This window comes from Dyella jejuensis (assembly GCF_044904675.1).
Lineage (GTDB): Bacteria > Pseudomonadota > Gammaproteobacteria > Xanthomonadales > Rhodanobacteraceae > Dyella_B > Dyella_B jejuensis.
Genome location: NZ_JADIKJ010000008.1, coordinates 1 through 111665 on the forward strand (window position 1 = coordinate 1; position 111665 = coordinate 111665).

Annotated in this window: 122 protein-coding genes (1 of these 122 running past the window's edge); 63 read left to right on the forward strand and 59 right to left on the reverse strand. The window is 63.4% G+C overall.

The features are described 5' to 3' along the window. From ISP15_RS07995 to ISP15_RS08085, 19 genes are all read left to right on the forward strand, one after another. Nucleotides 1-597, forward strand: a 597-nt coding sequence (locus ISP15_RS07995) for a transposase (protein ID WP_404546723.1), incomplete at its 5' end; no start/stop codon positions are given. Between the two features lie 282 nt (nt 598-879). Continuing rightward, nucleotides 880-1137, forward strand: a complete 258-nt coding sequence (locus ISP15_RS08000) for an acyl carrier protein (RefSeq protein WP_404546725.1) — start codon at nt 880-882, stop codon at nt 1135-1137. 17 nt (nt 1138-1154) lie between these two features. Continuing rightward, nucleotides 1155-1934, forward strand: a complete 780-nt coding sequence (locus ISP15_RS08005) for a glycosyltransferase family 2 protein (protein ID WP_404546727.1) — start codon at nt 1155-1157, stop codon at nt 1932-1934. Between the two features lie 152 nt (nt 1935-2086). Then, the gene (locus ISP15_RS08010) at nt 2087-2782 is read left to right on the forward strand and encodes a LolA family protein (RefSeq protein ID WP_404546729.1); all 696 of its coding nucleotides are present in this window, start codon (nt 2087-2089) and stop codon (nt 2780-2782) included. Beyond that, nucleotides 2779-5139 carry an MMPL family transporter gene (locus tag ISP15_RS08015; protein ID WP_404546731.1) on the forward strand — a complete coding sequence of 787 codons (2361 nt, stop codon included), beginning with the start codon at nt 2779-2781 and terminating at the stop codon, nt 5137-5139. The genes ISP15_RS08010 and ISP15_RS08015 overlap by 4 nt, the downstream gene beginning before the upstream one ends. 28 nt (nt 5140-5167) lie before the next feature. Continuing rightward, the gene (locus tag ISP15_RS08020) at nt 5168-6391 is read left to right on the forward strand and encodes a beta-ketoacyl-ACP synthase (RefSeq protein WP_404546733.1); all 1224 of its coding nucleotides are present in this window, start codon (nt 5168-5170) and stop codon (nt 6389-6391) included. 223 nt (nt 6392-6614) lie between these two features. Then, entirely contained in the window at nt 6615-7358 is a 744-nt protein-coding gene (locus ISP15_RS08025; RefSeq protein ID WP_404546735.1) for a beta-ketoacyl synthase chain length factor, read from the forward strand. Then, entirely contained in the window at nt 7319-8125 is an 807-nt protein-coding gene (locus tag ISP15_RS08030) for a lysophospholipid acyltransferase family protein (RefSeq protein WP_404546737.1), read from the forward strand. Before ISP15_RS08025 ends, ISP15_RS08030 begins: the two co-directional genes overlap by 40 nt. Further along, complete coding sequence (locus ISP15_RS08035; protein WP_404546739.1) at nt 8122-8391, forward strand: phosphopantetheine-binding protein; 270 nt, start codon at nt 8122-8124, stop codon at nt 8389-8391. The genes ISP15_RS08030 and ISP15_RS08035 overlap by 4 nt, the downstream gene beginning before the upstream one ends. Beyond that, complete coding sequence (locus ISP15_RS08040) at nt 8379-8924, forward strand: COG4648 family protein (RefSeq protein ID WP_404546741.1); 546 nt, start codon at nt 8379-8381, stop codon at nt 8922-8924. The genes ISP15_RS08035 and ISP15_RS08040 overlap by 13 nt, the downstream gene beginning before the upstream one ends. Beyond that, nucleotides 8921-9535: an ApeI family dehydratase gene (locus ISP15_RS08045; RefSeq protein ID WP_404546743.1), complete on the forward strand. Its 615-nt coding sequence runs from the start codon at nt 8921-8923 to the stop codon at nt 9533-9535. The genes ISP15_RS08040 and ISP15_RS08045 overlap by 4 nt, the downstream gene beginning before the upstream one ends. Continuing rightward, nucleotides 9532-10500: a glycosyl transferase gene (locus ISP15_RS08050; RefSeq protein ID WP_404546745.1), complete on the forward strand. Its 969-nt coding sequence runs from the start codon at nt 9532-9534 to the stop codon at nt 10498-10500. The genes ISP15_RS08045 and ISP15_RS08050 overlap by 4 nt, the downstream gene beginning before the upstream one ends. Next, nucleotides 10490-10951, forward strand: a complete 462-nt coding sequence (locus ISP15_RS08055; protein WP_404546747.1) for an acyl-CoA thioesterase — start codon at nt 10490-10492, stop codon at nt 10949-10951. Before ISP15_RS08050 ends, ISP15_RS08055 begins: the two co-directional genes overlap by 11 nt. After that, nucleotides 10948-11661 (forward strand): class I SAM-dependent methyltransferase, encoded by a 714-nt coding sequence (locus ISP15_RS08060; RefSeq protein WP_404546748.1) that lies wholly within the window; start codon nt 10948-10950, stop codon nt 11659-11661. Before ISP15_RS08055 ends, ISP15_RS08060 begins: the two co-directional genes overlap by 4 nt. Further along, nucleotides 11658-12848 carry a beta-ketoacyl-ACP synthase gene (locus ISP15_RS08065; protein WP_404546749.1) on the forward strand — a complete coding sequence of 397 codons (1191 nt, stop codon included), beginning with the start codon at nt 11658-11660 and terminating at the stop codon, nt 12846-12848. The genes ISP15_RS08060 and ISP15_RS08065 overlap by 4 nt, the downstream gene beginning before the upstream one ends. Next, on the forward strand, nt 12845-13312 hold the full coding sequence (locus ISP15_RS08070) for an ApeP family dehydratase (RefSeq protein ID WP_404546750.1): 468 nt from the start codon (nt 12845-12847) through the stop codon (nt 13310-13312). Before ISP15_RS08065 ends, ISP15_RS08070 begins: the two co-directional genes overlap by 4 nt. After that, nucleotides 13305-14033: a 3-oxoacyl-ACP reductase FabG gene (fabG, locus tag ISP15_RS08075; RefSeq protein WP_404546751.1), complete on the forward strand. Its 729-nt coding sequence runs from the start codon at nt 13305-13307 to the stop codon at nt 14031-14033. The genes ISP15_RS08070 and fabG overlap by 8 nt, the downstream gene beginning before the upstream one ends. Nucleotides 14034-14068: 35 nt before the next feature. Continuing rightward, entirely contained in the window at nt 14069-14506 is a 438-nt protein-coding gene (locus ISP15_RS08080; protein ID WP_404546752.1) for an excinuclease, read from the forward strand. A gap of 135 nt (nt 14507-14641) precedes the next feature. Then, nucleotides 14642-15799, forward strand: a complete 1158-nt coding sequence (locus tag ISP15_RS08085) for an isovaleryl-CoA dehydrogenase (protein WP_404546883.1) — start codon at nt 14642-14644, stop codon at nt 15797-15799. 146 nt (nt 15800-15945) lie between these two features. On the opposite strand, the gene ISP15_RS08090 is transcribed toward ISP15_RS08085, so the two are convergent. After that, nucleotides 15946-18783: a S8 family serine peptidase gene (locus ISP15_RS08090; RefSeq protein WP_404546753.1), complete on the reverse strand. Its 2838-nt coding sequence runs from the start codon at nt 18781-18783 to the stop codon at nt 15946-15948. Between the two features lie 274 nt (nt 18784-19057). Between ISP15_RS08090 and ISP15_RS08095 the strand changes: the two genes are divergently transcribed. The 4 genes from ISP15_RS08095 (at nt 19058) to ISP15_RS08110 (ending at nt 24406) form a co-directional block, all read left to right on the forward strand. Further along, a complete protein-coding gene (locus tag ISP15_RS08095) occupies nt 19058-20242 on the forward strand; it encodes a thiolase family protein (protein ID WP_404546754.1) in 1185 nt (394 codons plus the stop codon). 584 nt (nt 20243-20826) lie between these two features. Further along, nucleotides 20827-21183 (forward strand): hypothetical protein, encoded by a 357-nt coding sequence (locus ISP15_RS08100; protein ID WP_404546755.1) that lies wholly within the window; start codon nt 20827-20829, stop codon nt 21181-21183. A 196-nt stretch (nt 21184-21379) separates the two neighbouring features. Further along, the gene (locus ISP15_RS08105; RefSeq protein WP_404546756.1) at nt 21380-22987 is read left to right on the forward strand and encodes a carboxyl transferase domain-containing protein; all 1608 of its coding nucleotides are present in this window, start codon (nt 21380-21382) and stop codon (nt 22985-22987) included. 396 nt (nt 22988-23383) lie between these two features. After that, nucleotides 23384-24406 (forward strand): phospholipase D-like domain-containing protein, encoded by a 1023-nt coding sequence (locus ISP15_RS08110; protein ID WP_404546757.1) that lies wholly within the window; start codon nt 23384-23386, stop codon nt 24404-24406. A gap of 55 nt (nt 24407-24461) precedes the next feature. Here the strand turns inward: ISP15_RS08110 and ISP15_RS08115 are convergent, their stop codons facing one another. From ISP15_RS08115 to ISP15_RS08125, 3 genes are read right to left on the reverse strand one after another with little or no spacing between them, the layout of a single operon-like run. Next, a complete protein-coding gene (locus ISP15_RS08115; RefSeq protein WP_404546758.1) occupies nt 24462-24764 on the reverse strand; it encodes a DUF6587 family protein in 303 nt (100 codons plus the stop codon). Then, nucleotides 24761-26602, reverse strand: coding sequence for a ferrous iron transporter B (gene feoB / locus ISP15_RS08120; protein WP_404546759.1), 1842 nt, complete (start codon nt 26600-26602; stop codon nt 24761-24763). The genes ISP15_RS08115 and feoB overlap by 4 nt, the downstream gene beginning before the upstream one ends. Continuing rightward, nucleotides 26599-26847, reverse strand: a complete 249-nt coding sequence (locus ISP15_RS08125; RefSeq protein ID WP_404546760.1) for a FeoA family protein — start codon at nt 26845-26847, stop codon at nt 26599-26601. Before ISP15_RS08125 ends, feoB begins: the two co-directional genes overlap by 4 nt. A gap of 236 nt (nt 26848-27083) precedes the next feature. Between ISP15_RS08125 and ISP15_RS08130 the strand changes: the two genes are divergently transcribed. From ISP15_RS08130 to ISP15_RS08160, 7 genes are all read left to right on the forward strand, one after another. Next, nucleotides 27084-27884 (forward strand): enoyl-CoA hydratase-related protein, encoded by an 801-nt coding sequence (locus tag ISP15_RS08130; protein WP_404546761.1) that lies wholly within the window; start codon nt 27084-27086, stop codon nt 27882-27884. Nucleotides 27885-27987: 103 nt separating this feature from the next. Next, nucleotides 27988-28506: a cupin domain-containing protein gene (locus ISP15_RS08135; protein ID WP_404546762.1), complete on the forward strand. Its 519-nt coding sequence runs from the start codon at nt 27988-27990 to the stop codon at nt 28504-28506. Nucleotides 28507-28608: 102 nt separating this feature from the next. Beyond that, a complete protein-coding gene (locus ISP15_RS08140; protein ID WP_404546763.1) occupies nt 28609-30606 on the forward strand; it encodes an ATP-binding protein in 1998 nt (665 codons plus the stop codon). 27 nt (nt 30607-30633) lie between these two features. Beyond that, on the forward strand, nt 30634-31533 hold the full coding sequence (locus ISP15_RS08145; protein WP_404546764.1) for a hydroxymethylglutaryl-CoA lyase: 900 nt from the start codon (nt 30634-30636) through the stop codon (nt 31531-31533). Nucleotides 31534-31600: 67 nt separating this feature from the next. Then, entirely contained in the window at nt 31601-32086 is a 486-nt protein-coding gene (locus tag ISP15_RS08150) for a GNAT family N-acetyltransferase (protein WP_404546765.1), read from the forward strand. A gap of 11 nt (nt 32087-32097) precedes the next feature. After that, nucleotides 32098-32691: a YdeI/OmpD-associated family protein gene (locus ISP15_RS08155; protein ID WP_404546766.1), complete on the forward strand. Its 594-nt coding sequence runs from the start codon at nt 32098-32100 to the stop codon at nt 32689-32691. After that, nucleotides 32688-33263: a GNAT family N-acetyltransferase gene (locus ISP15_RS08160; protein ID WP_404546767.1), complete on the forward strand. Its 576-nt coding sequence runs from the start codon at nt 32688-32690 to the stop codon at nt 33261-33263. Before ISP15_RS08155 ends, ISP15_RS08160 begins: the two co-directional genes overlap by 4 nt. 73 nt (nt 33264-33336) lie before the next feature. Here the strand turns inward: ISP15_RS08160 and ISP15_RS08165 are convergent, their stop codons facing one another. Next, nucleotides 33337-33507: a hypothetical protein gene (locus ISP15_RS08165; RefSeq protein ID WP_404546768.1), complete on the reverse strand. Its 171-nt coding sequence runs from the start codon at nt 33505-33507 to the stop codon at nt 33337-33339. A 58-nt stretch (nt 33508-33565) separates the two neighbouring features. On the opposite strand from ISP15_RS08165, the gene ISP15_RS08170 reads away from it, so the two are divergent. Beyond that, nucleotides 33566-33961: a hypothetical protein gene (locus ISP15_RS08170; protein WP_404546769.1), complete on the forward strand. Its 396-nt coding sequence runs from the start codon at nt 33566-33568 to the stop codon at nt 33959-33961. A gap of 57 nt (nt 33962-34018) precedes the next feature. Here ISP15_RS08170 and ISP15_RS08175 read toward each other — a convergent pair whose 3' ends face one another. Then, complete coding sequence (locus tag ISP15_RS08175) at nt 34019-34345, reverse strand: RcnB family protein (protein WP_404546770.1); 327 nt, start codon at nt 34343-34345, stop codon at nt 34019-34021. Between the two features lie 360 nt (nt 34346-34705). Here ISP15_RS08175 and ISP15_RS08180 point away from each other — a divergent pair, with 360 nt between their 5' ends. From ISP15_RS08180 to kynU, 6 genes are all read left to right on the forward strand, one after another. Beyond that, a complete protein-coding gene (locus ISP15_RS08180; protein ID WP_404546771.1) occupies nt 34706-35473 on the forward strand; it encodes an SDR family NAD(P)-dependent oxidoreductase in 768 nt (255 codons plus the stop codon). Between the two features lie 133 nt (nt 35474-35606). Then, nucleotides 35607-36170: an elongation factor P-like protein EfpL gene (gene efpL, locus ISP15_RS08185; RefSeq protein ID WP_404546772.1), complete on the forward strand. Its 564-nt coding sequence runs from the start codon at nt 35607-35609 to the stop codon at nt 36168-36170. Nucleotides 36171-36337: 167 nt separating this feature from the next. Beyond that, a complete protein-coding gene (locus ISP15_RS08190) occupies nt 36338-38443 on the forward strand; it encodes an FUSC family protein (protein WP_404546773.1) in 2106 nt (701 codons plus the stop codon). Nucleotides 38444-38523: 80 nt separating this feature from the next. After that, the gene (locus ISP15_RS08195; RefSeq protein ID WP_404546774.1) at nt 38524-39558 is read left to right on the forward strand and encodes an amidohydrolase family protein; all 1035 of its coding nucleotides are present in this window, start codon (nt 38524-38526) and stop codon (nt 39556-39558) included. Beyond that, nucleotides 39555-40076: a hypothetical protein gene (locus ISP15_RS08200; RefSeq protein ID WP_404546775.1), complete on the forward strand. Its 522-nt coding sequence runs from the start codon at nt 39555-39557 to the stop codon at nt 40074-40076. Before ISP15_RS08195 ends, ISP15_RS08200 begins: the two co-directional genes overlap by 4 nt. 48 nt (nt 40077-40124) lie before the next feature. After that, complete coding sequence (kynU, locus tag ISP15_RS08205; RefSeq protein ID WP_404546776.1) at nt 40125-41405, forward strand: kynureninase; 1281 nt, start codon at nt 40125-40127, stop codon at nt 41403-41405. Between the two features lie 49 nt (nt 41406-41454). Here kynU and ISP15_RS08210 read toward each other — a convergent pair whose 3' ends face one another. The 13 genes from ISP15_RS08210 to ISP15_RS08270 form a co-directional block, all read right to left on the reverse strand. Beyond that, nucleotides 41455-41877 (reverse strand): hypothetical protein, encoded by a 423-nt coding sequence (locus tag ISP15_RS08210; protein WP_404546777.1) that lies wholly within the window; start codon nt 41875-41877, stop codon nt 41455-41457. Beyond that, nucleotides 41874-43232 carry an RHS repeat-associated core domain-containing protein gene (locus tag ISP15_RS08215; RefSeq protein ID WP_404546884.1) on the reverse strand — a complete coding sequence of 453 codons (1359 nt, stop codon included), beginning with the start codon at nt 43230-43232 and terminating at the stop codon, nt 41874-41876. The genes ISP15_RS08210 and ISP15_RS08215 overlap by 4 nt, the downstream gene beginning before the upstream one ends. A 623-nt stretch (nt 43233-43855) precedes the next feature. Further along, nucleotides 43856-45121 carry a glutamate-5-semialdehyde dehydrogenase gene (locus ISP15_RS08220; RefSeq protein WP_404546778.1) on the reverse strand — a complete coding sequence of 422 codons (1266 nt, stop codon included), beginning with the start codon at nt 45119-45121 and terminating at the stop codon, nt 43856-43858. Then, nucleotides 45118-46290 (reverse strand): glutamate 5-kinase, encoded by a 1173-nt coding sequence (proB, locus tag ISP15_RS08225; RefSeq protein ID WP_404546779.1) that lies wholly within the window; start codon nt 46288-46290, stop codon nt 45118-45120. Before proB ends, ISP15_RS08220 begins: the two co-directional genes overlap by 4 nt. A 5-nt stretch (nt 46291-46295) precedes the next feature. Then, nucleotides 46296-47591 carry an argininosuccinate lyase gene (argH, locus tag ISP15_RS08230; protein ID WP_404546780.1) on the reverse strand — a complete coding sequence of 432 codons (1296 nt, stop codon included), beginning with the start codon at nt 47589-47591 and terminating at the stop codon, nt 46296-46298. A 154-nt stretch (nt 47592-47745) separates the two neighbouring features. Then, the gene (argC, locus tag ISP15_RS08235; RefSeq protein ID WP_404546781.1) at nt 47746-48705 is read right to left on the reverse strand and encodes an N-acetyl-gamma-glutamyl-phosphate reductase; all 960 of its coding nucleotides are present in this window, start codon (nt 48703-48705) and stop codon (nt 47746-47748) included. 5 nt (nt 48706-48710) lie between these two features. Further along, complete coding sequence (locus ISP15_RS08240; protein ID WP_404546885.1) at nt 48711-49976, reverse strand: acetylglutamate kinase; 1266 nt, start codon at nt 49974-49976, stop codon at nt 48711-48713. A gap of 37 nt (nt 49977-50013) precedes the next feature. Further along, nucleotides 50014-51147, reverse strand: coding sequence for an acetylornithine deacetylase (locus tag ISP15_RS08245; RefSeq protein WP_404546782.1), 1134 nt, complete (start codon nt 51145-51147; stop codon nt 50014-50016). Beyond that, complete coding sequence (locus ISP15_RS08250) at nt 51144-52337, reverse strand: argininosuccinate synthase (RefSeq protein ID WP_404546886.1); 1194 nt, start codon at nt 52335-52337, stop codon at nt 51144-51146. The genes ISP15_RS08245 and ISP15_RS08250 overlap by 4 nt, the downstream gene beginning before the upstream one ends. 33 nt (nt 52338-52370) lie before the next feature. Then, nucleotides 52371-52847: an OsmC family protein gene (locus tag ISP15_RS08255; RefSeq protein ID WP_404546783.1), complete on the reverse strand. Its 477-nt coding sequence runs from the start codon at nt 52845-52847 to the stop codon at nt 52371-52373. Next, complete coding sequence (locus ISP15_RS08260; protein WP_404546784.1) at nt 52837-53469, reverse strand: FMN-binding negative transcriptional regulator; 633 nt, start codon at nt 53467-53469, stop codon at nt 52837-52839. Before ISP15_RS08260 ends, ISP15_RS08255 begins: the two co-directional genes overlap by 11 nt. Nucleotides 53470-53483: 14 nt before the next feature. Further along, nucleotides 53484-54491 (reverse strand): N-acetylornithine carbamoyltransferase, encoded by a 1008-nt coding sequence (locus ISP15_RS08265; protein ID WP_404546785.1) that lies wholly within the window; start codon nt 54489-54491, stop codon nt 53484-53486. A gap of 363 nt (nt 54492-54854) precedes the next feature. Then, nucleotides 54855-55406 (reverse strand): glycine zipper 2TM domain-containing protein, encoded by a 552-nt coding sequence (locus ISP15_RS08270; RefSeq protein ID WP_404546786.1) that lies wholly within the window; start codon nt 55404-55406, stop codon nt 54855-54857. A gap of 224 nt (nt 55407-55630) precedes the next feature. Between ISP15_RS08270 and cysS the strand changes: the two genes are divergently transcribed. After that, nucleotides 55631-57007: a cysteine--tRNA ligase gene (gene cysS / locus ISP15_RS08275; protein WP_404546787.1), complete on the forward strand. Its 1377-nt coding sequence runs from the start codon at nt 55631-55633 to the stop codon at nt 57005-57007. 48 nt (nt 57008-57055) lie between these two features. Then, on the forward strand, nt 57056-57484 hold the full coding sequence (locus tag ISP15_RS08280) for a SufE family protein (RefSeq protein WP_404546788.1): 429 nt from the start codon (nt 57056-57058) through the stop codon (nt 57482-57484). Nucleotides 57485-57598: 114 nt separating this feature from the next. Here ISP15_RS08280 and dksA read toward each other — a convergent pair whose 3' ends face one another. Then, entirely contained in the window at nt 57599-58657 is a 1059-nt protein-coding gene (gene dksA / locus ISP15_RS08285; protein ID WP_404546789.1) for an RNA polymerase-binding protein DksA, read from the reverse strand. 123 nt (nt 58658-58780) lie between these two features. Between dksA and yidD the strand changes: the two genes are divergently transcribed. Continuing rightward, entirely contained in the window at nt 58781-59065 is a 285-nt protein-coding gene (gene yidD / locus ISP15_RS08290; RefSeq protein ID WP_404546790.1) for a membrane protein insertion efficiency factor YidD, read from the forward strand. A gap of 174 nt (nt 59066-59239) precedes the next feature. Further along, a complete protein-coding gene (locus ISP15_RS08295) occupies nt 59240-60577 on the forward strand; it encodes a dihydroorotase (RefSeq protein WP_404546791.1) in 1338 nt (445 codons plus the stop codon). 44 nt (nt 60578-60621) lie between these two features. Here ISP15_RS08295 and ISP15_RS08300 read toward each other — a convergent pair whose 3' ends face one another. The 8 genes from ISP15_RS08300 to efp all read right to left on the reverse strand — a co-directional run bounded on the left by ISP15_RS08300 (nt 60622) and on the right by efp (nt 66726). Further along, nucleotides 60622-61056 carry a YbaY family lipoprotein gene (locus tag ISP15_RS08300; RefSeq protein WP_404546792.1) on the reverse strand — a complete coding sequence of 145 codons (435 nt, stop codon included), beginning with the start codon at nt 61054-61056 and terminating at the stop codon, nt 60622-60624. 59 nt (nt 61057-61115) lie between these two features. Next, a complete protein-coding gene (gene folE2, locus ISP15_RS08305; RefSeq protein WP_404546793.1) occupies nt 61116-62066 on the reverse strand; it encodes a GTP cyclohydrolase FolE2 in 951 nt (316 codons plus the stop codon). 97 nt (nt 62067-62163) lie between these two features. Continuing rightward, nucleotides 62164-63027: a squalene/phytoene synthase family protein gene (locus tag ISP15_RS08310; RefSeq protein ID WP_404546794.1), complete on the reverse strand. Its 864-nt coding sequence runs from the start codon at nt 63025-63027 to the stop codon at nt 62164-62166. Then, on the reverse strand, nt 63024-63701 hold the full coding sequence (gph, locus tag ISP15_RS08315; protein ID WP_404546795.1) for a phosphoglycolate phosphatase: 678 nt from the start codon (nt 63699-63701) through the stop codon (nt 63024-63026). Before gph ends, ISP15_RS08310 begins: the two co-directional genes overlap by 4 nt. Then, the gene (gene ubiG, locus ISP15_RS08320; RefSeq protein ID WP_404546796.1) at nt 63698-64405 is read right to left on the reverse strand and encodes a bifunctional 2-polyprenyl-6-hydroxyphenol methylase/3-demethylubiquinol 3-O-methyltransferase UbiG; all 708 of its coding nucleotides are present in this window, start codon (nt 64403-64405) and stop codon (nt 63698-63700) included. The genes gph and ubiG overlap by 4 nt, the downstream gene beginning before the upstream one ends. 29 nt (nt 64406-64434) lie before the next feature. Next, nucleotides 64435-64689, reverse strand: a complete 255-nt coding sequence (locus ISP15_RS08325; RefSeq protein WP_404546797.1) for a YciI family protein — start codon at nt 64687-64689, stop codon at nt 64435-64437. A 5-nt stretch (nt 64690-64694) separates the two neighbouring features. Further along, nucleotides 64695-66038, reverse strand: coding sequence for a TRZ/ATZ family hydrolase (locus ISP15_RS08330; RefSeq protein WP_404546798.1), 1344 nt, complete (start codon nt 66036-66038; stop codon nt 64695-64697). 121 nt (nt 66039-66159) lie between these two features. Next, the gene (efp, locus tag ISP15_RS08335; protein ID WP_404546799.1) at nt 66160-66726 is read right to left on the reverse strand and encodes an elongation factor P; all 567 of its coding nucleotides are present in this window, start codon (nt 66724-66726) and stop codon (nt 66160-66162) included. An 86-nt stretch (nt 66727-66812) separates the two neighbouring features. Between efp and epmB the strand changes: the two genes are divergently transcribed. Together epmB and ISP15_RS08345 are read left to right on the forward strand one after the other, a co-directional pair. Further along, nucleotides 66813-67826 carry an EF-P beta-lysylation protein EpmB gene (gene epmB / locus ISP15_RS08340; RefSeq protein ID WP_404546800.1) on the forward strand — a complete coding sequence of 338 codons (1014 nt, stop codon included), beginning with the start codon at nt 66813-66815 and terminating at the stop codon, nt 67824-67826. A 238-nt stretch (nt 67827-68064) separates the two neighbouring features. Beyond that, nucleotides 68065-70119 (forward strand): GGDEF/EAL domain-containing response regulator, encoded by a 2055-nt coding sequence (locus tag ISP15_RS08345; RefSeq protein ID WP_404546801.1) that lies wholly within the window; start codon nt 68065-68067, stop codon nt 70117-70119. 143 nt (nt 70120-70262) lie between these two features. Here the strand turns inward: ISP15_RS08345 and rplS are convergent, their stop codons facing one another. The 8 genes from rplS to ISP15_RS08385 all read right to left on the reverse strand — a co-directional run bounded on the left by rplS (nt 70263) and on the right by ISP15_RS08385 (nt 76078). Beyond that, a complete protein-coding gene (gene rplS, locus ISP15_RS08350) occupies nt 70263-70628 on the reverse strand; it encodes a 50S ribosomal protein L19 (RefSeq protein ID WP_404546802.1) in 366 nt (121 codons plus the stop codon). 18 nt (nt 70629-70646) lie between these two features. Beyond that, entirely contained in the window at nt 70647-71432 is a 786-nt protein-coding gene (trmD, locus tag ISP15_RS08355) for a tRNA (guanosine(37)-N1)-methyltransferase TrmD (RefSeq protein WP_404546803.1), read from the reverse strand. Nucleotides 71433-71446: 14 nt separating this feature from the next. Beyond that, on the reverse strand, nt 71447-71962 hold the full coding sequence (gene rimM / locus ISP15_RS08360) for a ribosome maturation factor RimM (protein WP_404546804.1): 516 nt from the start codon (nt 71960-71962) through the stop codon (nt 71447-71449). A 2-nt stretch (nt 71963-71964) separates the two neighbouring features. Next, the gene (rpsP, locus tag ISP15_RS08365; RefSeq protein WP_404546805.1) at nt 71965-72219 is read right to left on the reverse strand and encodes a 30S ribosomal protein S16; all 255 of its coding nucleotides are present in this window, start codon (nt 72217-72219) and stop codon (nt 71965-71967) included. Between the two features lie 128 nt (nt 72220-72347). Beyond that, nucleotides 72348-73730, reverse strand: coding sequence for a signal recognition particle protein (gene ffh / locus ISP15_RS08370; protein ID WP_404546806.1), 1383 nt, complete (start codon nt 73728-73730; stop codon nt 72348-72350). 57 nt (nt 73731-73787) lie between these two features. After that, nucleotides 73788-75131: an alpha/beta hydrolase gene (locus tag ISP15_RS08375; protein WP_404546807.1), complete on the reverse strand. Its 1344-nt coding sequence runs from the start codon at nt 75129-75131 to the stop codon at nt 73788-73790. 18 nt (nt 75132-75149) lie between these two features. Then, entirely contained in the window at nt 75150-75794 is a 645-nt protein-coding gene (locus ISP15_RS08380; protein ID WP_404546808.1) for an SdpI family protein, read from the reverse strand. Then, nucleotides 75791-76078, reverse strand: coding sequence for an autorepressor SdpR family transcription factor (locus ISP15_RS08385; RefSeq protein ID WP_404546809.1), 288 nt, complete (start codon nt 76076-76078; stop codon nt 75791-75793). Before ISP15_RS08385 ends, ISP15_RS08380 begins: the two co-directional genes overlap by 4 nt. Nucleotides 76079-76193: 115 nt before the next feature. Here ISP15_RS08385 and ISP15_RS08390 point away from each other — a divergent pair, with 115 nt between their 5' ends. Further along, a complete protein-coding gene (locus ISP15_RS08390) occupies nt 76194-77003 on the forward strand; it encodes a cytochrome C assembly family protein (protein ID WP_404546810.1) in 810 nt (269 codons plus the stop codon). A 6-nt stretch (nt 77004-77009) separates the two neighbouring features. On the opposite strand, the gene radA is transcribed toward ISP15_RS08390, so the two are convergent. The 7 genes from radA to ISP15_RS08425 form a co-directional block, all read right to left on the reverse strand. Then, nucleotides 77010-78389 carry a DNA repair protein RadA gene (radA, locus tag ISP15_RS08395; RefSeq protein WP_404546811.1) on the reverse strand — a complete coding sequence of 460 codons (1380 nt, stop codon included), beginning with the start codon at nt 78387-78389 and terminating at the stop codon, nt 77010-77012. A gap of 70 nt (nt 78390-78459) precedes the next feature. Next, complete coding sequence (alr, locus tag ISP15_RS08400) at nt 78460-79548, reverse strand: alanine racemase (protein ID WP_404546812.1); 1089 nt, start codon at nt 79546-79548, stop codon at nt 78460-78462. Nucleotides 79549-79671: 123 nt separating this feature from the next. Next, the gene (locus ISP15_RS08405) at nt 79672-81063 is read right to left on the reverse strand and encodes a replicative DNA helicase (protein WP_404546813.1); all 1392 of its coding nucleotides are present in this window, start codon (nt 81061-81063) and stop codon (nt 79672-79674) included. A gap of 198 nt (nt 81064-81261) precedes the next feature. Next, on the reverse strand, nt 81262-81711 hold the full coding sequence (rplI, locus tag ISP15_RS08410; RefSeq protein ID WP_404546814.1) for a 50S ribosomal protein L9: 450 nt from the start codon (nt 81709-81711) through the stop codon (nt 81262-81264). A gap of 216 nt (nt 81712-81927) precedes the next feature. Then, the gene (gene rpsR / locus ISP15_RS08415) at nt 81928-82158 is read right to left on the reverse strand and encodes a 30S ribosomal protein S18 (RefSeq protein ID WP_074552179.1); all 231 of its coding nucleotides are present in this window, start codon (nt 82156-82158) and stop codon (nt 81928-81930) included. Nucleotides 82159-82174: 16 nt separating this feature from the next. Next, a complete protein-coding gene (rpsF, locus tag ISP15_RS08420; RefSeq protein WP_404546815.1) occupies nt 82175-82603 on the reverse strand; it encodes a 30S ribosomal protein S6 in 429 nt (142 codons plus the stop codon). 182 nt (nt 82604-82785) lie between these two features. Further along, nucleotides 82786-83112, reverse strand: a complete 327-nt coding sequence (locus ISP15_RS08425; RefSeq protein ID WP_404546816.1) for a HesB/IscA family protein — start codon at nt 83110-83112, stop codon at nt 82786-82788. A gap of 111 nt (nt 83113-83223) precedes the next feature. Between ISP15_RS08425 and asnS the strand changes: the two genes are divergently transcribed. From asnS to ISP15_RS08460, 7 genes are all read left to right on the forward strand, one after another. Further along, nucleotides 83224-84624, forward strand: coding sequence for an asparagine--tRNA ligase (gene asnS / locus ISP15_RS08430; protein WP_404546817.1), 1401 nt, complete (start codon nt 83224-83226; stop codon nt 84622-84624). 12 nt (nt 84625-84636) lie between these two features. Beyond that, on the forward strand, nt 84637-85428 hold the full coding sequence (locus tag ISP15_RS08435; RefSeq protein ID WP_404546818.1) for a hypothetical protein: 792 nt from the start codon (nt 84637-84639) through the stop codon (nt 85426-85428). Beyond that, a complete protein-coding gene (locus ISP15_RS08440) occupies nt 85425-85751 on the forward strand; it encodes a hypothetical protein (RefSeq protein WP_404546819.1) in 327 nt (108 codons plus the stop codon). Before ISP15_RS08435 ends, ISP15_RS08440 begins: the two co-directional genes overlap by 4 nt. A 51-nt stretch (nt 85752-85802) precedes the next feature. Beyond that, entirely contained in the window at nt 85803-86594 is a 792-nt protein-coding gene (locus tag ISP15_RS08445; RefSeq protein WP_404546820.1) for an SDR family oxidoreductase, read from the forward strand. 129 nt (nt 86595-86723) lie between these two features. Next, the gene (locus ISP15_RS08450) at nt 86724-88190 is read left to right on the forward strand and encodes an aldehyde dehydrogenase (RefSeq protein ID WP_404546821.1); all 1467 of its coding nucleotides are present in this window, start codon (nt 86724-86726) and stop codon (nt 88188-88190) included. Nucleotides 88191-88274: 84 nt separating this feature from the next. Continuing rightward, complete coding sequence (can, locus tag ISP15_RS08455) at nt 88275-88943, forward strand: carbonate dehydratase (protein WP_404546822.1); 669 nt, start codon at nt 88275-88277, stop codon at nt 88941-88943. Beyond that, the gene (locus ISP15_RS08460) at nt 88940-89368 is read left to right on the forward strand and encodes a RidA family protein (RefSeq protein WP_404546823.1); all 429 of its coding nucleotides are present in this window, start codon (nt 88940-88942) and stop codon (nt 89366-89368) included. Before can ends, ISP15_RS08460 begins: the two co-directional genes overlap by 4 nt. Nucleotides 89369-89432: 64 nt before the next feature. Here ISP15_RS08460 and ISP15_RS08465 read toward each other — a convergent pair whose 3' ends face one another. The 4 genes from ISP15_RS08465 to ISP15_RS08480 form a co-directional block, all read right to left on the reverse strand. Further along, nucleotides 89433-89657, reverse strand: coding sequence for a hypothetical protein (locus ISP15_RS08465; RefSeq protein WP_404546824.1), 225 nt, complete (start codon nt 89655-89657; stop codon nt 89433-89435). 190 nt (nt 89658-89847) lie between these two features. Further along, nucleotides 89848-90627, reverse strand: a complete 780-nt coding sequence (hutG, locus tag ISP15_RS08470; protein ID WP_404546825.1) for an N-formylglutamate deformylase — start codon at nt 90625-90627, stop codon at nt 89848-89850. Nucleotides 90628-90651: 24 nt separating this feature from the next. Then, a complete protein-coding gene (gene gorA / locus ISP15_RS08475; RefSeq protein ID WP_404546826.1) occupies nt 90652-91998 on the reverse strand; it encodes a glutathione-disulfide reductase in 1347 nt (448 codons plus the stop codon). 24 nt (nt 91999-92022) lie between these two features. Next, nucleotides 92023-93282 (reverse strand): NAD(P)/FAD-dependent oxidoreductase, encoded by a 1260-nt coding sequence (locus ISP15_RS08480; protein WP_404546827.1) that lies wholly within the window; start codon nt 93280-93282, stop codon nt 92023-92025. Between the two features lie 111 nt (nt 93283-93393). On the opposite strand from ISP15_RS08480, the gene ISP15_RS08485 reads away from it, so the two are divergent. Both ISP15_RS08485 and ISP15_RS08490 read left to right on the forward strand, forming a co-directional pair. Further along, nucleotides 93394-94728 carry a hypothetical protein gene (locus ISP15_RS08485; protein ID WP_404546828.1) on the forward strand — a complete coding sequence of 445 codons (1335 nt, stop codon included), beginning with the start codon at nt 93394-93396 and terminating at the stop codon, nt 94726-94728. Between the two features lie 175 nt (nt 94729-94903). Beyond that, nucleotides 94904-95068, forward strand: a complete 165-nt coding sequence (locus ISP15_RS08490; protein WP_404546829.1) for a hypothetical protein — start codon at nt 94904-94906, stop codon at nt 95066-95068. A 237-nt stretch (nt 95069-95305) separates the two neighbouring features. On the opposite strand, the gene ISP15_RS08495 is transcribed toward ISP15_RS08490, so the two are convergent. After that, complete coding sequence (locus tag ISP15_RS08495) at nt 95306-95749, reverse strand: MarR family winged helix-turn-helix transcriptional regulator (protein WP_404546830.1); 444 nt, start codon at nt 95747-95749, stop codon at nt 95306-95308. Nucleotides 95750-95815: 66 nt separating this feature from the next. Between ISP15_RS08495 and ISP15_RS08500 the strand changes: the two genes are divergently transcribed. The 5 genes from ISP15_RS08500 to ISP15_RS08520 all read left to right on the forward strand — a co-directional run bounded on the left by ISP15_RS08500 (nt 95816) and on the right by ISP15_RS08520 (nt 98264). Continuing rightward, nucleotides 95816-96187, forward strand: a complete 372-nt coding sequence (locus ISP15_RS08500; protein WP_404546831.1) for a VOC family protein — start codon at nt 95816-95818, stop codon at nt 96185-96187. Between the two features lie 247 nt (nt 96188-96434). Beyond that, entirely contained in the window at nt 96435-96593 is a 159-nt protein-coding gene (locus tag ISP15_RS08505) for a hypothetical protein (protein ID WP_404546832.1), read from the forward strand. A gap of 163 nt (nt 96594-96756) precedes the next feature. Further along, nucleotides 96757-97296 (forward strand): C40 family peptidase, encoded by a 540-nt coding sequence (locus ISP15_RS08510; RefSeq protein ID WP_404546887.1) that lies wholly within the window; start codon nt 96757-96759, stop codon nt 97294-97296. A gap of 76 nt (nt 97297-97372) precedes the next feature. Next, complete coding sequence (locus tag ISP15_RS08515; RefSeq protein WP_404546833.1) at nt 97373-97828, forward strand: MarR family winged helix-turn-helix transcriptional regulator; 456 nt, start codon at nt 97373-97375, stop codon at nt 97826-97828. 4 nt (nt 97829-97832) lie between these two features. Continuing rightward, the gene (locus ISP15_RS08520) at nt 97833-98264 is read left to right on the forward strand and encodes an organic hydroperoxide resistance protein (protein WP_404546834.1); all 432 of its coding nucleotides are present in this window, start codon (nt 97833-97835) and stop codon (nt 98262-98264) included. A gap of 87 nt (nt 98265-98351) precedes the next feature. On the opposite strand, the gene ISP15_RS08525 is transcribed toward ISP15_RS08520, so the two are convergent. Together ISP15_RS08525 and ISP15_RS08530 are read right to left on the reverse strand one after the other, a co-directional pair. Next, nucleotides 98352-98837: an FKBP-type peptidyl-prolyl cis-trans isomerase gene (locus ISP15_RS08525; RefSeq protein ID WP_404546835.1), complete on the reverse strand. Its 486-nt coding sequence runs from the start codon at nt 98835-98837 to the stop codon at nt 98352-98354. 36 nt (nt 98838-98873) lie between these two features. Next, nucleotides 98874-100106 carry an MFS transporter gene (locus tag ISP15_RS08530; protein WP_404546836.1) on the reverse strand — a complete coding sequence of 411 codons (1233 nt, stop codon included), beginning with the start codon at nt 100104-100106 and terminating at the stop codon, nt 98874-98876. 268 nt (nt 100107-100374) lie between these two features. Here ISP15_RS08530 and ISP15_RS08535 point away from each other — a divergent pair, with 268 nt between their 5' ends. Then, complete coding sequence (locus ISP15_RS08535; protein WP_404546837.1) at nt 100375-101697, forward strand: DEAD/DEAH box helicase; 1323 nt, start codon at nt 100375-100377, stop codon at nt 101695-101697. A 78-nt stretch (nt 101698-101775) separates the two neighbouring features. Here ISP15_RS08535 and ISP15_RS08540 read toward each other — a convergent pair whose 3' ends face one another. Both ISP15_RS08540 and ISP15_RS08545 read right to left on the reverse strand, forming a co-directional pair. Further along, complete coding sequence (locus tag ISP15_RS08540) at nt 101776-102330, reverse strand: GNAT family N-acetyltransferase (protein ID WP_404546838.1); 555 nt, start codon at nt 102328-102330, stop codon at nt 101776-101778. Between the two features lie 65 nt (nt 102331-102395). Further along, on the reverse strand, nt 102396-103133 hold the full coding sequence (locus ISP15_RS08545; protein ID WP_404546839.1) for an SDR family NAD(P)-dependent oxidoreductase: 738 nt from the start codon (nt 103131-103133) through the stop codon (nt 102396-102398). A gap of 460 nt (nt 103134-103593) precedes the next feature. Here ISP15_RS08545 and ISP15_RS08550 point away from each other — a divergent pair, with 460 nt between their 5' ends. Together ISP15_RS08550 and ISP15_RS08555 are read left to right on the forward strand one after the other, a co-directional pair. Continuing rightward, nucleotides 103594-105441 carry a DEAD/DEAH box helicase gene (locus tag ISP15_RS08550; RefSeq protein ID WP_404546840.1) on the forward strand — a complete coding sequence of 616 codons (1848 nt, stop codon included), beginning with the start codon at nt 103594-103596 and terminating at the stop codon, nt 105439-105441. A gap of 106 nt (nt 105442-105547) precedes the next feature. Further along, the gene (locus ISP15_RS08555) at nt 105548-106357 is read left to right on the forward strand and encodes a dioxygenase family protein (RefSeq protein WP_404546841.1); all 810 of its coding nucleotides are present in this window, start codon (nt 105548-105550) and stop codon (nt 106355-106357) included. Between the two features lie 85 nt (nt 106358-106442). On the opposite strand, the gene ISP15_RS08560 is transcribed toward ISP15_RS08555, so the two are convergent. Both ISP15_RS08560 and ypfJ read right to left on the reverse strand, forming a co-directional pair. Next, the gene (locus ISP15_RS08560) at nt 106443-106808 is read right to left on the reverse strand and encodes a YkgJ family cysteine cluster protein (RefSeq protein ID WP_404546842.1); all 366 of its coding nucleotides are present in this window, start codon (nt 106806-106808) and stop codon (nt 106443-106445) included. Nucleotides 106809-106860: 52 nt separating this feature from the next. Beyond that, nucleotides 106861-107718, reverse strand: coding sequence for a KPN_02809 family neutral zinc metallopeptidase (ypfJ, locus tag ISP15_RS08565; RefSeq protein WP_404546843.1), 858 nt, complete (start codon nt 107716-107718; stop codon nt 106861-106863). Between the two features lie 113 nt (nt 107719-107831). On the opposite strand from ypfJ, the gene ISP15_RS08570 reads away from it, so the two are divergent. Together ISP15_RS08570 and ISP15_RS08575 are read left to right on the forward strand one after the other, a co-directional pair. Next, complete coding sequence (locus tag ISP15_RS08570) at nt 107832-108224, forward strand: MAPEG family protein (RefSeq protein WP_404546888.1); 393 nt, start codon at nt 107832-107834, stop codon at nt 108222-108224. A gap of 11 nt (nt 108225-108235) precedes the next feature. Further along, nucleotides 108236-109033: a CPBP family intramembrane glutamic endopeptidase gene (locus ISP15_RS08575; RefSeq protein WP_404546844.1), complete on the forward strand. Its 798-nt coding sequence runs from the start codon at nt 108236-108238 to the stop codon at nt 109031-109033. 50 nt (nt 109034-109083) lie between these two features. Here the strand turns inward: ISP15_RS08575 and ISP15_RS08580 are convergent, their stop codons facing one another. The 5 genes in view from ISP15_RS08580 to ISP15_RS08600 are tightly spaced (at most 46 nt apart) and all read right to left on the reverse strand, a layout consistent with a single transcriptional unit that may run on beyond the window. Next, nucleotides 109084-109662 carry a Maf family protein gene (locus ISP15_RS08580; RefSeq protein WP_404546845.1) on the reverse strand — a complete coding sequence of 193 codons (579 nt, stop codon included), beginning with the start codon at nt 109660-109662 and terminating at the stop codon, nt 109084-109086. Between the two features lie 43 nt (nt 109663-109705). Then, nucleotides 109706-110155: a GNAT family N-acetyltransferase gene (locus ISP15_RS08585; RefSeq protein ID WP_404546846.1), complete on the reverse strand. Its 450-nt coding sequence runs from the start codon at nt 110153-110155 to the stop codon at nt 109706-109708. Nucleotides 110156-110201: 46 nt separating this feature from the next. Further along, the gene (rlmH, locus tag ISP15_RS08590) at nt 110202-110672 is read right to left on the reverse strand and encodes a 23S rRNA (pseudouridine(1915)-N(3))-methyltransferase RlmH (protein WP_404546847.1); all 471 of its coding nucleotides are present in this window, start codon (nt 110670-110672) and stop codon (nt 110202-110204) included. Nucleotides 110673-110688: 16 nt separating this feature from the next. Beyond that, nucleotides 110689-111075 carry a ribosome silencing factor gene (rsfS, locus tag ISP15_RS08595; RefSeq protein WP_404546848.1) on the reverse strand — a complete coding sequence of 129 codons (387 nt, stop codon included), beginning with the start codon at nt 111073-111075 and terminating at the stop codon, nt 110689-110691. A gap of 44 nt (nt 111076-111119) precedes the next feature. After that, on the reverse strand, nt 111120-111665 hold the 3' end of the coding sequence (locus tag ISP15_RS08600) for an NAD(P)H-dependent flavin oxidoreductase (RefSeq protein ID WP_404546849.1). Its footprint extends 558 nt past the window's final position; 546 of the gene's 1104 nt are visible here — the last part of the coding sequence; its start codon lies off the right edge, out of view — the gene reads right to left on this strand; its stop codon occupies nt 111120-111122.

Genomic DNA, 111665 nt, shown 5'->3' on the forward strand with positions numbered 1-111665 from the left:
ACGCATGGTCCCGGCGATGTGTGCTTACGCATGAACGTCTCGCCGCAAGCGCGCAAGAAAGACCCCTGCCTGCCGCTCACCTGGGAGGTGCGCGCCATCACCCGCCAGCTCGATGGCCAACCGCGCACCGTGTTCACCACGCTGGATGATCCACAACGCTGGGGCGCCGATGACATTTTTGCGCTGTACCACGAGCGCTGGGAGATCGAACTGGCTTACGGCGAGATCAAGACGGCGATGCTGCATCAGGCCATGACGCTGCGCAGCCAGCATCCGGAAGGTATCGCGCAAGAGTTGTGGGCCACGCTGTTGATGTACAACTTGATCCGGCTGGAAATCACCCGCATCGCTGAAGAAGCCAAGGTGCCGCCTTGCCGCATCAGCTTCACCACGGCGTTGCGCTACATCATCGACGAATGGTTATGGACCTCCACCACCCGCTCACCGGGTAGTGTGCCGGCCAAGCTTCGCGCCATGCGTCAGAACATCCGCCGCTTCATCCTTCCACCACGGCGTTCGGAGCGGCGTTATCCGCGCGCTGTTTGCATGAGCAAAACTCGATACCCCATCAAAAGCAAAAATGCCGCTCAGGCTTAACTGAGCGGCATTGGCCTCTGGCCGGCGTTTTTTTACGACGCGAAACGCGATAACCAGGCAATTCTGATAGACTCCCGTCGCAAGAAAATGTGCTGTAAGGCGTTGCCTGGATTGGCAAAGCTCAGGGGGCCCGCGCTGCGGGTTATGGGACAAGATCGATGCTCTTCACCACCCGCACGATCGGGCTGCCGCGCTTCATTGTCCGCGGCGGTGCACGGGCGACGATGGGTGTGGTAGGGATGTGAGATGGCACGGGCGAGTTGGCAGGTTATGAGCGCAATCATGGAAACCGGGATCAGCGACGAGGACATCCTGCTCAGGCTGAAGGATGTGCTGCGCGAGACCTTCGAGATCGACCCCTCGCGAGTCAGGCCCGATACTCATCTGTTCACCGACCTGGAACTGGACAGCATCGACGCCGTCGACCTGGCCATCCAGGTGCAGGACATGACCGGCATGCGCATCAAGCCCGAGGATTTCAAGAACGTGCGGACCGTCGGCGATGTAGTGGCCGCCGTTCGCGCGCTGCTGACCCGCTGAACGCAAGCGCCATCTCGATGCATGCCCTCGCATCCGCCGCAGAGAGCTTTCAGCCCTGCGCGCTGGTCCCGATCTACAACCACAAGGACACCATCGCCGCGACGGTGCATGCACTGCGCGTGCATGGACTGCCGGTGCTGATCGTGGACGACGGCAGCAACGCGGCTACTCGTGCCGTGCTCGAGGCGGTGGCGGCGAACGAGCCGAAGGTGCAGCTGATACGCCTGCCGCGCAACGGCGGCAAAGGGCGCGCGCTCACTGCCGGCTTGATTGCGGCGCGCGATGCAGGCTTCAGCCATGCGCTGCAGATCGATGCCGACGGCCAGCATGATGCGGCCGACGTACCGCGTTTTCTCGCCGAAGGCCGCACCGCTCCACAGGCGCTGATTTGCGGCCAGGCGCTCTACGATGAAAGCGTGCCGCGTGCGCGGCTGTACGGGCGCTATGTCACGCATGTGTGCGTATGGCTGGAAACGCTGTCGTTCACGCTGCGTGATTCGATGTGCGGCTACCGTCTTTATCCGCTGGATGCGACGTGTGCCGAGATCGATCGCGCGCCCTTGCCCGCGCGCATGGATTTCGATACCGAGGTGGCGGTACGCCTGGTATGGCGCGGCGTACCGGTGCGCAATCTTCCCACCCGGGTGATCTATCCGGAAAACGGCCTGTCCCATTTCCGCATGCTGCACGACAACCTGCGCATTTCCGCCATGCACACCCGGTTGTTGCTGGGCATGCTGCCGCGCGCGCCGATGCTGGTGTGGCGCAAACGCCGGAGAACCGCATGCATTGCCTGAAACTTGTCGCCGCCGACGTCAAAGCCCCCGCTCCGCTCCGGGGAGAGGGTTGGGGTGAGGGGCTGGGCGAGGCGCCAGGCGCACGTTCACATGCCAACAGGCATGCGCGGCAAGATGCGCGGCACGTGGTTTCATGCAGCGAGCGGCGAGGCATGTATCACTATTCGCGCAAGCCGCGGCCCCTCACCCCGGCTCTCTCCCTGGAGGGAAGAGGGGGCAGCGGGCATGGCCTGCGCTCTTTTTTTACAGCCATGCTTGCCTGGTTGCTTTGCTGCCTCAACGCACATGCGCAAAGCCCGTCACCCGACCTGCTGCACACCGTCCTGGGCGAACTCGGCCAGCACACCGCCATCCGCGCCGCCTTTATCCAGCAACGACGCAATCCTGCCCTCACGCAACCGCAGGAAAGCCATGGACAACTGTTGTTCGTGACCGGGCACGGCATGTTGTGGCAAGTCCAGCAGCCTTACCAGGAAACCCTGGCGCTGACCGGCAGCCGGACCTTGCGCATCGATGCCAGCGGTCATCCACAAACGGTGCGCAACGAACGCGGCGTCAGTCAGATCTCGCAAATGCTGCAGTCGATGCTGGCCGGGCAGCTCGATGCCGTGATGCGCCAGTTCAACGTGAGCGCGGATGGCACCGCGGCGCAATGGTCCTTGCACTTCACGCCCAGGCAAGCTCGCGTGGCGCAAGTGCTGCAGGAGATCCAGCTCGACGGTGGCGCGTTCCTGCACGGCATCCGCATCGACATGCGGGATGGCACGCAAACCGATATCCGCATGACCGACACCCGCGATGCCGGCCCGCTGAGCGCGCCGGAAAAGCAGGCGCTCGGCCTGCCATGAAGCGACCCGTCCTGTGGCTGCGCGCGGGAGGGTTTGCTGCGGCGATGTTGCTGCTCGCCCTGCTCGGCGCATGGCTGTTGCTTGGCCGCGACCGCTCGCCGATCCAGACCGACCTGTTGGCGATGCTGCCGGCAACCGAGCGCAATCCGCTCGCGGAAGTCGCCGCGCAACGCCTGGCGCATGCCAACGGCGATCGCGTGGTGCTGTTGGTAAGCAATGCCGATGACGGACGCGCCAAGGCCGCGGCACGCCAACTCGGTCACGCCCTGGCCGACAACCCGGTATTCGCGTCGGTTACCGCAGAACTGCCTCCGTTCGATGTACAGCAACTGGTCGCGCCCTATCTCGCGCATCGCTTTTGGCTACTGACCGATGCCGACCGCCAGGCGCTGGCGCGACCTGGCTACGATCCCGCGCAGGCGCTGGCGCAACGCATCAACGAGCCTTTTTCCACCGGCGTGGGCACGCGCTTGCAGGATGATCCGTTCGGCTGGTTGCAGCACTGGCTGGACCAGCAACCATGGAGCCGCTCGCCGCTGCTGCCGGAAGACAATCTGCTGACCGCGCATCGCGACGATCGCAGCTATGTACTGGTGACGGCCACGCTCAATGGCTCCGCTTACGATGACAGCATCCAGCAACGTGCCCTGGGCGCGCTGGCGCAGGCCGAACATCGGCTCGCACATAACCTGCCTGGCACGCGCATCCTGCGTACCGGCGCCTTGTTCTACGCCGCCGCCGCACGCGCCGAAGCAGAACACGATGTGCACATGGTCGGGCTTATCTCCACCCTCGGCATCGCGCTATTGCTGCTGGGCGTGTTCCGCTCGCCCGGCCCTTTGTTGCTGGCCTTCCTGTCCACCGCCATGGGCATCATCGCCGCCACCACGCTAAGCGTGCTGATCTTCGGCCAGATTTATTTGCTGACGCTGGTGTTTGGCGCAGCCTTGCTGGGCGAGGCGGTGGATTACTCCATCCAGTACCTGAGCGCGCGCGCGAATGCCGGCGATGCATGGGAGCCGCGCCAAGGCCTGCGCCAAGTGCGCCCCGCCCTGCTGCTGGCATTGGGCACATCGCTGCTGGGCTATGCGCTGCTCGGCCTGGTGCCGTTTCCGGCCCTGCGCCAGATGGCCTGTTTTGCCATGACCGGCATGGCGGCGGCGTGCCTGAGCGTGTTCTGGCTGCTGCCCGCATGGCTGCAGCGGCCGGCGCGGCCGCTCTCCACCGCCTCCGTCCAGGGCGCGCTATTTTTGCAGCGCTTCGTCGTGCGACTGAGCGGTGGCCGGCGTGGCGCGCTGCTCGCCGTGGTGGCGTTATTGCTGGCTATGCCGGGCTGGTACCAACTGCGCCACGATGACGATGTGCACCTGCTGATTTCGCCGCCGGCCACGCTCGTGGCGCAGGAACAGCAGATTCGCGACATCACCGGCCTCGGCAACGGCACCCAGTTTTTCCTGGTGCAGGGTGTGGACGGCGAACAGGTGCTGCAACGCGAGGCCGCGCTGGACCAACGCCTGCAACGCATGACGGATGCCGGACAATTGCAAGGCTGGCTCGGCCTGTCTGGCATGGTGCCGTCCCTGCAGCAACAGCACGCCAGCCAGTCCTTGCTGGCGCCGCTGTTCGCGCAGCCGCAGCGCATGCGCCAATGGCTGCGTGGCGCCGGTTTTCGCGATGCCGATATCGATCGCTTCATCCAGGCGTGGCCCGGCACGCCGCTGGCCCTGGCGGATTGGTTGAAAAGCCCGATCGCCACCCCGTTCCGCTATCTGTGGATGGGCGAGCAGGAACGCGCCGGAGCCGCCGCACTGGTATTGCCGCAAGGCGATGCGACCGGCGCGCTATTGCGCGAAGCCGCGGCGGGCCTGCCCGGTGTGACGCTGGTCGACAAGCCTGCGGGCATTTCCGAACTGTTCGGCCGCTATCGCCGCTACGCCAGCCTCTGGCTGCTCGCCGCCATCGTGCTGATCGTGCCGGTGTTCGGCTGGCGCTACGGCTTGCGCCATGTGCCGCGAGTGCTGGCGCCGCCGGTGCTGGGCATCGGTTTTACGCTTGCGATGCTTGGCTACCTGCATCAGCCGCTCACGTTGTTCCACTGGATGGCGCTGATGCTGGTGCTTGGGGTTGGCGCCAACTACGCGGTGTTCCTGCGCGAGGGCGAGCCGCATGCCGTGCATCGCCCTGGGGCCACGTATGCCAGCGTGCTGCTGTCGGCCATCACCGCCTTGCTGTCGTTCGGCCTGCTCGCCTTCAGTTCGATGCCGGCGCTGCGCGATTTTGGCCTTACGTTATTGCTGGGCATCGGTTTCACTGGCTTGCTGGTCCCGGCCAGCGCACCGCGAACCACTTGCGCATGAATATCCATTCCGCACGGAGCATCCGCCGATGAAGCGCGTTGTCATCACCGGCATGGGCGGCATCACGCCGCTGGGACATGCTTGGCCGCACATCGAGGCACGCCTGCGCCAGGGCCATAACGCCGTGCGCAAGATGCCGGAGTGGGATTTCTTCGATTCGCTCAATAGCCGCCTGGGTTGCCCGGTCGATGATTTCCAATTGCCGGACTGGCCGCGCAAACACCTGCGCTCGATGGGCCGCGTCGCGCAGCTGGCGGTTGCCGCCAGCGAACGCGCCCTGCGCGACGCCGGCCTGCATGGCGACCCCGGCATTGGCGACGGGCGCATGGGCGTGGCCTACGGCTCTTCCGGCGGCAGCATCGAGCCGGTGCGGGTGATGGGCCGCATGCTGGCGACCGGTTCGATGCAAGGCGTCACCGCGACCAGCTATGTGCAGATGATGGCGCATACCACTGCGGTGAACGTCGGCGTGTTTTTCGGTTTGAAGGGCCGCATCCTGCCTACCTCCAGTGCCTGCACCTCCGGCAGCCAGGCCATCGGCTATGGCTACGAAAGCATCCAGCAAGGCAAGCAGCAGCTGATGCTGTGCGGCGGCGCGGAAGAACTTTCCGGCCCCGGCGTGGCGGTGTTCGATACCTTGTTCGCCACCAGCACGCGCAACGACGAAGCCAGCCTTACGCCACGGCCTTTCGATCGCGCTCGCGATGGCCTGGTGGTGGGCGAAGGCGCGGCCACGCTGGTGCTGGAAGAATACGAGCACGCCCGCGCGCGCGGCGCGCGTATCTACGCGGAAGTGGTCGGCTTCGGCTGCAACTCCGACGGCAACCACATCACCCAGCCGACCAGCGACACGATGGCTACCGCCATGCGGTTGGCGTTGCAGGACGCGCGGCTGTCGCCGCAGGCCATCGATTACGTAAGCGCGCACGGCACCGCTACCGACCGCGGCGACGTGGCGGAAAGCCACGCCACCGCGCAGGTGCTCGGCACGCGCGTGCCGGTCAGTTCGATGAAGAGCTACGTGGGACACACGCTTGGCGCCTGCGGAGCGCTGGAATCGTGGTGGGCGGTGCAGATGATGCGCGATGGCTGGTTCGCACCCACGATCAATCTGGACGAACCAGATCCGGCCTGTGCGGAACTCGATTACATCGTCGGCAGCGGCCGCGCGATCGGCGCCACGCATGTGATGAACAATAACTTCGCGTTCGGCGGCATCAATACCTCGCTGATTTTCAGGGCCTGCGAGTGATGGCCGGGTACCGCAGCTGCCCGGACAAAGCACGACGATCCACTCCCTCTCCCCTGCGGGGTGAGGGGCGGGTACTCGCGAAGATGCTGATTATCGCGCCACGACTCGCTGCTTTTGCTCCGTATACCAAGCGGACGAAGGCAGGAGTGCCCGCGTGGCGCCCCGACCCGTCCCGCACCCCAACCCTTTCCCCGACAGGGAGAGGGAGCCGTGAAAGCATGCGATGAACTTCCGCATCGAACAATGGCGTGCCTGGGCACCGGGCCTGGACAGCGATGAGGCATGGCAGGCATGGGCGCGCCACCCCGTGCGCGTGCCGGATGACGATGCGCAACCGGCGTGCGATTTCCTGCCGGCGATGCAGCGGCGACGGCTCAGCCGGCTTGCGCGCATGACCTTGCACGTCGCCTGGCCGTTGTGCGCGGAGCACGAACAGTTGCCGCTGGTGTTTGCCTCCCGGCACGGTGAAACGCCGCGCACGTTTGCCATGCTCAGCGAAGTGGCCGACGAGCAGCCGCTGTCGCCCACCCAGTTCGGCCTGTCGGTGCATAACGCCATTGCCGGCCAATGGTCGATCCTGCGCGGCCAGCGCGGGGAATCGGTCGCCATCGCCGGCGAAGCCGATACGTTCGAACATGCCATGCTGGAAGCCGCCATGCTGTTGGATGCAGGCGCGCCATCGGTGCTGGTGGTGATCGCCGAGGAACACCCGCCCGCCGCCTACGACGAGTGGATCGACGACGTGCCGTTTTCGTATGCTCTGGCACTGCGAATAGGGGGAATCGCATCGGATACCGACACGCAGGCCGGCGGATGCTGGCAGTTGCGCCTGGAACCCGGCCGCTACGATTCCGCTACCGGCGCATGGCCGCACGCGCTGGATTTCGTGCGCGCCCTGCACCACGCAGACGACACCCTGGAACATCCATGCAAGACACGTCGATGGATCTGGCAGCGAATGACCTGATGCGCTCCGGCGCCAGCAATTATCTCTGGCGGCTGCTGGCTACCGGGGCCAGTTTCGTGCTGTTCGGCCTGGGCGGCCTGCTGTTGCGCCTGGTCGTACTGCCTATGCTCGGCCTGCTGCCGGGCGATGCCGTTACGCGCCGGCGTCGCGCCCGCGCGGCGATCAGCCGCGCGTTCTACCTGCACGTGCGGTTCATGTATCGCAGCGGCGTGCTGGAATACGAATTCGTGGGCGCCGAGCGGCTTGGCCAACCGGGGCAGATGATCATCGCCAACCATCCATCGCTGATCGACGTGGTGTTCCTGATTGCGCACATCCGCGATACCAATTGCATCGTCAAGCAGAGTTTATGGCGCAATCCCTGCACGCGCGGCCCGGTACGCCGTGCGCAGTACATCAGCAACAACGGCAGTCCCGACATGCTGGAACAAGCCGCCGACGCATTGCGTGAGGGCCAGACGCTGATCGTGTTTCCGGAAGGCACACGCACCTTGCCGGACCAGGCGCCGGTGTTCCATCGGGGCGCGGCGGCGATCGCCTTGCGGGGCGCACGGGTCATCACGCCGGTGTTCATCCATGTAAAGCCCACCACGCTGACCAAGGCAGAACCCTGGTACCGCATTCCGCAACGGCGCGTGCGCGTCACGCTGCGCGTGGGCCAGGACATTTCGCCGCAATGCTTCAACGCACAGGCCGCCGCGCCGATCGCCTCGCGCCGGCTCAATGCCTATCTGCACCAACTGTTCCTCAAGGAGCTTTCACCGTGACCGCCTTGCAGCAGGAAATCACCCAGCTGATCATCGATACCCTCCAGCTGGAGGACGTCACCATCCACGATATTCCGCCCGACCAGCCGCTGTTCGGCGAAGGACTGGGACTGGATTCGGTCGATGCGCTGGAACTGGCGCTGGCGCTGCAGAAGCGCTACGACATCCGCATCGCTTCGGATTCGAAGGATGCGCGCCAGCATTTCACCACGGTTGCCAGCCTCGCCGCCTTCGTGCAGGCACAGCGGGACGCATGCGCAAACTGACTTCACTGCTGTTGCCGCTGGCAGGGGTGTTGTATCCCTTCGTGGTGTATTTCGGCATGGATCGCGTACCGCCGCCGATGTTCGCGCTGGTGCTCGGCGCGATCTGGCTGATCCGCGCCCCCAGCCTTCTGCGGCAACCCGGCGGGCGCTGGATGCTCGGCGCCGCGCTGGTTTACTGCGCACTGCTTGCGCTGAGCGGCGAAGCCGCGCTGCTGCGCTGGTATCCCACCCTGATCAGCGCGCTATTGCTATGCGCGTTCGGCTTGAGTCTGATTTACGGCCCACCGATCATCGAACGCATTGCCCGCGTGCGCGAACCGGACCTGCCGGATGCGGCGATTCCCTATACGCGCAAGGTCACCTGGGTGTGGGTGGCGTTCTTCGTGTTCAACGGCGTGGTCTCGGCGGCGCTAACCCTGTGGGCACCGCTCGCCTGGTGGACGCTCTATAACGGACTGCTGGTGTACTTCATCATGGGCACGCTTTTCATCGGCGAATGGCTACTGCGCCGGCGCTTGCGAGGAACGGCGTGAACCGCGATCCAATCACCGGCATCGCCGAACGGCTGTGCGCCCACGCCTGGATCGACGACGCCCGCTGCGGGCGTGACGGCGCCGTAATCGTGCTCAGCCAGCAAGGCATCGACGCGCTGTGCCGGCTGGGCCGGCAGCCATTGCTCGATGGGTTGCACACGTATCTTGCCGACGCGGGCCACCACGCCGCATCATGGCGATGGCGCCTGCTCGAAAGCCTGCCCGCTGCGCTCTGCCCGGATGCGCTACTGCAAGCGCCGCTGCCGCGCGATGCGCTGCTCTTGCATGAACAGCAGCACGAAGGCGCATGGAACCTGGCCCTGCGCGTGCCGCTCGACCTGGTGTATTTCCCCGGTCATTTTCCGCGGGCGCCCGTATTGCCCGGCGTAGTGCAGGTTGCGTGGGCGCTGGCCTTCGCGGCGCAGCGGCTGGATACGCCCGCGCGTTGCCACATCATGGAAGCGCTGAAATTCCAGCAACTGCTGCGTCCCGGCGATCGCGTCGACCTGGCGCTGCGCTACGACGCAATCCGCCACACATTGCATTTTGCCTATCGCCATGGCGAAAAGGCTTATTCTTCGGGTCGATTGGCATGGAGCGCCACCGCATGAACGAACAGCTTGCACCGGAACGCCACTGGTCCACGCACAAGGAGCGTGGCAGCCTCGCCTTGATGCGCCTGACCGCCTTCAGCGTGCGCGTGTTCGGCCGTCGCTTGCTGGCGCCGTTGCTCTACCTGATCGTGCTGTATTTCTTCGCGTCGGCGCGCGGCGCACGGCGCAATATCCGGCAATACCAGGCCTATCTTGCCGACTGGAGCGGCAACGCTTCGCCGCCACCGACCTTGCGCAGCGTGTTCGGCCAATTCATCGCCTTTGCCGACAACCTGCTCGACCGCCTCGATGTATGGCGCGGCCGCCTGCGCTTCGAACAGGTGCAGTTGGTGGACCCGACCGGCATCCGGCCGCGCCTGTTGCGCAGCCAGCATGGCGGGCGCGGCGAAATCCTGGTGGTGACGCACCTGGGCAATCCGGACGTGTGCCGCGCAATGGCCGAACTGGGCGAACAGGTGCCGCTGAACGTACTGGTGCACAATCGCCACGTAGCGCAGTTCAATCGGCTGCTGGGCGAGGCCGGCGATCGGGGCATGCGACTGATCCAGGTCAGCGAGCTGGAGCCGGCGATGATGCTGGACCTGTCGCAACGGGTGGAACGCGGCGAATGGCTGGCCATCGCCGGCGATCGCGTGCCTTTGCACGACGGACGCCGGGTAACGGTGGATTTCCTCGGCCATCGGGCTGCTTTCCCGCAAGGCCCGTGGTTGCTGGCCGGACTGTTGCGCTGTCCGGTGAACCTGCTGTGCTGCCTGAAGGTGGATGGCCGCTATCGCATCTACCTCGATCCGTTTCTCGCTATGGCGTCTTGGGAGCGCGGTCGGCGCGACGCTACCATCCAGGGCTGGGTGCAACGCTATGCCGAGCATCTGTCCAGGCAGTGCTTGATCGCGCCGCGGCAGTGGTTCAATTTCTATGCGTACTGGCAGCCAGCGGCGACGGAGTCCACCGATGCGAACTAGCGGTGTTTTGCAAACCACGGTGGAAGTGCTGGTGCCGTTCTTCGACGTCGATTCGATGAACGTGGTCTGGCACGGACACTACGTGAAATACCTGGAAGTGGCCCGCTGCGCGCTGCTCGACGACATCGGCCACAACTACACGCAGATGAAGGAATCGGGCTATGCGTGGCCGGTGATCGAACTGCAGTTGCGTTACGTGCAGGCCGCGCGTTTCGGCCAGCGCCTGGCGGTGCGCGCCGATCTGGTCGAATGGCAGAACCGCCTGCTGATCCATTACCTGATCCAGGATGCCGCCAGTGGCCAGCGCCTTACCCGCGCCAGCAGCGTGCAAGTTGCCGTAAAGCTGGCCGGCAACGAGATGCAGCTGGTATCGCCCGATGTATTCGTCGCGGCGGTCGAACGCCGGCTGCGCGACGTTGCGCCACCCTCATCCTGCCCGGTTGCGACATGAATTACGCCAGCCCTACTTACGTAGAGGAAACCCGCCTCGGTTTCCATTTCCTGCGCAGCCATACCTGGCAGCACCATGTGTTGCGCGTGGCGATCAATGACTTGAAGCGCCTGATCGGCGATCCGCTGCCGCAGGGCGGCAGCTTGCTCGACGTGGGATGCGGCCAGGGCAAGTCGTTCCGCCTGTTGCGCGAAGCATTCCAGCCGGCGCGCCTGCTGGGCCTGGATGCCGATCCGCACAGCATCGAGCTGTCTCGCGCCGAGGCCGGGCGCGAGGGCGTGCGCGTGGAGCTGCACACTGCCGACTGCGCACGGATTCCGCTGCCGGATGGCAGCATCGATATCGTGTTCTGCCACCAGACTTTCCATCACTTGGTGGAACAGCAGCGCGCGCTGGCCGAATTCTGGCGCGTGCTGAAGCCGGGCGGCCGGCTGCTGTTTGCCGAATCCACCAAGGCGTATATCGACACCTGGGTCATCCGCTGGTTTTTCCGCCATCCGATGGAGGTACAGAAAAGCGCCGAGGAATACCTGGACATGCTGCGCCAGCAGGGCTTCGCATTTGAGGCGGGCAACGTATCGTTTCCATATTTGTGGTGGAGCCGTTCCAAGGATTTCGGCCTGCTGGAGCGCTGGGGATGGCTCGCGCCGCCACCGCCAGGGCAGCGCGAGGAAACACTGGTCAATGTTGCCGCGCGCAAGCCTGCATGAACGCCTATCTCAATGCCCTGGGCGTGATCTGCAATCTCGGCGCCGGCAAGGCTGCGGTAGCCGAAGCGTTGTTTGCCGCTGACGACAGCGGCATCCGCGCCGAACACGGCTGGGTTCCCGGCCAGCAGGTACCGCTTGGCAGCGTGCACGCAGCGCTACCGCCGATTCCCGATACGCTGATCGCGCGGCGGAACAATCGCAACAATCGCCTGCTGCTTGCTGCGGCGCTGGAGATCGAGGCGGATATCCGCGGCGCCATCGCACGCTACGGTACTGCGCGCATCGGCGTGGTGCTGGGTACCAGCACCACCGGTATCGAGGAAGCCACCCACGGTATCGGCGCCTACTGCCGCGATGGCGCGTGGCCGGCGGACTATCGCTATGCGCATCAGGAACTGGCGGCACCGGCGGAATTCCTCGCCGAATGGCTTGGGCTCGCCGGACCCTGCTACGGTATTTCCACCGCCTGCACGTCCGGCGCCCGCGCCCTGCTCAGCGCGCGCCGCATGCTGCGGCTCGGGGTATGCGATGCGGTGCTATGCGGTGGCGTGGATACGCTGTGCCGCCTGGCGATCAATGGCTTCCACGCCCTGGAAGCCATCGACCTGCGCCGCTGCGATCCGTTCTCCAGGCATCGGCGTGGCATCAACATCGGCGAAGCCGCGGCCTTGTTCCTGATGACGCGCGAGGCCGGCCCCGTGCAGTTGCTTGGCGGCGGCGCGAGTTCGGATGCCTATCACATGTCCTCGCCCGACCCGCAGGGCGCGGGCGCACAGCAGGCCATGCGCCATGCCTTGCACGATGCCGGGCTGGACGCCGCGCAGATCGATTACATCAACCTGCATGGCACCGCTACCGAGCACAACGACAGCATGGAAAGCGTGGCCGTCGCCAACACGTTCGGACGCGACATACCGTGTTCGTCCACCAAGTCGCTGACCGGCCACACGCTGGCGGCGGCCGGCGCACTGGAAGCCGCATTCTGCTGGCTGAGCCTGACCGATCCGCGCGCCGAACGGCGCCTGCCGCCGCACGTGTGGGATGGCGCCGCGGATCCGGCGCTGCCCGCCCTCAACTTTGCCGTGGCCGGCAGCCACCTGCCTGCGAACGGTCCACGCCGCTTGATGAGCAATTCGTTCGCCTTCGGTGGCAATAACGCCGCGCTCATCCTCGGAGACGCGACATGACGCCATGGCCGATCGCCGAGGTCGTGCCGCACGCAGGCGAGATGATCCTGCTCGACCGCATCGAAGCGGTGGAAGACGAACGCATCGTGTGCACGAAGACCGTACAGCCGGGCGGCCTGTTGCAGGACGCCGACGGCGGCTTGCCGGCCTGGGCCGGCGTGGAGCTGATGGCCCAGGCGATTGCCGCCTGGGCCGGCTGTCGCGCACGCGCACAGCAGCAGCCGGTGCCATTGGGTTTCCTGCTTGGCACCCGGCACTACGCTTGCAGTGTCGATGCGTTTCCGGCCGGCGCCGAACTGCGCGTGCATGCGGAGCGGTCCTTTCATGACGAACAGGGCATGGGCGTGTTCCATTGTCGTATCGACGCGCCCGGCATGCATGCCCAAGCGCGCCTGAATGTCTACCGCCCGCCTGACGCGGACACCTTTTTCGAACAGGTCGCCGGAGCGAACACGCATGACTGAAACGGTTCTCGTCACCGGCTCCAGCCGCGGCATCGGCCGCGCGATCGCCCTGCGCCTTGCGCAATCGGGCTACGACATCGCCTTGCATTGCCGCAGCCGGCGCGACGACGCCGAGCAGGTGCGCGCATCGATCCAACAGCTGGGCCGCAGCGCACGCATCCTGCAATGCGATATCGCCGACCGGCCCGCTTGTGCCGCCGTGCTGGAATCAGACGTGGAGGCGCATGGCGCCTATTACGGCGTCGTCTGCAACGCCGGCCTGACTCGCGATGGCGCGTTTCCCGCACTGACCGACGAAGACTGGGACCAGGTGCTGCGCACTAACCTGGATGGCTTCTACAACGTGCTGCACCCGATCATCATGCCGATGATCCGGCGTCGCAAACCTGGGCGCATTGTCTGCATCACCTCGGTCTCCGGACTGATCGGCAATCGCGGCCAGGTCAACTACAGCGCGTCCAAGGCCGGCGTGATCGGCGCGGCCAAGGCGCTGGCGGTGGAACTGGCCAAGCGCAAGATCACCGTCAATTGCGTGGCGCCCGGGCTGATCGATACCGACATGACCGGTGAGGATCTGCCGCTGGAAGACATCCTGAAAATGATTCCGATGCAGCGCGCCGGGACCGCGGACGACGTCGCGGCCGCCGTGCAGTTCCTGCTCAGTCCGGAAGCGGCCTACATTACGCGCCAGGTGCTTGCCGTGAATGGCGGGCTCTGCTGATCGGGCTGTTATCTCTACCTTCCAGGAGTTCCGCTATGAAAGGAAAAAACGTTGTTCTTGCCATGTTGCTGGCCACCCTGCCCGGGTTTGCTGTTGCCGGCGACAAGGTGGTGCATTTCCCCGTCCAGAACGCCATCGACGCGGCGACCAAGGCCGGCAAGCTCGATGGCACGGTGAAGTTCTATCTCGCCGGAAACCAGCCCGACGGCCAGGTGACGGTGGTGAACGATGAGGTCAGCGTCAATCGCAAGACCAATGCGTTCGGCAAGCAGGCCCAGGCCACCTGCGACTGGGCCTTGCAATCGGCGCTGATCAGCCTGCAGGACGAGGCCAAGCAAGCGGGCGCCAATGCGGTGGTCGATATCGTCAGCGACTATGGCCACGAATATCGCGATGCGCGCAACTACGAATGCCATGTGGGCTTCCTGATGTCCGGCGTGATCATGAAGGGCAAGCTGGCAAAGGTGCAGTAAGCACCCCATTCCGGCCGGTCCGGCAAGCTCCCCGATCCGGCCTGTGCCTGTCTTGCCCTGATGCGCCGCGTCAGGGCCGGGCACGGTCCGTGCGCTACACTTTCCGGGCTAAATCCCCGCCCCAGGAGTTTCGTGATGCGCCCGTTCCCGCTCGGTGAAGAGATCGACCTGCTGCGCGAAAGCGTGTCTGCCTTCGCGGAGAAGGAGATCGCGCCGCGCGCCGACCATATCGACCGGGAAAACCTGTTCCCGCACGACCTGTGGCGCAAGATGGGCGACATGGGGCTGCTCGGCATCACCGTGCCGGAGGAATACGGCGGCAGCGGCATGGGTTTCCTTGCCCACATGGTGGCGATGGAGGAAATCTCGCGCGCGTCCGGATCGGTCGGGCTTTCCTACGGCGCGCATTCCAACCTGTGCGTGCAGAACATCTTCCACAACGGCAATGAAGCGCAGCGGCGCAAGTACATTCCCAAGCTGTGCTCGGGCGAATACGTCGGCGCGCTGGCGATGAGCGAACCGGGCGCGGGTTCCGACGTGGTCGGCTCGATGACCTGCAAGGCCGAGCAGCGCGGCGACGTGTGGGTGGCGAACGGTTCGAAGATGTGGATCACCAACGGTCCGGATGCGGACGTGCTGCTGGTCTACATGCGCACGGCGCCGCGCGTGGCGGGCAGCCGCTGCATGACCGCCTTCATCGTCGAAAAAGGCATGCACGGTTTTTCCACCGCGCAAAAACTGGACAAGCTCGGCATGCGCGGCTCCAACACCTGCGAACTGGTGTTCGACCAGTGCGAGATTCCTGCCGAGAACATCGTCGGGGAAGTGAACGAAGGCGTGCGCGTGCTGATGAGCGGCCTGGATACGGAGCGCCTGGTCCTTTCCGGCGGTCCGATCGGCCTGATGCAGGCGGCGCTGGATATTTCCCTGCCCTACGTGCGCGAGCGCAAGCAGTTCAATGCGCCGATCGGCACCTTCGGCGTGATGCAGGCGAAGATCGCCGACATGTATACCAAGCTGCAAAGTTCGCGCGGCTTTGCCTACATGGTGGCGAAGAACTTCGACGCCGGCGTGAAGTCACGCATCGATCCTGCCGCGTGCTTGCTCAACGCATCGGAGAACGCGGTGCGCGTGGCGCTGGAGGCGATCCAGACCCTGGGCGGCAACGGTTATATCAACGAATACCCGGCCGGCCGCTTGCTGCGCGATGCCAAGCTCTACGAGATTGGCGCCGGCACCAATGAAATCCGGCGTATGCTGATCGGGCGCGAACTCTTTCACGGCAAGGCGTAGATCGCATAGCTGTTGTTACGCCGGGAAAGAGGCTACGTGAGGCTGACCTTGCAGTGTTGTCAGCGCGAAGCGAGCTTCGCGCTGACAACGGCAAGACCGGTTCCCCGATCCGATCCTCTTCCCAGCGGGAAGAGGATGCACAAGCATTAGAAATGCAGGCTGTAGTTCACCGTGCCCATGGTCGCGTGCTCGCGCTGCGCGCTGTATTCGTCCATGCCCACCGACAGGTTCGAACGCGGCGAGAAACGCCAGTCCAGCGACAGGCCGGCAACGCTTCCGTAGCGCGACAAGCCAATGCCTTCGATGGGCGAGAACTGTTGCAGGGCGGCGAAGCTCGCATTCGGCAAAACGCCGTGCATGGCGAACGCATCCTGCCATAGCAGGCGCGCCTGCAAGCTCAGGCCGGTTCCATTGGCCATGATCCACTGGCGCGAGCCACGCAAGCCCACGCCGGCCTGCCAGCGCTGGATCGACTGCATATCGGCATTCAGGCCGAAGCCGTCGCCACCCAGTTCGTTGAAGCCGTCGCGCTCGACATTGGCGTATTCGAGATCGCTATAGGTGGTGAGGTTCCAGTTGGCGATGTGGAAGCGGTAGCCGCTTTCGCTGTAGGCCACGTCATATCGGCCATTGCTGAAGCTCGATACGCCGGCGGTCTGGCCGCCGAGCACCAGTTCGCGGCGCGTATTCTGCCAATCGCTGCCCACGCCGAAACGGCCCATGGCATACCAGTTGCCCTGCACGAAGCCACCGTAGACCATGCCTTCCAGCGCGCGGCTGAAACCCTGGTCGGCGCTCTGCTCCAGGTTACCGAGGCCCTGGCTCTGGCTGATCGCATAACCGACCACGCCGCCGTTACCGACGCCGCGGTCGCCACCGACCATGCTGCCATTGAGCTGGAAGCCCATGCTGTCGTAACCGCCACGCGACATGTCTCCCTGATAGCCCAGGTTCTGCGTCCAGCTCTGGAATTTGCCGTGGGCAAACTGCTGCGGGTTGTCGAGCAGCGCGTCGAAGCGATCGGACAAGGCACGTGTATCGGCATCGATGGCTTCGAAGGTCATCGCGGCGCTGGCGGCATACATCTGGCCGGAGAGGCTGTTCAAGGACTGCTGCATGGCGGCGGCCGTAGATGTTTGCTGGATATTCGCCGCGACGCTAACGAAACTGCTGGGCAACGCCTGTGCAGTGGCGCCGTTTTGCACGACACCATTGATCGTATTGAAAGCCGCTTGCACACGTTCGGCGGCGGCATAGGTGGCCGTCGAATAAGGCAATCCGGAAATCTGCGTGAGATTGACCTGCTGGACGTCGAGATAGGCGTCATTGAGGTCGTAGCCAATGGTCGCTTTCAAAGCCACGCTGGATGGCGTTGTCAGGCTGGCGAAGGTACCTGTCAATCCGCCACCCGCGGTAAGCACGACCGTGTGTGAATTGGTGGTGTAACCCGGGTTGGCGCCATAGACATACAGACCGGCGCTGGAGGTCAAGCTGGCCGTGCCGGCCACCTGCAAAAAGGAACCCAGCGGCACCGCCAGCTTGCCGCCGATCTGCTGGTAGCTGCCACCTACGGCCAGGGGAGTAGCGCCAACCACCAGTGTCCCGTTGTTCGAGACATTGCCGCTGATGGCGGGCGGTACAGCGGTACCGGTCAGCGCCAACGTACCGTCACCCACGATACTGGCATTTCCCGCGAGAGATACCGCATTGAGCGTACCTCCGGTCACGGTCGTACCGCCGGTGTAGGTGGAAGGCTGAGTGAGATCCAGCGTGCCGGGCCCATCCATGGTCAGTCCACCCGTTCCCGAAATCGGATTGTTCCAGCTGGATGTACCGGTGAAGCCGACGTCGACCAGTCCCCAATTGAATTGTTCCGGCCCGTTCACCGCCGCGCCGACATTGAGCGCGCCGTAACCGAAAGTCGGGTTGGGCTGGGAACCGCCCAATGGCGTAGCGGTACCCAGCAATGTCTGGCGCACCAGATCATTGGTGAAATACGGGTAGGCTTGCCACACCAGTGCCGCCGCTCCGGATACTTCCGGTGCCGCCAACGATGTGCCTTCCACGATGTAATAGCTGGGATTGGTGGTGCTTGCGAGCGTGTCCTTGTCCAGCACGATGACGTCGCCCGGCGCGGCAAGGCAATAGTTCATCGCGATGCCGCACTTGTTCGAATAACTATCGAGTTGGGTCGGGTTGTTGCTGTTCAGGGCTACGGCTACCAGCCAGCCTTTTTCGAGGTATTGATCGGTCGTAATGGACGGCAGCGATGCAATCGTGCTCGGATTGGCCTGCGAATCGTTGCCTGCCGCGAACACCACCAGGCCGCCATTGAAGCTTCCGGGAACGCCTTCGACGAATGGCGCATAAGCAGCATCGAAAGCTGCGGTGGTGGCCTGGTCCGTGTTGGTCCAGGAAATACCGCCCCAGGAGTTATTCATGATCTTCACCCCAGAGCTGATCATCTGCTGGTTTACCTGGCCCAGTGGAGTGGCGTCGGATCCGGTCACCGGGGTCGGCGCGGTCGAACCGTTATCGTCCGGTGCGTTGTCGTCGATGATGCGCGCCGAGACCAGGTTCGCTCCAGGTGCGATACCGCCGGCAAACTGGGCGAACGATGCGCCCGCGGCAATTTCCGACACCCACGTGCCGTGTCCGACCACATCCGGAATGCTGGTGTTGTTGGTCGTCGGGTCGACGTCGATGTATTCGGTTCCTACCCGGCCCGCCACGGCCGGATTGTTCGGCATGATGCCGCTGTCGACCACGCCGATGGTCACGCCGGCGCCGGTGAATCCCTGCTGGTGCGCCGCATACGTATTGGTCAGCGATAGCTGTGCATCGATCGGCGGCGTCGGAAGATTCGAACTGGGAGATGGCGATGGCGTCGGCGTGGGAGTCGGCGCACTGGAGGGCGACGATCTGACGTTACTGTTGCCACCCCCGCCACCGCATCCGCTCAACCCCAGCGCGAGGCAAATCATTACTACGACGTCACGTCGACGCGATACCTGCATTCCCTTTGCCATGAACCCCTACCCCTTTGCGTAATGTTGGTCCCCACAACACATCTGATTACCGCCACCCCCTGATGGCGATAATTCCTCTATAGCTTATTCGTTCACTTTATTGTTTTGCGAGTGTTAGGGACGCGATTTCCAACGAAAAAACAAGTTTGCCGCTTTGCGCCGCGGGCTGCGATAATCCGCAAGTTATTTCCTTGGCGCGATCGCGCCTCAAGCTCCCCCGGAGATCCCCATGTCGGACGTCAGCGTTGTTATCGCAGGTGCCAAGCGCACCGCCATCGGCTCCTTTCTCGGCCAGTTCACCGGCGTGCCCACGCCTAAGCTCGGCGCTACTGCGATTCGTGCCGCATTGGAGCAATCGGGCGTCGCCCCGGGCGACGTGAGCGAGGTGATCATGGGTTGCGTGCTGCCGGCCAACCTCGGCCAGGCGCCGGCCCGCCAGGCCTCGCTGCAGGCCGGCCTGCCTGCCGCCACCGGCTGTACCACCGTCAACAAGGTATGCGGTTCGGGCATGAAAGCCATCATGCTCGGCCACGACCTGATCAAAGCCGGTTCGGCCGCCATCGTCGTGGCTGGCGGCATGGAATCGATGACCAACGCCCCGCACATGGTCAATGCCCGCGTCGGCATCCGCTACGGCGACGGCCAGCTGGTGGACCACATGGCGTGGGACGGCCTCACCAACCCGTATGACGGCAAGGCCATGGGCGTGTTCGGCGAACTGTGCGCCGACAAGTACCACTTCAGCCGCGAGGAACAGGATGCGTTCGCCATCGAATCGGTGAATCGCTCCAAGGCCGCGCAAGCTTCCGGCGCGTTCGCTGACGAGATCGTTCCGGTCACCGTGTCGAGCCGCAAGGGTGACGTCCAGGTCGATATGGATGAACAGCCAGGTCGTTCCGATATCGCCAAGGTTCCCTCGCTCAAGCCAGCGTTCCGCAAGGAAAACGGCACCATCACCGCAGCCAGTTCGTCGAGCATTTCCGATGGCGCCGCGGCGCTGGTCCTGCTTTCGGCCGACGACGCCAAGGCCCGTGGCGTGAAACCGCTGGCCCGCATCGTGGCCCATGCCACGCATTCGCAGGAGCCGGAATGGTTCACCACCGCGCCCGTGGGAGCGATCAGCAAGGTGCTGGACAAGGCTGGCTGGAACGTTGCCGATGTCGACCTGTTCGAAGTCAACGAAGCGTTCGCGGTCGTAGCCATGGCGCCCATGCGCGAACTGGGCATTGCGCATGACAAGCTCAACGTCAACGGCGGCGCCTGCGCGCTGGGCCATCCGATCGGCGCCAGCGGCGCCCGCCTGGTAGTGACCCTGCTCAACGCCCTGAAAACGCGCGGCCTGCGCCGCGGCGTGGCGGCACTGTGCATCGGCGGCGGCGAAGCTACCGCGGTAGCGGTGGAACGGCTGGACTGAGCTGCCCGGCCGGCAGGCAGTAACGATGCCACGCTGCTGCCGGCAACCTTGGGGGCGTAATAGGAAGTTCCATGCCACGTCCCTGCGTCGCTCAAGCAGATGCCCTTCGGCTCGTCCATTGGACCAGAACTAGGGATGCTCTGATCAATGCTACGTAGGCGTCACCAGCTCTGTCTGTTCGCAGACCATAGGTTCGTCGGCGAAGGCAGACTGGCTGTCTGTCGAGACGATGGACCGCAGGGATGCGGACAGACAGAGCTGGCCCCAACATGTTGAATTTAAAGTGAGGGGTGATGTCCAGAAGGCACGCAGAGCGCGCCGCGCGGCTTGGCAAGACGGCCAGTCTTCCCGGCGCCGCACAACACACTCTGCGTGCCTTCTGGACATCATGCCGCCTGCGTAGCATTGATCAGAGCATCCCTAGGGCACGTCCATTTATGCTGGCTTGCCCCCTGCATGACGGGTGCCAACACCGCCCCTGGTTAATGCGCCTTAAAGTTGTTTGTTGAAACAGGTAGCGCTGTTAACGTGAAAGCGCTATTAATAATCCGCCAAATGGCATTCCACGGCTAAGGAGATCCAACATGAAGTTCACGCGTACCCTTCTCGCCTCCGCGCTTGTCGCGCTGCTGGCGGCTTGCAGCAACGGCGCGCAGGATGCCGCGCAGGACGCACAGAAGTCGGCTGACCAGGCCCAGCAGGCAGCTTCACAGGCTGCTGACCAGGCTCAGAAGGCCGCTGCGGCTTCCACCGCTGCCACTCCGGCTGCTGCTCCGGCTTCCACCGCTGCTGCTCCGGCCGCCGCTCCGGCTTCCACCGCCCCGAGCGCTGGCGACGCGATGAAGAGCGCCGCCGCCAACGCTTCCGATGCTGCCAACAAAGCTGCTGACGCTGCCAAGTCGGCTGCCACGGCGGCCAAGGATGCTTCGAAGGGCAACTGAGCCTTCGCTTGAAGCTCCATGAAACCGGCCGCCATGGGCGGCCGGTTTTTTTTGTGGTGGCGGCGCATGGATATGCTCGCCGTCGCTCGCATAGCGCGCTTCCCTGCGCAACGCCACACGCCTGCGAGCCTTCTGGACATCACGCCACCTGCGTAGAATTGATCAGAGCATCCTTAGACGGCGGCAGCACGAAACCATGAGCGTCCTCACTTCGCAGATCGATTCCCGCTCTTCCGAATTCCAGGCCAGCAGTGCGCATTTGCGCACGCTGGTCGAGAACCTGCAGCAGCAGATGGCACGCAGTGCCGAAGGCGGCGGCGCGAAGGCGCGCGACAAACACACCGCCCGCGGCAAGCTGCTGCCGCGCGAGCGTATCCGGGCACTGCTCGATCCGGGCTCGCCATTCCTGGAACTCTCCCCGCTCGCCGCGCACGGCATGTACGACGACGCCGCGCCGGCCGCCGGCATCATCACCGGCATCGGCCGCGTGCACGGCATCGAAGTGGTAGTGGTGGCCAATGACGCCACCGTCAAGGGTGGGACGTATTTCCCGATGACGGTAAAGAAGCACCTGCGGGCGCAGGAAGTGGCGCTGGAAAATCGCCTTCCGTGCATCTATCTGGTCGATTCCGGCGGCGCCTTCCTGCCGATGCAGGACGAGGTTTTCCCGGACAAGGAACATTTCGGCCGCATTTTCTACAATCAGGCGCGGATGTCCGGGCTGGGCATTCCGCAGATCGCGGTAGTGATGGGCTCATGTACGGCGGGCGGTGCCTACGTGCCGGCGATGAGCGACGAAACCATCATCGTGCGCGAACAGGGCACCATCTTCCTCGGCGGCCCGCCCTTGGTGAAGGCCGCCACCGGCGAGGTGGTCGACGCCGAAGCGCTTGGTGGCGCGGACGTGCACACGGCCATCTCGGGGGTAGCCGACCACCTCGCCGAAAACGACACCCATGCGCTATCGATCGCACGCGATATCGTCGGCAGCCTCAATCGCAGCAAGCCGATGCCGCTTGCCTTGCAGGCGCCGGCCGAACCGCGCTATCCGACAGAAGAGCTGTACGGCGTGATCCCGCTGGATACGCGCCGCCCGTTCGATATCCGCGAAGTGATCGCGCGCATCGTCGACGATTCCGCATTCCACGAATTCAAGGCCCGCTACGGAAAGACCCTGGTGTGCGGCTTCGCGCATATCCATGGCTATCCGGTCGGCATCGTTGCCAACAATGGCATCTTGTTCGCGGAGTCGGCGCTCAAAGGTGCGCACTTCATCGAATTATGCAATCAGCGCAACGTGCCGCTGGTCTTCCTGCAGAACATCACCGGCTTCATGGTCGGCAAGAAATACGAGAACGCCGGCATCGCCAAGGACGGCGCGAAAATGGTCACCGCCGTCGCCTGTTCGCACGTTCCGAAATTCACCGTGGTGATCGGTGGCAGTTTCGGCGCCGGCAACTACGCCATGTGCGGGCGCGCCTACGGCGCCCGCTTCCTGTGGATGTGGCCGAACGCGCGCATCAGCGTGATGGGGGGCGAGCAGGCTGCGAGCGTGCTGGCAACGGTCAAGCGCGACGGCATCGAAGCTTCCGGCGCAACCTGGAGCGCCGAGCAGGAAGACGCCTTCAAGGCACCGATCCGCGAACAATACGAGCACCAGGGCCACCCCTACTACGCCAGCGCGCGACTGTGGGACGATGGCATCATCGATCCGGCCGATACGCGCCGCGTGCTGGGGCTGGCGATTTCCGCCTCGCTCAATGCGCCGATCGAGCCACAGCGCTACGGTGTGTTCCGGATGTAATCGGCTCGGCTGGTCGGGCGCGCTTCTCGCACGCGATCACCATGGGCGACAGTTCCCCATGGCGGTCGCAAACATCGCCAGCACAAGCATGAAAAGGATGGGCGCTTGCGCCCATCTTTTTTTGTTTCTTCCGATACCGACGCCGCGCGCGTAACGGCTCTCACATTCACCTCGACGTGACAAAGCCGCACGTGTCCTAAACGTACGCGAAAGCTGCCATATCGACGAAAGAAAGATGTCATCGACAACCGTTGAGATCGGCGCTTCGGCTGTGGCGCGCGCAGGTGCCACTTGGATGGGGGAAGTCGGGCTACCGGCAGCTGAAGCCGCCCAGGAAGAGCGGCAGTGGATTACGCAAGGAGATGCTTCAACCTTTCCCGACACAAGGATCAAGTCATGAAAAGCCGTTGTGCGCGTTCCAATTTCACCAAGACCACGCTTTCCGCCGCATTGGCCGTTGCTGCCGCGTTCGGCCTTGCCCTGCCGGCCGCCGCGCAGTCCAGCACGCAGACGCTGGTGATCGAACCCGACCAGGGACTGACCCCGATCTACAGCCTGATCAATGCCGCCAAGTCGACCATCGACATGACCATGTACGAACTGCAGGACACCACCGCGCAGGACGATCTTTGCAATGCCGCTGCCCGGAACGTCAAGGTTCGCGTGATCCTCGATGTGAATGACGAGAAGAGCAACAACACTTCCGCCTACAACCAATTGAAAGGTTGCGGCGTGGATGTGGTATGGGCCTGGACTACCTACGAAGCAACGCACCAGAAGACGATCACCATCGACGCTGCGACTTCGAGCGCGCAGACGGCGATCATGACGCTCAATCTCACCAGCCGCTACTACAGCACCACCCGCGACTTCGCGGTGATCGAGAACAACGCGACTGATATCGCGGCCATCGAAGCCACTTTCGCCAAGGATTTCGCACACGATTCGGTCACCCCGTCGAACGGCAGCGACCTGGTATGGAGCCCCACCAATTCGCAGGCCTCCTTGCTCGACATCATCAACAATGCCAAGACCAGCCTGCTGGTCGAAAACGAGGAAATGAGCGACAGCGCCATCGTCGACGCGCTGGAGAATGCTGCAAAGAAAGGCGTGAACGTCACCATTGCAATGACCAACGACGACAACGATTACGCCAGCGAATTCGACGACCTTGCCAAGGCCGGCGCGAACATCAGCACGTATCCGGACAACAGCACGGCGCTGTATATCCACGCCAAGGCGATCGTGGCCGATTACGGCAAATCCACTGCCGTGGCGTTCGTAGGCTCGGAAAACTTCTCCAGCGCCTCGCTGACCAAGAACCGCGAGCTGGGCCTGACCACTGCCAATGCCAGCATCCTGCAACAGCTCGAAACCACGATCAGCAACGACTACGCGGGCGGTACGCCCTGGCAATGATCATGGCCGATGGCCGAAGTGCACGGGCAGCTCCGTGCACTTCGCAGTGAACGTGTCAGTGCCGACGCGGGCGGAATTCCAGCGGCATGGCTTCGCCGCGTGCACGGGCTGGCGGCTTGGGGCCGCAGGCCCCGCAGGTGCTGCATCCATCGCTGCAACTGCCGGTTGCCAACTTCGGTTGCAGGCGACGACCCAGGGCGCGCACCCATGCCGCATGCCCAGGCTGGCTGAAACGGATCGATGCGGCGGCCAGCCAGCGACTGGTAAGTTGCGGCGCCAGCTTGCGGAAAGCAACCAGCGCACTGGCCAGCACGACCAACCCGATCACCACGTATTGGATAAGCAGGCCCGTGTTCACAGCAACCACCTCGCCACCTGGTAGGTAATCAGCGACGCCGCATAAGCCACGACGAACATGTAGCCGAAAGAGATTGCCACGTTGCGCCACGAATTTGTTTCGCGACGGATCACTGCCAGCGTAGACATGCACTGCGGCGCGAAGGCGAACCACACCAGCAACGACAGCGAAGTCGCCAGGGAGAAGTTGGCGGTCAGCGCGTGCGCAAGCCCGCCACTTTGCGAATCGCCGCTCACCGCATACACCGTGGCCAGCGTCGCCACGGCGGTTTCGCGTGCGGCAAACGCGGGAATCAGCGACAGGCTGATCTGCCAGTTGAAGCCCAGCGGCGCGAACACATGCTGCAGGTAGCGACCCAGGTAACCGGCGATACTGTAATTGATAGCCGCGCCGGTGGCGCCTGTCGGCGGCGTCGGGAAAGTGGAGATGAACCACATCAGCACCGTCAGCGCCAGGATCACACCGGTGAGGCGCTTGAGGAAAATCATGCCCCGCTCCCACAGACCGATGGCGACATCGCGCGCGCGCGGCAGGCGATACGAAGGCAGCTCCATCAGCAATGCGTGCTCACTCTTGTCGCGGCGGATGCGTTTGATGACCCAGCCCACCGTCATCGCGCCCACAATGCCGGCCGCATACAACGCGAACAGCACCACGCCCTGCAAATTGAACAAACCCCAGAGGCGATGGGCTGGAATGAATGCCCCGATCAGCAAGGCATACACCGGCAAGCGCGCCGAGCAGGTCATCAACGGTGCCACCAGGATGGTGGCCAGCCGATCGCGCGGATCGGTGATGCTGCGCGTTCCCATGATGCCGGGAATGGCGCAGGCAAAGCTCGACAACAGCGGAATGAACGAGCGCCCGGTCAGGCCCACCGACACCATCAACCGGTCGAGCAGGAAAGCCGCGCGTGGCAGGTAGCCGGATTCCTCGAGCATGAGGATGAAGAAAAACAGCACCAGGATTTCTGGCAGGAAGCCCAGTACCGTGCCGAGGCCGCCGAACAGGCCGTTGACGATCAATCCCTGCAACGGACCATCGGGCAGGATCGCGGCAACCTGCGCGCCAAGCCAGCCAAAACCGTTACCGATCGCATCGCTCATTGGTTTGCCGGAGGCGTACACCGCCTGGAACACCAGGAACATCACCACGGCCAGCGTCATCAGGCCGAATACCGGATGCAAGACCCAGCGATCCAGCGCATCGTCGATCATGGCCGTAGCGCGCGGCATCGTGACCGTGGCCGCCAGCAACTGGCGCACTTCGCCATGCAGGTTGGCGCGGCTGTGCGCATCGTCGGGCAGCGCCTGCGGCGCTTCGGGCAGGCTGCCATCGACGCGCTCGACCAGCGCGCGCGTGCCGCCGCGCTGCACCGCCACCGTTTCCACCACCGGCAGGCCGAGCCGCCGCTGCAGCTCCGGCACATCGATCACGATGCCGCGGCGGCGCGCCGCATCCATCATGTTCAAGGCGAGCACCACCGGCCGGCCAAGCCGTTTCACTTCCAACACGAAGCGCAGGTGCAGGCGCAGGTTGGTGGCATCGGCCACGCACACGATCAGGTCCGGCGCCGCTTCGCCGGGATAGTTGCCTTCCAGCACGTCGCGCGTGATCTGTTCGTCCGGGCTGGCGGCATCGAAACTGTAGGTGCCAGGCAGATCCAAAATCTGCAGCACCCGCCCGGATGGCGCAGTAAACCGCCCTTCCTTGCGCTCCACCGTAACGCCGGCGTAGTTCGCCACTTTCTGGCGGCCGCCGGTGAGCTGGTTGAACAGCGCCGTCTTGCCGCAATTGGGATTGCCGACCAGCGCGATGCGCAGCGTGCCGGTACTCATGCCGCTGCCTCCGGCCATCGCACGCTGACACGCGCCGCTTCGCTGCGCCGCAAGGCGAAACGGGTGGAGCCGATCTGGATCAACAAGGGATCGGCACCGATCGGTCCGCGTGCCACCAGCCGGACCGGTTCGCCCTCGACAAAACCCAGATCGCGCAAGCGCTGCGCGATCATGTCATCGGCATGGGCATCGTTTACTTGTTCAACCACGGCGGAGGCACCTTTCGGCAAGTCGGACAGGCGCACGGTTGGCATGCTTCTAAATAAGAATGGTTCGCATTGTAGCCGCTTTTCTCATGCCGTGCAGGAGATTCCCATCGCATGCGCCCGGATCGACCAAAACAAAGAAATGCAAGAATTTGCGGCCATTTCAGCGAGCCCCGGAATGGCGTCGTTCAACGCCCTGGCGATCGGATTGCCGTCCCGGCCGGGATCGGCCGCCTCCTATAACATTGCGCAGCCTTAAGCCCCAAGGATGCTCCATGCCCTCCTCCGTCCAGATCGCCGACCACGCCGGCATTCGCGAACTCCGCCTCAACCGGCCGGACGTGCACAACGCCTTCGACGACCGCCTGATCGCCGATCTCACCGCTGCCCTGCACGCGGCCGGCAGCGATCCGGCGGTACGCGCGGTAGTGCTGACCGGCGTGGGCGCCAGCTTTTCCGCCGGCGCGGACCTCCATTGGATGCGCGGCATGGCCAAGGCCAGCGAGGCGGAGAATCGCGAGGACTCCCTGCGCCTGGCCACGCTCATGCGCACACTGCAATTCCTGCCTAAGCCCACCATCGCCCGCGTCAATGGCGCGGCCTATGGCGGCGGCGTGGGACTGGTTGCCTGCTGTGACATTGCCATCGGCGTGGAAACGGCCAAGTTCGGCCTTACCGAAGTCAAGCTCGGCCTGGTGCCTGCCGTGATTTCGCCGTATGTGATCGCCGCCATCGGCGTGCGGCAGGCACGCCGCCTGTTCCTGACCGGGGAAATTTTCGACGCCGCGACCGCCGCGCAGATCGGGCTGCTGCATCAGGCCGTGCCCGCCGACCAGCTCGACGACACCGTGCATAGCGTGCTCAAGCAACTGGCCAAGGCGGGTCCCGTCGCCCAGCATGAAGCCAAGCACCTGGCGTTAGGCATGCATGGATTGACCGAGGAAGCCCTCGAACGCATCGACCGCGACAATGCTGCACTGATCGCGCGGCTGCGCGTATCGGAAGAAGGCCAGGAAGGACTGGGCGCGTTTCTCGACAAGCGTGCGCCAAATTGGAATATAAGCGGCAAGCAGTAGGGTTGGCCGCGGGTGGCACCATGCCTGCCCGCGCCTTCGTTCACTCTTTGCCGTCCGTAATTCTCTTTTGGGACTCTCAAGCCTCCCTCGCGCGGAACCCCCGATGCCCAAGCCACTTATCAATATCGCCGACGTCGTCATCCAGACTGCCGAACCCGCGCGGCTGCCCGCAGGCGAGAAAGCGCAGTACTACGACATCCGCTGGGGCGCGCTCGCCGATCGCATCGGCGCGCGCAAACTGGGCTACAACCTCACTGTCGTTGCGCCAGGGAAACGCAAATGTGCGTTCCATAGTCATCGGGTGGAAGAAGAAATGTTCTTTATCCTCCAAGGGCATGGCGAGTTGCGTTACGGCGATGCCCGTTATCCGGTTCGCCCCGGCGACGTGATCGCCTGTCCCCCGGGCGGTCCGGAAACCGCGCACCAGATCATCAATACCGGCGAGGTCGAACTTCGCTATCTGGCCATCAGCACTCGTTCCGAGGCGGAAATTTGCGAATACCCCGATTCGGGCAAATACCTGGCCTTCGCTGCGGGCGATGCATCCAGCGAAGAGCGCCTGAAGCCATTGCGAGTGATCGGCCGGCCTGAAGCGTCGCTGGATTATTGGGACGGCGAATAAGCCGATACGCGCCCGCCATGCTGCGCCGCGCATCGGCGGCGTCACGCGAATCTGCTAGCTTTATGAGCTTTGCAGATGCCACACGCCGTTGAAGGATTCCGCATGTTCGAGCGCGTATTGATTGCCAACCGCGGCGAGATTGCCTGCCGGGTGATTCGCACTTGCCGGCGGCTGGGCATCCATACCATTGCGGTGTATTCGCAAGCCGACCAGGACGCGCAACACGTGCGCCTGGCGGATGAGGCATGGCCGATCGGCGGACCACGTCCAGCCGATTCCTATCTGCGTGGCGAGGCGATTCTGGACGTGGCAAAGCGATCCGGCGCGCAGGCGATCCATCCGGGCTACGGTTTCCTTTCCGAAAACACCGGCTTTGCGCGTGCGTGCCTGGAAGCGGGTGTGGTGTTTATCGGGCCGCATCCGGAAAGTATCGAAGCCATGGGTTCCAAGGCGGCGGCCAAGGCGCTGATGGAGCGCCACCAGGTACCGCTGGTGCCGGGTTACCACGGCGATAACCAGGATGCCGCGTTCCTGGCCGAACAGGCGCGCAAGACCGGCTTTCCGCTGATGATCAAGGCCGCGGCTGGCGGCGGCGGCAAGGGCATGCGCATCGTGCGCACGGAGCACGAATTCGTCGACGCGCTGGCGTCCGCGCAACGCGAGGCCGCCAGTTCGTTCGGCGATACGCGCGTGATCCTGGAACGTTACGTCGACCATCCGCGCCATATCGAATTCCAGGTATTCGGCGACACGCATGGCAACCTGATCCACTTGAACGAGCGCGAGTGTTCGGCGCAGCGCCGCTACCAGAAAGTGCTCGAGGAAACCCCCTCGCCGTTCCTGACGCCGGAGCGCCGCCAGGCCATGGGCGAAGCGGCGGTGGCCGCGGCCAAGGCGGTGAACTATGTCGGCGCCGGCACGGTGGAATTCATCGTCGGACAGGACGGTACGTTCTTCTTCATGGAAATGAACACACGGCTGCAAGTAGAGCATCCGGTTACCGAAGAAACGCTGGGCCTGGACCTGGTGGAATGGCAGCTGCGCATTGCTGCCGGCCAGGCGCTGCCGTTGCGGCAGGAACAGATTCATGCACGCGGGCATGCGATTGAAGTACGCCTGTATGCGGAAGATCCGGACCAGCATTTCCTGCCCGGCTCCGGCAAGCTGCGCACACTGAAGCTCCCGGCGGCATCGAGTCACGTGCGGTTGGACGGTGGCGTGGTCGAAGGCGACACCGTAACGATTTTTTACGATCCGATGATCGCCAAGTTGATCGTGCATGACAGCGATCGCACGCAAGCCTTGCAGCGCCTGCGCGATGCATTGGCCGAATGCGACATCGTGGGGCCGAAATCCAATATCGCCTTTCTCGAACGGTTGGCGCGCCATCCGGCGATTGTCGAAGGTCGCATCGATACCGGATACCTGGATCGCCACCTTGATGAATTTCTAACCGGCGATGCGGCACCCTCTGATCATGTCCTGTTCGTTGCCGCGACTGCTGCGTTGCTGCATGACGAGTGCGCCGTGGTCCGCGAGGCGGCCAACGGCAGCGATCCGCATTCGCCATGGTCGCGCGCCGACGCCTGGCGCATCGGCCATGCCGGCAAGCGTATCGTTGCGCTCGCATGGCGAGAACAACGCTACGAGGTCGAAGCCCACGGCCATGGCGGGCACTATCGATTGCAGCACGGCCAATCGCATTGCGAGGTACAGGGTGCGCGCCAGGACGGCCGCGCGCTCTGCGCCCGTTTCGATGGACAGGCATTGCGCCTGCCGGTTCGTGCCGATGGCGAGCGGGTGTCGCTGCACGATAGCGACGGTCAGCGATATGCCTTTGCGCGTACCGCCGCGTTTGCCTGGGAAACGAAGCAAGGCAGCGGCGGCAATCAGGTCATCGCGCCCATGCCTGGGCGCATCGTGCTGGTAAAAGCGGCCGCCGGAGACAGCGTGGCAGAAGGCCAGGAACTGCTGGTGATGGAAGCCATGAAGATGGAGCTGGCCTTGAAGGCGCCGCGCGCAGGTACCATTGAAAGCGTGAGCGCAACCCAAGGCGAGTTCGTGGAAGCTGACACCGTGCTCGTTCGTTTCACCGCATGAACTTTCGCCCGGTTGCAGGAGCTTCGCATGAACAACCCTGAAGTCCGCATCGTCGAAGTCAGCGCCCGGGACGGGTTGCAGAACGAAAAGACCTTGCTGCCGCCTGACGTCAAGATCGCGCTGATCGATCGCCTTTCCACCACCGGCTTGAAGACCGTCGAGGCCACCAGCTTTGTCAGCCCGCGCTGGGTGCCGCAGCTGGCCGATGCCGACGAAGTTTTCCGCAACATCCGCAAGGTACCGGGCGTGGCCTATCCCGTGCTGGTGCCGAACGAGCAAGGCTACCGGCTCGCGCGCGCCGCCGGGGCGGTCGAGGTATCGGTGTTCACGGCCGCATCCGAAGCATTCAATCGCGCCAACATCAATGCTTCCATCGCCGAATCGTTGCAACGTTTCCAGCCGGTGCTCGACGACGCGAACGCCGAAGGCGTGAAAGTGCGCGGCTACGTTTCCACCGCGCTCGGCTGCCCTTACCAGGGCGACGTGCCCGTCGCCGATGTCGTGAACGTGGCCAAGCGGCTTTACGACATGGGCTGCTACGAAATTTCGCTGGGCGACACCATTGGGGTCGGCACGCCCGCCAAGGCGCGCGCCATGTTGCATGCGGTATCCCAGGAAGTTCCCATGCAGGCGCTGGCGGTGCATTTCCACGATACCTACGGCCAGGCCCTGGCCAACATCCTGGCCTGCCTGGAAGAAGGCGTGCGCGTGGTCGACAGTGCGGTATCCGGCACCGGCGGCTGCCCGTATGCCAAAGGCGCTACCGGCAATGTGGCGAGCGAGGATGTGGTGTACATGCTGCACGGCATGGGCATGCAGACCGGCGTCGACCTGGACCTGCTGGTCGCGACCGGCGCATGGCTATCGGCCCAGCTCAACAAGCCGACCGCCAGTCGCGTGACCAAGGCACGCACCATGGCGGCCTGACTACCGGCACATGGCGGGTGCCTGGCCGCTGCATACGCTGCTGCGGCTTCCCCGCTAAGCTGATGCCATGCCCGATTTTCTCATTCGCCCGATCGAGCCGCGCGACAATGCCGCGGTAGCTGCCGTGATTCGCACCGTGATGCCCGAATTCGGCGCGGACGGTCCCGGCTTCGCGATTCACGACGCCGAAGTGGACGATATGCATGCAGCCTATACGTGTCCACGCAGCGCCTACTTTGTGGTGGAACGCGACGGCATGGTCATCGGCGGCGGCGGTGTCGCGCCACTGGCAGGGGGCGAGGCGAACGTCTGCGAATTGCGCAAGATGTATTTTTTGCCTGAAGCGCGCGGCATCGGCGCCGGCACGGCCATGATGCAACGCTGCCTGGACGCGGCGCGCGCTGCCGGCTTCACGCACTGCTACCTGGAGACACTCACCGGCATGGATGCGGCCCAGGCGCTGTATCGCAAGCACGGGTTCGCACCGCTGCATGCACCGATGGGCGGTACCGGGCATTTCAGCTGCGATCGCTTCTTTATCCGCGTTTTGTAGCGAGATCCCATATGGCCCGTCGTGATCCGCGTGTTGATGCTTACATCGCCCAATCCGCCGACTTTGCCGGGCCGGTCTTGGAACATATCCGTGCGGTGGTGCACGCGGCCTGTCCGGAGGTAGAAGAAAGCATCAAATGGCGTTGCCCGCACTTTCTCTACCATGGCACGCTGATGTGTTCGATGGCGGCTTTCAAGCAACATTGCAGTTTCGGCTTCTGGCACCGCCTGGAAGTGGTCGATGCGGCAACCAAGAAAGGCATGGGCGAGTTCGGCCCGATCACGTCGATCGGGGATTTGCCCGATACGAAAACCTTGACGGCCTACGTGCGCAAGGCCATGGCCTTGAACGATGCGGGCAACAAGAAGCCGCGACCGCCCGCCGCGTCAAAACCACCCCCGCAACTGCCCGCCGACTTCGCCGCACTGTTGAGTAAGCAACTGGCCGCCCGCAAGACGTATGTCGCTTTCAGTCCCAGCGCGCAGCGCGAATACGTCGAATGGATCAACGAAGCCAAGACCGACGCCACGCGCCAGAAACGCATCGCCACCGCGCTGGAGTGGTTGGCCGAAGGCAAGCACCGTAACTGGAAATATCAGACATGATCCGAATTGCCCGCGCCGACGACGCCCAGGCCATCCACGCGATTTACGCACCGACCGTTACCGATACCGCGATCACCTTCGAGACCGAATGGCCCGGCGTCGAAGCGATGCGCCAACGCATCCTTGCCCGCCTGCAACACTATCCCTGGCTGGCTTGGGAAGAACAGGGCCAAGTGCTGGCCTACGCCTACGCCACACGCTTTCGCGAACGCGCGGCTTACGACTGGATCGCCGAAACCTCGATCTACGTGCATGCCGACGCGCGCCGCCGAGGTATTGCGCGTCGCCTGTACGCCGTATTGCTCGATGTAATGCGCCTGCAAGGCATCAATCAGGCGGTCGGCGTGATTACCTTGCCGGGCGAGATCAGTGTCGCACTGCACGAAGCATTGGGCTTCGAATCGGCAGGCATCTGGCGCAGTGCCGGATACAAGCTGCAGCGCTGGTGGGACGTAGGTGTATGGCAGAAGGCATTGCAACCCGCGGCCCATCCGCCGACGCCGGTGACGCCGTTCGCACGGATGACCGATTCGAATGACTTGCACGAACTGCTGCGCACGCCGGCATCCTGAATTGCGTACAGGGTTCAAGCAGGCAGCAGCGCCGGATGCGACCGATATTTCCTACAATTGCCGCATAAAAGTCCTATTCCGCGCTCCAGTCTTTTCTTCTTTCCACGTCCATGCGAACAGCGCCCAATGGAACTGCGTCATGCACCTGACGCCTTTCCTTGACCAGATGGAGATAACGCATGGACGTTCGTTCGATAGTCAGCGCTGCCACATGCTGGATGGCGGCATGTTTGTTCTTTTCCATGGCCTCGCCGGCAGCAGCCGCGGAGCGGACTGCACTGCCGGCCGACACAGCAGCGCACGTGGATATCCTGGATTACCTGCCCACCTGGCAGGAACGGGACGGCTGGCGGGAGACCACCTATTGGCTCAAGCAAAATTTCGATGACGTGTGCCTCGACACCTTCTGCGAGGGCGAGTATCCGAATCTCGAAGCATTGAGCTACCGCTGTTCCGTCGATGCCGGCACCGGCTATGTCACCGAATGCATCTGGGTGTTCGCCGCCAGCCGTGAAGAGATCAGCCCCGCCGATGGCAAGGTCGTGGTGGAACCCCGTATATGGCAATGCCCCAGCCCCATCGCAAGCATGACCCGTGCGCAGGATCTCGCCGCCGCGCTCGCCAACGACAACCCGCTGCGCAGCCCGCTGCCGCACAGCGATACGACGCTTTACGACAGCCTGCTCGATTGCCTCTGACAACGCAGCCGCAGGCAACGAGACATCTCGCTGCCTGCGGCTTCAAGCGTCGCGCCTTCAGTGATTGGCCGCGATGATGCTCATGATCGCACCAGTGGTGATCGCAGCCAGCAGGAAATCGCCGTTATCGCTGCGGATGTAGTGGTAGCCACGCGGCGGCGGCTTGAGGCGATAGCGACGCCAGTCGCTTACCACATAGCGGCTGCCGCGATAGGCCGGCGGAACGTGGCCGCCACGCTTGTACCAACCTTCATGCCGCCCCTGGTCATACATGCCATGGTAATGCTGTGGCGGCGGTCCCGGCCGATAGCCCTGGGCCAGCGCACATTGCGACGATGCCAGCATCACTCCACAAAAGGCGATCATTCCCAGCTGTTTTCTCATGGCTTACTCCTTAGGTAACGATGGGATCGCATGGGTCCATCTTCCTGCGGCAGGCGTGCCTGGACATCCGCTCGCGGTGATGACCTTGATGCCGCATCAAGATTGCGTCAGCCTGCCGAATGCCACGTGAATATTTTGCTGTGATGGGAACAAAGGACAGGCGCCGAAGCGCCAAAGTCGGCCTCACCCGTCACGCTGGCCCTGATATTTCAATGACATTGCAGAACCTCTCGCCAGGGCGCGGCAGGAAGCGGCGAGGGCGCATGGCGTCCGCGCCAGCCGCCCGCCGCTTTCCTTCCACCCTGCTACGCCAATGAGCGGGTGCGTTACCATTGCGTTTTTAGCGTTACGGACCTCTCCATGCAGCTCACTCAAGTCAGGGCCGTCATTACCGGCGGCGCCTCCGGCCTCGGTCACGCAGTGGCCCAGCATCTCGTCGCGAACGGCGGCCACGTCGCCCTGTTCGATGTCAACGAAGACAAAGGCCAGGAGGCCGCCAGTTCGCTGGGCGGCAACGCACGTTTCTTCCGCACCGACGTTACTTCCGAAGAAGGCGTGGCGGCGAACGTTGCCGCAGCCCGCGATGCCATGCATGGCCTGAACGTGGTGGTGAACTGCGCCGGCATCCTGGGCGCCGGCCGCGTGCTGGGCAAGGACGGACCGATGGCGCTGGGCCAGTTCGCCAGCACCGTGATGGTGAACCTGGTCGGCAGTTTCAACGTCGCCAAGGCCGGCGCGGCCTTGATGCAAGGCAATGAAGCGGGCGAGGACGGCGAGCGCGGCGTGATCATCAATACCGCCAGCGTTGCCGCCTACGAAGGGCAGATCGGCCAGGCCGCCTATTCCGCTTCCAAGGGCGGCGTGGTGGGCATGACCTTGCCGATGGCGCGCGAACTATCGCGCTTCGGCATTCGCGTGGCGACCATCGCGCCCGGCATTTTCTGGACGCCGATGGTCGACGGCATGCCGCCGCAGGTGCAGGAATCGCTATCGGCTTCGATCCCGTTTCCGTCGCGCCTGGGCAAGCCGGACGAGTTCGCGTCCACGGTGGCGTTCATCCTGAGCAATCGCTATATCAACGGCGAAACAATCCGCCTGGATGGCGCGGTGCGGCTGCAGCCGAAGTAAGAAACAGGCAGCGGGAACAATTCAAGCAGCGCGGGTCGATGCGTTACGTGCTGATTCCGCCGCCGTCTTCTTTCAATGATCCGCGCACTTTTCCAACTCCTTTTTTTCCTCTTCATTTCTTAGCCAAGACCCCATGAAAGCTTCCGACGTCAAGAAAGGCAACGTGGTCGAACACGACGGTACCGTGTATCAGGTTCGCGACATCGAACGCAGTTCGCCGACCGCGCGAGGCGGCAACGTCACGTTCCGTTTCACGCTGTATTCGATCCCCGGAGGGCGCAAGTTCGACCTCAGCCTGCGCGCCGACGATGACCTGAAGGAAATGGAACTCACGCGACGCGCCGCCAATTTCTCGTACATGGACGGCGATGCTTACGTGTTCATGGACAACGAGGATTACACGCAATACACGCTGGGCCCCGAACTGATCGGCGACAACGCCGGTTTCATCGTGGAAGGCCTGGAAGGCTACTACGTGCAGGTGATCGACGACGCGCCCGTCGGCCTGCAGGTGCCGACCAGCGTAACGCTGACGGTGGTCGATACCGCGCCGGAACTGAAGGGCGCCAGCGCCACCAAGCGCACCAAGCCGGCCAAGCTCAACACCGGCATCGAAATCCAGGTGCCCGAGTACATCACCAATGATGAGAAGGTGTGGGTGAATACGCTGACCGGCGAATTTGCCGGCCGCGCATGAATTTTTCCGGCGGATAATTCTTCGCAGGCGCGCTTGATCCTGGCCCTCTTCCCCGCAGGGAAGAGGGCATCGCTCGGAGCAAGCGAATGCGCTTTTCGTTCAAGCGACAGGCGACACCGTCCATGCGCTGAGGCAGAATCGGCGCATCCACGGCATCGTTCCCCACCATGTCCGCCCGAGCCTATTCGCTACGCACCAGCGTGCTGCAAAGCCTGACCGCGACCAAGCGTCCGGACGTGCCGCCGTGGGTGGTCCTGCGCAATACGGCAGCCGTAGCGCTGCCGCTGGCCATCGGCATGCTCAGCGGCCACCAGGAAGCAGGGCTGGCGATCGCCGCGGGCGCGCTGGACACCATGTTTTCCGATCAGCCCGGTCCCTATCGGCAACGGCTTTGGCAGTTGTTCCTGGCCTCGCTGGCGGCAGGGCTGGCATCGCTGTGCGGATTCCTGATCGGCGGCGACCTGATACCGATCACCCTGGCCACGGCGGCCTTCGGCTTCTTCGGCGGGTTGCTGGTGGTGTTCGGCACCGACATCGCGCGGGTAGGCATGACCAGCATGATCCTGCTGGTGGTTACCGCCGCCACGCCCGCCACGCTGCACGAGGCATTGTCCGGGGCGTCGCTGATTTTTGCTGGCGGCCTGTTGCTGGCGCTGTTCTCGGTGGCCGCCTGGCCGTTGCAGCGATATCGCCCGGAGCGCAACGCGCTGGCGACCTTCTATCGCGGACTTGCCGCGCTGGCCCGGCAGCACACCCAGGATGACGCGGACGTGCCCGCCTTGACCGAGGCGATGACCACGCTGCAACAAACCCTGCTCGGCCGCCACCATGCGCGCGGCCGCGCGATGGAAGCGTTCGCCGTATTGCTGGAGCTGGCCGAGCGGATCCGGCTGGAGCTGGTCGCCATGGCCGACATGCACGGCGCTGTGCCGGCCTATGCCATGTTTCGTGCCGATGCGGCGCGCGTGCTGACGGCGGTCGCCGAGGCGCTTGAAGCTGGCGAGCCGCCGGAGCAGGCCGCCCGTGCGCTGCAGACACTGCAGGCCAGCGAGCGCGCGTTGCTGGATGGTTCCGCGCGCAACGACAGCACGGCGACGCACATACACGCGCTCTCCGGCCAGCTCGCCGCCGCGGTACGTAACGCCAACTGGGCCGGTTCGCGCGGCGAAATCCGGGCGGCGGCAGCGGAAACGCGCCTGCCGCGCGCGCTGCGCGGCAACTCGGCGTTCGCTACCCTGCGCGCCAACTTCACCGTGCATTCGGTGGCGTTCCGCCACGCCATGCGTTGCGCGGTGTGCCTGAGCATCGCCCTGCTCGTCTCGCGCCTGTGGCAATTGCCGCACGGCTACTGGTTGCCGATGACCGCCGCGATCGTGCTGCGTCCCGATTTCGCCGCCACCTTCAATTTCGGGCTGCTGCGGGTGGCCGGCACCATCCTCGGCCTCGTGCTGACCACGGCACTGCTATACATCACGCCGCATGACGCCTGGACCCACCTGGCGCTGATGGCCGTGCTGTGCATGGCGTTCCGTTACCTCGCCACCGCGCACTACGGCATCGCGGTGGCGGCGCTGACCGGTACGGTGGTGATCTTTCTTTCGTTCGAAGGCGTGAATTCCGGCACCGCCGTGCTGGACCGCGTCATCAACACCGCGCTCGGCAGCGGCATGGCCCTGCTCGCCTATATCCTGTGGCCCACCTGGGAACGCGGACGTGCGCGCGCGGCGCTGTCGGACATGCTTGACGCCTACGCGGAATACCTGCGCGCGCTGGCGCATCCGGAGCGGCGTGAAACACATCGCGAGGCACGCACCGCGGCGCGCACCGCGCGTACCAACGCGCAGGCCTCGATCGATCGCATGCAATCCGAGCCGGCCACGCCGCTGGTGCTGCTGGAACTGGCCAACGCGCTGTTCCTCAATGGCAACCGCCTGGCCCGCACCGCGATGACGCTGGAAGCCCTGCTGCACGATTGCGACAACCTGCCGGAACAGGCCGAAGTGACCAACTTCATCGACCATGCGGCAACCCAGCTGCATGCCCTGGCGGTCGCATTGCGCAATAGCCAGGCGCTGCCCCCGGCGCCCGAGCTGCGACCATTGCAGCGCAGCCTTTCCAGCTTGCTGGCGATGGCCGACGATCGACCGCGCGCCGAGCAGCTAGTACGGATCAGCGACCGGCTGGTCGACAACATCAACACGCTTGTCCACGTGGCCGGACGCGGGCCGCAGGAGTCCGCGGCCACGGATGACCAGCGCCGCGTGCATCCCTGAGCGGCCTGGCGAAGCGGCGAGAACCCTTCTGCTGCCTCCGCACAGGCCCCCCCGGGCACCGCAGGCGTTACACTTGGCGGATGCTGAAAATCGATACCCACGCCCATATCCTGCCGCGCGACTGGCCCAATCTTGCCGCCAAATACGGTAACGACGCCTTTCCGGTCATGAACCATACCGATGGCCGGCACCGCATTTACAAGGACGGCAAATTTTTTCGCGAGGTGTGGGAATCCTCCTTCGATGCGCAACATCGCATCACCGACTACGCCCGCTTCGGCGTCGACGTGCAGGTGATCTCGACCGTGCCGGTGCTGTTTTCGTACTGGGCACCGGGCTACCAGGCGCTGGAGCTGCATCGGCACCTGAACGATCACATGGCCGACGTGTGCCGGGATTTTCCGACGCACTACGCCGGCATCGGCACGGTGCCGCTGCAAGCGCCGGAGCTGGCGGTGCGCGAACTGGAACGTTGCATCGACGAACTAGGCCTGTGCGGCGTGCAGATCGGCTCGCATTGCAACGAATGGAACCTGGATGCACCGGAACTGTTCGCGTTCTTCGAAGCCGCCGCCGACCTGGGCGCGGCGATCATGGTGCATCCGTGGGACATGATGGGCGCGGCCACCATGCCCAAATACTGGATGCCATGGCTGGTGGGCATGCCAGCCGAGCAATCGCGCGCGGCCTGTTGCCTGGCCTTTGGCGGCGTGCTGGAACGCCTGCCGAAGCTGCGCGTGATGCTGGCGCATGGCGGCGGCAGTTTTCCCTGGACCATCGGACGCATCGAACATGGTTTCCGCATGCGTCCGGACCTGGTCGCGACCGACAATCCGCGCAACCCGCGCGAATACCTCAAGCACCTGTATTTCGATTCCTGCGTGCACGACCCGCAGGCCTTGCGTTATCTCCTGGATGTGACCGGCGTCGAGCGCGTCATGCTCGGCACCGATTATCCTTTCCCGCTGGGGGAGCAGGAGCCGGGCAGCGGCATTGAATCGCTGAAACTGGACGATCCCGCCCGTGCCCGCCTGTTTCACGGTACTGCGCTGGAGTGGCTGGGACTGCCGCAACAACGCTTCGTATCCCAAGCCCATACCCAGGAGCACGCATGAATTTCAGGCACTACTTGGTGCTGATCGTCGCCTTGGCGCTGGCCAACGTCACCGCGGCCCAGGCCGATGAGGTCAGCATGGCGTCGGGCAGCGTGCATTTCAGCACGCCCGCCAGCTGGGTCGGCATCATGCAGGTCGATGGCGATCCCGAAGTGCGCGTGTTCCAGGTGCCCGATCCCTCGCCGAGCGCGAGCGATACCTTGGCGCGCGTCAGCGTGTCGGTGAAGCAGGTCGCAAACCTGCAGGACTTCAACGACTACGTCAGCGGTGCCGTCGGCAAAGCCAAGAGCCTCAAGGATTACCAACCGGGCAACAGCGCGCCGAGCGACCCGAACAGCTTTGTCTATACCGCCCGCGAGAGCGGCACGCTGTACACCTACGTCGAGCGCTACTGGTTCCGTAACGGCCATGCGATCCAGCTGCGTTGTGCGCGGCCGTCCGCAAGCCAGGCCGGGCTGTCCTGGGCCACCAGCTTCGACAAAGGTTGCCTCGGCATTGCCGCCACATTGAATTCGTAATCGCCACACGTCCAACCGGAAGCAGCACGAACCAAGCTGGAAGCCCTGATGTCCTCACCTTACGAAGCCACTGTCGCCTGGGCCCAGGCCCAGGACGCCGCCGATCCCTTGCGCGCATTCCGCGACGAATTCCTGATCCCGCCGCATGAGCATGGCGACAGCCATTACTTCTGCGGCAATTCGCTGGGCCTGCAATCGCGCGCCGCGCGCGAGGCGGTTGAAACGGAACTCGATTATTGGGGCGAACTGGGCGTGGAAGGCCACTTCAAGGGCCGCCTGCCGTGGATGGACTATCACGAGTTCGTGCGTGATCACCTGGCCGAAGTCGTCGGCGCGCAGCCGATCGAAGTGGTCGCGATGAATACGCTGGGCGTGAACCTGCACCTGATGATGGTGAGCTTCTATCGTCCCACCCCCGATCGCCACGCGATCCTGATCGAGGCCGGCGCCTTTCCCACCGACCGCTACGCGGTGGAGTCGCAGATCCGCTACCACGGTTTCAGTCCATCTTTGTCGTTGATCGAATTGGAAGGCGACGAGCCGAACGGCACCCTGTCCACGGCCGCGATCGAGCGCGCGCTGGCCGAACATGGTTCGCGCATTGCCTTGGTCATGCTGCCGGGCGTGCAATACCGCACCGGGCAGGCGTTCGACCTCAAGGCCATTACCGGGCTGGCGCACAAACATGGCTGCACCGTGGGCTTCGATCTGGCGCACGCCGTAGGCAACCTGCCGTTGCAACTGCACGACAGCAACGCTGACTTCGCGATCTGGTGCAGCTACAAATATCTCAACGGCGGCCCTGGCGCGGTGGGCGGCGCCTTCGTGCACAGTCGCCATGCGCAGGCCGCACTGCCGCGTTTTGCCGGCTGGTGGGGCCACGACAAGCACACCCGTTTCCAGATGGGGCCGGATTTCGAACCGACGCCCGGCGCGGATGGCTGGCAGCTGTCCAATCCGCCGATCCTGTCGCTGGCGCCGCTGCGCGTGTCGCTGGAAATCTTCCATCGCGCCGGCATCCAACGGCTGCGCGAAAAATCGCTGCAGCTTACCGGCTACCTGGAATGGCTGGTACGCAACCAGCTGGCCGACGTGCTCGACATTGTCACGCCGGCAGAGCCCGAGCGCCGTGGCGCACAGTTATCCATCCGCGTCTTGGGCGGCCGCCCCCAGGGGCGCGCGCTGTTCGAGCACCTTGTCGAACGCGGCATCATCGGCGACTGGCGCGAACCGGACGTAATCCGGATTTCCCCGGCACCGCTCTACAATCGTTTTGTGGATTGCCTGACGTTTGCCCAGGCCGTGCGCGGCTGGAAAGATGCTACCTGAGTAACAGCGAGACTCTCGCAATTGTTCTTGCATACTCCCCGACTCAGCTTTACACCCATTCATTTCCGTAAATATCAAATGAAATTGATATCCATTTTTTTGCAAGCTTCCGAACAAGATCGCAATCAATGTCGAAGCCACCGTTATTCTTGCAATGTATTCCCATGAAAAACTCAATTTTACCACCCGTCAAAGCAATACTTTCGAAGTAAGCATCATTGCTCAAGTATGGCTCACCCACCTGTTTCAGCAGAAAGTTTTCAGGGTAGTCAAATCCGTCCACACTTAAAGGAAATGACACATAGGTCTTTTGATAACCCCCCTGAAGGGCTGCACCTCTTTTTGTTTTACGCGGCTCACCTATGGAATGAACAACATTCGCCTTCAGTGGTAGCGCCTCAACGATATCCTTTGCAGCGATGGTTGGATGCGTGATTCGAAGCGAGGCACTAAACAAAAATTTATTTTTCATAAATAATCCTCCCAATTGCCGTGATCGACAGCATCACCATTACTGTCACCACCCCATATGCGTCCATCCGGCGATACTCCGGTCCAGTCCTTCGGTCCTGCACCAATACCATCTTTAATATTGTGCACGTCATCCTTATCCCACCCATAGCGCCCTTTGGCATCGTCGATAGGGATCGTCCCCGGAGGCACACCTTTGGGCTTTGATTCAGTAGATTTATTAGCATAGCCATGAGGAGCGTATATGTCCGAAGGCGCTGCCAGTCCAGCATGACAATATGGTGACCGACAAGACGCCATATTCTCTGGGTATACCAAACCAAGGAAAAGCACCAGCCAGGGATTGGGCACCGCGATCGCTGTGACACGAATCTCTGGCAAAGACAAAGGACGCGGTACTGCGATGCTATTTACCGTGACGACGGGCACTTCGTTCACAACTCCAACGCCGCCCGAGCCTCCGCCACTTCCATTACCACTACTTCCTCCTGAAACAAACGATGGTAATCCACCACCTGGCGACGAATCATTCCCGCAATCTTGCGTGGGTAACGAGTGTTGCGCACCGCCGCCAACACTTGTGGACGGTATGCATGCACTCATTCCCGTTGAATCGAGATACGTTAGCGGATTGTCTTTTGCATACACGTAACGGTTGAAGTTGTACAGATCGCCTACTTTCGCCGGCACCGGATCAATTGAGATGAAGCGACCTAGATCCGCATCGTAGTATCGCGCCTGCATGTAGGTGAGCCCTGTCAGCGGATCTTCATAACTTCCGGTAAAGCCGGGCGCTTCTTGTTTGTCGTGCTGCTGCATAGCAGCACCGTAGGCTTTGTAGTCGGTTTGCAATACCACATTGGCGTTGGCATCAGTCATGATGACGTTGCTGCCAAGGCGATCGGTATGTACGTAGTAGACTGAGTCGGTAACAGCCGGTGCGATAGGAATGGCGTATTCACCTGAACCTGAAAGCAGGGTGTAAGAAATGCCTTTACCGAACGGTGAGCCGTAGACATATAGGCGCTGCCCACCGTATTGCTGACGCGCTGCAATGGTGATAGCGATAATGAAGCGACTGTTGGAATTGCGGTTTTCGCATGCTTGCGACACCTCCGGCTCGCTTGGCTGATCGACATTGTAGGTGCCTAGCTTTACGCCGCCTTTCCCCGCTTCACCTCCCACGTACACATCTACTTGAGGCGAAGAGAGCGTCAGAGTGTAGTACTTCCAGCAGGCCCAGCCCTTGAGTAGGACTGCACCATTACCGTCGCCGAACACACCATCGACGTTGCCAAGGGTGATGGGAACAGCTTGAGCATGGCCGATACATGGCGTAAGTAAAGCGCCGAACACCAACGGCAACCACGACCTCCTTTGTTTTCCATACATGGAAACGCTCCCTCCCTGACTTCATGGATTATGGCCGGTCTATCTGCGAGATAGCGCCAAGACGTACTGACTGCATGCCGATAGGGGCCCTAGACAAATGAAAATTAGCCGCCCCCAAACGGGTATATCCTGAGCCATACGTGATATTCAATCGCTCTTCACTGTCATTTATGTTATGTCCGTTATCGGGCACTTACCTGATCACCAATCTTAAACCGCCACAACCTATTGTTTTTTTTGATGACGCAATGCGAAAGAATAGTAATTCAAAGAAAACTCTTCGCTACGGATATCTCATCTCCCTTCACAGCCATTCCGAAAGCGACTACGGAACAACTAGTGATCCTTGAGACCGCTCGTCCTGAATTCGCCGGCGTAATGAAAGTGCTAATCGGCTTATAGTGCCGAATATAGATGTTCTGGAGCGACGAGATGGAGTGATCCCATGGTTTCACGAGTGGCGTGAGGGGTTCTACCGCACGCCACTCCAAGATGTCGCGAGGAGGCTTTCGCGAGCAGTAACTGATTCGCGTCGACTGCATCCGGCTCAAGCCCCCATGCAGGGAGAGCGACTATCAACAGTTACGTTACGTGACGATGCTTTGCGGATGGCGCACCTGTCCATCCCCGCGCACCACGAACCGCTCCACGGTCAGCGCCTCCGCGCCCATCGGCCCGTAGGCATGCAGGCGCGTGGTCGATATGCCAATTTCCGCGCCCAGGCCAAGTTCGCCGCCGTCGGAAAAACGCGAGGATGCATTGACCATCACCACCGCCGAGCGGATCGCCTGCACAAATCGCCGCGCGGCGCTTTCATCGCGGGTGACGATGACTTCCGTGTGATCGGAACCGAAGCGCTGGATGTGACCTACCGCTACGCCGAGGTCATCAACCACGCGCACGGCGAGAATGAGATCGAGGAATTCCGCCGCGTAATCTTCGTCGCTGGCCGGACGCATGCCCGCCACCACAGCGCGCGAACGTTCGCAGCCACGCAGTTCCACGCCGCGCTCTTCCAGCACGCGCGCTGCCTTGGGCAGGAACGAGGCAGCGACGTCGCGATGCACCAGCAGCGTCTCCAGCGCATTGCAGACACCGGGGCGCGAAGTCTTGCCGTCAACCAGCAGGTTCAAGGCCAGTGCTTCATCCGCCGCGGCGTCGACATACAAATGGCAGACGCCTTTGTAGTGCTTGATGACAGGCACGCGCGCATGTTCGGCCACGAACCGGATCAAGCCTTCGCCGCCGCGCGGAATCGCCAGATCGACGATATCGCTCAGTTGCAGCAGCTCGACCATCGTCTCGCGCCGGAGGTCTTCGATCAGCGTCAGCGCCGCGGCCGGAATGTCATGCCGTTCCAGCACGTCTTGCAGCACGCGGCCGATCGCGAGATTCGAATGCATTGCCTCCGAACCGCCGCGCAGGATGACTGCGTTGCCGGCCATCAGGCACAGGGCTGCCGCGTCGGCGGTCACGTTGGGACGCGCCTCGTAGATCATCGCGATGACGCCGAGCGGAATGCGCACGCGCTCGATATCCAGGCCGTTGGGGCGCGTTTCGCGGCGCGTGACCAGGCCGACCGGATCGGGCAGCGCGGCGACCTCGCGCACGGCGCCGGCCATGCCGATGACTCGCGTGTCGTCCAGGCGCAGCCGGTCCAGCATGGCGCCCTGGACGCCTTTTGCCGCGGCTTGCTGCACATCGCGCCGGTTGGCGGCGAGGATGGCATCGCGGCCTTCCTCCAGCGCCGTCGCCATGTCGCGCAGCAGCTTGCGCTTGCTGTCGCTGTCGAGCGCAAACATGGCCTGCGCGGCGTCGCGGCACGCCAGGGCCTGGGTACGGACCTCGCTCATGTTTCCATCCCTCCTGCCGTCTGCGGATCGATCACCGTGGCGAGATCGTCGCGGTGCACGATCTCGGCGCCATGGCTGTAGCCAAGCAGCGTTTCGATCTCGCGGCTATGGTGTCCCGCCAATCGCCGCACCTCCGCCGCGCCATACTGGCATAGCCCCCGTGCAATGGGCTGCGCGTGGGCATCGACGATCTCGACCAAGTCGCCGCGATGAAACTCGCCGGCTACCGCCAGGATACCGCCGGGCAACAACGAAGCACGCCCTTCAATCAGCGCGCGCATCGCCCCGGCGTCGACCTGGATGTGCCCGTTCCCGGCGGGAGCATGCCGCAGCCAGTACTTGCGTGCCTGCAACCGGTTACCCGCCACGTCGATCAACGTACCACGCAGCCTGCCCTCGCCGAGAGCCTGCACGGTCATCGCTTCCCGTCCACTGAACAAGGCCGTGGGAATGCCGGCGCCGGCCGCCTTGGCGGCGGCTTCCAGTTTGGTGCGCATGCCGCCCGTGCCTGCTTCGGTGCCGCTGCCGCCGGCCATCGCGATGACGGCCGGCGTCAGCATGGGCACGTGCCCGATCGGTTCGGCGCCGGGATCGCGGCGCGGGTCGGCGCTGTACAGCGCGTCCACGTCGGAAGCGATGAGCAGCAGATCCGCATCGACCAGCGCGGCGACGATGGCAGCCAGATTGTCGTTGTCACCGAGCTTGAGCTCGTCTACCGCCACGGTGTCGTTCTCGTTCACGACCGGCAGCACGCCCAGCAGCAGCAACTCGCGCAAGGTTGCGCGCGCATTGAGATACCGGCGCCGATGGCGAAGATCGTCATGGGTGAGCAGCACCTGCGCCACCGGACGTTCCGACAGGCTTTGCCACAAGCCGATCATCGGTGCCTGGCCCAGCGCCGCAAGCGCCTGCCGCGCGGCAAGGCCACCCTCCAACGCGGCGCGTTCGCGCATCAAGGCACGCCCCGCGGCCACCGCACCGGAGGAAACCAGCACCACTTCGCGCCCGACGGCGTGGCTCGCTGTCACGAATGCCGCCAAGCCCTGTGCGTGGCGGGGCGTCAGCCCACCGCCGTCAGCCGCCAACAGATTGCTGCCGACCTTCAATACTGCACGCCGCCATGATGGCAGCGCACGCTCCGGCAATTGGCGCGCGTGGGCTCCGGCCATGGCGGCTATGACGCCAGCGCAGCCAGGCGCTGGCGTAGCACCTCCACTTGCAGATCGCCGCCGGCACCGGGCGAGGTACGCGCGGCCAGGCTGGTTTCCGGCGTGCGGCCCTGCCCTGCTTCGGCGGCCGCCTGCGCCGCGGCGCGATAGGCATCGCGGAAAGGAACGCCTGCCGCGGCCTGCTCGATCGCCACGTCGGTGGCGTACATGGCCGGCTCGATGGCGGCGCGCATGGCCGTCTCGTTCCATTGCATGCGCGCCAGCAGGTCCGGCAATAGTTCAAGCGCGGCGAGCCCGTGCGTGACGCCGTGGAACAACGAGCCTTTGGAAAACTGCAAGTCACGCTGATAGCCCGAGGGCAACGACAGCAATTGCTCGATCTCGCAGCGCGCGGCGGCAACCGTGGCGTAGGAAGCCCGGATCAGTTCCACCACGTCCGGATTGCGCTTGTTGGGCATGATCGAACTGCCAGTGGTGTATTCGGCCGGCAACATGACGAAATTGAACTCCGCCGTGGTGAACAGCGAGAGATCCCAGGCCAGCCGGCGCGCGTCGAGCATGGCGCTGCCGAGGCTTTCCATGGCGGCCATTTCGAACTTGCCGCGCGACAGCTGCGCGTAGATCGGCGAAACCTGCATGCGCGAGAAGCCCAGCGCCTGGGTCGTGTGTGCCCGATCAAGCGGCAGGTTCACGCCGTAGCCGGCGGCAGTGCCGAGCGGGTTGGCATCCACCCATGCCGAGGTCTGCCGGGCGCGCCAGGCATTGTCGATAAACCCTTCGGCAAAGCCGGCGAACCACATCGCGGTCGATGACACGACGGCGCGCTGCAGATGCGTATAGCCCGGCAACGGCAGGGCCGGTTGCGCGGCGCGTTGCAAACATACCTCGGCAATGGCGCGGCAATGGGCTTCCAAGGCAGCGAGCTTTTCCTTCAGCCACAGGCGCGTGGCCACCAGGACCTGGTCGTTGCGGCTGCGTCCTGTATGCACGCGGCGGCCGGCGTCGCCGAGGCGTTCGGTAAGCCGCGCCTCGATCGCCGAATGACCATCTTCATAGCGTTCGTCCAGTACGAACTGTCCGGCGCGAAAATCGTCCGCCAGCGTATCCAGTTCGCGCTTGAGATCCTGCAGCTCCTGCGCATTGATCACGCTGATGTGCGCCAACCCTTCGACGTGCGCCTTGCTGGCAAGGATGTCGTGCAGGAAAAACTCGCGATCCAGCAGCACGTCGTCGCCGGCGAGGAACTTCATGATCTTGGCGTTGGTTTCGACGCCGGCTTTCTGCCAAAGGAGATCGGTCATGATGGTCAGTCTCTTTGTTTGATTTCTCCCTTCTAAGTGAAAGGGATCGATCGTGTAGCGTTGTGAATAAAAACAGGGCACTTCGCAGACGGCTTCCAAGCTAAGGCGCTTGGGCGCAGCTCGCCTTCACCGCATTCCCGGGAGAAGGCGCTGGTCATCTATCGACAGGAATGGATGTGTATTCATCGATGCCGATGGCCCGGTTGATGTTTTGCATGGCTTGCGTCGCCGCGCCTTTGAGCAGATTGTCGAGCGTCGCGACCACGACAACGCGCTTGCCGTCGGCCGACATGGCGAAGCCGCCAAGCTCGGCGTGATGCTGGCCGGCGATCCGGCTGACCCACGGCGCCTCGTCCAGCACGCGCACCAGCTTTTCGCCGGCATAAGCGCGCTGGTAAAGCGCCTGCACGTCTTCACGCTTGTACGGACGGGAAAGATAGAGATTGGTGGTTACCGTCAGGCCACGGAAATGCGGTGCGACGTGCGGCATGAACTCCACCGGTATGCCGAGGTGGCGGCTCGCTTCCTTCTCATGCATATGCCCGGTCAGCGAATACGGCATCAGGTTATCGCGCAGCTTTTCCGGGTTGTTCTTGTCCGAAGGCGTGGTGCCCGCTCCCGAATAGCCCGAGACGCCGAAGCACACCGGCGGCGCGGCCAGCACGTCCTTGAGCGGCGCAATCGAAAGCTGGATCGCGGTGGCATAGCAGCCAGGGTTGCTGATGCGCGTTTCGCCGCGCCATTTGGCGCGCGTGAGTTCCGGCAGACCGTAATACCAGCGCGGATCGAAGCGATAGTCCGCGGAAAGATCGACGATCACCGGCTGCTTGCCGGCGGCATCGAAAGCGTCCACGCATTCCGACGCCTTGCCGTTGGGCAGCGCCAGCACGACGATGTCGGCATCCAGCGCGGGGAGACCTGCGGGCGCCGGCGCGGTGTAACGCAGCTCGCCCCGGTACTCGGCGACATGCGCATCGACGCGCTGGCCATCCAGCTCGCGCGATGAAACATAAGCCAGCTCCAGCGCCGGATGCGCGGCGACCAGCCGGATCAGTTCGGCACCGGTATGGCCGCGTGCGCCGACGATGCCGACACGTTTCATGGAAGTAGCCATGGCTGTCAGTCCACCAGGGTTGGTTGGCGCACGGCGCAATGAGCGACGCAGCGGGCGATCGTGTCGAAACCGTCCAGGCCGTACCAGAACACTTTCCAGCGTTCCTGCTTGTAGCAGCCGTCGGATTCGGCGTAATAGAAATGGTTGATCGGGTTGCCGTGGCGCGAACGCCAGAACAGGCGCGGGTTTTCCTCGCGCATCACCAGCCACACGGCGCGGCCGAGGCCTTCGCCTTGCGCATCGTCGAGCACGGCGAATTTGTCGAGGTAGATCAGGCCGGCCTCTTCGGTAAGGATCATCGCCACGCGATAGTTCTCGCTGACATAGATCCGATACGGCCGGGTGCGCTCGAAATAATCGTCGACCAGTCGCCGGCCGAAGCTGGATTCGATCAACGTGCGCATGCGATCGCGATCCACGCCTTCCCAACTGTCGTAACGGAAGACTTTTTCGCCACGCCGCACCAGCGTGCCGGATCCTTTGTGCGTAAACAGCTCCTTCGCCAACTCGGCGGGCCGCGTGATCGATACCGACGAGGTCAGCGGCAGGCTTTGCAGCAGGTCGGCAATCTGCTCGATCTTGACTCGCATGCCACCGTTGATCCATGGCTGCTGCATCAGGTGATCGAACTCGGTGCTCAGGTTGATCGAATCGATGATCTGTCCCTGGCCGTCGAGCAGGCCGCCGGTACCGGTCAAGAAGATGATCTTGTAGGGCTGCAGCACGCGCACCAATTCGTTGGCGGCGAAATCGGCATTGATATTGAGAAACTGGCCTTCGTCGGTCTCGCCCAGGCTGGCGATGACCGGGATGGACCCGGCGCGCAGGCTGGCTTCGATCGGCGCAAGGTTGATGCTGTCGACCTTGCCGACCATGCCGTAGGCGTCTTTATCCAGGAAGCTGGACATGAACACGCCCGATGGCACCGAGGTGGCGCGGGTGTCCATCGCCTGCAGCGCTTCGACCAGACGCAGGTTCTGCTGCTGAAACACGCGCCGCACGATGCCCAACGCCTTGGGCGAGGTCACGCGCAGGCCGTTGATGGTCTGTTTGGTGATGCCGGCCGCCTGCAATTCCTCGTCCAATTGCGGGCCGGCGCCGTGCAGCACGATCGGCGTCAGGCCGACCTGTTGCAGGAACGTCAGCGAAGAGGTCAGGTCGGCCAGTTCATCGCGCAGCACCGCGCCGCCCACCTTGACCACGGCAAAGCGCTTCGCGTCCAGCTGCGAAAAACGCTTGAGGTATTGCTGGATTTCCTTGGCGCTGCCCATGGCCGAAAGCAGGCGCACAATGGTCTGGCGGGTATTCTTATGCGATTCCACGGTTGACGATCTCGTAGAGGGTTTCGGCGTAGGTGTGCAATTGGTCCAGCGCGACCCATTCGTCGGCGGTGTGGGCCTGGGCAATGTCGCCCGGACCGTAGACGAACGAAAGGTAGCCGCCTGCGGAGAACAGCGCCGCCTCGGTCCAGAAATTCACCGCGTTGCCGACCGGGATGCCCAGCTCGTCGGCGATATCGCGCGCCGCCAGGCGCCTTGCTTCCGCATTGGCGATGTCGCCTGCCGGCAGGGATGCGCCGCGGAAAAGTTCGGTGAAGGCGGCCGGTTGTGGTTCGACCAATTGGCGAAAATCCGCCAGCAGCCGATCCGGATCCATGCTGGGCAGCGGCCGGAACCCAAAACGCACCTCGGCGGTTGGAGCAATCATGTTCGCCTTGATGCCGCCTTCGATGCGCCCGATGTTGAAACGCAATCCAGTCAGGCCGCCGAAGCGCTCATGCGCCTGGCGCTCGACATAATCCAGCGCCGCCGAACCCCAGCGCATGGCCTGGTGCACGGCGCTATCGCCGGGGCGCTGCTCGCCTGAAGCATGCCCTGCCCGTCCCGCGAAACTCATTTGCACCGAATGGATGCCGCGATGCGCCAGCACCGCTTCGCCGCGCGTCGGCTCGGCCACGATCACGGCGTCGTAGTCATGGCCTTCTTTCAGGAACGCGGCGATGCAACGCGGATCGTTGGCTTCTTCGTCGGTGGAGAACAACAGCGCCAGGTTGCCGGCGGTGGCATTCGCGACCGCGATCAGTGCCGCCGCCGCGCCTTTGATATCGCAGGCGCCCAGGCCGATGGCGCGATCGTCCGTTACCTGCAAGACATGCGGGTCGGTGGTCCAGTGCGGCGAATCCGGCACGGTGTCCAGGTGCACGTTGAACAGGTAGTTCGGTTCGCCGCGCACGGCGTGCAGCGTGACGGCGCCGGCGCCATGATCGGTCACCGTCACCTCGAAGCCCGGCAACTGCTCGCGCAGGTAATCGAAGATGCCGCCCGTACCGATCGCGCGCGGCGGATTGCGGGTGTCGAACGAGACCAGGGCACGCAGATGCGCCAGCGTCGCCTCCAGCAATGCGGGCCGTTCGAGTTCGGCACCGCCGGAGCTTGTGTTCATCGATTGACCTCAGCCCACAAGGTGCTGCTCATGCCGAACAGCTTGATGAAACCCTCGGCCTCGGCCACGCCCCAGTCGGCTGCCTGGGCGTAGGTGGCGCCCTTGGCGTTGAGAATATGGCCCGATTCCACCGCCACGGCGTTGACAATGCCACCGCTGGTTTCGAGCATCACCTCACCATTGACGACCGACTGGCTGGAAGCCAGGAACGCTTCGAGATCGCTCTTCAACGGATCGTGGAAGAAACCTTCGTACACCAGCTCCACCCATTTGCGCGCCACCTCCGGCTTGAAGCGATTCTGCTGCTTGGTCAACACGGCTTCTTCCAGCGCGCGATGCGCGACCAGCAACGCGGTGAGACCCGGCGCTTCGAAAATGATGCGGCCCTTCAAGCCGATGGTGGTGTCGCCGGTATAGATGCCACGACCGACGCCATACTGCGCCAGCAGCCCGTTCAACTTGGCCAACAGCTGATGGCCGGCGATCTTTTCGCCATCCAGCGCCACGGCTTCGCCGTTGACGAAGCTGATCGTCAGGCGCAGCGGTTTGGACGGCCATTCGGCGCGCGGCTTGCACCAGCCCACCGCGCCTTCGCCCGGGGCCTGCCAGCGGTCGATCTCGCCGCCGGACATGGTCAGGCCGAGCAGGTTTTCGTTGATGGTGTAGGCCTTTTGCTTGGCGCGCACGCCGAAGCCGAGATCTTCCAGGTATTTCTGCTCGTAGGCGCGCACTTCGGTGTGTTCTTTCTGGATCTCGCGGATCGGCGCCACGATCTCGTAGTCGCCCTGGGCCTTGACCGCCAGATCGAAGCGCACCTGGTCGTTGCCCATGCCGGTGCACCCATGCGCGATGGCTCGGGTGCCCAGCTCGGCACAGCGCTTGAGCGCGGCATCGACAATCAGATAGCGATCGGACACCAGCAGCGGGTACTGACCTTGGTAACCCTCGCCCGCCCACACGAACGGCTTTACGAACCCGTTCCAGATCGCCGGACCGCCATCGATGGTGACGTGGCTGGCCGCTTTCAGTTCCTTGGCGCGCGCTTCGATGAAAGCACGCTCCTGGGCGTCGACGCCGCCCGTATCGGCGAACACGGTATGCACGGCCCAGCCGCGTTCCTGCAAGTAGGGAATGCAGAAGCTGGTATCAAGGCCACCGGAAAAGGCGAGAACGATATCTTTGCTCATGATGCGAAGTCCAAAAGGCGTTAATGGAAAAGAGGTTTACGCGGATTCGATGACAATGCGCGGCTCGCAGCGCACCGGAAAATTGACGGAGTTAGCGATAAAGCAGGCGCGGTGGGCATCCTCGTGCACCTTCGCGGCGCGTACCGGATCGCTATCGGCGGCGATCGTTACGCGCGGTCGCAACACCACTTCTGAAAAGCGTCCGTCATGGGCGCGCTCCAGCAAGCTGCCGACGGCTTCGTCGACATAAGCGGTCACGATGACGCCCGCTACCGCTGCCAGGTGCAAGTACCAGAGCATGTGGCAGCTCGATAGCGACGCCACCAGCAAGTCTTCGGGATTGTGCCGGGTGCCATCGCCACGGAAGGCGGCGTCCGAGGAACCCGCGATCACGACTTTACCGGCGACCCGCACCTCGTGTTCCCGGCCGTAGCCTTGATAGGTCCTGGTGCCGTCACCGCGATTTCCGGTCCACACGACTTGCACCGGATACGAATGGTGTTTATCCACCATGGCGGCGCTCCTCGGCCTGCCGCATCAGTGCCGCCAGCTCGGCATCGCGCCGGCCGCCGCGCTCGGCCAATCCGTTTCTGACCCCTGCACGATTGGCTTCAGGATGGTTCTGGCTCAGCTTGAATTTGCCTTCGATGCGCTCGATGGCGATTTCCAGGCCGACGATCGCCGACAGCATTTTCTCGATGTGATCTTCCGGCGCGTCGCTTATTTGCCACGGCCTGGGTTGCGTGGCTTCGTGGCGGTCGGTGAGCCGTTCCAGCAAAGCGCGCAGCCAGGTTCGGTCATGGGTGACATGCAGGCGGCCATGCACATGCACGACGGCGTAATTCCATGTGGGCACTTCGCGACCGGTCTCGTGTTTGCTCGGATACCAGTTGGGGCTGATATATCCGTCCGCCGCCTGGAAAATCACCAGCACCGGCGCACCATCGGCCGCCGCCAGTTCGTTGCCGCGCGCAACGTGTCCCTGCAACGAACCGCCATCGACCAGCTCGAACGGCAGGTGATTGGCGGCCAACCCATCGGCGCCATGCGTGACGATGGTGCCGAAGGGATACTCGCGTATCAGCGCATGCAGCACCGCTGCGCGCGTTTCATGAAAGGAAGCGGGAAGGTACATGGCGTGGCCCGCGATCAGTGCTGCGCCAGTAACGAGGCCATGACCGCCTTCTGCACGTGCAGGCGGTTCTCGGCTTCGTCGATGGCGATGCAGGCCGGCGAATCCATCACGGCATCGGTGGCCTTGATGTTCCGGCGCAACGGCAGGCAATGGCTGAAGACACCGTGGTTGGTCAGCGCCATCTTTGCTTCGTCGACGATGAAGTGCCGGTGGGCGTCGCGGATCGGCTGCTCCGCTTCCCAGCGACCGAAGAACGGCAGTGCGCCCCAGCTCTTGGCATACACCACATCGGCACCGCGATAGGCGTCCTCGATGTCGTGGCTGACCTTGAGCGAGCCGCCGTTTTCCCTGGCGTTCTGCGCGCCAAAGGCCATGTAGCGCTCGTCGAGCACATAATCGGGCGTGGGACAGAGCAAGGTGACATCCATGCCCATCTTGGTGGCGATCAACAAGGCGGAGTTGGCGACTGCCGTGTTCAACGGCTTGGGATGATAGGTCCAGGTGAGCACGTATTTGCGACCGCCCAGGTCGCCGAAGCGCTCCTTCAGTGCCAGCGCGTGCGCCAGTTCCTGGCATGGATGGGTGATGGTTTCCATGTTGATCACCGGCACGCTGGCGTGCTGCGCGAAAGCCTTGATGACCGCGTCTTCGCGATCGACCGACCAATCCTGGAATTTCGGAAAGGCGCGCACCGCGATCAGGTCCACATAACGGCTCAATACGCGCGCCACTTCGGCAATGTGTTCTTCCGCCTCGCCGTCCATCACCACGTTTGGCCGGAACTCGATCGGCCATGCATCCTTGCCCGGCGAAAGCACAATGGCGTGGCCGCCAAGATGGAAGGCGCCCAGCTCGAAGCTGGTGCGGGTGCGCATCGAAGGATTGAAGAACAACAACGCCACCGATTTCCCGGCGAGCTGTTGCCCGCGCGGCGAACGCTTGAAGGCGGCAGCCTGCGCGAGCAACGCATCGATCTCGGCGCGACTGTAATCCTGGGTGGTGAGGAAATGGCGAAGCGGCATCGTTGACTCCAGTGCGGAAAAACAAAAAACCCGGCGCGAGGGCCGGGTTTAGTCGTCGTATTACTTATGCAACGTGGCGACAGCCTACCCGGCCGAATGTCGGTCCAGCGGTCGGCGCGCACGCGAAGTCATGCCAGCGGCCATGCGGGCGCTGGTAAGCACGGTAGCGGTATAGACGGCTGAGGACATGCGGATTCCGGTGGTTGAACATCCATGATGACCGGATTTTCGCTGCTGTGCAACAGCAGCGGCGGAGCGATGGACCGGCTTGGGAACATCGACTTTGTCCGTACCCGCAGGATGGCAATAAACGAAAAAGCCTGCACATGGCAGGCTCGTTCGCTGTTCGGTATGCCGCCGGGATCAGTCAGCGGGGGCCACGTTCACGCGCACACGCAGGCGTTCGCCGGGATCGTAGCTCAGGCGCGACATATAGACATCGCCGTGGTAACGGTATTCCACGTCGTAGCCGATGATCTGGCGCTGCTCGCTGACCTGGGTGGTCGGCTGGCAGACGGTCTGATCGCTGGCGTAGGTCTGTCCACCGCTGGCGACGGTGTTGCCCACGGCGCCGCCGACGACCGCGCCGCCCACCGTGGCCGCCGTGTTGCCACGGCCATGTCCGATGGTGCTGCCGAGCACGCCGCCGACGACCGCGCCCAGCACCGTGCCGATGCCCTTGTTGCTCGGAGTCTGCTGCACGACCTGCTGGTCATAGCATTGCTGGGTCGGCGTTGCCGTGCGCGTTACGCCATAGACGGGATCGACCCGCAGCACGTCGGCCCAGGCGTAATGCGCGTTATCAGGGCCACCGGCACCAGGGGGAGGCGGCGGGTAACCGGCCTGTTGCGCCATCGCGCCCGTGGAAACGGCAAAGCCTGCAAGCAGGGACAGCAACAACATTTTCTTGTTCATGGACAACCTCCGCAAAAGGGGGCGAAAGCGGCTTTCCGCATATGTCGGAAATTGCAGCAAATTCACGCTGAATCCACGCTTAGAACCGCCGCAATTTAGTGCTCCGTTCGAAGCGGTAACCCGGAACTTTTCGGATAATTCGGCGCAGAACGCCCACGGCGGCTAGGCAAGACCTTGATAAGATGGCCGACTTGTTGACTGCACCCACCGACTGCGGGACATCCATGCCGATTTCGCTCTACAACAGCCTCAGCCGACGCATCGAGCCATTCGAGCCGCTCGATCCGGATCGGGTGACGGTGTATCTGTGCGGGCCGACGGTCTATAACTACGTGCACATCGGCAATGCCCGTGGCCCGGTGGTGTTCGACGTCTTGGTCAAGCTCCTGCGGCGCCACTATCGGCAGGTCACCTACGCCCGCAACATCACCGACGTGGACGATAAGATCAACGCCGCCGCGATCGAGCAGAATGTGCCGATCGGCAGCATTACCGGCCGTTTCACGCGCGCCTACCAGGACGACATGGCGGCGCTGGGCATTGCGCCGCCCGACGTCGAACCCTATGCCACCGCCCATATCGGGCAGATCGTGGCGATGATCGAAACCTTGGTCGCCAGCGGCCATGCCTATGCCGCGGAAGGCCATGTGCTGTTCGATGTCGGGTCCTACCCGGGCTACGGCGCGCTCTCTGGACGCGACACGGACGAGCTGATCGCGGGCGCGCGGGTCGAGGTGGCTCCTTACAAGAAGGATCCGGCCGATTTCGTCTTGTGGAAACCGTCGACGTCCGAGCTGCCAGGCTGGAGCAGTCCCTGGGGCCGCGGGCGTCCTGGCTGGCATATCGAATGCTCTGCCATGAGCGCGGCGCACCTGGGCGAGACCATCGATATCCATGCCGGCGGCGTGGACCTGCAGTTTCCTCATCACGAGAACGAAATCGCCCAGTCCACCTGCGCCCACGGCGGCAAGCTGTTCGCGCGCTGGTGGCTGCATAACGGCATGCTGACTTTCGACGGGCGCAAGATGTCCAAATCGCTGGGCAACGTGCTGCACGTGCACGCGCTGCTCAAGGCGCACCCGCCCGAAGCGTTGCGCCTGCTGCTGCTGCGCGGCCATTACCGTCAGCCGCTGGATTGGTCGGACACGGCCATCGCGCAAGCGATCAGCACGCTGGACGGCTGGTATCGCGTGTTGCGCGAACTGGGCGATATCGCGCTCGATCCGGCTCAACCGTGGCCGGTCCCCCCGCGGCTGGAAGCGGCGCTTTGCGATGACCTCAATACACCCCAGGCATTGGCCGAACTGGCCGTGCTTGCCGATACCGCGCGCCAGGCCCCGAGTGCGTCGAGCAAGGCTGCGCTGCTCGGCGGCGGCGCTTTGCTCGGCCTGCTGCAGGTTGATCCCGAAGCCTGGTTCAAGCAGGGAAGTGGCAGCGACATCGATGCCGGACACGTCGACGCCTTGCTGGAAGAACGTCGCCAGGCACGCGCCAACCGTGATTTCGCGCGGGCGGATGCGATCCGCAATGAATTGGGCGTGATGGGCGTAGTCATCGAGGATGGCGCCCAGGGCACGCGCTGGAGCGTGATCAAGCATTGATCAGGCGCGGTTCGGGTGCGGCATGGCGAACCGCGCGATAATGCTCGCATGAATACGATTGCCAACCCCAGCGCCGCCCAGGCCCAGCAGGATATCGCCGATGAGTTCGCCTTCTTCGGCGACTGGACCGAGCGCTACCAATACCTGATCGATCTCGGCAAACAGCTGCCGCCATTCCCCGACGAATGGAAGACCGAGGACTATCGCGTGCACGGTTGCCAGTCGATGGTATGGCTGGTGCCCAGCGGCAACGCCGCGCAGATGCATTTTGACGCGAGCAGCGATTCGGCCATCGTTTCCGGACTGATCGCACTGGTGCTGCGGGTGTACTCCGATCGCCCAGCGGCGGAAATCGTCATCACCGAACCGACCTTCATACAGCAGATCGGCTTGGCCAAGCACCTGTCGCCTACCCGTTCGAATGGTCTGGCGGCCATGCTGGCGAAGTTGAAGGCATACGCGGCGGCGGCGGTGTAAGACAGGCGGGACCAGGCCGCATGCCGGGTCGCCTAAGCCGTGCGCCCGGATCAAACGCAAAGCCCCGCACAGGCGGGGCTTTGCCAGCTTGGCGATAGGCGTCGGCCCTTCGCGTCAATCCCCCATCTGCTTCTGCAGGTGCTCGCGACGCTCCTGCGCATCGAGCGACAGCGTGGCGATCGGGCGGGCATCGAGGCGCTCAAGGCCGATTTCCTCATCGGTCTCCTCGCAATAGCCGTAACGGCCCTCTTCGATGCGGCGCAGCGCCTTGTCGATCTTGGAGATCAGCTTGCGGTAGCGATCGCGGGTACGCAGTTCCAGCGAGTTTTCCGTCTCGCGGGTGGCACGTTCGGCTTCGTCGCCAACGTCACGCACTTCGTCGCGCAGGTTTTCCATGGTCTGGCGCGATTCCTCCACCAGCTGGTCGCGCCATTCCCGCAGCTTGTTGCGGAAATAGGCGAGATGGCGAGGACTCATGTACTCCTCGTCGGAGGAAGGCCGATAGCCAGGGGGCAGGTCGATCTGCGTGGTGATGGGCAGCGCGTACCGGCCGTCTTCGCGGGTCACGCCATTGTCGAGAGTTGTAGCGGTGCTATTCATTGAGGACTGCGGGGTCTTCTGTTTTTTGGTAGGAGGATGATTCACGGTGGCGTTCGCCACGCGCGGTGCCGTCGGACCGACGGCACTGGCCACCTTACCCGTGAGGGGGCGGGCGACCTGTGATGGTACGGGGTGCGGTGTCGCAGTTTTTGCAGCCGGTTTGGCGTCTTTGGCTGGCGCTACCGATTTGGCGGGCGCCGGAGCAGGTTTCGCAGCCGGCTTCGCGGCAGGGTGTTCGGCCACTTTCTTGGCGGGCGCCGCCGGCTTGGCCGGGGTGATGCGCTTGGGTTCCGGCTTGGCCACAGCCTTCTTCACGGGTGCGGCCTTCTTCGCCTGGGGCTTGGCAATGGGTTTGGCGGCCTTTTTGGCGACGACCTTCTCGGCCGTTGCCTTTTTGGCAACCGCCTTGGCTGGCGTTTTTTTTGCCGCCGCCTTCTTGGCCGGCGCGGCTTTCTTCACGGACTTGGCGGCAGCGACCTTGGCCTTGCCAGCCTTCGCTTCGTTGCCTTTACCCGCAGCCTTGCCTTTCTGAGCTTTCTTGGCGGCGGTCGGATTACGCGTGGTTTTCGCCATTTACCTTCACCATTTTGGCCGTGGCGGCCGGGTGTTATAGCCCAATACCCTTACACCGGCAACCGTCCTTCTGGAATACTTGCGGCATTTGGTGCTACAGGCAGTTTCGGCAACGTGAATGCCGTGAGTCGATCGATTCTTTTCCTGCTCAAGCTCTACAAGCGCTTCGTGAGCCCCCTGTTAGGACAGCGTTGTCGCTTTTACCCCAGTTGCTCCGATTATGCACGCATCGCGGTTACCCGTTTCGGTCCGTGGCGCGGCAGCGTGCTGGCCGGCTGGCGTATTCTCCGCTGCCAGCCGCTGTGCGCGGGGGGCGACGATCCGGTACCCGAGCATTTCCATCTTGCTGGCTGCCGCCCCCAGGCACGCGATGGAAGCGACCCGGAACAAGGAGCAGGAAAACAATGAGGGTCCGGCACACCGTGTTCTACTTGTCTTCTTTTCCACTCAAAAGCCGCTATGTTCGATAATCGCGCAAATCGGCGCGCATCCCGTGCGCGAAAAGCGCGCCTCGCGGGAACGCTGTAGCAGGACCATCACGAGCACCGTCTCCCCGCTTTTTTCCATCCATCGGAGCCACGCATGTCCACCAACTGGCTGATCAAGAACGCCGAACTGATCAATGAGGGGCGCCGCTTCCATGCCGACCTGCGCGTGAAGCACGGCCGGATCGAGAACATCGGCGACAGCCTGGACGTGCGTCCGGGCGAACAGGTGATCGATGCCTCCGGACTGTGGCTGCTGCCCGGCATGATCGACGACCAGGTGCATTTCCGAGAACCCGGCCTGACCCACAAGGCCGACATCGCGCACGAATCGCGCGCCTGTGCCGCAGGCGGCATCACCAGTTTCATGGAGATGCCCAACACCAGGCCCCCGGCGCTGGATCGCGAATCGCTGGAGGCCAAGTACAGCCGCGCGGCCGAAACCTCCGCCGTGAACTATGCCTTTTACATGGGCGCCAGCAACGATAATCTCGAAGCGATCCGCGCGCTGGATCCGAAGGCCGCGCCCGGCATCAAGGTGTTCATGGGTGCCTCCACCGGCAACATGCTGGTGGACAATCCGGAAACGCTGGACGGCATTTTCCGCGAAGCTCCCACGCCGATCATCACCCACTGCGAAGACACGCCGATGATCGACGCGCTGCATGCCAAGGCGCGCGAGAAATACGGCGAGAACATTCCCGCACGAGAACATCCGCTGATCCGCTCGCGCGAGGCTTGCATCAAGTCGACCCGGCTGGCGATCGCGCTGGCGCAGAAGCATGGGACGCGCCTGCATGTGCTGCATATCTCCACCGCGGACGAACTGGCGCTGTTCCAGCCGGGCCCGCTGCAAGGCAAGCGCATCACCGCCGAAACCTGCGTGCATTTCCTGCATTTCAGCGACGAGGACTACGAACGGCTCGGCTTCCTGATCAAATGCAATCCGGCGATCAAGACGGCAGCCGACCGCGACGCCATTACCAAGGCGTTGGCGGAGCGACGCATCGACGTGCTGGCGACCGATCATGCGCCGCACCTGCTGGAAGAAAAAAACCAGCTTTACGACAAGGCTCCGTCTGGCTTGCCGCTGGTCCAGTTCGCGCTGCAGGCCGCGTTGCAGCGGGTGACCGAAGGCAAGCTGACACTTGAGCGGGTGGTGGAAGCCGTCTGCCACGCGCCGGCCACGCTGTTCGACGTGCACGAGCGCGGCTTCCTGCGCGAAGGCTATGCAGCCGACCTGGTCTTGGTCGATCCGCGCAAGCCGCACACCGTGCGGCGCGAAGAAGTGCTGTCGAAGTGCGGCTGGTCGCCGTTCGAAGGCTATACATTCAGCAGTTCGATCGCGGCCACTTTCGTCAATGGCCAACGCATTTGGGATGGCTCGCGCATGGACGACACCGTGCGTGGCGAGCGCCTGGCCTTCGATCGATAACAGGTCCGGGACGTGCCGGCTGCGTCGCCGCCGGCACGCGCGGCTCAGTGAATTTCCGAGATCACGATCCGAACCGGGCCCTCGTTGCCGGAGCGGCCCAGCACGCTCACCTGGGTATCGTTGACGGCCAGCGTGCGATCTCCTTGCTTGATCCGCGCCGACACAGCGAAGTCCACGCCATCGGCCAGCTCCGCCGGCTCGTAGCCCAGCACGAACGACACGGGCGAGGAACCGATCGGCACAATGCGATCCGTGGCAATGACCCGGGCCGGGGCGTCCTGTTTGCTGACATCGGCCAGCGTCACTTCGAGATACGCATCGGCAGGCAGAGGGTGCGAAAGCGCATAGTCGACTTCGCCGGCAAGCGACTTCATCAGCATTTGCTGTTTCGGCGCCCTGTCCTTGCCGAAGTGCGGCATCCAGCTACAAGCGGCCAATGCCAGCAGGCCGATCGACAGCACACCGTGACGAATCTTCATGGAAATTCCTTTTTTGCAGGGTCCGGGATCATAGCAACCGCACGCTGCAGGAGGCCCCTTCAGGCGCGCTCCGCGCCGTAACCGCCGGCAACGCCTTTGCTCGCGTAAGCCACGGCATCATGTGGATGCAAGCTTTCCTGGTGCTCCAGGCGAACGTGGAAATCGACGATGCCCGGGTCGGCATCGAGCGCGCGCTGGATGCGTCGCGCGGCATCCTCGCAGAACATCAGATTGCCGCCATTGGCGAGCGCGAAAGCCTGTTCGTCTTCGCGTTTCACCGCCGTCTGCACGGGCGTGCCCAGCGCCTGCTCCACACGGTCGAGCAGACCGATCAGGTTCAGCGGCGCGCCTTCGGCGAATCGCACCAGCAGGCGTGCCACGCTGCGTTGTGCATGCGGCGTGGCGACAATGCCCTTCTCGCTACCCAGCCATGCCAGCACGGCAGCGTGGTCCAGCGGAACGTTGACGTCGAAATCCTTGGCAAATTGTTCCTGGATCAATTGCCGGGACAAAGCGGCCGACGCCGGACACGTCGAGGAATACACCACTTCCGTGCCCAGTTCCATGCGGAATCCATCCGCGCACAAGCTGGCCTCGACGGACACCGGGTAGGCACGCCAGCCACTGTTACCGCTACGCAGCGCGGCACGGCGCACGAGCTGGTCGAAGCGAACGCTGAGGCGGGCGCGATCGGACAGATCCTTGTGCGAATCCAGGAAAGCGCGCAGCAGCGATTCGAGCCTCGTGGCGTCGATCGGGTTGCTGCTCAGGTATTCATCGACCAGCAGATATAGCCGAGACATATGAATGCCGCGCCGGTCCGGCCGGATCAGGTTGACGAACGCGCCGACCTGGGCGCTGGAACGCTGCGCCGCGCCGTCGCCGGCGTCGAAGTGCACCGGGACCTCGATGCCGTCCATGCCGACCCAATCCAGCGCGCCGGCCAGATGCGGCTGCGCCTGGGTGGCAACGTCGGGCATCAGGCGGGCCGTGTTTTCGTGGGTATGCATGGGACATCCTTTAAAAGCCGGCGCTCGGCTGCCGCGAGCCCCCTATGTTGGGGCAGCCTGACGCCGCGCAACAGGGCCTGCGGAAGAAACGGTGCGTTTACCGGTCCCGGGACTTTTGTTGCTGCCAGCGGCGAGCCGCCCGCCAGGCGCGCAGGGTCACCATGAACCCGCTATCGGGCGCACCTTGCTGCAGCACTTTCATCGGCGCGCTGGCGCGCGCCGCCTTGCCCGCCAGCCATTCGGCCAGGCCGGCCTCGAGCGCCCGGAATACGCTGAGCGGTCCGGCGAGCTGGCTCGATTCGCGCCATGCCGATTGCAGATCATCCAATTGCGCCTTGATCGCCCGGTCGCGCGCCTCGCCTTGCTGGCGCAGGCCGTTGCGGTCGAGATGGAACCGCGCCAGGCGCGCCATCGGCAACGGCAAGCGGTCCTGCTCGGCATCTTCCTGCAGGCGCCGCAGCGCATACAGCATGTGGCTCAGTGTCGCCACGCGCGTGGCGCGGGCCGACGATGCGTCCTGGCCGTACCACCAGGCCGTCTCCAGCGCCGCCAGCGCGCCATGCAAGACGGAAGCTGCGTTGACCTGCGCGGCGAAGTCCACCGCGGTGCCCTCTTCCAGTTGCGCCATGGCCGCCAGCACCGGTGCAAGCCAGCGCTCGGACGGCACGGCATGCGCGCGCTCGTCATCAAACAGCATCCGGGTCAGCGGATGACGGCCGCCGCTGGCGGCCGCGCCGCTCAATTCTTCTGCCCACCAGTTGAGCTTGGTCGCGGCAACCTGCGGTTCGCGGATGCCGTAAGCGGCGGAAAGCAGTTCCTGTTCCAATGCGGCGAGCGCGACATGGCCGGGATATTTGCCAGGCTCGACAAACACCAGCGCCATACGCTGCTGCGGCTGCACGGCCAGCCATTTGTCGAGGTAACTTTGCAGTGCGCCGTGCGAAAAAACGTCCTCGCTCACGCCATGGCCTTCCATGTGAGCAACCCAGCCAGCTGGCTGGGATGTTCCAGTACGGCATCGGCGCCCCACGCATGCGGATCGCCGCCATCCAGGTAGCCCCAAAGCACCGCCACCGTATAGAGCCCCGCGTCACGGCCCGCCTGGATATCGCGCCGGTCATCGCCGACGAACAGGCATCGGGCCGGTTCGAGTCCGGCACGCTCGCATGCCAGCAGCACCGGCGCCGGATCGGGTTTGCGCACCGGCAAGGTATCGCCGGAGACGACCGCCGCCGCGCGTTGGCTCCATCCGATCTGCTGCACCAGATCGTCGGTGAGATAACCCGGCTTGTTGGTGACGATGCCCCAGGCCAGCCCACCGGTTTCAAGCAACTCAAGCAGCGTCTCGACGCCATCGAACGGGCGCGTATGGCGGCACATCATCCCGTGGTAAAGCTCGAGATAACGGGGCATCCGCTCCAGCAACGCTTGATCGCTTTCGTCGAAGGCGCAACGCAGGATGGCCCGCGACCCGCGCGAAACGACTTCCCGCACGGCCGCATACGAAGGCACGCCAGCACCGACCTCATCGCAATAGGCGGCCAGGGTGGCGTGCAGGTCGGGGGCGCTGTCCAGCAAGGTGCCGTCCAGATCGAACAGGACGCCTTGCGGTGATGACGGTGGGGATTTCTTCATGCCGGCTTGCGTGCGCACAAAAGATAGTTGACGGCGGTAAACCGGCTCAGCCACGCCTTGCGGTTGAGCGGGTTGTAGCCCAGACCGCTTACATCCTCCAGTTCCAATCCGGCCTGGCGCAGCAAGCGCCCCAGCTCGGATGGCTTGAGGAACTGCGCGTAATGATGGGTGCCGCGCGGAAGCATGCGCATGATGTATTCGGCACCGAGTATGGCGGCGCCAAACGCGGCGGGCGTGCGGTTGAGCGTGGACATGAACAACGGCGCGCCCGGCTTGAGCATGGCGGCCAGGTCGCGTACCAGCTCGGCAGGATCTGGCACGTGCTCGATCAGTTCCATGCAGCACACGGCGTCGAAGCTCGCCGGCTCCGCAGCGGCGAGCTCGGCGGACGACTGCTTCCGATAGTCGACGTGCAAATTCGATTCGTGCAAATGCAACCGGGCGATCTCGATCACTTTCAGGCCGAGGTCGATGCCGACCACCTCGGCCCCGGCGCGCGCCAATGCTTCGCTCAGCAAACCACCGCCGCAACCGACATCGGCGATCTTTGCGCCACGCAAGGGTACCCGTGCGGCCACGTAATCAAAACGAACCGGGTTGAGATCGTGCAACGGCCGCGATTCGCCATCCGGATCCCACCATCGCGCGGCCAGTTTGTCGAAGCGTGCGATTTCGTCGTGGCTGACGTTCTGTACGGTCTGCATGAGGGGGAACTCCGATATACGAGGCAAAATTAGCGCGCGATCCATTCGTACAATGTGATATCCCAGCCTCCGCTGGTATGCGCCGGATCGCTGTGAGCGATGGTTTGCGCTTCTTCCAGCGACTGCGCGCGCAGCAGATAGGCGCCTCCGGATTTGTCGCCGAACGGACCGGACATTTCGTTGCGTCCTTGCGCGCGCAGCTCTTCCAGGAACTGCTGGTGCAGTGGCACCACGGCGGGTTCGAACTGCGGGCGACGGTGCAAGATGACGAGATAGCGATGCATGCGCGTCATCCGCCCATGTCAAGGGCGGCGATGCGTTCACGCCATGCATGCGTGCGGGCCAGGATGCCGGCCGTATCCATATCCACCAGCTCACGCCCGGCCAGCTTGCGTTGACCGGCAATCCACACGTCGGTGACCTGATGGCGTCCGGTGGCATAGACCAGCTGCGAAATAACGTGAAACAGCGGCTGGGTTTCCAGATCGCTGAGCCGTATCGCCGCAAGGTCGGCCTGCTTGCCGGCTTCGATCGAACCGATGTCGGCATCCAATCCAAGCGCCTTGGCTGCGTGCAGGGTAGCCGCGCGCAACGCGAAACCGGCGTCGAATGCGGCCGCATCCTGCGCCACCGTCTTCGCCAGCAACGCGGCGGTGCGCATTTCGCCGAACATGTCCAGATCATTGTTGGACGCACAACCATCGGTGCCCAAGGCGAGGTTCACGCCCGCCTGGCGCAGCTTTTCCGCCGGGCAAAATCCGGAGGCCAACTTCAAATTGGACTCGGGACAGTGCACGACGGACACGCCGGCCTCGGCGCAGGCGGCGATTTCGCCATCCGTGAGCTGGGTCATGTGCACCGCGATCAGGCGGTCGTTCACCAGGCCCAGCTTCTGCAGGCGCTGGAACGGACGCAGGCCGGACTTCTTGCGCTCCTCGTCCACTTCGTGCGCGGTTTCGTGCAAATGCAGATGCACGGGAATATCGAGCTGGTCGGCCAGTACCCGAATGCGCTCGAACGACTCGTCCGATACCGTGTACGGCGCATGCGGCGCGAAGGCGGTGCGGATCAGCGGGTCACTGCGAAAACTGTCGTGCGTGGCACCGGCGCGTTCGAAATACTCATCCTGGGTACGGGCCCATGCCGATGGGAATTCGATCACCGGCAGGCCGACCACAGCGCGAAATCCATGCTTGCGATAGGTGGCGCCGATGGCATCCGGGAAAAAGTAGTTCTCGTTGGCACAGGTGGTGCCGCCGCGCAGCATCTCGGCAATGGCGAGCTCCACGCCGTCACGCACGAATTCCGGGCCGATCACCTTGGCCTCGACCGGCCAGATGTGCTGCTGCAGCCAGACCATCAGCGGCAAATCGTCCGCAAGGCCGCGCATCAGGGTCATCGGGTTGTGTGTGTGCGTGTTGATCAGGCCGGGAATCAGTACGTGCTCGCCAAGCTCGACCCGTTCACGCGGGGCGTAAGCCGCGCGCGCGCGCACAATCGGCAGCACCGCAACGATTCGATCGGCGTCGACCGCCACCGCATGATGTTCGAGCACCACGTCGCGTGGTTCGACCGGTACGACCCAGCGGGCCTCGATGAGTAGATCGATGGTCTGCGGAGCGTTCTGGCTCATCGTTATTCGCCTTGCGGGGAGTCATACGAGATGGGGCGGCACATCTTACGATGCCCGCCCCGGGTTTGATTCGCCGCCCTGTTCGCCCCTGCTCGCGAAGGGCGGGAGGATCGGCCCGGCGTCACTTCACGCGGCTGACATATTCGCCGGAACGGGTATCGACCTTGATCACTTCGTCCTGGTTCACGAACAGCGGTACGCGCACCACGGCCCCGGTCTCCAGCTTGGCCGGCTTGCCGCCGCCACCGGAGGTATCGCCGCGCAGGCCCGGATCGGTCTCGACGATCTTCAACTCGACGAAGTTCGGCGCCTGGACCGAGATCGGGCGGCCATTCCACAGCGTGACCACGCACTCCTCCTCGCCTTTCAGCCACTTGGCTGCATCCGCCATGGCGGCGGCGTCAGCCTGGTGCTGCTCGAACGATTCCTGGTGCATGAAGTGCCAGAATTCGCCATCGCTGTAGAGATACTGCATGTCGGTATCGACCACGTCGGCGCCCTCGTAGGAGTCGCTCGACTTGAGCGTCTTTTCCGTGGTGCGGCCGTTGAGCAGATTGCGGACCTTGATGCGGGTGAAGGCCTGGCCCTTGCCCGGCTTGATGAACTCCGCCTCGGTGATGATGTAGGGATCACCATCGACGATGATCTTCAGACCGTTCTTGACGCCGTTAAGGTCGTAATTGGCCATGCACTTCGCTCCAATGAGGAAAACCGCTGCCGTGAGCGGCTAAAATAGATAGTTTCGAGGGCCAAGACGCCCGCATAGAGCCCGATATGATAACCGCAAGCCCTGGCGCCCGCATTACATCGCCTGCTCCGGCCGACTGGCGGCAGCTTTGGCGCGATTCAGTCACCGACAGCCACGAACTGCTCGATCTGCTTGGGCTTGGCCATCTCGCTGGCCAATTGCCCGCCGGGGACGCCGGCTTTGCGCTGCGCGTGCCCCGCGGTTTCGTCGCGCGCATGCGCCCGGGTGACGCCCGCGACCCCTTGCTCTTGCAAGTGCTGCCACGGTGGGCCGAACGCGAGCAGGCGCCGGGCTTCGTTATCGACGCGGTGGGCGATCTCGCCGCGCGCGAAGCGCAGGGCGTGCTGCACAAATACCACGGTCGCGCCCTGTTGATCGCCAGCGGCAGTTGCGCGATCAACTGCCGCTACTGTTTCCGCCGGCACTTTCCGTATGGCGAAGAGATGGCCGCAGCGGGCCAGTGGCGGCAGGCGCTGGAGCACGTCCGCCAGGATCCTTCTATTAACGAATTGATCCTGTCCGGCGGCGATCCGCTGGCGCTGGCCACCGCCAAGCTGGAAGAACTCGGCCGGGGCCTGGCGGACCTCCCGCATGTGGTTCGCTTGCGCATCCACACGCGCCTGCCGGTCGTGCTGCCCGAGCGCATCGATGCATCGTTCGTCGACTGGCTGGGTTCGCTGCCCATGCAAAAAGTGGTCGTGCTGCATGCCAATCACGCCAACGAATTCGACCACACCGTGGATGCCGCCTGCGCCCGCTTGCGCGAAGCGGGCGCAACATTGCTTAACCAGGCCGTGCTGCTACGCGGCGTCAACGACGATGCCGACACGTTGGCCGCGTTGTCCGAACGCATGTTCATGGCGGGCGTGCTGCCGTATTACCTGCACCAGTTGGACCGGGTCCAGGGCGCGGCGCACTTCGAAGTGAGCGATGCCCATGCCCGGGCATTGCTTGATACCTTGCGCGCCCGCCTGCCCGGTTACCTGGTACCCAGGCTGGTCCGCGAGATGGGTGGCGATCCATCCAAGCGTCCGCTGTAACGGATACCTTCCCGCCAGTCACTTGTCCTGCCCGCTTCGCGACAGGCCATTCACGAACGGCCTCGACCGGAGCAGTCTCGGCGCTTCCGCGGCCGCCGCCCGTCATGCGCTTCATCACCAATGCATGAATTGACGCTGGCGAGGCTGAACGGAATCCGTTAAAACACATGGGTAGTGCCGGCCAGCTCTCGGATGCCTTCCGCGCGAGCAGCCCTATCCAAGGAAGCACGACGCACCCATGAAGACAGACTCCGTTATCAAGATCCTCTTTATCGAGAACTCGGTAGAGGACGCGGAACAGATCATTACGTTATTGCGCAATGCGGGCGTCGCGGTCCGCCCTGCGCGGGCCACCACTCCGGAGCAGATCCATGCGGCGCTGGAAGAACTCGGCCCCGACCTGGTGCTGTTCAATCCCGGCGTCAACGGTTTGCCGCTGCGCGGCGTCGCGCAACAGATCGATGCCAGCGCTCGCGATATCGCCCTGATCGCCTGCGTCTCCAAGATGGATGACCAGGGCATCGCCGACATGTTCCAGGACGGCGTACAGGGCGTCGGTTCACGCAGCCAGCCCAAGCAGCTGATTACCGTGATCAGGCGTGAATTCGACTCGCTCAACACGCGCCGGCAAGTGCGCCGGCTGGAGTCGGCGCTGCGCGAATCGGAGCGGCGCTGCGATGCATTGCTGGATTCGTCGAACGATCCGATCGCCTATGTGCACGAAGGCATGCACGTGCGCGCCAATCGCTCCTACCTGGATACGTTCGGCTACGCGGATTACGAAGACTTGCTCGGCCTGCCGGTGCTCGACCTGATCGGCCCGGCCGACGCAGACGCCTTCAAAGGCCTGCTGCGCGCCCTTTCGCGCGGCGAGAAGGCCGATCTTCGGCTGGAGCTGCACGCGCGGCGCGCCGACGGCAGCACCTTCCGGGCCACCGCGGAGTTCGCCCACGCCACGTTCGAAGGCGAAGCCTGCCTGCAGATCGTGTTCCGCCGCCAGCAGGTCGATCCGGCCCTGGTCGAGCAATTGCAGCGCGACCCGGTGACCGGCCTCTACAACCGCGCACGCACGCTGGAATGCATCGATAACGCCGTGGCGGCTGCCAGCGAAGGTCGCAAGGGTCAAAGCCTGCTGCTGATCGAGCCTGACAACTGGACCCCGATCGTGAACGGCATCGGATTGGGCAAGGCCGACGAATTGCTGGCCGCCTTCGCCCATCGCGTAAGCATGCAGCTCGGCCAGGAAGACATCGCGGGCCTGCTTGCCGAGCATACGATCGGCGTCATCCTGCATACGGAAAATGATGAAGCCATCCGCGAATGGATCGGCGGCCTGCAGCAAACCATCTCGCGCGAAATCTTCGACCTCGGCACGCAATCGATCACGCTGACCACCAGTATCGGCGGCAGCTTGCTGGGCGAGAAGAACGCCAATACCGACATGCTGTTGAACCAGGCCAGCCAGGCCCTGCGCAGCGCGCAGAGCCAGGGCGGCAACCGTAGCGAACTGCACGACCCCGCCGCGCGCGAGAAAGCCGATGCCGAACGCGAGCGCAATTGGCTGAACCTGCTGCGCCAGGCGCTCACCCAGAACGAATTCGTGCTCTACCACCAGCAGAGCATCAGCCTGCAGGATGCCGAGGGCGACTATTCAGAAATCCTGCTGCGCATGAACGGCCCGCAGGGAGAAGTGTTGCCCGGCTTCTTCATGCCGATTGCCGAAAAGCACGGCCTTAACGCCGAGATCGATCGCTGGGTACTGAACCAGGCGATCAATGCGCTCAAGGCGCGCGAACGGCTGGGCATGCCGACGACTTTCTTCGTAAAGCTCACGGCCGATTCATTGCAGCAGCAAGCCAGCCTGCTGCCTTGGCTGGAGCGGACGCTGAAACAGGCCAGCCTGAAACAGGGCCGCCTGGTGCTGGAAATGACTGAAAGCAAAGTGGTGACCATGCTGCGCCCGGCGCAAGAGTTCATCACGGCCTGGAAGAAACTCGGCGGTTTTTTTGCCCTGGAGCAATTCGGCTCCGGCCTCAATTCGTTCCAGTTGCTCAACCATATCGATGCCGACTACCTGAAGATCGACCGCAGCTTCATGGCCGACCTGCCGCAGCATCCGGAGAATCAGAAGAAGATCACCGAGATCTGCCAGCAGGCGCACGAGATGAAGCGCATGGCGTTAGCTGAATGGGTGGAGGATGCCGCCAGCACCTCGCTGCTGTTCGCCTGCGGCGTGGATTTCGTGCAGGGCAACTTCCTGCAGGAGCCGCAGCCGCTGCAGGTGAATGGATGAAATGACCGGAACGGAGCCTCGCGCAGCAGGAAATCGTAAACGTGGTTGCAGTACCTAACCGTCACTCCCCGCTTTCCGATTTCCATCAACAAAAAAACCGCGGAGCGATCCGCGGTTTTTTTGTGCAGCGGCGGCGCGCTGAATCAGTCACGCGACGAGGAAGCGGCGATATCTTCCTTGATGCGGGCAGCCTTGCCTTCCAGACCGCGCAGGTAATACAGCTTGGCGCCACGCACCTTGCCCTTGCGCTTCACCTGCACCGATTCGATGCTCGGGCTATGCGCCTGGAAGACGCGCTCCACGCCGGTGCCATGCGAGATCTTGCGCACGGTGAAAGCGGAATGCAGGCCGCGGCTGCGCTTGGCGATGACCACACCCTCGAAGGCCTGGACACGCTCGCGATTGCCTTCCTTCACCTTGACGTTGACCACCACGGTGTCACCAGGGCCGAACTCCGGCAGCTGGCGGGTGATCTGCTCGGCTTCGAACTGTTCGATGATCTTGTTCATGGCAACACCTGTCTTTTCTCAATGATCGCGGCCTTCATTGGCCGCATCGTTTTGTCGCGCCTGCGCTTGGGCATGCTCGCGACGGAATTCATCCAACAGCGTCCGGGATTCTGCATCCAGCGCACGCTGCGCCAATAAATCGGGACGCCGTAACCAGGTACGTCCCAGCGATTGCTTCAGGCGCCAACGGCGAATGGCCGCATGATCGCCGGAGCGCAACACCTCCGGTACGTCACCCAGTGCGTCGTGCACCGGTTTCGCATAGTGCGGACAATCGAGCAGGCCGTTCGAAAACGAATCTTGCTCGGCCGACTGCGCGTCGTTCAACGCACCGTCCTGCAAGCGGCCCACGGCATCAATGATTACCGCGGCGCCCAACTCACCACCGGACAGCACATAGTCGCCGATGGAAAGTTCCTCGTCGACCTCGTGCGCCAGCAGACGCTCGTCCACACCTTCGTAACGTCCGCAGAGCAAGGCGATGCGCGGCAACTTCGCCAGCGCCTCCACCCGGTCCTGCGTCAGCCGCGCTCCTTGCGGGCTGAGGTAAATCACGTGCACCGGTTCTGGCGCCACCCCGCGCAACGCCGCCAGGGCTGCACGCAAAGGTTCGATCAACATCACCATGCCAGGGCCGCCGCCGCAGGTGCGGCCATCCACGGTACGGTAATTGTCAGTGGCGTAATCGCGCGGATTCCAGGTTTCCACCTGCAGCAACTGGCGTTGCTGCGCGCGTCCTACGACACCGACCGCGGCGCACTGGCGCATGAAGTCGGGAAACAACGTGACGACATCGATGCGCATCAGACCCTCGATTCTCAGAATTCAGGGTCCCAGTCCACCACCATGCGTCCACCGGAGATATCCACCGACCGCACGTAAACACCCTGGACGAAAGGAACCAGCCGCTCGCGCTCGCCGTCCCTTACCACCACCACATCGTTGGCGCCGGTCGCGAACAGATGACTGACCCGTCCCAGCGCGACGCCTTCGGTGGTGACGACCTCGAGACCTTCGAGATCGACCCAGTAGTACTCATCCTTGCCGGGGGGGGGCAACAGCCCGCGGGCGACGTAAATGTCCTGCCCAATCAGCGCTGCGGCACCATCCCGATCATCCAGCCCAGGCAACTTGGCAATCAGGCCCTTGCCCTGTGGCCGGCCATCAATACCGGCGACCTCCATCTCCTGGCCCGGCGCCGCTGAAAGCAGCCAGGGCTGGTACTTGAAGATCTGCATGCGGGGCTCGGTCCAGGATTCGACCTTGAGCCAGCCCTGCACACCATACAACCCGACGATGCGCCCGACCAGGACGCGCCGACCGGCTGCGGTCACGCTCAGGCAGCCTGCTGCTTGCCGGCTTCCTTCACCAACGCGGCGACCTTGTCGCTCAGCTGGGCGCCCTTGGAGACCCATTCCTGAACGCGCACGACGTTCAGTTCGAGGCGCTTGTCCTTGCCGGAGGCAACCGGATTGTAGAAACCCACGTTCTCGATGCTGCGCCCATCGCGCTTGTTGCGCTGATCGGTCACGACGACGTGGTAGAACGGACGGCCCTTGGCGCCGCCGCGCGAAAGACGAATCTTGACCATAAGTAAAAGCTCCAGAGTTGCCGGCATGCCCGGCAAGCGCGCCCTAGAATGGACGCGGTAAACCCGACATTTTAATGAAATCCGGGGAAAAAGGAAGAGGTTGGCGCATGATGGCCAGAGAATGCGCCTTAGCGCATCGGCGGGAGGCCGCCCCCCATCCCGCCCATGCCCTTCATGGCCCCACGCATCTGGCGCAGCAGGCCTTTGCTGCCACCCTTGGAAAGCTTGGACATCATCTTTTCCATCTGCATGTATTGCTTGAGCAGGCGATTGACATCGGCCGGCTGGGTGCCGGAACCACGCGCCACGCGGGCGCGACGGGAACCGTTCAGCAAATCCGGATGACGGCGCTCTTTCTTGGTCATCGAACTGATGATCGCGACCATGCGCTTGATCTCGCCGTCGTTGACTTTCGACTTCACGTTCTCCGGCAGGGCCGAGACACCCGGCAACTTGTCCAGGAGACCGGCCAGGCCACCCATGTTGCTCATCTGCTCAAGCTGGTCGCGCATGTCGTTGAGATCGAAGCGCTTGCCCTTCATTACCTTGGTGGCGAGCTTCTGCGCCTTTTCCTGATCGACCTTGCGCTCCACTTCCTCGACCAGCGACAGCACGTCGCCCATGCCGAGGATGCGCTGGGCGATGCGATCCGGATGGAACGGCTCCAATGCGTCGGTCTTCTCGCCCGCACCGAGGAACTTGATCGGACGACCGGTGACGTAACGCACCGAGAGCGCCGCGCCGCCACGCGCATCGCCGTCGGTCTTGGTCAGCACCACACCGGTCAGCGGCAGCGCTTCGGCAAAGGCTTTGGCGGTGTTGGCCGCATCCTGGCCGGTCATGGAATCGACCACGAACAGGGTTTCGATGGGCGTGACCGCAGCGTGCAGCGCCTTGATCTCGGCCATCATCGCTTCGTCGACGTGCAGGCGGCCGGCGGTATCCACCAGCAGTACGTCGATGACTTCCTTGCGCGCCGCCGATATCGCCGCCTTGGCGATATCGACCGGGTTCTGGCCGGCTTCGGACGGGAAGAATCGCACTCCGACCTGTTCGGCCAGGGTCCGCAGCTGCTCGATGGCGGCAGGTCGATAGACGTCGCAGCTCACCACCATCACGCGCTTCTTCTTGCGCTCGGTCAGGAAGCGCGCCAGCTTGGCCACGGTAGTGGTCTTGCCCGCGCCCTGCAGTCCGGCCATCAGCACCACGGCAGGCGGCTGCTGGGCGAGGTTGAGCTCGGTATTGGCCGTGCCCATCACCACTGTCAGCTCATCACTGACCACCTTCACCAAGGCTTGGCCCGGCGAGAGGCTCTTGAGTACCTCCTGGCCTACCGCACGGACTTTCACGCGCTCGATCAACGCCTGCACCACCGGCAACGCCACGTCGGCTTCGAGCAGCGCAATGCGCACTTCACGCAGGGATTCGCGGATGTTTTCCTCGGTCAACCGGCCGCGTCCGCGCAAACGGTTGACGGTGGTGGAGAGGCGTTGGCTGAGCGACTCGAACATGGCGTTGCGGCTAGGAAACTGAATGGACTGGCAAATATACCAGACCCGCTCGCCTTCTCATGAGGACGGCGGCTGCAGCTTGATCCATTGGGCGATATCGCGAATCACCCGCGCATCCATATGGGCCGGCTTGGCGTAATCGGCTGGCGAGGGCGGATGGCCGGCAGGCATGAACAGATGACTGAGGCCCGGGTACGCGATCAGCGTTACCCGGGAGTCATGCGCAAAGGCGGCTTGCCATCGGCTGAAATCATGCTGCGGCGTAACCTGATAATCGCCGTCGCCTTGCAGTATCAACATGGGTTGATGCAGCTGTTTTGCCGTGGCGACCGGATCGTAATCGCGCGTGCTCAGCCAGTAGCTGTCCGGGGCGTGAAAGCAATTTCCTGCCGATGCATGCGCGGAACCCGCCAATACCGATGTATTGCATGCCCTGGTCAACGACGCCAGCCGCCGATCCAGTTCTGCGCTGGGCGTGCCTTGCAGCTGTGCGATGTAGCGCAGCTGCCGGACTATGTCGTCCGGGCCAAGCGTCACTGGCGCCGCAAGCATGATGATTCCTGCCAATTGAAGGTCGCGCTGACCGATACGCGGCGCCATCATCGCCCCCAGGCTGTGACCGAGCACATACAGGCGATGCGGATCGATGGATGGCTGCCTGGCGAGCACACGCAGCGCCGCCAAGGCATCGTCAGTCACCTCATCGTCCACCGTCATGGCTTTGCCGGCCATGGCGGCACCGTAGACATAGGTGCGCTTGTCATAGCGAAAGGAGGCAATGCCGGCGGCCGCCAATCCGTCGGCCACATCGCGCAGCGGTTTGTTCGGGCCAACGGACTCGTCGCGATCGCTGGGGCCGGAGCCCGCCACCAGCAGAACCGCCGGGAATGGCCCCTTGGCACGGGGTATCACCAGCGTTCCGGGCAACGGCCCTGACGGCGAAGGCACCTGCACGGAACGGGATGTACCGATCGCAGGGTCCAGCGTTTCCGCTTGCGATCCCGCGGCCGGTAGCGCCGAAGCCGGCACGACGTGGAAAGTGACGATGCGATCCTGCGCATCGCACGCCACCACGGCCGCCATCGATTTGCCGGAAAAATCCATCTCCGCTACCAGCACTTCGCGACCGGCCATGCTGCGCGGCTGCAAGTCGCCTAACTTGCGAAAGCTGCCAGCCACGGCCTGCAATTGCGCCCATCCTGCCTTGAGCTGTTGCGGTGACGTGAGGCTGGCAACGGCGGGGTCGAATTCCTTGCTGACGCTGTCGTAATGCCCCTGCGACCATGCGACGAGTGCCGCCTGTCCGTGGGCGCGGCACATCGCCGATGGCTCCGCCATGCCGGGCATGGCAAAGAGGTCGGCACATAACGCGACGGCAATGATCATGTTCCGAAAAGACATGGCTCGCTCCCTGGCTGTTCAGCCGTGCTGTTCAAGACGTTGGTAAATGACATACGAATACACGCAGGGAACGAGCACCGACGCCGCGATCACACAGAGCATCGACCATAGCGGCGCCTGCAGAAGCGCAATGGCAATGACCGCCAGCCCGGCCAGCACGAACATCCACCCGCTCAGCCGATGCGTCCGTTCCCAGACAGCTTCGCTGGCGAGTGTCCATGGCGTTCGAATGCCCATGAAGAAATTCTGGCGCAATTTATCCATGTAGTTCCCCATCACCAGCAGCAGCGCACCCAGGGAAATCATGCAAAGCCATGGCATGCGCACGGGATGGCCGGCGGCATTCAGCAACACCCCCAGCGCAGCCACCAACACCAGTGCCTGCAACGCGAGCATCACGACGGCAAATGCGGACACGAACGGCCCGATGGCATAGCGCCGCGGTGAAATCCGCGGCAACAGCCACGTGAGCAGCCCCAGCGTCACAATGGCCAACGTGGGCACCAGCACGGCATGCATGGGAGTCATGTATCCATTGACGTTGCCGCGGGCATTCCAATGCGTCGCGACCAGCGCCGGCATGCGTGGACGCAGCCACACGAATACCGCCAGCAACGCCGACAGGAAAACGGCGGATATCCACCAACTGCTTCTGGGTTTCATCGCTTGCCTCCACGTCCGCCGGTTGGCGGAAACAGATCGAGCACCATGCGCGTCAGGTCTTCCATCACGGTGCTGTTGAGTGAATAGACGATGTACTGGCCCCGGCGCTCGGTGCGCACCAGATCGGCGTGCTTGAGCACGGTGAAGTGATGCGACAACGAAGCTCCGGTGATATCGAAGGCCGCGCCGATCTCGCCCGCGCTCATCGCACCACCTTGCAAGCGCTTGAGGATCGCTCGGCGGGTGGGATCGGCCAGGGCACGGAATACGGCTTGCTGTTTCATGGGCTCCAACGCAACTCGGCGGCCAGGCAGATATTTAGACAAATATCTAAATATTGCAAGTGCCGGCCCAAAGTCGCATTCACGCTTGCACCACCCTGTGCCACACTTGCACGCCATGCTGCCTGCCCTTTCGATCTTCGCCATCGTCTGCTACCTGCTCGCCAGCGGCCTGCTGGCGCGGCCGTTATTTGGCGCCGGCGCGACGACCTCGGGCGCGCTGGCACGGTCCGCCCTGGCGATTGCGACCGTGGCAGTACTTGTCCATGCCGCCGAACTGCTGGCGATGCACCGCGGCGCCCTGGACCTGCATTTCTTTGCGGCACTTTCATTGGTGGCGTGCGTCGTATCGGCGTTGACGCTGCTGGTCAACCTCACCCGTCCCGTGGCCGCACTCGGCGTCATCGTCTTTCCGCTGAGCGCCCTGCTGCTCTGGGTCGATGCTTTCCTGGCACCGCCGACCGCACCGATAGCCATGGATTGGCATATCAAGTTGCATGTGACGGTAGCGCTGCTGGCTTTCAGCGTGCTCTCGATCGCCGCCGCGATGGCGATCTTGCTAGCCATCCAGGAGCGGGCCCTGCGGCATCGCCAACTGGGTCCATGGCTAAGCGCATTGCCGCCGTTGACGCTTACCGAATCATTGTTGTTCCGGCTGATCGGCGCGGGGTTCGTATTGCTCACCCTGACCTTGCTGACCGGCACGCTGTTCGTGGACAACCTGTTCGGCCAGCACCTGATGCACAAGACAGTGCTATCGATTATTGCCTGGCTGGTGTTCGGCGCCCTGCTCTACGGACGCTGGCGGTATGGCTGGCGCGGACGCAGCGCCGTGAACCTCACGCTGATCGGCATGGGCGTGCTGGCATTGGCGTTCTTTGGATCGAAGTTCGTGCTGGAGCTGATCCTGCACCGCGCGGTGGACTGAAAGCAGTTAGCGGCAGGCATCGATAGCCTGTGCCAACCGGTCTACGCCGATCACTTCCATCTCGCCCACCCGCCCCTTCTTCGGCGCATTGGCCTTCGGTACGATCGCGCGCTGAAAGCCGTGGTGGGAGGCCTCTTTCAAACGTTCATCGCCATTGGGGACCGGACGGATTTCGCCGGAAAGCCCAACTTCGCCGAAGGCGATGGTTTTCTCCGGTAGCGGGCGATCGCGCAACGAAGAAAGCACGGCGAGCAGTACCGGCAGATCAGCCGCGGTTTCCTGCACGCGGATACCACCCACCACGTTGACGAAGACATCCTGGTCATACGCCGCCACGCCGCCATGGCGGTGCAGCACGGCCAGCAGCATCGCCAGGCGATTCTGCTCCAGGCCCAACGCAACGCGCCGCGGATTGCCCAGCGAGGATTGATCCACCAGCGCCTGCACCTCCACCAACAACGGGCGTGTGCCCTCGCGTGTCACCATCACCGCGCTGCCGGAGGTGGGCCCGCTATGCGCAGAAAGGAAAATCGCCGAAGGATTGGGTACTTCGCGCAATCCTTTTTCGGACATGGCGAAGACTCCCAATTCGTTGACCGCGCCAAAGCGATTCTTGAACGCGCGCAGCACCCGGAACCGGCTGCCCGACTCGCCTTCGAAATACAGCACCGCGTCCACCATGTGCTCGAGCACCCGCGGCCCGGCAATGCCACCCTCCTTGGTGACATGGCCCACGAGGAATACCGATGTGCCGGTTTGCTTGGCGAATCGCGTGAGCTTGGCAGCCGACTCGCGCACCTGGCTCACCGAACCGGGGGCTGCGGTGAGCAGTTCGGTCCAGATGGTCTGGATCGAATCGATCACCAGTACGCGCGGGCGCGTGGCGGCGGCCTGTTCGAGGATGCGCTCGACGCCTGTTTCCGCCAGCGCCTGCAGCGGCTGCAGGGGCAAATCCAGTCGCTGCGCCCGCGCCGCGACCTGCGCCAGCGATTCCTCGCCGGTGACATACACACTGGGAAGCTTTTCACCGAGCTTGCCCAGCATCTGTAACAACAAAGTGGATTTGCCGATGCCGGGATCGCCACCGATCAGCACGACCGACCCATCCACCAGCCCGCCGCCGAGCACGCGATCCAGTTCGCCAATGCCGGTCAGCGTGCGCGACTCGGCTGTTACGAGCACATCAGTAAGCGGCGTTATTCGCGGCACCGCATTGGCGGCGCCCGCGTAACCACCTTGCCGTGCGGCAGCAACGGATTTCTGTGCCGGCTGCACCACGAATTCGGACAGCGTATTCCACGCCTCGCATTCGATGCACTGGCCTTGCCATTTGGTGTGCTCGGCACCGCAATCGGTGCAAACGTAGGCAGTCTTCGCTTTGGCCATGGCATTACACGCATCGATTCAATGCAGGCAGCTTAGCCTGCATAGGTCGCAAGCCGCGAGACAGCATGCGCTATTGCTCGTCCTCGACGAACAATACGCGGCGGGTCATGCCACAGGTCAGGTCATAGCCGATCGTGCCGGCCTGGGCGGCGACGCTTTCCACCGGCAGCCCCGGTCCCCACAGCACCACGCGATCGCCCACCTTGGCCGCAGGTGCATGGCGCAAGTCCAAGGTGATCAGGTCCATCGACACGCGCCCGACCAGCGGCACGCATTGATTGCCGACCAGCACGGGCGTACCGGCCACGGCGCTACGTGGATAACCATCGCCATAGCCAACCGCAGCAACGCCAATCGGCATGTCTTCGGGGCATTCCCACAAGCCGTTGTAGCCGATGCGCTCGCCGCGCTTGATCGTATTGATGGCAATCAGCCGGGTGGACAGGGTCATGGCTGCGCGAAAACCAAAATCGGCACCGCTTTTTCCTTCCACTACGGACAATCCGTAAAGCAGCCCTCCGGTACGCACCCAATCGCCACGTGCCTCGGGCCAACCCAGTACCGCAGCCGAGTTGGACAGCGAGCGCGGCCCGGACAAGTCGCGTGTGGCGTTAATGAAGCGCTCGATCTGCGCGCGCGTGCGCTCGCCGTCGAATACTTCCGACTCGGCAAAGTGCGTCATCAGGCCAATATCCGGATCGATGCCGGGCATCATCGCCAACTGCGCATGCACCGCCGCCGTCCGCTCGGGCGCGAAGCCAAGCCGATGCATACCACTGTCGACCTTCAGCCATACCCGCAGCCGCCCGCGCGTGGGCGACGCCTCGGACAGCCAATGCAGCTGGCTTTCGTGGTGGATGGCGGCATCGAGCCCGAGCCGTTGCATCTCCGCGATATCGCCAGCCTGGTCCGGGCCGGATAGCACCACGATGCGTTGCCGGTGTCCTGCCGCGCGCAAACGAAGGCCATCGCCCAAGGACGCCACCGCAAAAGCGTCGGCAGCGCCATCCAGCGCGCGCGCGACCCGTTCCAGCCCGTGCCCGTAAGCGTCCGCCTTGACCACGGCCATGACCTTGGCGGGCGCGGCCATCCGCATGATCCGCTCGAGATTGTGGCGCAGTGCGCCCAGATGGATAGTGGCGACGGTAGTGCGGCTCATGGTCCTGGCTTAAAGGCAAAATGCGCGCAAAGGAGCTCTGGCCGATGCCTGCTCCCGTATAGGGTAGCCGCTATGCGCCGACCGTTCAGGGCGGCGAGATGGCAAAGCGCTGGCACCACTTGCTCAGAAATGCCCGGTGTAAGTATCCGGACTGTAGTTCTCGAACTTCGTGTAATGACCGAGGAAGGTTAGCTTCACCGTATCGGTGGGGCCATTACGCTGCTTGCCGATGATGATCTCGGCCAGGCCTTTGTCTGGCGATTCCTTGTTGTAGTACTCGTCGCGGTAGATGAACATGATCACGTCGGCGTCCTGCTCGATAGCGCCCGATTCGCGCAGGTCCGACATCATCGGCCGCTTGTCGGCACGCTGTTCCAGCGAGCGGTTCAGCTGCGACAAGGCGATCACCGGCACGTTGAGTTCCTTGGCCAATCCCTTCAGCGAACGCGAGATTTCCGAAATTTCGGTGGCGCGGTTTTCCTTGTTGCCGGGCACCTGCATCAATTGCAGGTAGTCGATCACGATCAGGCCCAGGCCGCCGTGCTCACGCGCCAGGCGGCGCGAGCGCGAGCGCATCTCCACGGGCGACAGGCCCGGCGTGTCGTCGATGAAAATCTTCGCTTCGGATAGCAGTGCAATCGCGTTGGTGACGCGCGGCCAGTCTTCCTCGGCCAAGTCGCCGTTGCGCAGGTGTTGCTGGTGAATGCGGCCGACCGAGGAAATCAGGCGGAATGCCAGCTGCGAAGCGGACATTTCCATCGAAAACACCACCACCGGCTTCTTGGCGCGCAGCGCCGCCGCTTCGGCGATATTGAGCGAAAAAGCGGTCTTGCCCATGGACGGTCGGGCCGCGACGATGATCAGGTCCGAGGGTTGCAGGCCGGAAGTGAGATTGTCCAGGTCGGTAAACCCGGTGGAGATACCGGTGAGCTGGCCGCGATTCTGGTAGCGCTCGTGCAGCAGGCGAAAGGCGTCCTTCACCGCTTCGCGCATCGACACCGTGTCCTTCTTGCCACGCGCACCGGATTCGGCGATGTGGAATACACGCTGTTCGGCGGTTTCCAGCACCTCGTGCACGGTCTTGCCTTCGGGGCGGTAGCCATCTTCGGTGATCGCAGTCCCTGCATCGATGAGCTGCCGCAATACCGATTTCTCGCGCACGATCTCCGCGTAGGCGGCAATGTTGGCGGCGCTCGGCGTGGCGTTCGCCAGTTCGACCAGATAACTGGCGCCGCCGACCATTTCGGCCAGTCCATTGGCTTCGAACCAATCGCCGAGCGTGATGGCGTCGCAAGGCATGCCCTTGTTGGCGAGCTCCGTGATGGCGCGCCAGATAAGGCGATGGTCCTTGCGATAGAAGTCCTGCTCGCCGAGTTTGTCGGCGACTTTGTCCAATGCGTCGGTGGCAAGCATCAAGCCGCCCAGCACCGCCTGTTCCGCGTCAATGGAATGAGGCGGTATGCGCAGGGCTTCGATGGCGCTATGGGAGGATTTGCGTTCGGGCACGAAGGACATGGACATTCCCTGCAGCAAGGAAGGTGCGCAACGCCAGGTAGGCAGGCACAAGCTGCGAGCATACGCGGCGGCGTCTCAAGGGACGAGACGATAACCTGTGGAAATCTTGTGGAAATCTGGGGATAAGTCGGAATACCGAAAAAACAAACGGGCGCCCATGGCGCCCGTCTGCCTTTCATTCCGCGATGGCGCGGCGGCTTACTTCTCGCCGACCACGACCACCTTGATCGCACCCTGCACGTCGGCGTGCAGGCTGATCACTACTTCGAATTCGCCAATGTGGCGAATCGGGCCTTCGCCCTGGATCACTTCACCCTTGTGGATATCGTGACCGGCGGCCTGCAGCGCATCGGCGATTTCACGCGGACCGACCGAACCATACAGCTTGCCTTCCGGACTGGCGTTGGCAGCGATGGTGACCGACACATCGGACAGCTTGTTCTTGCGCGCCTCGGCATCGGAGAACAGCTTGTTGGCCTTGGCTTCGTATTCGGCGCGACGGGCCTCGAATGCGGCGAGGTTGTCGGCATTCACGCGCACGGCCTTGCCCTGCGGCAGCAGGTAGTTGCGGCCGTAGCCCGGCTTCACCTTGACCTTGTCGCCGAGGTTGCCGAGGTTGCGCACTTTTTCGAGAAGAATGAGTTCCATGGTGATTCCTGATTCGTTAGCACCGGTGTGGCCCGGCGCAGCCGTGGACGGTTGTCCGAAGTGTCACGATTACTTGCTCTCCCCCTAAGGGGAAGAGCCGGGGTGAGGGCATGCTTGCCTGCAATCGAATCGAAACATGCATCGCATCAAGCAAACATGGCCCCTCACTCGCCCCTCTCCGTTGCGGGAGAGGAGCCGAACGCAAAAGCCGTGCTTTTAGACGTCGTGGTTGTCGGTGTACGGCAGCAGCGCCAGGAAACGTGCGCGCTTGATGGCCGTGGCCAGCTGGCGCTGGTAACGAGCCTTGGTACCGGTGATGCGGCTGGGAACGATCTTGCCGTTCTCAGTGATGTACTGGCGCAGCGTATTGAGATCCTTGTAGTCGATCTCTTTGACGTTTTCGGCCGTAAAGCGGCAGAACTTGCGGCGGCGGAAGAACTTGGACATGGGTCAGGGCTCCTAATCAGTCTTCGAGGTCGGCGTCGTCGCTGTCGGCGCGGCCAACGCGGCGGTCGTCACCTTCGGCATCGTCGTCACGGCGGCGCGAAGACTTGGCGTCATCCTTTTCCTTGCTCTTGAGGATGAAGGATTGCTCGGTGTCGGCCTCGTCGCGCTTGATCACCAGGTGGCGCAGCACGGCATCGTTGAAGCGGAAACCCGACTCCAGTTCGTTCAGCGCGTTCTGGCTCACTTCGATGTTGAGCATGACGTAGTGAGCCTTGGCCAGGTTCACGATCGGATACGCCAGCTGGCGACGGCCCCAATCTTCCAGGCGGTGGATCTGGCCACCGTCGGCGGTGATCAGCGTCTTGTAGCGCTCGATCATGGCCGGAACCTGCTCGCTCTGGTCCGGATGGACCAGGAATACAACTTCGTAATGACGCAAGGTCATTGGGAAACTCCTTATGGATGCGACCCTTGCGGGCCTCGCAGCCTCCCGCGATGGCGGTGAGGCAAGTGGCTGCCCCGCACCTTTTTAGTGCGGACAGAAGCGGAATTGTAAGCGGGATCAACCGATCAGCGCAAGTCGCTGAATTGACTGAGGATGCCTGGAACGGCCAGCGCGGGCCGGGATCACCCGACCGTAAAGCTTTCTCCGCAACCACACTCCCCCGTGGCATTGGGATTGTGGAACACGAAGCTCGCGTTGAGCCCCTGCCGCTGGAAATCGATCACCGTGCCGTCGACCAATGGCAGGCTCTTGGTATCCACGATTACCGGGACACCGTCGATCTGGAAGGTCTGGTCCTCGGCGCTGACGGCATCGGCCAGATCCACGACATAGGCGAAACCCGAACAGCCGGTGCGCTTCACGCCGAAGCGGACGCCCGCAGCAGCAGGCGCCTGCGCAAGAAATTGGCGCATGCGCTGGTTGGCGGAGGTTGTGATCGAGATCGTCATATCGGTACTTCTAACTTCCAGCATGTCGCAGTGCAAGCAAGGCCTACATTATCATGTGCGCTTGCCTTCACGCTCATCAGCAGATGGGCGCTCTCTCAGGAGTTTCAATCCATGGCGGTGGTCAGCGTCAAACAGGCCCTTTCCGGCAAGCTCGAGGCCGGCAGCAAGGTGACGGTGCGTGGTTGGGTGCGGACCCGCCGCGACTCCAAGGCCGGCCTGTCATTCGTGAATATCAGCGACGGCTCCTGCTTCGATCCGATCCAGGCCGTGGCGCCTGCCACGCTGGACAACTATGAAAGCGAGGTTAAGCATCTCACCGCTGGCGCCGGGGTGATCGTCACCGGCACACTGGTGCCCTCGCAGGGCAAGGGCCAGGCGTTCGAACTCCAGGCGGACAGCGTGGTCGTTACCGGGATGGTCGACGATCCGGAAACCTATCCCATCCAGCCCAAGCAACATTCGATGGAATTCCTGCGCGAGGTGGCTCACCTGCGTCCGCGCACCAATCTGTTCGGTGCCGTGACGCGCGTGCGCCACACCATGATGACGGCGATCCACCGCCATCTCACCGAGCAGGGCTTCTTTTGGATCAATACGCCGATCATCACCACGTCCGATGCCGAAGGCGCCGGCGACATGTTCCGCCTGTCGACGCTGGATCTCGCCAACCTGCCGCGCGACGAGCAGGGCAAGATCGATTTCCGCAAGGATTTCTTCGGCCGCGAAGCGTTCCTTACCGTGTCCGGCCAGCTCAACGTCGAGGCGTATGCCTTGGCCATGAGCAAGGTCTACACCTTCGGCCCCACCTTCCGTGCCGAAAATTCCAACACGCCGCGCCACCTGGCTGAATTCTGGATGGTGGAGCCGGAGATCGCGTTCGCGGATCTCGCCGCGGACGCCGACTGCGCCGAGGCCTTCCTCAAGGCGATCTTCAAGGCCGTGCTGGACGAGCGCGCCGACGACATGGCGTTCTTCGCCGAGCGCGTGCTGCCGGACGCGATCACCCGCCTGGAAAACTTCATCGCCCAGCCGTTCGAGCGCATCGATTACACCGATGCCATCGAAATCCTCAAGCAATCCGGCCACCACTTCGAATTTCCGGTAGCCTGGGGCGTCGACCTGCAAACCGAGCACGAGCGCTACCTGGCCGAAAAGCATGTCGGCCGTCCGGTGGTGGTGATGAACTATCCCGAGCAGATCAAGGCCTTCTACATGCGCCTGAACGATGACGAGAAAACCGTTGCCGCGATGGACGTGCTGGCGCCGGGCATCGGCGAAATCATCGGCGGCGCCCAGCGCGAGGAACGCCTGGATTACCTGGACCGCCGCATGGCCAAGTTCGGGCTCGATATTGCCACCTATGGCTGGTACCGTGACCTGCGTCGTTACGGCACCGTCCCCCATGCCGGTTTCGGCCTCGGCTTCGAACGCCTGCTGGTATATGTCTGCGGCTTGTCGAACATCCGCGACGCCATCCCCTATCCACGTGCGGCAGGGAGTGCCGAATTCTGACCCAAGCGACCCATGCGTTTCAGACTTCTATTTCTCCTTGCCTTTGTCCTGCTGCTTGGTGCTTGTCATAGCGTCAAGCTCCCGCTACCCACCAACCTGCTGCCGCAAAGCCCGCCGCCCAGGACCCTGGCCGACGCCAAGAAAGCGCTGGAGCAGGCGACGCCGTGCTGCACCAGTTTTGCCGACTTCTCCTACCTGACGCGACTGCCCTGGCGACCGCAGCAGTTTGAATTGGGCAGCGGCACGCCGGTCGCGGCGATCAACGGCGTGCATAGCTATTTCCTGAGTTTCGTGCTGCCGGCCGACGTGAAGCTGCCTTACAAGATCGGCCTGAAATCCGAACTGGTCGGGCGCTCGGTGATGAGCTCGAGTTATCTGTTCGCCCCGACCGTGGTACAGCTCGATGACGCTTTCCAGCCCATCGATTCGAGCGATGTGAAACTGTGCGAATACATGGGCTGGACCAACAGCGACAGCGGCGCGTTCGGCAGCGTCGAAGTCACCGACAAGCGCGCGCGCTACCTGGTGGTATATAGCTCCGGCAAACAGCAATCGAACAACACGTACTGGGAGCAGTCCGCCAGCACGTTCTCGACAGATAGCAGCAGCACGCCCGCCGCCGTCACCACCGGCGGCAGCTACAAGATCGCGCACGGACCGGATGGCACGGTCTGGGTCGGCCTGATGGACAGGTCCTACGCGGAAGCGGTGAATAAAGCGGTATGCGGCAAAGCGCCGCAAGGCGACGGCGTGCTGCATTCGCTGCGCACGGACCTGCCTCACCTGAGCTGGAGCAATCTTTGATCCCGCTAGTGATCTATATCGGCCTGCTGTTGATCGGTCTTGTCTGCTTCAGCGTCCATGCCGTGCTGCCGTTCCGGATTGCCAAGCATCTGCGCGAGGACTACCCGCAGCATTGGATGGTCATCGTGGATACCGGCGGTGCGCGCGCCGCGCATGGGCCGCAATTGTGGTTGCGCATGCAGCATGTGCTGCGCTCGCCGGCCATCGCCGCCATCGACGACGCAGCGATCACCCGCCTGTGGCGCATCTGGCGCTACAGTCAATGGCTGGCGTGGAGTTGCTGGATCGGGGCATTGGCACTGCAGTGGCACAGCCGCTCCTGAGAAATACCGACCGGTTCGCCCGCTCACCACCGCATTTCGAGGAGAGATCTCATGGACTTGGACCTGAGCGGACGTCACGCCCTGGTATGCGGCGCATCCCAAGGCATTGGCCGTGCCACGGCGCTCGAACTCGCCGAGCTGGGCGCGGATGTCACCGTGCTGGCGCGTTCGTCGGACGTACTTGCCACGCTCGCCGACTCCCTGCCACGCAAGCATCCGGCGCAGCGCCACACATGGCGCAGCGTGGACATGCAGGACACGCATGCGCTCCAGTCGTTGGCCGCCGACATCGTGACCGCGTATCCGGTGCATATCCTGATCAACAACACCGGCGGACCGCCGGGAGGCCCTGCCCATAGCGCCGAACCCGCCGCCTTCGAAAATACCTTCCGCCAGCATGTGCTGGCCGGACAGGTGCTGCTCCAGGCCGTATTGCCGGGCATGCGCGACAGTGGCTACGGGCGGCTGGTAAATGTCATTTCCACCTCGGTCAAGGAACCGATTCCTGGCCTCGGCGTATCCAACACCATCCGCGCCGCAGTCGCCGCGTGGGCCAAGACTCTGGCAGGCGAACTGGCTGCCGACGGCATCACTGTCAACAATGTACTACCCGGTTACACCCGCACCGCCCGCCTGGATGGCCTGCTGGCCGCCCAGTCGCAGAAAAGCGGACGCAGCGAGCAGGAACTGGCGCAGGAAATGGCCGCTGCCGTGCCCGCTCGCCGCTTCGGCGAGCCCGGCGAAGTGGCCGCGATGATTGCCTTCCTGTGCACGCCGGCCGCGGCCTACGTCAACGGCGTGAGCATCGCAGTGGACGGGGGCCGGACGAAGGCGCTGAGCTAACGCCACGAAGTCCGCTGCCCGGCCACGGCGAAGGCGGCCCGCTCCTCGTTCTGATTGTTACGGCACTGCACTTCCTGCATACGCAAGCGTGCGGTGCATTCCACGCGAACTGGTTCTAAGCTTCTACAGATGCCAAGCACACGCCTCGCCAATCTCGTTGACGGTCGCCTGCAGGCGCCGCTGGACTCCCGCTGGCTGGAGATCCACGAACCGGCAACCGGCGCGGTCTTCGCGCAATGCCCCGATTCCAACGCCGCCGACGTCGATACCGCCGTCCAGGCGGCGCAGAAAGCGGCGCCCGGATGGGCGGCCACGCCGGCCGAAGAGCGTGCGCGTCTTCTGCACCGACTTGCCGATCTGATCGAAGGAAGGCTCGACGAATTCGCCGCGCTCGAATCGCGCGACAGCGGCAAACCCGTCGCGCTGGCCAGGCGCCTGGATATTCCACGCGCCGTGTCCAACCTCCGTTTCTTTGCGGCGGCGGTGATGGCGTGGGACAGCGAATCGCACGCGATGGAAAGCGGCGCCATCAATTACACGCTGCGCCGCCCGCTCGGCGTGGTGGGCTGCATCAGCCCGTGGAATCTCCCGCTGTATCTGTTCACCTGGAAGATCGCACCGGCGCTGGCCAGCGGTAACACCGTGGTGGCGAAACCTTCCGAAATCACGCCCTGCACCGCTGCACTGCTCGGTGAACTGAGCATCGAAGCAGGCTTCCCGGCGGGCGTGCTCAATATCGTGCATGGACGCGGCCCCATTACCGGCCAGGCCATCGTTGAGCATCCGGGAATCAAGGCCGTGTCCTTCACCGGCAGCACGCGCACGGGTGCCAGCATCGCCGCCACGGTGGCCCCGCAATTCAAGAAAGTGTCGCTTGAATTGGGCGGCAAGAATCCGGCCATCGTGTTCGCCGACGCCGATCTATGCGACGAAAATCTCGACACCATCGTGCGCTCGGGTTTCGCCAACCAGGGGGAGATCTGCCTGTGCGGTTCGCGCCTGCTGGTGCAGCGGTCCATCTACGACAGCTTTCGCGAACGCTACCTGGCACGTGTAAAGGCTTTGCGCGTCGGCGATCCGCAAGAACCGTCGAGCGATCTGGGCGCACTGGTTTCCCGCGAACATTTCGACAAGGTGATGCGCTGCATTGCGCAGGCGCGTGACGAAGGCGGACAGGTTCTTGCCGGCGGCCATGCCTTATCGCCGGATGGCCGCTGCGCCGACGGCTGGTTCATCGCGCCCACGGTGATCGATGGATTGCCCAACGACGCCGCCACGAACCAGCAGGAAATTTTCGGCCCTGTCGTCACGCTCATTCCGTTTGACGATGACGCCGAAGCGATCGCCATCGCCAATGGCACCCGCTACGGACTGGCCGCGTCGTTGTGGACAGGCGACCTGTCGCGCGCGCATCGCATGGCTGCCGAGCTGGATTTCGGCATCGTGTGGATCAACTGCTGGCTGTTGCGCGATCTGCGCACGCCGTTCGGTGGCAGCAAGCAATCCGGTGTCGGTCGGGAAGGCGGCACCGAGGCACTGCGTTTCTTCACCGAGCCGCGCAACGTCTGTATCCGGTATGGGAATGGTGGAACGTAAAAATATGCGCGAAGGCCGCGCGTTCTCTTGTACGCCCCTCATTCCCTGGCCGTCCTTTTCCGCTTCAGCTTACAGGAGAGTCCCTTGAGCAGCCCGCTGCAAGACCTGATCGACAGCAACCGTCGCTGGTCGGCCACGATGACGCAGGCCGATCCGCAATTCTTTGAACGCCTGGCCAAGCAGCAATCGCCGAAATACCTGTGGATCGGCTGCTCCGACTCGCGCGTGCCGGCCACCCAGATCGTTGATCTTCCGCCCGGCGAGATCTTCGTGCAACGTAATGTCGCCAACGTGGTTTCGCATACCGACCTCAACTGCCTCAGCACCATTCAGTTCGCGGTCGATGCGTTGAAGGTGGAACACATCATCGTCGTCGGCCATTACGGTTGCGGCGGCGTGCAGGCGGTGCTGGACGAACGCCGGCTCGGCCTCGTGGACAATTGGCTGCGTCATGTTGGCGACGTGGCGCAAAAACACACGGATGCACTTTCCTCGCTGGACTCGATGTCATTGCGCAACATGCGCCTGTGTGAACTCAACGCCATCGAGCAAGTGGTGAATGTCTGCCAGACCACGATCGTGATGGAAGCCTGGGAGCGCGGGCAGCCGCTGTCCGTGCATGCGTGGTGCTACAGCCTTTCCAACGGCCACATGCATGATCTGGGCATGCATGTGAATTCGCGTGAATCGTTGCGGCCGGGTTACGAGCAGGCCTTGCAGTTGCTGATGCGCCATGCCGGAGAATTGCGGTGAGCGATGTCGTCCGCACCGATAGCGCGCCAGCGCCGGTGGGCGCGTATCCGCATGCGCGCCGCGTGGGCGACCTGCTGTTCCTTTCCGGCGTCGGTCCGCGCCAACCCGGCAGCAACACCATTCCCGGGAATGTCTACGATGCGCAGGGACGGCTGATCGACTATGACATCGAGCAGCAATGCCGGCAGGTCTTCGCAAATGTGCGCGCCGTGCTGGAAGCCAGTGGCGCACGCTGGGAACAGTTGGTCGACGTTACCGTGTTCCTGACCGACATGGCGCGCGATTTCGCCACTTACAATCGCCTCTACGCCGAATATTTCCTGGGCGTCGAGGCCTGCCGCACGACGCTGGGCATTACCGCATTGCCGACGCCGATCGCCATCGAGCTCAAGTGCATCGCGTCGCTTCCTGCATTCGCGAACTGACATAAAAAAAAACCCCGGCGGCGGAAGCCGGCCGGGGTTTTCGTCATACCCAGAACTGGAACGATTACTTGCCGCCGTCCGCCGGGCTGCCGGAGGCCGGCGCAGTGCTCGCCTTCTTCGACTTGTGCGACTTGGTGCTGGTGGACGACGACTTATGGTGGGTGTGCTTGGTGGCGGTCGACGAACCCGACGCAGCGGCCGGCGCGGCCGGCTGGTCCTGCGCCAGCACCGAGCCGGAAAGAGCCACGCCCGCCACGAGCAGGGAAGCGATCGCAAGTTTACGCATCATGATCATGAGCCTCGAGATTTGGTTGCCACGGACCCGGCCGGAACCCGGCAAACGCGGGCGGCGTGACGGCATCAACAATGCATCGACTTTGGCATACCGGAACTGAACGGCGGAGAGAAAGTGCAGCCAAACGGTAGCGAATTAAACAAGCAGTCGGAATCTCCCTTCTGGATCGCCTCTATCGGATGGCTTATGTCAGGCATTCCCGCAGGAGTTGCCGGATGGTGGCCTGTACTATCGGCGCCTTGGCAACATCCCAGGCAAAGCTTTCCTCATCCATGTATTGGCACTGGGCCAATTCCAGTTGCACCGCCTGCACGCCTTCCTGCGGTCGGCCATAGTGCCGGGTGATGTAGCCGCCCTTGAAGCGGCCATTCAGAACGAAGTCGTAGCGGGACTGCGCTTCCATGATGTTGGTAAGCGCCCATTGCAGGTTCGCCCCGCAACTGGCCCCATCGGCGGTACCCAGGTTGAAGTCCGGCAAACGCCCCTCGAACAGCATAGGCACCTTGCTGCGGATCGAATGGCCCTCCCACAGCACGACTTTTCCATGCATTTCTTTCAGGCGAGCGATTTCCCCGGCCAGGGCCTGGTGGTAAGGACGCCACCAGGTGTCGACGCGCTCACGGATTTCCTCGGCACCGGGTTCGCGCCCCTCCAGGTAGAGCGGCTCGCCATTGAAAGCGATGGTAGGAACCAAGCCAGTTTCGCGGCGCCCGGGATACAGCGCATGACCATCCGCGGGACGGTTGAGGTCGATCACGTAGCGCGATGCCACCGGCTTCAGTACACTGGCGCCCAGCTCCCTGGCCAAGGGCTCGTATAACTTGGCGACGTGCCAGTCGGTATCGGGCGAACGCCGCGCATGAGGATGCAGGCGCCGGGCCAACTCGTCAGGAATATGACTGCCGTCGTGCGGCAGGCTGATCAGCAGCGGAACGCTGCCGTGCGTGAGGGTAAAAGTCTCCATGGCTGGAGTTTGACCGGTTCGCGCTCAATGCAGCAACAACAGCTCCTCGGCCGCAGTGGGATGGATCGCGATCGCCGCCTTCAGGTCGCTCCAGTTCAATCCTTTCTGCAGCGCCAGCGCAAAACCTTGCAGCAACTCGTCACTGCCCGGCCCGAGCACGTGGATGCCGACCACCTTGCGTTCGTCGCCGATACAGACGAGCTTGACCACGCTTTGTTCCGAACGGCCGGCCACCATCCATAGCAGTGGCGTGTAGCGTCCCGTATGCACGCTGACCGCATCGCCATAGCGGGCGTGCGCCTGCTGTTCGGTGAGGCCGACCGCGCCCAGCGGCGGCTCGGAAAAAACCACGCTTGGAATGACACTGTCGTCGAATTTTGCGTCGGCGTGACCGCCGATCAGGCGATCGGCCAGGGCTCGCCCTGCCGCGACCGCAACCGGCGTCAAGGCCTTGCGGTCGGTCACATCGCCCACGGCATAGAGGCCTGCGACGTTGGTGTTCTGGAACGCATCGACGAGCACGTGCCCATGCCCATCGCGCTCCACGCCGAGTTCCTCCAACCCTATGCCGCCGCTGTTCGGCACGCGGCCCGTCGCCCAGAGCACGGCATCGTAAATGCCGTACTCGGCGCCATCGGTCGCTTCCAGGGTGACCTTGCCGGGCTGGCCGCGCGCGGCGGTGATCTGGGTGTTGCGCATAATACGAATCCCGTGCGCCAGCATTTGCACCGCCAACGCCTCGACCAGCTCGAGATCGAAATCGGTCAACAGACTTTCGCGCACCAGCAGATCCACCTCGCAACCCAGTCCACGCATGAGGCAGGCAAATTCCACGCCTATATAGCCACCGCCCACGATGGCAAGGCGCTGCGGGGGCGCGTCGAGCGCAAAGATATCGTCCGACAGCATGCCCAGCTCGAAGCCCGGCAACTCCAGCTGCCGCGGGCGCGACCCGGTAGCGATCACGATATGTGGCGCGCACGCCTGCAGGCCGCTTTCCGTCGCCACGGTATCGGCACGGACCAGGCGCGCCGCCTGCTCGACAACATGGATATCCGCCGCCTCCAGGCGCATGGCATAGCGGTGGCGGATACCGGCGATGTACTGATCGCGCAACGTGCGAAAGCGAGCCCAGTCCAGCGCCATGGGCGATGTCTGGAAACCGATGTCGGCCGCCAGCCGGTGCATGTCCGCGATATGAGCGGCGAACCACATCGCCTTCTTCGGCACGCACCCGCGATTCACGCAGGTACCGCCGAGCACATCCGGATCGAACAGCGCCACCCGCGCGCCTAGCCGCGAGGCGCGCTGAGCAACGGTCAATCCGCCGGAACCCGCTCCCAGCACGATCATATCGAAGCGTTCGCTCATTGCTTTGTCCCTTTGCGTCGTTGGCTACAGGCCGAAACGCGCCGGCGCGTAAGGCGCCGCGTCGAATGGCGGCGGAGTGCCGTTGCATTGTGCGGCGATCAATTCGCCGGTCGCTGCGGACATGCTGACGCCAAGCATGCCGTGCGCGGTCGCCAGGTGCAGGTTCGACCAGCGCGCGCTCGGACCGATGATCGGTACCTCATCCATGCTCATGGGGCGCCATCCCCACCATTCTTCCTGCAATTGCGGGCCTTCCGGCGCGTGCAAGCCTTCTGCCGCCCCCCGGCGCAGCGCGTCCAGCCGCTTGCGGTTGAGTCCTTCGGCATAACCGGAAAATTCCATGGTGCTGCCCAGCCGGAATCCACTCTCCCAGGTGGTGACGCACACGGCCGCTTCTCGCAGCACCATTGCATGTCGCGGCACGAGCGTCGGACGCGAGTAAGTAAGCGAATAACCTTTACCCGGCTGCATGGGCATGCGCAGCCCCAATTGCCGTCCAAGCAAGGGCGACCATGCACCCAGCGCCAGCACTACGCGGTCGCCGGCAAACCGGCCCCCGGAGGTGGTCACGCCGGTAATGCGCTGGCCTTCGGTTTCAAATCGCCCGACCTTCGCCCCGCTCTCGATCACACCACCGCGTTCGCGCACCAGACGGGCGAGTTCAGCCACATAGCGGTCTGGACGCAGGCGCGCATCCTCGGGATGAAATAGCCCTCCCTGCACACCCGGCCTGAGCGCGGGTTCCATCGCCTGCACCTCGTCCGCACGCAGGCGCTGCACCGGGATACCGAGCCGATCGAGCAGCTCCGCATGGTGACGTTCGTCCGCCGCCATCGCTGCGGCGCTGCGATAAACGTACAGCAAGCCGGCCTCGACGAATTCGCAATCCAGGCCCTCGCTGCGGATCAATGCGGCAAGCACATGGCGCGACCGCTGCAGGATCGCGGCCCGCGCCTGCGCCGCGCGATGGAAATCGCGCCAATTGCAATGGCGCGCGAAACCCAGCAGCCAACGCAGGCGCGGGACGTCGAAACGGGGGTTGAGATAGAACGGCGCGTCGGCCCGCAGCATCGAACGCAAGGCAACACCGACCATGCCCGGCATCGCCAGGGGGGCCGCGTGGCTGGGCGTGATCGTGCCGCAATTGCCATGCGAACTGCCGCATCCGGGCGTGCCCTGCTCCAGCACGCGCACACTGGCGCCGCCCTGCAGCAGAAACCATGCACAGGACAGGCCCACGACACCACCACCAAGGATCAGGACATCACTGCGGGAAGCATCCATCGGCCCATTGTAACGATCTCGCTCCAATTGGTACTTGCGCGCACCCTTAGGTCGTCGCACGCTGGCGACGCGCAACCTTTCCCCGAGCCGGTGCGTATGCGGATAACGATCGTGACGTGGCTGTTTTGCACTACCGTGCTGCTGGCCTCGACCGGCGCGGGCGCGCAACCGCCCGCGCCGTCCGTCCGCGTGCTGCTGGCCCGCTTCGGCAGCGCGCCGAACGGCCTGGCCCGCTACGCCTACCTCACATCGGTGATGCCTCAGCTCGAGGGCGACAGCAAAACGCTCGCGCAACAGTTGCTCGCCACTGTGGATAGCGAACTGGGCTTGTACGACGAAGCCCTCATGGCCTTTCCCTTCGACAATCGCATTGCGCCGCCGCGCTCGATGGCGCTACCGCGTGACGAGCATTGGCGCAGCGTCGACGCCGCCGAGGTGGTGGCCGAACTCGCTGCCCAGCGGCATATCGTGATGGTCAACGAGGCCCACCACGATGCGCATACCCGCGAACTCACCCTGGCGCTGCTGCCGCGCCTGCGTGCGCTAGGCTTTCGCTACTTCGCCGCCGAAGCATTGGGCGACAAGGATCCTGACCTGACGCGCCGCGGCTACGCCACCGACCAGTCTGGCAGCGAGTACCTGCTCGAGCCGCTTTACGGCGACATCGTGCGTCAGGCCATCCGTCTGGGCTACACCATCGTGCCTTACGACTCGGCTACGGCAGCGCCTGAGGATCGCGACCAGGCCCAGGCGCAGGCGCTCTACGCCAAGGTATTCGCCAAGGATCCACAGGCCAGGCTGTTCGTGCATGCCGGTTATTCCCATATCGACAAGGCGCCGGGCAACCTGGGCGATGGCGCCCAGCCGATGGCCATGCAACTCAAGCGCCTGACGGGCTACGACCCGCTATGCATCGATCAGGTGCAATTCCGGGACGTGGCGGTGGGCGGCATCGATTTCGGCTTTTATAGCCAGGTGGCCCTGGCTTACCTGCCGCAGGCACCGATCGTGCTGCGCGAGCGTGGCAGCGGTGCGGTGTGGAATTCCGATCCGGTGCGCCATGATGTCACCGTCATCCTGCCTCCTGCCGCGGAGCGCGACCTCGACACCACCGGAGTCATGCAGGTGGATGTGCTGCACGGCGAAGTAGTCATGCGACGCATGATGCCATTCGACCTCGACGAACGGCCGGCGTGGCTGAGTCTGCAGGGCAAGCGCCTGCCTTTTCGCATCGATACCGATCTTTGCCTCGGGCAAGTACCGTGCGTAGTCGATGCTTATTATGCCGGCGAGCCGGACGCGGCCGTTCCCGCCGATCGCTATACGTTTCTCCATCATCGCTCGCACAACGAGCTCTATCTTTTTCCTGGCCGCTATCGGCTGCGCGCATGGAATACCGCCGGCGAAACCTTGTCCCAGCGGCTTATCGAGGTTCCTGCGCACTGAGTGTCCCGGCCGCTGGCCGCCTGTAGATTTCAAGTTACAGGTGTAATTTCCCTTCGAACTACACCTGTAATCCAAAGGAATCGCTTGTGTCCCCAGCAGCGCGCTCATCGGCAAAGCCGGAAGCCGTGTCATGGAAGCCCGGTGACAGCAAGCGCCGCTCAGGTCCGAGCAGATCGTGGCCGCAGTACAAGCGGGCAGCGACTGGCACGAGAAAACCATCGCGTCTTCGCGGCTGTACCGCGCCTTTGCTGGCGCATTTCAGCCGGCACGAAAATTGTCCGCGAAAGACAGGTCCGAACTGCGCAAGCTGACCGAGGCTACCGAACCGAAGGATCGCTGACATGGACGCGATGCTGCTGCGGATCTTGCTTGCGCGTGCCGGTCATGACTGGACACCGCTCCGGTCAGGCCTGAACACGGCGCCAGTGCTGACCGCATGCAGATGGCAGCAGTGGTCGCTATCAGGTCGGAAGCGGCCATCGCAGGCGATCGCTTCACGTCGGCATGGTGACATGGCTGTCGCGGGCGCACATAAAAGGAACCTCCTGCATACAAAAAATGAGTGGCCATACGTTGCTCAACGAAACGCCGCCGCGAGTCGTAGCAGCATCGCAGCGACAACTTGAGGATCGAGCGGGGCCGAAGCGTCACATAGGCGCGTTTCCGCATTGGCCACGATCCCGGAGGCCACTTCGAGCACATCAAGACCTCGCGCCGTCAGCTCGGTTTTTTGAACACGCCCGTGGTCGGGATCCGCAGCCCGGGAGATAAAGCCTGCACGCTCAAGAGCGACGAGGATGGCCTGCATCGTCTGTGGAGTCACAAAAGCGCGGCGGGCAAGCATGGCGTTCGAGGCCCCGGCCTTTTCCTTGAGAAAGCAGAGGACCGCATATTGCGGCGTGGTAAGCCCAACCTCCCGCAGCCCCGTGTCCAAATGGGTGCGCAGGGCCTGCTGAGCCAGCTTCAACGCATAGCCAATCGTCGCGTAGGGGTCTTTCAAGCTGACCTTGCCGGTTGACATATAAGGGCCCTTATATAAATATCAGCACCCTTATATAGTAGCTTGCCCACTGAAAGGAGCCCAGCCATGCCACATCTGATAGGTCCCGATTTCATCGGTATTCAAACTGAAGAACTCGATGCGGCCCGTGCCTTCTATACCGATGTCGTCGGACTGAAGGTTGCCGCTCAAAGTCCCCCGGGGGCGGTGGTCTTCGATACCAAGCCGATCCCATTCGCCATTCGCACCCCGTTGGTCGAACTAAAACACACAGAGGGATTGGGCCAAGGCGTCGCCATCTGGTTCGGGTGCGACGATGCCGACGCGCTACATGAGCATCTTCGCAGGCACGGCACACACATAGCGTTCGCGCCGAAAGACGGACCGTTCGGCCGTTACTTTGCTTTCTGCGACCCGTTTGGCTACACGATTACAGTCCATACAGTCGCGCATTCTTGAATGTGGAGGTGGCTGCAGTGGGCCGTATCTAATCCACCGCAGCCTAGCCTCTGGACCTCTGGCAGCTTGGGGGCGAAAGCAGACCAGCCGTCCTCCCTGCGTTGTCTTGCGTCGTCGCTTCGACTACGCCTTTGCTCGCTGGCCGTGCCGCCTTGGCACAGACCGGCGCAACGCAGTTATTACGCCTTTCTATCGCCGGAAGCGATCAGGAACCACGAGCACGGCCTAGTTCTGTTCAAGGTAGGGCTTGGCGCTCAAGATCGAGGTCGACCACGGCACCAGGTTCATCGCCCGAGCTGAACAGGGCCGCCAGCGACGCCGCGATGAAATGGCGCTATTTCCCCAAGCGGGAAAGCGGCAAGGCATTGGAAGCCTGGTAAAAGTACCGGTGCTCTTTAAGCTTTAATACGCGCGCCGGAAACCTGCAGCCTCGCCCCTTCCGCCGCCTCCACACCCAACTTCTTCCAATTCCTGAGAACTTCCAGCCAAGCTATTGATTTGATATAACCTCGGCGCAGACACGCCGAGGTTTTTTCTTTATGTCCATGACCAGCCGCGACGAATCGGACATGCACGGATCATTCGGTCATGAAATACGCCTGACCGGGCTCGCGGTCGCACTCCTGCTGCTGGCCGCCTGCGCCGGTTCCCCGCGCCGCGAGGCGACGTTCAAGCCCTCGCATTCGGCGTTGGCCGATGAGCCGGCGCGCGCGCCGGAAAACTCGATCGGCACCGCCAACGACATCCTGTTCCGCGCCATGGCCCTGGTCGGCACGCCCTATCACTGGGGTGGCAATACGCCCGCCGGTGGCTTCGACTGCAGCGGACTGGTCGATTACATCTACCGCAATGCCGCCAACATCATGCTGCCGCACAGCTCGCGCGACATGGCTTCGGTGGATGGACTGAAGGTCAAGCACATGGATGAGCTGATGAGCGGCGACCTGGTGTTCTTCTCGATCGACGGCGGCATCAGCCATGTCGGCGTATACGTAGGCAAAGGCCGGTTCGTGCATGCGCCGAACAGCGGCGGCACCGTTCGCCTGGATGATATCGATGGGCCATTCTGGCGCGATCATTTCGCCTACGGAAAACGGGTACTGGACTGACGCCCGTGCCAGAGCACGGCGACTCTTCACGAAATTTATATTGTGCACAATTAAATTTTGGACTAATTTTGTCCTTATGAAAGCGGCACCTCCTTCCCTGCTTCTCGACGAACAGCTTTGCTTCGCGCTGTATGCCGCCTCGCGCCGGATGACCGCGGCCTACCGTCCGTTGCTGGAAGCATTGGCGCTTACCTATCCGCAATACCTGGTCATGCTGGTGTTGTGGGAGCGCGACGGACTCACCGTGCGCGAACTGGGGGAGCGCCTGCAACTGGATTCAGGCACTCTCACCCCCCTGCTCAAGCGCCTGGAACAGGCCGGCCTGCTGGGCCGCCAGCGCCGCCAAAGCGACGAGCGCGAAGTGCAAATCACCCTGACCGAGGCCGGACACACCCTGCACCAGCGCGCGGCTGAGGTCCCACGCTGCATGGCCGAACGCCTTTGCATGTCGGTCGACGCCTTCAAACACCTTCGCGACGAACTCAAATCCCTCGCGGCCCAGCTGGCCGCCTCCTCCGACCCACGAGACTAAGACCATGAGCAATCCAAGCAAAATTCTCTATACCGCCACAGCCACCGCCAAAGGTGGCCGCGAAGGGCACATCCACAGCAGCGACGGCGTGCTGGACTTCGACCTGAAGGTTCCGAAGGAACTGGGCGGCCCGGGCGGCCACGGCAGCAATCCGGAACAGCTGTTCGCCGCTGGCTATGCTGCCTGTTTCGAAGGTGCGGTGCGCTACGTCGCGCGCGAGAAAAAGGTGACCCTCAAAGAAGCTTCGGTAACCGGCCATGTCGGCATCGGTCCGCGTGAACCCAGCGGTTTCGGCATCGCGGTGAAGCTGGAAGTGAACCTGCCCGGCATCGATCGCGCCGTGGCGCAGGAATTGGTCGATACCGCCCATCGCGACATCTGTCCGTACTCGCATGCCACGCGCGGCAACGTGGATGTGCAGATCAGCCTGGTGTGATGGCGGTGGCGGTGTAGAACGACAACGGCGCCACCCGGCGCCGTTGCTTTTCGCGTGGCTTCTCCAACATGGAGAAGCGCGACGCCGTCAATGCGCTTCGCCTCCCGGCGGATGCGCGTGGCCATGCTGGATTTCTTCCTCGCTCGCCTCGCGCACTTCCTGGATCGCGACATCGAAATTCAGTGTCTTGCCGGCCATCGGATGATTGAGGTCCACATCGACGGTACTCATGCCGACCTTGTGTACCGTCACCGCACGCTGGCCGCCCTGCTTGAGCGACAGCACCGTCACCATGCCCGGCTTGAGACGGTTGCCCTGCTGGAAATACTTTTTCGGCACGCGCTGGATCTGCCCGTCCTGCCGCTCGCCGTATCCTTCGGCTGGCGGAATCTCGACTTGCAGCGTATCGCCCGCACCATGCTCCTCCAGCGCCTTCTCCAGGCCGGGAATCAGCTGGCCGTGACCAAGCAGGATCCACAACGGCTGCCCGCTCTCGTGCGAGCTTTCAACTTTCTCGCCGTCCACGTTAAGCGTGTAGTGGAACGCGATGACCTTGTCCTTGCCAGCCTTCATTGCCTGTCTCTCGATGTAAGCAAAGCGCACATTCTATCAGCTGCGTTCCCGGGCGAAGTCCACGCCGCGCGCTTCCGGCCCCAGCCATACCAGCAGCGCCAGCAGCACGGCAACGGCGGCGATCCATAGCGACATGACCCCTGGCAGGTCGAGGCCGTCCCGGCTGGCCAGCCACGATTGCGCGGTGGCGGTGCCGGCAGCCAGCAAATTGCCCATCTGGTAGGCAAAGCCGGGCAAGGTGCCGCGTACTGCGTTTGGCGATAATTCGTTCAAATGCGTCGGTACCACGCCCCACGCGCCCTGCACCATTACCTGGATCAGGAAAGCCCCCACGCCCAACAGCCAAAACGAGCCGCCGTAGGTCCAGAGCGGGATCACCGGAATAGCGAGCAGCGCCGCGATGATCATCGCGCGCCGGCGGCCGATCTTCTCCGACCATGCCCCGAAGCAGATGCCGCCCACCAGCGCGCCGAGATTGAGCAACGCGACCAGCACGAACGCCGCGCCCGAACCGGTCGGAAGATGCAGGTTCACCTCCTCGAAGGTGTGGTACATGTCCTGCGAGCCATGGCTGAACATGTTGAACGCGGCCATCACGCACATCAGATAGATGGCGAGCTTCCAGTGACCGCGCATGGCCTGGGCCAGCCCAAGCTTGGCCTGCCCGGCCCGGCTGGCCTGCCACGCCGGCGATTCCGGCACCTTGCGCCGGATATACAGCACCAGCAACGCCGGCACCGCGCCCACTACGAACAGACCGCGCCAGCCAATATGATCGACCAGCAGCCAGTTCACCAGCGCACCCAGAAAGAACCCGCAGGGATAACCGCTTTGCAGCAGGCCGGAAACCAGCCCGCGCGATTTGGGTGGAATCGATTCCATCGCCAGCGACGCGCCGATGCCCCACTCGCCACCCATTGCCACGCCGAACAGGAACCGCAAGACAAGCAACACGGTTATCGATGGCGCAAACGCCGTCGCCAGTTCGAACACCGAAAACAGGATCACGTCGATCATCAGCACCGGACGCCGCCCGAAACGATCGGCCAGGCGTCCGAACAGCAAGGCGCCCAGCGGGCGCGCGGCGAGCGTCAGCAATACACCCAGCGTTACCTCGGTGCGATCGACATGGAATTCGTTCGCAATGGCGACGATGACGAAGGTGTACATGAAATAGTCGAATGCATCGAGGGTCCAACCCAGGAAACTCGCCAGCACGGTATGCCGTTGCTCATGATTCAATTCGCGCAACGCTGACAGAACGGACATGCAGAACTCCGAATAAGGTAACGGGGTGCGCCCTGCCTGGCCTGCGCTGGCGCCGCGGCTGGACTGAGCACCGCACAGGCAACGTTGGCGATGAGCCGGAGCACGCTGCGGGAGGCTAACACGCCATGAATCGTGCTTCGGCGGCGAGCTCGGCATTCATGTATACTCCACGGCTGGGATGGCCCGTCCGGGCGTATATCTCCCTACCACACCCACATACAGCAACGCGGTTCTGCATGAATAGCTCCGGGTTGCACAGGAGTATTTCATGTCATTCGAATCGCTGGGCCTTGCCCCTGCGTTGCTGCGCGCGCTTGCCGAACAGGGCTATACCGAACCCACCCCGATCCAGGCCGGCGCCATTCCGGTGGTGCTGGAAGGTCACGACCTGCTCGCCGCCGCGCAAACCGGTACCGGCAAGACCGCGGCTTTCGCACTGCCCTTATTGCAGCGCATGTCGTCCGCGGCGCCTTCGGGCACCCGTCGTCCGCAAGCGTTGATCCTCACCCCGACGCGCGAGCTGGCCGCGCAGATCCACGACAACCTGCGCGCCTACGGCAAGCATCTGCGGATCAGCAGCGCGACGATTTTCGGCGGCGTCAGCATGGGGCCGCAGATCCAGGCGCTGCGTCGCGGCGTCGACATCATCATCGCCACGCCGGGTCGCCTGGTCGACCACATGCAGCAGCGCACGATCGACCTGAGCGGGGTCAAGGTGCTGGTGCTGGACGAAGCCGATCGCATGCTCGACATGGGCTTCCTGCCTTCGCTCAAGCGCATCGTCAGCACCTTGCCGAAGCAACGCCAGTCGCTGATGTTCTCGGCCACCTTCGCGCCGGAAATCAAATCGCTGGCGATGCAGTTCATGCAATCGCCGCGCGAAGTATCGGTGACGCCGGCCAATAGCGTAGCCAATACGGTGAGCCATGAAGTGCATCCGGTCGATGCATCGCGCAAGCGCGACCTGCTGCTGCACGTACTGAGCCAGGACAGCCGGCGCCAGACACTGGTGTTCAGCCGCACCAAGCACGGCGCCGACAAGCTGGTGAGCTACCTGGAACATTCGGGCCTGCGCGCGGCGGCCATCCATGGCAACAAGAGCCAGAACGCGCGCACGCGCGCGCTGGCCGACTTCAAGAGCGGCCGCGTTACGGTCCTGGTGGCCACCGATATCGCCGCACGCGGCATCGACATCGACCAATTGCCGATCGTGATCAATTTCGATCTGCCGATGGTGGCCGAAGATTATGTGCACCGCATCGGCCGTACCGGCCGCGCGGGCGCCGAGGGCCTGGCGCTGTCGCTGGTCAGCCACGAGGAATCGGGTCTGCTGCGCGACATCCGCAAGCTGTTGAACCAGGAAATCGCCATCAACGAAGTACCCGGCTTCGAGCTATCCAGCCCGTTGCGCCTGGATGCCCACGCACCGCGTCCGAAGCAGGGCCAGCGCCAGCCGCGTCCGCCGCAGCGCCAGGGCGGCGGCTCGCATCGTCCGCACGGTCACACGCAGCAAGGCAGCGGGACGGGCGAACATGCCATGGGCAATCGCAAGCGACGTCCGCGCGGCCGTCGCCCGGCGGCGAAAGCGTAATCCCCATCGCGCCCTTTCTTCCCTTGCGAAGAAAGGGCCTGGAAGCACAGCCGGTCCGAGCATCGGCATGCCGCCGCATCAGCCGTCCGGGCAGATGCGCGCGGTGAGCACATGGTCTTCCCACACACCGGCGATCCGCAGGTAGCGCCTGGCATAACCCTCGCGCTCGAAACCCAGTTTCGCCAGCAGCTTCGCGCTGCGTTCATTGCGCGGAAGATAATTCGCCATGACCCGATGCAGGCCAAGTTCGCCGAACGCCCAGGCTATTCCCGGTTCCAGGATTTCGCGCATCAGGCCATGCCCCTGCATGCGCTCGGCCACGCCATAGCCGAGGTGGCATCCCTGGAATACGCCGCGCACGACATTGGCGAAAGTAAATGTCGCCAGGATGGTTTGCTCGTCCGGATCGAAAGCCATCAACGGATAGCCTCGGTCCTGCAGCGCGTATTCGCGCCCTTCCGTGATCGTCTTCAGGCAATGGGCCAGGGTGTAGTACTCCGGTTCCCGCAAGGGCTCCCACGGCGACAAATGTGCGTGGTTTTCTTCGCGATAGCGCAACAGCATGGGCGCATCCGACGCTTCGGCCAGCCGGATGCGCGCACGCGGCGTTTGCAAGTACGGCAAAACGATCACGACATCTCCCGCGCCACCCGTCGCTGCAAGGCCAGCAAGTTCAACGACAGAATGCGCACGACTTGTCAGCGCTCCTGATCGGTCGGCCGTAGCAACACTTCGTTGATGCACACGTAATCGGGGCGCGTCACGCAGAACAGGATCGCGTCGGCGACATCCTCGGCGCGCAATTGCCGCATCTCGCCTGCACGGGCATTCACCGCGTGGCGGCTCGCCTCGTGGCCGATATGCTCGCGCAATTCGGTATCGACCATGCCCGGCTCGATGACGCTGACGCGGATATTGTCCTGGTACACCTCGCGCCGCAGCGATTCGGAAAATCCCACCACGCCGAACTTGGTCGCCGCATAGGCTGCCGCATTCGGATTGGCGATGCGGCCGGCCACCGAGGATACATTCACGATATGTCCATCGCGGCGTGCACGCATGCCGGACAGTGCGGCCTGCGTGGCGGCGATCAAGCCGAGCACATTCAACTCCAACATGCTGCGCCAGCGACCAAGATCCGCCTCGATCACCGGCTCCAGATACATCACGCCGGCATTGTTGACCAGGATGTCCAGCCGTCCGTAATGCGCCTCGGTTTCTTTCACGATACGTTGAGCTTCGGCCTCCCGGGCAAGGTCGGCGACCAGCACCTTGGGCTCGGCGCCCAGTTCGGCCAGCCTGGTGGCCAGCTGCTCGAGGCGATCCTTGCGGCGCGCCGCAATCGCCACCTTGGCGCCTTGTTCGGCCAAGGCCAGCGCCGTGGCTTCGCCGATGCCCGAGGACGCCCCGGTCACCAGCGCAATACGATCTTTCAAGCGGTTTCGCATGCCAAAAACCTCATGGTTGCTTAAGGATGCTCTGATCAATGCTACGTAGGCGTCACCAGCTCTGTCTGTTCGCAGACCATAGGTTCGTCGGCGAAGGCAGACTGGCCGTCTGTCGAGACGACGGACCGCACGCGGGGAGAGTGCATGGATGCACTCGGCTTTGAGGAGCGAGGAAGGGATGCGGACAGACAGAGCTGGCCCCAACATGTTGAATTTAAAGCGATGGGGTGATGTCCAGAAGGCTCGCAGAGTGCACCGCGCGGCTTGGCAAGACGGCCAGTCTTCCCGGCGCCGCACAACACACTCTGCGAGCCTTCTGGTCATCATGCCGCCTGCGTAGCATTGATCAGAGCATCCTTAACCGGGTAAGGGTACGGCGGCCGAGGGCTGTTACAATAGTGACCATTCTCCTGCATGCCCTCGTGCATGCCATGTCGAGGTTTCCCCCATGTCGTCCCCGTCTTCCGACTCCGCCCCGGCTTCCGCTGGCTTCTCTGCGCTCGCGCTCTCGCCAGAAGTACTGCGTGCTCTGGCCGACGTAGGCTATGAATCGCCCTCGCCGATCCAGGCGGCGACGATTCCCTCGCTGCTCGAAGGCCGCGACGTGCTGGGCCAGGCGCAGACCGGCACCGGTAAAACGGCTGCCTTCGCGCTGCCGATCCTCTCGCGCATCGAAATGCGTCCCGGCAAGCCGCAGTCGCTGGTGCTGGCGCCCACGCGCGAATTGGCCATCCAGGTGGCCGAAGCGTTCCAGCGCTACGCCGCGCACATGCCGGGCTTCCAGGTGCTGCCGATCTACGGCGGCCAGAGCTACGGCCCGCAGTTGCAGGCGTTGCGTCGCGGCGTGCACGTCGTGGTCGGCACGCCCGGGCGCGTCATCGACCATCTGGATCGCGGCACGCTCGACCTTTCCGAACTGCGCTTCATCGTGCTCGACGAAGCCGACGAAATGCTGCGCATGGGTTTCATCGACGACGTCGAGAAAGTGCTGCAGGCGACGCCGCCGCAGCGCCAGGTCGCATTGTTCTCCGCCACCATGCCCGCGCCGATCCGCAAGATTGCGCAGCATCACCTGAAGGATCCGGTGGAAGTCACCATCAAGGCTGCCACCACCACGGCGGCCAACATCCGCCAGCGCTACTGGTGGGTGAGCGGCATGCACAAGCTCGACGCCATGACGCGCATCCTCGAGGCGGAACCGTTCGATGCAATGATCATCTTCGCCCGCACCAAGCAGGCAACCGAAGAACTGGCCGAAAAACTGCAGGCGCGCGGCCTGGCCGCGGCGGCGATCAACGGCGACATCGCACAGCCGCAACGCGAGCGTGTGATCCAGCAACTGAAGGAAGGCAAGCTCGACATCCTGGTCGCCACCGACGTCGCCGCACGCGGGCTGGACGTGGAGCGCATCAGCCACGTGCTGAACTACGACATTCCCTACGACACCGAAAGCTACGTGCATCGCATCGGCCGCACCGGGCGCGCCGGGCGCAGCGGCGAGGCCATCCTGTTCGTCACGCCGCGCGAGAAAGGCATGCTGCGCGCGATCGAACGCGCCACGCGCCAGCCGATCGAGGAAATGAAGCTGCCCACCGTCGAAGCCGTCAACGATCGCCGCATTGCGCGCTTCAAGCAAAGCATCAGCGATACCCTTGCGGTCGGCGGCCTGGAACAGTTCCAGCAATTGATCGAACAGTACGAGCAGGAGCACGATATCCCCGCGATCGAGATTGCCGCCGCGCTGGCGCGCATCGCCCAGGGCGATCGCCCGCTGCTGCTGGAGCCCCCGGCAAGGCGCGAGCACAGCCGCGAGCGCGAAGCACGTCCGGCACGCGGGCACGACAACGACTCCCGTCCGCGCGAGCCGCGCCATCGCGACGGCGAGCAGCGCGATTTCCCGCCACGCCAGCAGGTCCGCGCGCACACCACGGAAGCCGGCAAGCGCACCTACCGCATCGAAGTCGGCCACGAACATGGCGTGAAGCCCGGCAACATCATCGGCGCCATCGCCAATGAAGCAGGCCTGGAAAGCCAGCACATCGGCCGGCTCAGCATCCGCGGCGACTACAGCTTGATCGACCTGCCCGATGGCATGCCCGGAGAAATCTTCCAGCACCTGAAAAAGGTGTGGGTGAACCAGCAGATGCTGCGCATCGCCGAATGGGACGGCAACGAGAGCGACAACGGCGAACATCCGCCGCGCAAGGCCGGATTCAAGCCGGCGCATGCGCGCGGCCATGCCGGCAAGCCGCGTCCGCACGGCCATGGCGGCGGCAAGCCGCCGCGTCGCAAGTAATCGCTCGATCGTTCAAGCGGCGCAACACTGCGTTCCGTAGCGCTCGCAGCTGCAACGGGCTCGATCAACCCATACTACGGGGCAAGAGATCGAGCTACGTGATGCCATGAACGCCTTGCCCAGCCTATACATTTCGCACGGCTCGCCGATGACGGCCTTGCATCCCGGAAAGGTGGGCGAGCGCCTGGCTGAGCTTGCTGTGCAATTACCCAGGCCCAGCGCCGTTGTTATTGCCAGCGCGCACTGGCTCGCTCATGCGCCGGTCGTGGGCGGCTCGACGCAACCGGAAACCATCCACGATTTTCATGGTTTCCCTCGCGCGCTGTTCGACATTCGCTACCCGGCACCCGGCGCGCCGGCAATCGCTGCGCAAGTGATGCAGTTGCTCGATCGCGCCGGGCTCGCGCCCACGCTCGATGCCACGCGCGGCCTTGACCACGGTGCATGGGTGCCGTTGCGCCTGCTTTATCCGGATGCCGATATTCCCGTGGTGCCGCTATCCATCCAGCCTCATCGGGGGCCGGCTCATCCATATGCCGTCGGCAGAGCGCTCGCGCCACTGCGTGAGCAAGGCGTGCTCGTCATCGGCTCTGGCAGCATCACGCATAACCTTCACGATGTTCGTGCGGGTTACAGCGAAGAACGCGAAGCACCGTATGTGCGCCCCTTCATCAGCTGGATCGAGGAAAAGATGGCCGCCGGCGATGTGAGCGCCTTGCTCGATTACCGTCGCCAGGCTCCCTTTGCCGAGCGCGCGCACCCCACGGACGAGCATTTGTTGCCGCTCTACCTGGCGCTGGGCGCGGCGGGTCAAACGTTTCACGCGCAACGCATCGACGCAGGCATCGATCATGGCTTTCTCGCCATGGATATTTATCGGTTCGACACCGCACGAGCAGCGATCGCTGCACCATGATGGCTCCCTCCCTCGTTGCAGGAATGTCGCAGACTGCCTGGTCGCGCCCTGCAAAAAGACGCGGTAGATCCCCCGCGTTGGCCCGTCACGCTGACGCGGCAGCGACGTCGATCCAGTCCTGCGCTGTCAGCATTGCCAAACCGTAAGCGGCGCGCGCCTTGTCGCATTGCGCGCTGGGCTTTCCGTTTTCCCATGCCGGCTTCAGTTCCCGGCAGACGGAAGGCCGTTGCGCATAGATGCCGCAACGTGCGCTTTCTCCCAACGTTCCCTCCAGCGCGATGCATCGTGGACGTTGCGCCCATGTGCCACGCATGGCGAGGCGGTGTGTATCGAGTTTCTCGGTCAATGCCATCGGCACCACGCCACCCAGGTCGGGAGCGGCTTCGGACCAATGGAGCGTTACACGGAAATGGGCGCAACAGGCGCCGCAGTTCAAACACGGATGGCTCATGAGTTGGATGAGGGGCGCTTGGCACACTGATGTGAAAGTGGATGTGGCTTTCTCAAACCGGCCCGCTGAAGGTATTGCATTGCTGGATATCGCCACTCTGCAACCCGGCCTTGAACCACTTCACACGTTGCGCCGAAGTGCCGTGCGTAAACGAATCGGGCACCACCGTGCCGCGTGCTTCGCGCTGCAAGGTGTCATCGCCGATCTGGCTGGCGGCATTGAGCGCCGATTCCACGTCGCCGGGTTGCAGCCACTGCAAGCGCTGCTGCGTGCGGTTGGCCCACACTCCGGCAAAACAATCGGCTTGCAGTTCCTGGCGCACCGACAGCCCATCGGCGCCTTCCATGCGCGCACCCTGCCGCTGCAGTTGGCTGACCTTGGCGAAGATGCCCAATTGGTTCTGCACGTGATGGCCCACTTCATGCGCAATGACATAGGCGCGGGCAAAATCGCCGCTGGCATGAAAACGGCTATCCAGTTCGCGGAAGAAATCCAGGTCCAGGTAAATCTTCTGGTCGCCCGGACAATAGAACGGCCCGACCGCCGTGGACGCGGCACCGCATGCGGTGTTCACACCGCCACTGAAGAGGTCGAGTTTGGGATCGACGTAGGTGCGCCCCATGCTGCTGAAAATGTCGCCCCAGGTTTTCTCCGTGGAACCCAGCACCCTGCGCACGAAATCCATCTGTTGCGGATCCACCTGCGCCGGCTGGCCGCCGGGCGCATAGGCGGCCGGCTGGCTGCCCGGCTGATTGAGCAAGGCCATGGGATTCTTGAAGAACACCCAGCCAAGCACCGCCAGGATCAACAGGCCGCCGAGACCCATTCGGCCACCGCCGCCAAAACCCCGGCCGCCGCCACCGCTGTCGACTTCGACGTTCTGACTCTGCTCGCCTTTCTGCCAGTCCATACAGCCCCCGACGCATCCGCAGTCAATGTGCCAGCCGGCCCCCTCGGCCACCCGCCACAGCATCGCACCAAAACGCTACAGTGGCATCTCCATCTTCCGCTGAGTTACCCATGATCCAGAACCTGCCCGCCCTGGTGGTCCTGCTGACCGCGATCCTGCAATTCGGAACCATGTACGCGGTAGGGCGGGCGCGAGGGAAATACGGTATCCAGGCCCCGGCGACCAGCGGGCACCCCGCCTTCGAACGCGCCTACCGCGTACAGATGAATACGCTGGAAAGTACGCTGATGTTCCTGCCCTTGCTGTGGCTGGCGACGCATTACGGCTACGTACTGTGGGCGGGTGTGGCAGGCCTGGTATGGCTGGTCGGGCGCAGCTGGTATGCGTTTGCCTACCTGGCCGATGCGCGCAAGCGTGGACCGGGCTATCTGGTGGGCATGCTGGGCTGGGCCGCGTTGCTGGTGATGAGCGTGCTGGGGCTTGGCCGCGCCGTGCTGGCAGGTTGAAGCGGCCATTCATGACCGCAGCGCCGATGTCCACGGGTGCATCGCCACCCTTGCCGCGTACACCGAATGTGCTGCATGCGCTCGGGCTTATATTGCTCTATTTCCTGTTGCAGCTGACGGCGGGCGCGCTGGTTAGCTTCGGTGGCGGCATCGTCGAGCGCCTTCGCCATCCGATGCTCTCCCGCGCCGATGCGCACGAGCGCGTGATGGACATCATGCAGCAACCGGATAGCAATGCCCTGCTGGTGATCGTGGCACTGCCATTGATCGCCTTGCTGATGTTCTGGCTGGTGCAGCGTGCATGGCCCGCCCGCTGGACCCAACCGGAGCCGCCCGGCTTCGGCTTGAACGGCCCACGTTCGGCACGCTGGTACCTGCTGGCACTGCTGGTCGGATTGGTCATGCCACCGTTGGGCGGCATGCTCACACAGTGGCTGGCGCATGGACACGAAGTAACGCAGAACGTCGAGGAACTCAGCCGCCACGCTTCCATCCCACTGCGCCTGCCGTTGGCGATCGTGGCCGTCACGGTCGGCCCCATGATCGAGGAGCTGCTGTTCCGTGGCGTGCTGCTTTCCGCGTTGATGCGCCGACTCGGCGTGAACGGCTCGGTGGCGATCTGCGCCGTCCTGTTCGGCGTGGTGCACCTGAGCGGACTGGGTTTCCAGTGGTATGCCTTGCCTAACCTGATCCTGCTCGCCGCGGCGCTATGCTGGCTGCGATTGAAATCGGCATCGTTGTGGCCGGCCATTCTTGCGCATGGCGTATTCAACCTGTTCGCGCTGGTGGCATTGTTCGCCGCGGCGTAATGCTCATTCCTGCCATGCCGGCGCAATACGAATCAAAGCCGAAAAAAGCGCTATACGGCAACGCCAAAGCTCGCCAGCAGATGCGCCGTCTCGAACAACGGCAAGCCCATGACGCCGGAATAGCTGCCCTCCAGGTGCTCGACCAGGCTCGCTCCCTTGCCTTGGATGGCATAGCCACCCGCCTTGCCGAATGGCTCGCCGCCTGCCACGTAAGCACTGATGATCGGCTCGCTCAACGACGCGAAGCGCACGCGCGATACACATACTTCGCCTCGCTCGCGTGCGGCTGACATCAGCCATACGGCCGATATCACCTCATGCGTGCGACCGGAAAGACGGCGCAGCATGGCTTGCGCATCGCCGGCGTCTTTCGGTTTGCCGAAAATATCGCCATCCAGCACGACCTCCGTATCCGAAGCGATGACGATGGCGTCAGCCTGCGTCGCGGTTTCCAACGCTTGCCGGCCGGCACGGGCTTTATCGTGGGCCACGCGCCTTACGTAATCGATGGGCGGCTCGCCCGGCTGCGGTATCTCTGCCACCTCCACATCGAGGATATCGAAGGCGACACCAAGCTGCGCGAGCAACTCGCGCCGCCGCGGCGATTGGGATGCCAGGTAGAGCGTCATGCAGTTCCTTTTCAGCAATGGCGTATCGACGCGGATGGCGCGGTCATAGCGTCAGCGCATACTCGCAAGATACCCGGTTACGTTGCCATCCCAGCGATTCATACAGTGCTTGCGCAGGGGCGTTGTCCAACGCGGTTTCCAGCGACAGGCCGGCCGCTCCCAGCGCCCGCGCATGCTCGGCGGCCGCAGTCATCAAAGCCTTCGCCACGTGTCGGCGGCGTGCCGTGGCGAGGACGAACAAATCATTGAGCAGATACGTGCGCACGGTGCGCACCGACGAAAACAACGGATACAGCTGGGTGAATCCAAGGCCGCCACCCTGTTCATCGCATGCCAGCAGGATCAGCGAATCATGGTGCGCAAAACGTTCGTACAGGAAGGCGCGCGCACGCCCCAGGTCCGCAGGCTGCTGGTAGAACTGGCGGTAACCGTCGAACAAGGGCGCCAGTATGTCGAGGTCGTGAACGTTCGCCTGGCGAACTTGATAATGCATGGCGACTCCTTGCATACGCTGGCGCCAGCCGGCGCTGCGGCCGGCTTCAGGCGCGGTGGTAGGGATGGCCGGCGAGCAAGGTCGTTGCACGATAGAGCTGTTCGGCCAGCACCAGTCGCACCAGCATATGCGGAAGCGTGAGCGGACCCAATGACCACTTTTGATCGGCACGCGCCAAGACGTCAGGCGAGTGGCCATCCGGACCGCCGATGAGGAAGGCCAGATCGCGTCCGCGCATGCGCCATGCCGCGAGTTGTTGGGCAAGTTCTTCGCTGGACCAGCTCTTGCCGCGGCCATCCAGCGCAATCACCTGGATATCGCGAGGCAACGCGGCGAGCATGGCGGCGCCTTCGTCGAGCATCGCGCGCGCGTCGTCGCGGCCTTTGCCGCGGGTGCCGGGCTTCAATTCGACCAGTTCGAGGGGCAAATCGTGGGACAGCCGTTTGCGGTATTCGGCAAACCCTTCCGCTACCCATGCAGGCATGCGTTCGCCGATGGCGATCAGGCGGGCGCGCATGCCGTTGCTTGCTCTGTCAGCCGGCGAGCGCCGCTTCGTTCTCGGCGTCGCGATCGCCCACCGTCCACAGGCGTTCGAGCCCGTAAAACTCGCGGATGCGCGGCAGCATGACGTGCACGATGACGTCGCCCAGATCCACCAGCACCCACTCCGCTTCCTGCTCGCCTTCGACACCCAGCGGCAGCACGCCCGCCTTCTTGGCGAACTTGACCACTTCGTCGGCGATGGATTTGACATGGCGCGCCGAGGTGCCGGAAGCAATCACGAGCAGGTCGGCGATGGAGGTTTTGCCGCGTACATCGATCTCTCGGATGTCCTTGGCCTTGAGGTCTTCAAGTGCGGCGATGACGGACTTGCGCAGGGTGGCCGTGTTGACGGCCTTGGCATGGCGGGTGGTGATCAAGAGTTGGGGCCTCGCGGCGTATCGGCTGCGCGGGATGGCGCGGGCTAAGTATATCCGCCCTGCCGCAACGCCACGTCAAGCGCCAGCTGCCTGCGCGCCGCCTGGTATTCCTCGGCCAGGACCTTGACCAGTTCGCCGGCAGGCATTTCACGCACCAGGGCCGCCGCCTGGCCGCACCACTCGGAAACCAGATCGGCACGCCCGACCTGGCTGGCAGCGCGGCGCAACGGCGCGGTCAATGCATTGAGCACCGGGTAGGCAGGCAGTTGCGGGGCATGCGCCTGCATCGCCTGGGTGTAACGATTTTGCAATCCGCGCGCGGCGCGTCCGGAAAAGCAGCTGATGGTCGCGACGCGGTGTTCCTCGGCCCTCGCCAGATCGCGCTTCCAACCTTCCGCCGCGGCCGATTCGGGACACGCCAGGAACGCCGTACCAAGCTGGCTGGCGGCCGCGCCGAGCATTTCGGCGGCGAGCATGCCGCGACCATCCATGATGCCGCCCGCGGCGATCACCGGAATCTCGACGGCGCGCGCCGCCAGCGGCAACAAGGCGAACAATCCGATCAAGGCCTGTTCGGGTTCGTGCAGGAA

Coding starts and splice junctions, on each gene's coding strand:
- gorA (WP_404546826.1), bottom strand. CDS start 91,998: ATGAGCGAACGCTTCGATATGATCGTGCTGGGAGCGGGTTCCGGCGGA.
- ISP15_RS08585 (WP_404546846.1), bottom strand. CDS start 110,155: ATGCATTATCAAGTTCGCCAGGCGAACGTTCACGACCTCGACATACTG.
- rpsF (WP_404546815.1), bottom strand. CDS start 82,603: ATGACCTTGCGTCATTACGAAGTTGTATTCCTGGTCCATCCGGACCAG.
- argH (WP_404546780.1), bottom strand. CDS start 47,591: ATGACCGATCTCCTTTGGCAGAAAGCCGGCGTCGAAACCAACGCCAAG.
- ffh (WP_404546806.1), bottom strand. CDS start 73,730: ATGTTCGAGTCGCTCAGCCAACGCCTCTCCACCACCGTCAACCGTTTG.
- ISP15_RS08135 (WP_404546762.1), top strand. CDS start 27,988: ATGCCCAAGCCACTTATCAATATCGCCGACGTCGTCATCCAGACTGCC.
- ISP15_RS08560 (WP_404546842.1), bottom strand. CDS start 106,808: ATGAGCCATCCGTGTTTGAACTGCGGCGCCTGTTGCGCCCATTTCCGT.
- ISP15_RS08200 (WP_404546775.1), top strand. CDS start 39,555: ATGAATTTCAGGCACTACTTGGTGCTGATCGTCGCCTTGGCGCTGGCC.
- ISP15_RS08060 (WP_404546748.1), top strand. CDS start 10,948: ATGAATTACGCCAGCCCTACTTACGTAGAGGAAACCCGCCTCGGTTTC.
- ISP15_RS08010 (WP_404546729.1), top strand. CDS start 2,087: ATGTATCACTATTCGCGCAAGCCGCGGCCCCTCACCCCGGCTCTCTCC.
- rplI (WP_404546814.1), bottom strand. CDS start 81,711: ATGGAACTCATTCTTCTCGAAAAAGTGCGCAACCTCGGCAACCTCGGC.
- hutG (WP_404546825.1), bottom strand. CDS start 90,627: ATGGAGACTTTTACCCTCACGCACGGCAGCGTTCCGCTGCTGATCAGC.
- ISP15_RS08495 (WP_404546830.1), bottom strand. CDS start 95,749: ATGTCAACCGGCAAGGTCAGCTTGAAAGACCCCTACGCGACGATTGGC.
- ISP15_RS08580 (WP_404546845.1), bottom strand. CDS start 109,662: ATGACGCTCTACCTGGCATCCCAATCGCCGCGGCGGCGCGAGTTGCTC.
- ISP15_RS08265 (WP_404546785.1), bottom strand. CDS start 54,491: ATGCCGCTTCGCCATTTCCTCACCACCCAGGATTACAGTCGCGCCGAG.
- ISP15_RS08100 (WP_404546755.1), top strand. CDS start 20,827: ATGAAGTTCACGCGTACCCTTCTCGCCTCCGCGCTTGTCGCGCTGCTG.
- ISP15_RS08255 (WP_404546783.1), bottom strand. CDS start 52,847: ATGGTGGATAAACACCATTCGTATCCGGTGCAAGTCGTGTGGACCGGA.
- ISP15_RS08105 (WP_404546756.1), top strand. CDS start 21,380: ATGAGCGTCCTCACTTCGCAGATCGATTCCCGCTCTTCCGAATTCCAG.
- fabG (WP_404546751.1), top strand. CDS start 13,305: ATGACTGAAACGGTTCTCGTCACCGGCTCCAGCCGCGGCATCGGCCGC.
- rpsR (WP_074552179.1), bottom strand. CDS start 82,158: ATGTCCAAGTTCTTCCGCCGCCGCAAGTTCTGCCGCTTTACGGCCGAA.
- ISP15_RS08550 (WP_404546840.1), top strand. CDS start 103,594: ATGTCGTCCCCGTCTTCCGACTCCGCCCCGGCTTCCGCTGGCTTCTCT.
- epmB (WP_404546800.1), top strand. CDS start 66,813: ATGATAACCGCAAGCCCTGGCGCCCGCATTACATCGCCTGCTCCGGCC.
- ISP15_RS08065 (WP_404546749.1), top strand. CDS start 11,658: ATGAACGCCTATCTCAATGCCCTGGGCGTGATCTGCAATCTCGGCGCC.
- ISP15_RS08525 (WP_404546835.1), bottom strand. CDS start 98,837: ATGAAGGCTGGCAAGGACAAGGTCATCGCGTTCCACTACACGCTTAAC.
- ISP15_RS08245 (WP_404546782.1), bottom strand. CDS start 51,147: ATGAACACAAGCTCCGGCGGTGCCGAACTCGAACGGCCCGCATTGCTG.
- ISP15_RS08500 (WP_404546831.1), top strand. CDS start 95,816: ATGCCACATCTGATAGGTCCCGATTTCATCGGTATTCAAACTGAAGAA.
- ISP15_RS08190 (WP_404546773.1), top strand. CDS start 36,338: ATGTCCGCCCGAGCCTATTCGCTACGCACCAGCGTGCTGCAAAGCCTG.
- ISP15_RS08295 (WP_404546791.1), top strand. CDS start 59,240: ATGTCCACCAACTGGCTGATCAAGAACGCCGAACTGATCAATGAGGGG.
- gph (WP_404546795.1), bottom strand. CDS start 63,701: ATGAAGAAATCCCCACCGTCATCACCGCAAGGCGTCCTGTTCGATCTG.
- ISP15_RS08130 (WP_404546761.1), top strand. CDS start 27,084: ATGCCCTCCTCCGTCCAGATCGCCGACCACGCCGGCATTCGCGAACTC.
- feoB (WP_404546759.1), bottom strand. CDS start 26,602: ATGAGTACCGGCACGCTGCGCATCGCGCTGGTCGGCAATCCCAATTGC.
- ISP15_RS08535 (WP_404546837.1), top strand. CDS start 100,375: ATGTCATTCGAATCGCTGGGCCTTGCCCCTGCGTTGCTGCGCGCGCTT.
- proB (WP_404546779.1), bottom strand. CDS start 46,290: ATGGCCGGAGCCCACGCGCGCCAATTGCCGGAGCGTGCGCTGCCATCA.
- argC (WP_404546781.1), bottom strand. CDS start 48,705: ATGGCTACTTCCATGAAACGTGTCGGCATCGTCGGCGCACGCGGCCAT.
- ISP15_RS08280 (WP_404546788.1), top strand. CDS start 57,056: ATGAATACGATTGCCAACCCCAGCGCCGCCCAGGCCCAGCAGGATATC.
- ISP15_RS08510 (WP_404546887.1), top strand. CDS start 96,757: ATGCACGGATCATTCGGTCATGAAATACGCCTGACCGGGCTCGCGGTC.
- ISP15_RS08080 (WP_404546752.1), top strand. CDS start 14,069: ATGAAAGGAAAAAACGTTGTTCTTGCCATGTTGCTGGCCACCCTGCCC.
- ISP15_RS08515 (WP_404546833.1), top strand. CDS start 97,373: ATGAAAGCGGCACCTCCTTCCCTGCTTCTCGACGAACAGCTTTGCTTC.
- kynU (WP_404546776.1), top strand. CDS start 40,125: ATGTCCTCACCTTACGAAGCCACTGTCGCCTGGGCCCAGGCCCAGGAC.
- alr (WP_404546812.1), bottom strand. CDS start 79,548: ATGAGCCGCACTACCGTCGCCACTATCCATCTGGGCGCACTGCGCCAC.
- ISP15_RS08145 (WP_404546764.1), top strand. CDS start 30,634: ATGAACAACCCTGAAGTCCGCATCGTCGAAGTCAGCGCCCGGGACGGG.
- ISP15_RS08005 (WP_404546727.1), top strand. CDS start 1,155: ATGCATGCCCTCGCATCCGCCGCAGAGAGCTTTCAGCCCTGCGCGCTG.
- ISP15_RS08450 (WP_404546821.1), top strand. CDS start 86,724: ATGCCAAGCACACGCCTCGCCAATCTCGTTGACGGTCGCCTGCAGGCG.
- radA (WP_404546811.1), bottom strand. CDS start 78,389: ATGGCCAAAGCGAAGACTGCCTACGTTTGCACCGATTGCGGTGCCGAG.
- ISP15_RS08330 (WP_404546798.1), bottom strand. CDS start 66,038: ATGAGCCAGAACGCTCCGCAGACCATCGATCTACTCATCGAGGCCCGC.
- ISP15_RS08300 (WP_404546792.1), bottom strand. CDS start 61,056: ATGAAGATTCGTCACGGTGTGCTGTCGATCGGCCTGCTGGCATTGGCC.
- ISP15_RS08210 (WP_404546777.1), bottom strand. CDS start 41,877: ATGAAAAATAAATTTTTGTTTAGTGCCTCGCTTCGAATCACGCATCCA.
- ISP15_RS08085 (WP_404546883.1), top strand. CDS start 14,642: ATGCGCCCGTTCCCGCTCGGTGAAGAGATCGACCTGCTGCGCGAAAGC.
- ISP15_RS08180 (WP_404546771.1), top strand. CDS start 34,706: ATGCAGCTCACTCAAGTCAGGGCCGTCATTACCGGCGGCGCCTCCGGC.
- ISP15_RS08025 (WP_404546735.1), top strand. CDS start 6,615: ATGAACTTCCGCATCGAACAATGGCGTGCCTGGGCACCGGGCCTGGAC.
- ISP15_RS08520 (WP_404546834.1), top strand. CDS start 97,833: ATGAGCAATCCAAGCAAAATTCTCTATACCGCCACAGCCACCGCCAAA.
- efp (WP_404546799.1), bottom strand. CDS start 66,726: ATGGCCAATTACGACCTTAACGGCGTCAAGAACGGTCTGAAGATCATC.
- ISP15_RS08140 (WP_404546763.1), top strand. CDS start 28,609: ATGTTCGAGCGCGTATTGATTGCCAACCGCGGCGAGATTGCCTGCCGG.
- ISP15_RS08095 (WP_404546754.1), top strand. CDS start 19,058: ATGTCGGACGTCAGCGTTGTTATCGCAGGTGCCAAGCGCACCGCCATC.
- ISP15_RS08345 (WP_404546801.1), top strand. CDS start 68,065: ATGAAGACAGACTCCGTTATCAAGATCCTCTTTATCGAGAACTCGGTA.
- folE2 (WP_404546793.1), bottom strand. CDS start 62,066: ATGCATACCCACGAAAACACGGCCCGCCTGATGCCCGACGTTGCCACC.
- ISP15_RS08425 (WP_404546816.1), bottom strand. CDS start 83,112: ATGACGATCTCGATCACAACCTCCGCCAACCAGCGCATGCGCCAATTT.
- dksA (WP_404546789.1), bottom strand. CDS start 58,657: ATGGCGAAAACCACGCGTAATCCGACCGCCGCCAAGAAAGCTCAGAAA.
- ISP15_RS08390 (WP_404546810.1), top strand. CDS start 76,194: ATGCTGCCTGCCCTTTCGATCTTCGCCATCGTCTGCTACCTGCTCGCC.
- ISP15_RS08030 (WP_404546737.1), top strand. CDS start 7,319: ATGCAAGACACGTCGATGGATCTGGCAGCGAATGACCTGATGCGCTCC.
- ISP15_RS08555 (WP_404546841.1), top strand. CDS start 105,548: ATGAACGCCTTGCCCAGCCTATACATTTCGCACGGCTCGCCGATGACG.
- ISP15_RS08325 (WP_404546797.1), bottom strand. CDS start 64,689: ATGCATCGCTATCTCGTCATCTTGCACCGTCGCCCGCAGTTCGAACCC.
- ISP15_RS08575 (WP_404546844.1), top strand. CDS start 108,236: ATGACCGCAGCGCCGATGTCCACGGGTGCATCGCCACCCTTGCCGCGT.
- ISP15_RS08050 (WP_404546745.1), top strand. CDS start 9,532: ATGAACGAACAGCTTGCACCGGAACGCCACTGGTCCACGCACAAGGAG.
- ISP15_RS08530 (WP_404546836.1), bottom strand. CDS start 100,106: ATGTCCGTTCTGTCAGCGTTGCGCGAATTGAATCATGAGCAACGGCAT.
- ISP15_RS08020 (WP_404546733.1), top strand. CDS start 5,168: ATGAAGCGCGTTGTCATCACCGGCATGGGCGGCATCACGCCGCTGGGA.
- ISP15_RS08270 (WP_404546786.1), bottom strand. CDS start 55,406: ATGAACAAGAAAATGTTGTTGCTGTCCCTGCTTGCAGGCTTTGCCGTT.
- ISP15_RS08110 (WP_404546757.1), top strand. CDS start 23,384: ATGAAAAGCCGTTGTGCGCGTTCCAATTTCACCAAGACCACGCTTTCC.
- ypfJ (WP_404546843.1), bottom strand. CDS start 107,718: ATGGACTGGCAGAAAGGCGAGCAGAGTCAGAACGTCGAAGTCGACAGC.
- ISP15_RS08375 (WP_404546807.1), bottom strand. CDS start 75,131: ATGTCTTTTCGGAACATGATCATTGCCGTCGCGTTATGTGCCGACCTC.
- ISP15_RS08160 (WP_404546767.1), top strand. CDS start 32,688: ATGATCCGAATTGCCCGCGCCGACGACGCCCAGGCCATCCACGCGATT.
- ubiG (WP_404546796.1), bottom strand. CDS start 64,405: ATGCAGACCGTACAGAACGTCAGCCACGACGAAATCGCACGCTTCGAC.
- asnS (WP_404546817.1), top strand. CDS start 83,224: ATGGCGGTGGTCAGCGTCAAACAGGCCCTTTCCGGCAAGCTCGAGGCC.
- cysS (WP_404546787.1), top strand. CDS start 55,631: ATGCCGATTTCGCTCTACAACAGCCTCAGCCGACGCATCGAGCCATTC.
- ISP15_RS08385 (WP_404546809.1), bottom strand. CDS start 76,078: ATGAAACAGCAAGCCGTATTCCGTGCCCTGGCCGATCCCACCCGCCGA.
- ISP15_RS08000 (WP_404546725.1), top strand. CDS start 880: ATGGAAACCGGGATCAGCGACGAGGACATCCTGCTCAGGCTGAAGGAT.
- ISP15_RS08260 (WP_404546784.1), bottom strand. CDS start 53,469: ATGTACCTTCCCGCTTCCTTTCATGAAACGCGCGCAGCGGTGCTGCAT.
- ISP15_RS08380 (WP_404546808.1), bottom strand. CDS start 75,794: ATGAAACCCAGAAGCAGTTGGTGGATATCCGCCGTTTTCCTGTCGGCG.
- ISP15_RS08175 (WP_404546770.1), bottom strand. CDS start 34,345: ATGAGAAAACAGCTGGGAATGATCGCCTTTTGTGGAGTGATGCTGGCA.
- ISP15_RS08220 (WP_404546778.1), bottom strand. CDS start 45,121: ATGAGCGAGGTCCGTACCCAGGCCCTGGCGTGCCGCGACGCCGCGCAG.
- ISP15_RS08055 (WP_404546747.1), top strand. CDS start 10,490: ATGCGAACTAGCGGTGTTTTGCAAACCACGGTGGAAGTGCTGGTGCCG.
- ISP15_RS08445 (WP_404546820.1), top strand. CDS start 85,803: ATGGACTTGGACCTGAGCGGACGTCACGCCCTGGTATGCGGCGCATCC.
- ISP15_RS08165 (WP_404546768.1), bottom strand. CDS start 33,507: ATGGAAAAGAACAAACATGCCGCCATCCAGCATGTGGCAGCGCTGACT.
- ISP15_RS08155 (WP_404546766.1), top strand. CDS start 32,098: ATGGCCCGTCGTGATCCGCGTGTTGATGCTTACATCGCCCAATCCGCC.
- rpsP (WP_404546805.1), bottom strand. CDS start 72,219: ATGGTCAAGATTCGTCTTTCGCGCGGCGGCGCCAAGGGCCGTCCGTTC.
- rplS (WP_404546802.1), bottom strand. CDS start 70,628: ATGAACAAGATCATCGAACAGTTCGAAGCCGAGCAGATCACCCGCCAG.
- ISP15_RS08070 (WP_404546750.1), top strand. CDS start 12,845: ATGACGCCATGGCCGATCGCCGAGGTCGTGCCGCACGCAGGCGAGATG.
- ISP15_RS08090 (WP_404546753.1), bottom strand. CDS start 18,783: ATGATTTGCCTCGCGCTGGGGTTGAGCGGATGCGGTGGCGGGGGTGGC.
- efpL (WP_404546772.1), top strand. CDS start 35,607: ATGAAAGCTTCCGACGTCAAGAAAGGCAACGTGGTCGAACACGACGGT.
- rlmH (WP_404546847.1), bottom strand. CDS start 110,672: ATGCGCGCCCGCCTGATCGCCATCGGCGAACGCATGCCTGCATGGGTA.
- ISP15_RS08480 (WP_404546827.1), bottom strand. CDS start 93,282: ATGGATGCTTCCCGCAGTGATGTCCTGATCCTTGGTGGTGGTGTCGTG.
- ISP15_RS08150 (WP_404546765.1), top strand. CDS start 31,601: ATGCCCGATTTTCTCATTCGCCCGATCGAGCCGCGCGACAATGCCGCG.
- ISP15_RS08195 (WP_404546774.1), top strand. CDS start 38,524: ATGCTGAAAATCGATACCCACGCCCATATCCTGCCGCGCGACTGGCCC.
- ISP15_RS08435 (WP_404546818.1), top strand. CDS start 84,637: ATGCGTTTCAGACTTCTATTTCTCCTTGCCTTTGTCCTGCTGCTTGGT.
- ISP15_RS08405 (WP_404546813.1), bottom strand. CDS start 81,063: ATGTCCTTCGTGCCCGAACGCAAATCCTCCCATAGCGCCATCGAAGCC.
- trmD (WP_404546803.1), bottom strand. CDS start 71,432: ATGCGCATCGATGTCGTCACGTTGTTTCCCGACTTCATGCGCCAGTGC.
- ISP15_RS08465 (WP_404546824.1), bottom strand. CDS start 89,657: ATGATGCGTAAACTTGCGATCGCTTCCCTGCTCGTGGCGGGCGTGGCT.
- ISP15_RS08015 (WP_404546731.1), top strand. CDS start 2,779: ATGAAGCGACCCGTCCTGTGGCTGCGCGCGGGAGGGTTTGCTGCGGCG.
- ISP15_RS08040 (WP_404546741.1), top strand. CDS start 8,379: ATGCGCAAACTGACTTCACTGCTGTTGCCGCTGGCAGGGGTGTTGTAT.
- ISP15_RS08240 (WP_404546885.1), bottom strand. CDS start 49,976: ATGGGCAGCGCCAAGGAAATCCAGCAATACCTCAAGCGTTTTTCGCAG.